The sequence below is a fragment of the Nostoc sp. DedSLP03 genome, from assembly GCF_034530815.1.
In the GTDB taxonomy this organism is placed as follows: Bacteria; Cyanobacteriota; Cyanobacteriia; order Cyanobacteriales; family Nostocaceae; genus Nostoc.
Genome location: NZ_JAVRCK010000027.1, coordinates 1 through 90,782, shown reverse-complemented (window position 1 = coordinate 90,782; position 90,782 = coordinate 1). Strand labels below are relative to the sequence as shown.

Here is a 90,782-nt window from a genome sequence, read left to right as displayed (position 1 = left end):
CGTTAATGAAGCTCACAACTCCATTAATGAGGCTTTGAACTCCGTTAATGAAGCTCAGAACTCCATTAATGAGTCTTTGATACTCGTGGAAGCATAATCTAGAACTCCACTCCTTTGTTCCTGCCCCCTGCCCCTTAAACTATGACTTCCGCAGAAAAAGATCCTAAATTTGAAAATTTATTGGTTTATCTCAGACAAAGCCGGGGATTTGATTTTACAGGCTATAAGCGCTCGACTTTGATACGTCGAGTACTCAAGCGGATGCAGTCATTAGGTATAGAAAATTTTGAAGAGTATCAAGACTATCTAGAAGTTTATCCAGAAGAATTTAATTATCTTTTCAATACGATTTTAATTAACGTCACCGCTTTTTTCCGAGATTCATCAGCTTGGGAAGAGATAGCAGAGCAAATACTGCCTAATTTGATTAACAATAAAAATGCATCCGAGCAAATCCGCATCTGGAGCGCTGGCTGTGCTTCTGGGGAAGAAGCTTATACCCTGGCAATGTTGATGGCCCAAATATTGGGAGCAGAGGAATTTCGCCAACGAGTGAAAATCTACGCCACAGATGTAGATGAAGATGCTCTCAACCAGGCTAGGCAAGCCGTGTATTCAGTAAAAGATGTCCAATCTATACCAGATGAACTGCGGCAGAAATACTTTGAACTTGTTGGAAACCGCTATGTTTTCCGCCAAGACTTGCGCCGCTCAGTGATTTTTGGTCGCCACGATTTGCTTCAAGATGCACCCATTTCGCGCTTAGATTTATTAGTCAGCCGCAATACATTAATGTATTTTAATTCTGAGACTCAAGGGCGAATTTTAGCCCGGTTTCATTTTGCATTAAATGATAATGGCTATCTGTTTTTAGGAAAAGCAGAGATGCTATTGATGCATTCTAATTTGTTTACGCCGCTGGACTTAAAAAACCGAATATTTACTAAACTATCGACGATGAATTTACGCGATCGCCTCTTAGTTATGGCAAATCACGCAGATGACGAATCTAGCAACCGTTTGGCTCGAAATCTCCGATTGCGAGATATGGGTTTTGACACAACTCCCATCGCCCAAATAGTTATTGATACCAATGGCACTCTGGTAATGGTGAACGAGCAAGCGCGGACTTTGTTCTCGCTTTTCCCCAAAGATTTAGCTCGTCCCTTCCAGGATTTAGAACTTTCTTATCGACCAGTTGAATTGCGATCGCTAATTGAACGGGCTTATACCGAACGCCGCCCTGTGAGCCTAACAAATGTAGAGCGCTATATATCTAACATAGAAATTCAATATCTAGATGTACAAATTACGCCTTTACAAGAAACAGATAACAGCTTTTTAGGAGTCAGTATTTCCTTTCATGATGTCACCCGTTATATTCAACTCCAAGATGCCTTGAAACGTTCCCAACAAGAATTAGAAACTACCAACGAAGAATTACAATCTACCAATGAAGAGTTAGAAACTACCAACGAAGAATTACAATCTACCAATGAAGAGTTAGAAACTACCAACGAAGAACTCCAATCTACCAATGAAGAATTGGAGACAATGAATGAAGAACTTCAATCTACTAATGAAGAATTACAGACAATTAATAGCGAACTGAGCGAGCGCACCACAGAACTTAATCGCACAAATATTTGTCTCATTTCTATTCTCAAAAGTCTGCAAACAGGAGTAGTGGTAATTGACAGCAGCTTTAATATCTCTATTTGGAATTACATGGTAGAAGATTTATGGGGCTTGCGAACTGATGAAGTGCTCGGCAAGTCTATTTTTAGCTTAGATATTGGGCTACCCGTCGAGCAGTTGCGATCGCCTATTCGCGAATCCCTATCCGGGAGAAAGCAGTTTCAAGAAACGATCCTCGATGCTACCAATCGTCGGGGTAGGCAAATAAAATGTTACCTGGCAATTACTCCGCTGTTTGGCATTGAAATGCAAGGAGCAGTTTTGATGATGGTAGATGTAGAGAAAGTCAGCAGTATGATTTCTATTCAAGAAATAGAGAAACGGCAGCAGCAGGAATGAGGGAGGTAGGGGAGTAATGAGTAATGAGTAATGAGTAATGAGTTGGGGCAGGGGGCAGGTGGTCACTGAGCGTAGCCGAAGTGGGAGCAGGGAAGGTAGGGAGAAAAGAACTTGATTTTCTGACGATAAATCTTGCAAAGTTTCTTTGGTGGACTAATAGTTTAAACTATTGAAAAATCCAAAATCCAAAATTGATTGACTCTGTGCTTACTCAGTTAACGACTATCAACGCCCTGAAACAGCCCACTAGTTCTGCTTGGTTAGAACAAGCGATCGCTAATTTAGATATCATCTTACTCGACCACTCGCACTGCGAACGCAAAGCAGCAGGCGTAGCCTTAAACATGATGTTTCGCTACCCTTCCAATACTAAAATGGTTCGGGAGTTAACTGCGATCGCCCGCGAAGAACTAGAACATTTTGAACTAGTCAACCAATGGTTAGAACGCCGGAATATTCCCCTAGCTCCTCTACCACCGCCTCCTTACGGTGCTGGTTTAAAATCTCAAGTACGCCCCAAAGAACCTGAGCGATTTTTGGATTCTTTACTAGTCACTGGTTTAATTGAAGCTCGCTCTCACGAACGCCTGGGACTATTAGCTGCTCACTGTCCAGAGCCAGAGTTAGCAAAATTTTATCGTGGGCTAATGGCATCCGAAGCGCGTCACTACGGTATATATTGGGTTTTAGCTGCTACTTATTTCGACAAAGAAATTGTTATGCAGCGACTTGATGAATTAGCAATTGTCGAAAGCGAGTTGCTGGCGACTTTGCACCCAGAACCTAGAATTCACAGTTAGTAGACTAACCCAACAGATATGAAGCTTCAGCTAACACACCTGAGACTGCTTGTCTCCAACTACAAAGATTCTTTTCTGTTCTACCGGGATCTGCTGAAATTTGATGTCGATTGGGGCGATGAAAATAGCGGATATGCTGAGTTTAATACCGGATATCTCAAGCTGGGTTTGTTCAAAAAAGAATTAATGGCTGAAGTAGTCCCAAGAATTGAACAGCCTTCATACGTTGTCAATCGAGATAAAATAGTCTTGATTTTGGCAGTGGATAATGTGGATGAGGTCTATGAGCAAGTAAAGGCTCAAAATGCGCTCGTTGTGACTCAACCACAAGATCGCCCAAGCTGGGGAATCCGCACAGCTCATTTGCGCGATCCCGATGGCAATCTGATCGAAATCTACAACAATCTCGGAATTATCAGTTAAAAGTTCCTGCCAACAACGTTATAAAGTAATTAATCATGAATTAGCATGATACAGAAATGGCTTTCTATTGTTGGCATTGGGGAAGATGGATTACAGGGGTTAAGCGCGATCGCTCTTTCTTTACTCGATCGAGCGGAAGTAATTGTGGGAGGCGATCGCCATTTAGCAATGCTTCCTACAGACGATCGACGTGAGAAACTAGTCTGGACATCTCCCATTAGTGCTTCAGTAGAGGAAATCATTCAGCGCCGGGGTCAGTCAATCTGCGTACTCGCAAGCGGCGATCCGATGTGTTACGGCATTGGTGTCACCTTAGCGCGGCGAATTCCCGTCTCTGAAATGACGATTATCCCCGCACCTTCAGCCTTCAGCCTCGCCTGTGCCAGGGTGGGATGGTCTTTGACTGAGGTAGAAACCTTGAGTTTGAATGGTCGTCCATCCTCCCTACTCCAGTCTTACATTTATCCGGGAGCGCGACTGTTGATTTTGAGTGAGGGTAAAGACACTCCAGCGATCGTTGCTCAAATTTTGACAAATCGCGGCTATGGTGGCAGTAAAATCACCGTATTGGAGCGTATGGGCGGCGCTCATGAAAGAATTGTAGAAGGCACGGCTGCATCCTGGAGTGAAACCGAAGTTGCGGCTTTGAATGCGATCGCAGTTAATTGTATTGCTGATACTGGGGTTATCCCATTACCAAGATTACCAGGATTGCCAGATAACGCCTACCACCACGATGGACAGTTAACGAAGCGTGAAGTTAGGGCAATCACCCTAGCAGCTTTAGCACCGACACCGGGAGAATTATTGTGGGATGTAGGCGCGGGTTGCGGCTCAATTTCAATTGAATGGATGCGGAGTAATGCGCGATGTCGAGCGATCGCGATCGAACAAAACTCGTCTAGACTACTGTATATTGCTGACAACGCTGCCACTCTCGGTACTCCAAATCTGCAAATCATTGAAGGTAAAGCGCCCCACACCCTGAAAGATTTGCCAGCACCAGACGCCATTTTTATTGGTGGTGGGGTGACAGCAACGGGACTTTTTGATGTTTGCTGGGAAGCACTGCGGCCGGGTGGACGTTTAGTGGCCAATGTTGTCACAGTAGAAGGTGAGCAAACTTTATTTCAATGGTATGAACGAGTCGGTGGCAATTTAACTCGTATTGCCATTCAGCGAGCGGAACCTATTGGTAAATTTTTAGGTTGGCGAGCAATGGCGGCTGTGACGCAATGGGTAGTAGTGAAGTCTTAAAAATTTAATGGTTAATGTATGAGTGCGTAGACGTTTCGTCTTGTCGCAGACATCGCTTTTGTAATTTGGTGATAACTTACGTAATTCTTGTTTTTTTTATACGCAGTATATTTTGCCAAATGTATCTTGCTGTCAAAACTATGAACAATTGTGAGTAGATTCTCTACCTTTAGATACAGCGAAATGAATATCTGTCTGCGGTTAAAATGTCTAATATTTATGTGCGATCGCAGCATTTTTAAATTTTTGCTTTTTGTATCAACTAAACATAAATAGCCATTCATTACCCGTTAATACACTGATCTTCTTATAGCTCAGTTACCTACAATCAGCTGCTAATTGGTGATTAATAATCTTAATTTATAGCAGCTTACAAAATTACATGACTCACTGATAGTAGCTACTATGCTCTGGGTATACTAAACCAGAGAAAGAAAATTATCATAACTAGACGCAATGTTAGTAGAATCAGATAAAATATTTCCTATACTTGGCTATCGCATTATTAAGCAATTATATTCAGGTAAAAAAACCTTAGTTTATCGAGCCATCAGAGAAAAAGATCGGCAATCAGTTATTTTAAAATTGATGCGTAATGAAGATCCTAATTTTGCTGAAATTAATCAGTTTCACAATCAATATGCCATTACCCAAAATCTTGAAATCTCAGGCATAGTCAAGCCAATAAATCTAGAAAAATATCACAATAGGTATGTGATAGTAATGGAAGATTTTGGTGGTATTGCCCTTAATTTCTGGCAGCAAGAAGAGCAGAAAAAAGGAAATTATTCTGTTTCATTAAGTGAGTTTTTTGATATTGCCATTGAAATTAGTGCAACTTTAGAACAATTACATCGCCATCGCATAATTCACAAAGATATCAAACCCGCTAACATTTTGATTCATCCGATAACAGGTAAGACTAAAATCATCGATTTTAGTATTGCAACTCTATTACCAAAAGAAATTCAATTTCTTACAAATCCCAACGTCCTAGAAGGTACTCTAGCTTACATTTCCCCTGAACAAACAGGACGCATGAATCGAGGTATAGACTACCGTACCGACTTTTATTCCTTGGGTATCACTTTCTTTGAACTCCTGACAGGGCAGTTACCATTTAATACTACTGAACCGATGGAGTTAGTCTACTCTCACATTGCCAAAGAGCCGCCAAAAGCTAGTCATATTAACTTTAATATTCCCACAATTTTATCTGATATTATCAGCAAGCTGATGGCAAAAAATGCCGAAGACCGATATCAGAGCGCTCATGGACTCAGATATGACTTGGAGAAATGTCAAAACCAATGGCAAGAGAAACAAAATATTACAGCCTTTGAATTAGGAAGTCGGGATATCTCAAATCATTTTGCCATTCCTGAAAAACTTTATGGTCGTCAAAGAGAGATTGAAATTCTCCTCACTACTTTTGACCGAGTGACAAAGGGAAGCACGGAAATGATTTTAGTCTCTGGTTACTCAGGGATTGGTAAAACTGCTGTGGTTAATGAAGTCCACAAACCCATTGCTAGACAGCGTAGTTACTTCATCAAAGGGAAGTTTGACCAATTCCAGCGTGACATTCCGTTATCAGGATTAGTGCAAGCTTTGCGAGATTTAATTAGTCAAATACTCTCTGAAACAGACGCCCAAATTCAACAGTGGAAAACCAAAATTTTATCGGCATTGAGTACGCAATCTCAAGTAATCATTAATGTAATTCCTGAACTGGAAATAATTATTGGCAAACAACCCCCATCTGCTGAACTTACTGGTAGCGCCGCTCAAAATCGTTTCAATTTATTGTTCCAGAGATTTATCCAGGTCTTCACTACGAAAGATCATCCTCTAGTCATTTTTCTAGATGATTTGCAATGGGCAGATACGGCTTCTTTGAAATTTATTCAACTATTAATGGATGGAACTTCTTCTCACCTTGCTAAGGATACAGAGAAAATATATGAAAGTCAAGGTAGTTTGCTACTAATTGGTGCCTATAGAGATAATGAAGTTTCAAATCTACATCCTTTACATTTAACACTGCAAGAAATTGCCAAAGTTGGAGGAGTAATTAATACATTTAAACTCTTACCTTTAAGTCAAGTTGATTTAAATCATTTGATTGCCGATACGCTACGTTGTCCAGAAGTCATGGCTGTACCTCTGACTCAAATGGTGTTTTTCAAAACTAAAGGCAACCCATTTTTCACATCTCAATTTCTTAAATTATTATATGATGATGGACTAATCGAATTAAATTTTGATGCTGGGCATTGGAACTATGATATTACCAAAATTAAAACGTTATCTTTTACAGATGATGTAGTAGAGTTTATGGGAATACAAATAGGAAAGTTGCCCCAGAATGTACAAAATGTATTAAAAATATCTGCTTGCATTGGTAATGAGTTTGACTTAAAAACATTATCACTTGTTAATGAAAAATCTGTAATAGATACTGCATCTGATTTATGGCAAGCATTACTTGAAGGACTAATTATACTTCAGAAAGATAGTTATAATTTGGCACCAGAAAATGATAGAAAACTATTAAGCTTTTCAAGTAGAGAATCAGAAAATTTCTCAGCAACTAATTCCCAACTTCCCAGATATAAATTCGTACATGATAGAGTTCAGCAAGCAGCTTATTCTTTAATTCCCAAAGACCAAATCAAGCAAATGCACTTAAAAATTGGTCTGCTTCTCTTGAAAAATACTCCATTTGCCGAACGGGAAGAAAATATTTTTGAGCTTGTCAATCATTTGAATATTGCAGCTGAGTTTATCACCCATCAAGCTAAACGTAATGAGTTAGCTGAAATGAATCTAATTGCTGGACGTAAAGCTTTAGTATCAACAGCTTATTCATCGGCATTTAAGTATTTAACTACTGGAATTGAGCTACTAGCAAATGATAGTTGGGAGATAAAATATGAGCTAACTCTAGCTTTGTATGAAATAGCAACAGAAGCAGCATACTTGGCTGGTGACTTTGAGCAGATGGAGAAATTGGCAGAGGTGGTATTAGTAAGAGCTAAAACACTCTTAGAAAAAGTGAAAGTCTATGAAGTAAAAATTCAGGCTTATGGCGCACAGAGTCAAGCACTAGAAGCTGTTAATCTTGCACTAGCATTTTTAAAATCATTGGGGGTAGACTTTCCCTTTAATGCTCAGCAGTCTGATGTTCAAATAGCATTAGCAGAAACAGCATCGCATCTAAGCGGCAGGAGTATTGAAGATTTAATTAACTTACCCCAAATGACGGACTCTCGGTCATTAGTAGTGATACGTATATTATCTAATATAACTGCTTTTACCTACACAGTTGTTCCCACATTGTTTCCATTAATAGTTCTGAATCAGATTAACTTATCAATTAAATATGGCAATGCATCTTTATCTGCATTTGTGTATGTTGCTTATGGGATTATATTATGCAGTGTAGTGGGAGATATTGAGTCTGGCTATCGATTTGGCAAACTGGCTGAAAGTATGTTGACCAAATTCCAAGCTCAAGAAGTTATGTTGAAGGTAATTCAAACATATAATCAACTCATCAAACCCTGGAAAGAACATGTTAGAAATACATTAAAACCTTTGATAGAAGTTTACTCTAACAATTTAGAAACAGGAGATTTAGAATTTGGAGCTTATTGTCTTTATACGTACTCCTATTATGCATATTTTATTGGTAAGGAATTAGTTCCTCTTGAGCAGGAAATGGCAACCCATAGCAATGCTATAAAACAAATAAAGCAAGAGCGAGTTTTTCATTGGAATGAGATATATCGGCAGATGGTATTGAATTTGTTAGGTTCCTCAGAAAATTATTGCTGTTTAATTGGTGAGGCATATAATGAGAAAATAATGTTACCGATTCATATAGCAGCTAATGATGGAGTTGCAATTATTGGCTTATTTATTTGTAAACTGCAACTATGTTACCTGTTTACAGATTATTCCCAAGCACTTGAAAATTCTATGAAGGCAGAACAGTATTTATATGCTGGTCTAGGAATGATCCTCAGTGCTCAATTCTATTTTTATGATTCATTAGTACAGCTTGCTTTATACCCTGATGTAGATGAAGATAAACAACAAAAAATTATAAAAAAAGTTATAGAAAATCAGGAAAAAATAGCACATTGGGCACATCATGCTCCAATGAATTATTTACATAAATTTTATTTAGTTGAGGCAGAACGTCATCGAGTTCTTGGTCAATATCTTGAAGCGATAGATAATTACGAGAACGCTATTTCCCTTAGCAAAGAAAATGAGTACATTAACGATGAAGCTCTGGCTTGTGAATTAACGGGTATATTTTATCTCAAATGGGGTAAACAAAGAATCGCCCAATTATACCTCACTGATGCCTATTATTGCTATGTTCGCTGGGGAGCATTAGCCAAAGTTGATGATTTGCAAAAACGCTATCCTCAATTACTTCTCCCGATGATTCAGCAAGAGGAACCTAGCTATTCTTACAGTGAAAAGAATCTACCTGAACTGAGTCTACACCTATCTACACTTAGCAATAAATCTACTTTGGTGACGAATGAAACTGTCATTGGCTCCAACACTAGTATTTCAGATATGCTAGATTTGGGAACTGTCATTAAAGCTTCTCAAGCAGTATCTGGAGAAATTGAACTAGAGGCACTTCTTTCTACTTTAATAGAAGTTGTGATGGAGAATGCAGGAGCTTCTAAATGTGTGCTGATATTGAGTGAAGCTAATAACTTAGACTTAACTATTGCGGCAATTAGTTCTGCTTCCACTTTTAGAGATACTCACACAGAGTTTTTATCTATTCCTTTGGAGTCTAGCGATATTGTTCCTATTTCTCTGATTAATTATGTCAAACGGACACAAGAAATATTAGTAATTGATGACATTACAGATAAAGCTTCTTTTGCGATAGATAGTTATATTAACCGTGAGAAACCAAAAAGCATATTATGTATTCCAATGCTTAATCAAGGTAAATTGCTGGGGCTGATCTATCTAGAAAATAATTTAACTACAGGAGCATTTACACGCGATCGCCTAGAAGTTCTCAAACTCTTAACTATCCAAGCTGCAATCTCTTTAGAAAATGCCATTCTCTACAATAATTTGGCTGAGGCGAATGAGCAATTGGAGGAATATAGCCATATACTAGAGGAAAAAGTGATAGTAAGAACAACAGAATTGAACGAAAAAAATCAGCATTTACAAGAAGCTTTAGAAGAATTACAAAGTACCCAAAGTAAATTAATTCAAAGTGAAAAAATGTCTTCGTTAGGGCAAATGGTGGCGGGAATTGCCCATGAAATTAATAACCCTATCAATTTTATTCATGGTAATATAACTCACGCAAGTGATTATGTTCAACAATTACTAGATTTGATTAATATTTATCAGCAACAATATCCCCATCCCTCAGCAATTGTGGAGCAAAAAATCGAGGAAATGGATGTAGAATTTCTGACAGAAGACCTCCCAAGGGTTCTCGACTCGATGAAGGTGGGAAGTTCCCGTATCCGAAATATTATTCTGAGCTTACGTAACTTCTCTCGTCTAGATGAATCGGAAATGAAGCCTGTCAATATCCATGAAGGCATCGACAGTACCCTAATGATTTTACAGCACCGACTCAAAGAAAATAATAATCGCGCGGAAATTGAGGTATTTAAAGAATACGCACAACTGCCAAATGTTATTTGCTATGCTGGTCAACTCAACCAAGTGTTTATGAATATTTTAAGTAATGCGATCGATGCTTTAGAGGACTGCAACAATGGAGAAGATTCTCCAAGGAAAAATCCTCAGATTCGTATTCGTACTGAACTAGGAGAAGTAAATACATTGAAGATTCGGATTGCTGATAACGGTTATGGAATGACTGCACAGGTGCAGCAAAAAATATTCGATCCATTTTTTACTACTAAGGCAGTAGGAAGTGGTACGGGGTTGGGGTTGTCGATTAGTTATCAAGTGGTAGTGGACAAACATAAAGGTCAGTTAAGCTGTGAATCAACTCCGGGAGAGGGGACTGAGTTTGTGATTGAGATTCCAATGCAACAGTAAAAGAAGCTGTTAATACTGAAAAATTTAGATTCTTTAGTACTCAGCACTCTTCATAATATAGTTTGGTTTAGAACTTTATCGAACCGTATTATGGAGATATCAAGGAACGCTTGTTAACTCTACACTAGCCGCGATCGCAGAATCATTAAGAGATGGCTGTTGTTTTGCCTGTAATTCCTGTCGGAGATTCTTATAGGCAGATGGATCTGCTGGCATCATCAACTCTCCAAGCAGGTTTCCTGGTTTGCGGCGGGTGCCAAGACCCATATCCTGAAGTAACTCATCAATGTAATGGAATGTAAAAGGAGTTACACAAGCTCCACTGACGAAAGCATAAGGTCTATCTTTCTTCCTCCATTCCAATTCTGCTGTTACATCCTCTAACATCTGTTGCGGGGATGGTAAGGGTATATTTCCTTTGACATACTCTGATAACCACCTAGCACCAATTTCTGCTGATAACTGGGCACAGAAAGTATAGTTATAACCAACAAAACCCATCTGGGGAATATGAGGGTGAATGAGATGGCGGTAAAGATGGATAGTGCCTTCCTCATCAAATACGTGTCTGCGGTACTTCTCTTCTAAAAAAGGGATATCCTGAAGAAACCCTGTGCCAAAGACAACAATATCTGCCTGTATTTGTTCGCCGTTATCCAATTCCACGCCACTAGCAAAAAACTTGTTGATTTTTGTCTTCACAGGACGAATTTTACCTGTGCGTACATACTCAAAAAAGCCTTCAGGCACCAAGCCGACACTACAACCAATCAATTTGTTCATCGGCTGTTTGGGCACCATCCCACAAGCATCAAGGGGAAACTGTAAGCGCAGGATAATCTCATTTAGCCGCCAGAATGCCCACACTAGTGGCTTGCCAAAACTATGCAGCCACTTTTCCCATCCTTGAAGTTTATGATAGGGCATCCAAGTTTCTGCAAACCGAGTCAGGAAAATATACTTGATGTTGAACAAACCGAGAAAGAAGTTGGGAAATTTCCACAACGCTTGACGGAACACAAGGGTACATTCCTTAGCCTTGTTAGCTGCAAAATTCGCTAAATCAGTGGCTGATTTGCCAAAACCGACAACAACCACTCGCTTGCCCTCAATTACAGAGCCGTCATTAAAGTTGTTAGTATGTATTACCTCACCTCCGGCAGCAATAAACTCTTCCATCCCTGGCAAGTTAGGAATGTAGGGAATATCATAAAGACCATTGCATACAATCACAAAGTCGAACTCGTAATTTTGTTTTTTGATCTCCTTACCATCTTTTTGAAAGCTAACACTAACCTTCCATCCAGGAGTATTTCCTGATTTGCGCTCCACTTTAGTTACTTTTGCACCGAACTGAATTTTTTCTGTGACACCAAAGTGTTGGGCATAGGATTCAAGGTAAGCGCATATTTGCTCTCCTGAAGGCCATTCTGGATAAGAGGCAGGCATAGGATAGTCTGAGAAAGCATAGGTGTCTCTGGGGTTTTGGAGCGACAATCCTGGGTAATTTCTCGACCTTTCCCACACACCACCAAGTCCCTGCCGCTTCTCGAACAATGTAACCTCGTAACCTTCTTCAAGAAATGTCTTGGCTGAGACTAATCCGCTTACTCCTGCCCCAATCACGCATATTTGTTTCGCTGTCATCTTGGGTTCTCTGCAATTATTATCGGGCTTACGCAAGAATATATGCAGTAGGGGCAATTTATGAATTGCCCTAAGAAGAAAATCAAAGTTTTGACTATTGTTTGCGTAAGTCCTATATTAAATTAAATTGGTACAGGAATTTGATATGCGCTATCGTTAACTGATGAAGTAGGTAAATGATTGTCGCTGAGGTATTCTGACTGTTCTTGAGACTTGATTACATAAGTTAAGTATTCATATTGAGAGGGCAGATTTTTGCTCAGGTAATTAGCTTTTTCCTTAATTGCCTTAAATTTAGCTAGCGCCTTCTCGTCGTCAAGATGCTCCAGCAGAGGTAAACTACCTTCAGGCTTATGATTGAGTCCAAGTAACATTACAGAATAAGAGTATGTCTCGAAGCCATGAAAATATGGATTGATATTCTTTTTATTTGGTAATCTGCTTCTCCACAACTTTAACTTTTCTTGCAGTTCTGTAGGAACTTTAATTTCTTGCTTAGTTGCTTGCCAAAACTTTGTATCTGCTCGATCGCTAGCACGGTAATGGAGTACCAAAAAGTCCCGAACACCATCTAGACAGTTAGCGATCGCTCTATTATAGTTGCGGATCAACTCTTCATTGAACGACTTGCCTGGAAAGTGATTGACTAACTCTTCAATTCCATGCTGAATAAAAAATATGCCAGTAGATTCCAATGGTTCAACAAAGCCACTGGAAAGCCCTATTGCTACACAATTTTTCACCCATGAGTTTCTGTTACGTCCAATCCGCATCTGGATATGAGAGGCTTTGCAATTATCAGCAACATTTCCTAAATACTGTCGAAATTCTTGTTCTGCTTCCTGTGCAGAGATGAAGGCGCTGGAATAAACATACCCTGTACCATCTCTACCATACAAAGGTATATTCCAGACCCAACCTGATGAGAGAGCAGTTGCAGTTGTGTAAGGGTTGATGCCATTTTTCTGAATATCGCTTGGTATCTGTATGGCGATCGCGCGATCGCACAGTAGCGACTCTGAATAAGAAATGAATGGCTCACCAAGAGCTTTGTTAATCAAAAGACCACGGAAACCAGTACAATCAATGAAAAGGTCTCCACTGATAATGCCATGCTCGTTAGTATTGAGACTATCTATGCTTCCATCCTCGGTTAAATTTACATCTACCACATCATCAACAATTTGTTTTACGCCCCTCTGTATTGAATAATCTTTCAAGAATCTAGCAATTAGATTTGCATCAAAATGGTAGGCGTAAGGATATTGTCCTTCAGCATCAGCAAGTGTGATGAGATTTTTTTCAGAAAAATGTTTCTCTGAGAATAAATGTTCTACTCTATCATCAAAGATTTTGCCATTAAGATATCTCGGAGACCTTTGGCGATCGCATAGCGTCGGTGCCATGAAGCAGGAATAATCAAATGCCTCATTGGCACTCTTAAGTTTTAACCACCATTCAGAGATACTGAATCCATCAATAAAATCAAATCTTTCAAAAGGGTGGTAAAAGTGTCTCCGATCGGAATTCCAATCAACAAATTTAATCCCCATTTTATAAGTAGCATTGCATTTTGGCATCCATTCATACTCTTGTAATCCTAGAAAATCAAAAAATGACTTGATACTACTAAAAGTTGCTTCGCCAACTCCAATTTTTGTAATATTAGAAGATTCTACCAAGGTAATCTGAACATTTTTTTTCAAGGCTTTGCTCAAATAAGCTGCCGTCATCCAACCTGCTGAACCACCACCGACAATTACAACATTTTGTACGTGCTGTGACATAGTAAAATTTCTCCTTCCGGCTTGAATTAGGTATTAATTTTCAATTTCAATAAATTTGCTGATTAATTTATGCAGTTTTCAATGGTTGCTCAATTTTATGGTTTTTGGCATATACCAAAAGACCATTTGTAAATTGGGTAAAAACTGTAAATAAGTTTTCAATCAGTTCAAAAGCTTCTTGTTGGGCTGCTTCTGATAGTTGAATATCTTGTAACAATTGCTCTATTCCAGATGAACCTGTCATGTGACCAGTTTCAACATCCAAATGGAAATCTGCAAAATATCGGCATGGTTTTTGGGTAATTGCTTTAATTTCTTTGCCAATCTCTGCTGCTATGGAAAACATTATATTACCTGTTGCTTCGGTAACTTCAATGACTATTAGTTTTTGAATAGGGGTAGCTTGCAAAGTATATCGATAGAGTTGATAGCTCAACCAGCGAGCATTCTGAGTTTCTTCACTCCAAAGAAATTTCAATGCATCACTAAATTGCAAGGTTTTGTCAAATTCTAGATTCTTCAAATCTTCCAGAAACCATAGCCAATGATGATCGTCTTCATAAGTATGTTTGTTAATTAATGTCTGAATTGGATCGTTTGTTGGTTCTACTCGTAAAAAATACTTATTCAGTTCTCCAAAATTCATAATAAAATGAGCAGCACATGGTGCCCAAGCTAACCTTTGTCTGGGATTTATACTTTTCTCTTGCATAAAATTAAACAATGGCACTTGAGCAAATTCTTGTTTTTTTTGTTCAATCAATGCTAGTACTTGTTGCATTTTTAATTGTGCTGATTTTCAATGTTTAATATTCAAGCAGAAATAACTTTCCGACTTTGTTGTGGGAAGGGTAATCTGCTCAAGCTTTGGTTGTTAAATTCTCCAAGCTTTTTTGATAATCATTAGCTCAAAACCCACTATTTGAATAGCAAATAATGTCTAATTTGTGATATTGCAGATTTAGTTAAAAGTGTGTAGATAATTGGTCTTTGAACACACGATCAATCCCGCCTCTATATCAGGGTTTTAGATGTATTGTGTTATATCGTATTGAGGCTAACGCTAAATTGTAACCAGCTAATTTACTGTTATTGATTTTTACTTTAACTTCAATATCTCTATGTAATAAGTGCAGCTTTTACGTAAGTACACTTGTTAAGAAAGAGTCTTATATGAGCGTTTCCTGCGCTCATAAAAACCAAATCGGCTGGTTAGGCCTTCTACCTTAGCTAAAATTTGAGTATATACTTGGAAATATTTTTAGACTTATTGTAGCTAAAGATAGTATAAATAATTACTTTGTATCCTCAAGTATTAATGTAGAATTAGCAGTACGCCCAAATTCTTCTGGCGCATATTGCAGATGAACTTCTGCACCAGTTCAAGAAAATGTCCCAGGTGTCACAGAACGGAATAAGTAATGCAAGCTATAAACTCCTGGTTCCAGGTGGTCGGCGTAGGCGATAATGCTTTGTAAACATTCTCTATAACTGATATAAGTTCAGCTTTATGACTAAATATTTATATCTTGCAAGAATTCACAAGAAAAAAGCGATCGCCTACTCTTCTCTCAGTAGCAAGAATGCGATCGCTCTTTTTACAAAAGCTTATATAGTTTTGATAGTAAAGTATTCAGTACCATCTTCATCAATACTACGCAATAATTCTTTGGCTAAGTTTGACTATTGATCTACCGTCAGATTCCTCAACTTTTCTTCATCAAAAGTAAGCCCATGACGTTCTAAATATGGGCGCAAATTTATTTGAATGAATAAATCTTTTAGTTCTTGGGCAATTTCTTGGGGTGGATTTCCTGATAATGCGATCGCAATTAAACGTTCTGCTGCTTGAAATTCACCACAGTCTATTGCAAGAGTCGCAGCACTACGATGCAATACTGAACGAGTTGGTTCGGCATCAAGTTGATTGGCCATCAGTGCAGCAGCTTGAGATTCTTTTTCAAAAGCTTGTCGAGAAACTTGACTAGCTTGCTTTAAGTCTCCTCTAAGTTTAGCAGTAAAAGCTGCTTCGGCTAAATCCATCGCTTGTTTATGCAACTCCTGAATCTGACTCATTTTTCCACAATAAAAGATAGGGGTCTGCTAAATTCAACAACAATAACGAGAAGTGCTATATAAGGTGGGTGATTTGAAGAGTAAGATTGACTGGCAATTGCCAGTCACTGGGGAAGGTAGACTGAAGTTGTGTTAAGCAATTAGGGGTTAAACTATGGTTTGGAAAATAACTCCCGAAGAATTGTTGGAGCGTTACGCTGACGGGGAACGTAACTTTGCTGGAATTGAATTGGTTTATTCTGGCTGGCCTTCCTCCAGTTCCAAGTATAGTAGTCCAGGGATTGATCTTGACGGTGTGGTTTTGCGAGATATCAACTTGCGAGGAGCTTACTTCCCTTATGTCTACCTGACTGGAGTCGATCTGACTGGAGCCGATTTGGGAGGAATTTTCATGCGTGGTTGTAATTTGGTTGAAGGGATAATTCGTGATGCCAATTTGCGTGCTGCTAATTTGAAGCAAAGTGGCTTCTTCGATGCTGATTTGCGGGGAACTGACTTGGATTACATGAACGCCTGTGGTGCTGGATTTCGTGGAGTTCAAATCGGTTCTTTCGAGCGTGCTATTCTCGCTTATACTGACTTTGAAGGTGCCCATATCAGTAGCAATTTGATCTGTCGAGGTCAGAATTTGATTTGGCACACCACTATGCCCGATGGAAATGTTGTTGAAGGTCCACAGTGGGGGAATGGTCGTGATGCCAGATGAGGATAATTCTTCATCAGTTGCAGTAATTAGAGAAGCCGATAAGGTATCAAGTTGTGATACTGTTTAAGACTCAATATTTATATCTTGCAAGAATTCACAAGAAAAGAGCGATCCCCTTTTGTTATCTCAGTAGCGGTAGGCTGAATGCTTTTGTTACAAAAGCTCATATGTCAATCGTAGATATTCTCCCGACGCAAAGCCTCATCAGGCAAGCCTGGACTGTTAGCTGAATGACTTGCAGCCCACCTCCTCCACTTTGCTGCTTTCTCTTCTGGAGACAATACGCGTGAACGTTCAGGACGCAAAATCAGTACATCTCCCTGAACTTCTAAGCTGTAAAATGTCCCAGGTTGTAGTTTTCCCAACACCTCAGATGGTAAATACAAATCGCCATGTTCGTTGACTTTGAGAATATGTGTCACTGCCTCGATCTCCCATAGGCTTTGAACATTTATAGATTCCCTTTCTTACATCTTAAGTTGTCACGACTTATCCTCAACCACCAATGTAGACTCAGCAGTACGCCCAAATTCTTCTGGCGCATATTGCAAGTGAACTTGGGCACCAGGCCAAGAAAAAGTACCAGGTGTCACAGAACGGACTAAGTAATGCAAGCTATAAACTCCTGGTTCCAGGTGGTCGGCGTAAGCGATAATGCGATCGCGGTACACATTCTTAAACCCAAGTTCCCAGCTATCGGCTTTTGCTTGTAATGCAGCTGTAGCAGTTTGAAAACTCGCATCCACCGCCTCAAAACCTGATGGTAGCGGATCTTTTATCACCAGATGATCCACAGAACGATCGGCAATGATTTCTAAACCAATATCAAACACCTGTCCAGAGGCTAAAGTCAAGGGTTTATCGAAAGCATAAAGACCTGTTTTTTGCAAAACTTTCTCTTTATTTACTTGACTAATTTCTCGTGTTATGCGTAGTCCGTTAAATCTGCCTGGTTGATTACCTTGCAAGCGATAATTATAAGCAACCAGATAGTGTAAAGTGCCATTACCTGATTTTTGTAGCGTTAAATCATTACGCCCGCGAGGTAATTTATTCATCGGCACATTTAGCTGTAAGCTGGGATTTTGATAGCCGTTAAACTGATTTTCTCCTAACTTATTACCAGCTAATTCCACTGTGGCAACAAAATTAGGTGGCGTGGGTTGCAGTTGACTATAATCTACCAAAGCTGTTAAAGCTTGGGCATTATTATAGTTGGTTTGCCACGTACCATCCCGTCGCAATGCCAGAAGACTTTGGAATAATTTATCTATAACTTCGGGTTTACTTTGTTTGGCAATAAATAAGCGTAAAGCTTGCGCTTGCGTCGTAGTAGATGAACTCATCCATCCCCAACTAGTTGGTAAACTTACAACTGCTGTGCGACCAGTTTCATAGATATTCTGTTGCAGCTTGTTTACTAATTGTTGAGATTCATCTTGCCATTCTGGGAATTGAGATAAGTATCGCGCTAGTTTAATTTGAGTTGCTATATCAAAATTATTGCGCTGTTCATAAATATCTGCGAGAAAAGTATTGCGTTTGTCTCCTAATTCTGCTAAAGAGATTAAAGCATTAAGTTGCAGTTGCCTTTTACAGAGTAGTTGTTTGCAAAAGTCGTATTCTCCGGAGTTTGCTAGAACTTTTTGTAAATAAGCTTTCAGGCGAGACACCATTGCAGAATCGACTAAATTAGGGAACACCTGACTAGCTTTAGCCAAAGATTCACCTGTATAGGAAGAAACCCAAGGGTCGGATTTTTCTTGTCCGGGGAAAGCAGCAAAACCACCATCAGCTATTTGGAGTTTTGGTAATTTTTCAATTGCTTGACTTGCCTGTTGGCTAGGATTAAATTCTGTAAATGTCTGACCATATTTCTGTGCAATAATTTGCAAATTAGCAGCAATTATTAATTGACTCGCCGCCGGTTCTGTAAATGGTAAATCATCATCTTCTACAGCCTGTTTTGCTGGTGCTTTAATTTCTGGAATCAAAGTACTCGCCAACTGAATATCTAAACCTCCCGCATCAGGGAAGGTATTTTTATCAACATTCAGGGGAATCTTCACCTGTTTTTCAGTGACGCTAGATTCAACGACTTGTTCTGTAATTTCAATTGGCTTAATTTCCAAGGGTACTTCAAAAGCATCTGCGGCTGTACCATTTAGCTGAGTCGTAAAGCGAACTTTACCAGTTCCCACACTATCCGCCAGCATGGGAAAACGATAAGCATGAGTTGCGGATTCAGCTTTGGTTTGCAAAGAAGTCGCTGTGGGGTTTTTATCAGCAAACTTCACATTATCGCTAAGTTCGCCATTTATTGAGAGATTCCCTGTATTCCCAGTGTTGTTAGTTACGGATAAACCGGCGAGAATGCGATCGCCTGGACGAGCAAATTGTGGCAAGATGGCATTAGTTAGCAGTGGCTTGGTGCTGATGAACGTCGCCTCCCCATTCCCGAAACGCAGATTTCCATCAGTGGCCACAGCCATCACTCGCCATGTAGTTAAGTCATCCGGGAGTTTAAAGGTTATCTGTGCGTTCCCATTTGCATCGGTAAGGACAGAACCGTTGTAGTAAGCTAAGGCTTGAAAATCGGTGCGAGTGCGAGTATTGGCTGCACCAGTGGAGAAACCACCGCCATAACCCCAACCTTTGGGTTTAGCTACATCTTGTGCTTGTAATATGACATCTGGTCGATTATCGCTAAAGCGCGTAGAAATTGGCTGTTCTGCATAAACTGTATCTACCAAATTTGGCGGACGATAACCAGAAAGTTGTAACACCGCCTCGTTTACCACCATGACTGTAAACTGTCCTTGGGTGGGGTTTCCTTGATTGTCTTTCAGTTCTAGTTGTACTGTTTCTTTTGCGCCAGGTTCTAATGATGCTTGCACTGGTTTAACTTGCAGTTTTAAATACTTATCCTCTAAATTAACTTTAAAAGGTGTAAAACCAATCTTCACCAAGTTTTCTAAACTTCCCGCTTCCACTTGGTTAATGGGTTTACCTTGTCTGACTAATACAGCTTCAATCGCTGCATTTGGCAGCATTTCTGGCGTAACTTGAAACTGAATTTGGGGCGTGCCTCCCTGAACTTTGATAATCTGCTGATAAAGGGGTTTATCTTTAATCACAGCAAAGTACAATTCTGCATCTGCATAGGGAGATTGAATTAGTGCAGTAGCAGTTTCACCAGGTTTAAACTCTTTTTTATCTAATTTAACTTCTAAAACATCTTCTTCTCTAGAACCCCAAAATACTGGATTTTCTCCAGTTGCCCAAATTTGGAAATCTGTGGCACTTAATTCACCTTTAGCATCGCTAAAATTAACTCTAATCCGATATGAAGCGGATTCTGGTGCTGTTAAATTTACCGATTGTGGATTACTCGCAGATGTAATTTCAGCTTGTGCTACTGTTTTATATTCAACTTGATTTTTTGGAGTTCGGCTACCTTCTACCAATTGGGTAACGCTGCTATATTTAATCTGTTGTAATTCCACCCGTACCCGTTGACCTGTGATTGGTTTTCCTGTAGGGTCAGTAACAATCACTTCAACAGGAAAAGCCTTACCAGCATCAGCGATGAAATTACTTTTTAATCCAATCAGGCGATTACTTGGTAAAGCTGTAAATGTTTTGGAATTCGCTACCGACAAATTAGAAACATCTGCAACTTGCACATCTACTTGGTAAGTCATCGGATATGGTAAATCATTAGCCACATTTACAGTTTGACTACTTTTACCATTAGCATCTAGTTGGGCATTAGTTTGTAATACATCAGTAGATATAGTAGGGTTTTCCTCCGGCCATAACCATTGCCTACCAAAAGTAAATCCCTCCCAACCTTTAGGAACAAAATCAGCCTGCTGGCGAGTAATAAAATATTTTGCTTCTCCATCTTCTACAGGCGCACCAAACAAATAATTGCTTGTAGCATTAATATTAACTTTCTCGTCAATGTATGCAAATTCTTTATCTAAGTTAAGTTCGACTTTAAAGTTGGGTGGCTTAAACTCAGCTACCCGAAATTCTCCAGAAATTTCTTGTCCATTTTTACCTTTCGCCTGGATTGTATAGTAGCCTAAGCGCTGAGTAGTTTTGATTGGCAACTCCAGAGAAAAACTGCCAAATTCATTTGTGGTTTGCGTACCTAAGCTAGTTTTTTGTCCATCGGGATTTACCAAAGTTAATTGGTAAGCAGCATTTTTATCTTGCTGAATTACACCATTTTGTAAATAGTCTGCAAAACCAGTCAACCAGGCCTTTTCGCCTGGTTGATATAACTGTCTATCCGAGAAAATTACCCCGCGTGATTCTGGCTTCTTATCTTGCCAACCCGCATCAATACCGTAGCCATAAACACCGCTATATTCTTCAGTTCTAGCAAATGCCCAATCTTGATTTTCACGGGCAATTACTAATAACTGTGGTGATTTACTAGAGCTTTCATTGCCAGAATAACATTTCTGTAATCCTTCACGAACAATTCTAAAAATTCCATTGTTATCAGTTTTACCTGTTGCACAAGGTACTGGTTCGGGGCGAGATTTTGCTTGTAATTTTGATTGATAAATTTCAACAGCAGCCGCTTGAACTGGCGAACCATCTGTAAGATGATTGACACGAATTAACCCTGACTCAGGAAACCACTGAGTAAATACGCCCAAATTTGTTAATTCAACCATGCCATAAGTCGTAGGTTCGCGCCACAGTTCCTTGCCATTCTCCTGATATTTATTCGTGCGGGCTTGGACTCCATAAGCTAACATGCCCGTAGTAGAATTTATTTTTTCCCGCAGAGGAACAGCAATATCAACTGATTGATTTTTCTTACCCGATACCTTAAAGCTTTGCCATTCAGCAGGTTGTGGTAATAAATCATTACTATTATTAAAATAAACTAAATCTGTCGGTTGGATTACTCGATAAGCTGCTTTATATTTAGATTCTGGCAAATTTCCCGTACTAATATTTAGCTGTAAATCTTTACTTATAGGGAAAATATTCAAATCTGATGGTACCCAAATATCCCCAGCTAAATCTCCAGTATCATATTTAAGGGTGACAGGTTTACCCAAAGTTTGCCCAAACTTATCTTTGAGATTTTCGCCGATAGTAATTGTATAAGTCTTGGCAGGTTCTAGCGCATAAGGATTAATCCCGACAATTTTATCTTCATCATTAACTTCCAAAATTCTCGAAATTTCTTTTGGTGCTGGATTAATAGTAATGTTTTCTTTAGCTGAATCTGCTAATAAAATGTTATTAAATTCAAGCTGCGGGCTGCCTTTAACAAATCGTCCAAATGTTCCGCCTGAATCCGGCTGTCCGTAATAGTTAATTTTCTGAAATGCTAAAGGCGAATAAGTTGCTAATTTACTGGCAAATTCTTTCTCTGTCGCTAGATTGCCATAAGCAGGACGTATTCCGGGAGAAAATACCAGGCGATAACTAGTTGCTTTTTCTAGATTTTGCTGTGAGATCAGATTATAAATCCAATTGCGTGCTGAAGGGTCAAATTTTTCTAAAGGATCTTCTTCATTTTTTAATGGTTTTTCTTCTTTGTTTAATTCAACTTTAAAACCTATACCCTTCTTTTGACCTTTGGGAATTAGTTGTAAATGTTCTTGTACAGAAGCTAAATCCAATTCTACATTAGAAGTAAACTGTAATTTTTGTTGTAAATCAATTGGTTCGATATCAGCTTTCTCTATAGGATTGACACCGGGTAAATTAGTTATTTTAATGGATTCAGTGTTGAAAGTCCAAGGTAAATCTTTTTCTAGACGATGATTTTTTAAATCGGCTAAACCTGCTTTGAGAGTGACTTGAAATCTTGTCGCTATTGGTAATGCTTTTTCAGCTTGGAATCCCACCATACGTGGTGTTAAAAAGCGAAATTGACCGGGTAAAGGCGGCCAAAGAGCAAATTTTTGTAATAATTTTTGCTGTTCTGGACTATCAAGACTTTCAACTGGGATTAAAGCTTCTTTAAAACGGATGCGGATTTGATTGAGGGGTTTTGCATCTCCAATGGGACTTATTTGTTCAATCCAGTCTGGTAATTGTGGTGGTGTGAGTGGGGATACTGCTGGAAGTTGTTCTTTACTTGAATTGATACCAAAGAAATTACATCCTGTCATCGCTAGCATGAATGTGAAGAGAAGAATAAATTGTATTTTTCTCTTCTGGCGTGAAAAATGACTAATTTTTTTTAACAAACCGCTAAGGACGCTAAGAAAGAGATAGAGAATTTTACGATAAGAACTGAGTAAAAATTTGATAATCATATTTTTTAGTAATTTAAAATAAAAAATTCACAAATTATAGCAAGCAAAAGTTTGCATTACCTGATTTACTTGGTAATGACAAGATTAATAAAGGATGCAGACGACTATTTTTTACTCAGACTTTGGATTTAACTATGTTTATTTACATAGATAACCAATCTAGTGTAATTGTTCCAAAAAATCACTACAATTCTTAACTAATTAATAAGTATTTAACTTCTGCAAATATTAATTTACATCTGCTAAGTGATTTCAAATAAATTATTAAGGATTTGACATATTGACTGATATAGATGTAATCGCTGCGTCAAAATTAAGGTAGGTTTTCTTGGACAGGGGATTCCCTGATGAAACTAATTTTACGATCGCTACTCAAACTTAAGCACAGTAGTAAAGTTATCCTGGCTGTGCTGCTAATCTGTCTGGTGGTACGCTTACTTCCTTATTTTGCGCCTATTCGGGCCGCAGATATTGCCCAAAATCAGTTGGCAATGCAATTTAGCGATCGCAATGGTTTACCATTAGGAACATTGCTCACCCGCGACCAAGAGCATACATCAGTAGTACCACTAAATCAGGTTTCGCCCCAGTTTATCCATGCCATTTTAGCCGCCGAAGATAGCAGCTTTTACCATCATGGGGCGTTGGATATGAAAGCTGTTATCCGCGCCAGCAAAGAAGCCATCCACGCCAAAAGAATTGTTTCCGGTGCTTCCACAATTACTATGCAGTTGGCGCGAATGTTAGATCCAGTGCCGCGCAGCTTCTCTGGTAAACTAAGTGAGATTTGGCTAGCTTGGCGGTTAGCAGCAGGGATGAACAAAGATGAAATTCTGGCTGCATATATCAATCGGCTACCAATGGGCGGGAATATATATGGTGTGGAAGCCGCCGCACAGACTTATTTTTCCATTCCAGCTAGTGAATTGAATCTTGCTCAAGCTAGTTTGTTGGCTGCTATTCCTAATAATCCCACATATTTTAACCCTTACGAACATTGGGAACGGCTGAAGCAGCGACAAAAATACGTCCTTAATCGGATGGTACAGGAAAAGTACATTAGTGGAGCGATGGCTACGCCAACGTCTGCGACGAACGCAACCCGAACACAAACCGAAAAAGTTGTGTTTCAATCTCGCCAACGGGGAATTATCGCCGCACCACACTTTTTATTTTGGTTAGCCAATCAGTTTGATAAGGCGCAAACAGAACAAAATTCCCCCATCCGCACGACTATCAATCGTCCTTTGCAGCAGTTTGTCGAAGCACAGCTACAACAGGTAATTTCTTCCCTAGCCGCTAACAATGTCCATGATGCTGCTGCGTTGGTGATTGACAACCACACTGGTGAAGTTTTGGCTTATGTCGGTTCACCTGATTACTTTAATGAAGCTAAACTGGGACGCAATGATGGAGTGCAAGCACTACGTCAACCAGGTTCTACCCTCAAGCCTTTTGTTTATGAATTAGCTTTAGAAAAAGGTTTAATTCGCCCAAACAGCATTTTGGCAGATGTACCCGCCCATTATGCAATTCCCGGCGCGAAACTTTACAGCCCCACAGATTACACCGAAAGATTTCTTGGCCCGGTGCGGGTACGAATCGCTTTAGCAAATTCTTTAAATGTACCTGCAATAAAGGTGTTAGAAAAAGTAGGTGTGGAAACTTTCTTAGAACGATTGCATCAACTGGGATTTGAACACCTCAATCAAACTCCAGAACATTATGGTTTGGGGTTGACTCTAGGTAGTGGCGAAGTCAGTCTTTGGGAATTAGCCCGTGCATACTTAACCATAGCACGACAAGGAGAGGCGATTCCTTTAGTAAGCACATTTTCCAATTCCCCAATCCCTACAGACGCGATTCATCGCGTCTCTACAAACTCCCCACTCGTTAATCACACAATATGGCAATTAATCACCAACATACTCAGTGACAGCTATGCTCGTGCAACAGCATTTGGTGTAGACTCGGTGTTAAATTTACCCTTTCCTGTTGCTGTTAAAACTGGCACTTCTTCCAATTTTCGGGATACTTGGACTGTTGGCTTCACTACAGATTACACAGTCGCTACTTGGGTAGGCAACTTCAACGGCGAACCGATGCGACAAGTTTCAGGTGTGACGGGTGCAGCACCCTTATGGAATCGAATTATGTTACATCTGCACGAACATCAAGAACCAGCAGATTTTCCATCTCCAAAAGGTTTAGTGCAATTACCTGTTTGTGCAATTTCTGGATTACGACCCACTCCAGATTGTACCTCAGTGGTGCAGGAATATTTCTATCCTGAAGATAAAAGTAATTACGAACGCGAGCATCAATTCAATTTGCCACCAGAGTATGATGAATGGTTAGCAAAACAACAGCAATCAAATTTTACTTCTACAAGTTTGAGAATTTTATCTCCCCATCATGGTGATTTATTTTTAGTTTATCCTGGTGAACAAACGCAGCAAAAACTCGAATTCAAGCTAGCGGGAAATAAATCTGCACCAGTGGAGTGGTGGTTAAATGGCGAAAAGTTAGATACAAATTCAGCTAATTCTTTATTTTGGAATTTGCGTCCTGGTAAGTGGACTTTGGAAGCGAGAAGCGGTGAAATGATGGACAAAGTAAGCTTTCAGGTAGAATTAGCTAATGTTAAACCTACACGTCGAGGATTTTCTATTAGTAATAATTGAAATAGCAGCGATCGCTCTCTGTCAATGAAGAACTATTGAACGTGTCTGCTTGATAGGAATCTGAATAATAAACTCTGTACCCGTTACCAGGCACAGAAATACATTTAATTTTTTCTTGATGTTTTTCCACTAAGTAGTAGACATAATTAAATATAAAATAAACTTTTAGTTTGTAGTGAGCGATTTATCGCTCAGAGCAAGCATTATCAAGACTAAAGTCCTTACTACAAACTTGAAATTTATTTATGCCTAGATACTTATAATCTCGTGACTAATAGATAATCCTCAGCCCAATTACAGTATTATAACTGAAGCTTGTGCTAAAAACAAAAGCATCTAAATGAAGAATTATCGACTGAGATAAATTGCTGCAACCTGCTGTGAAAAAAGATGTTGCAGCAATAGCTCGATCGCGCTTTGTTGATGGACTATTCTCACAGTCTTGAGTTCGATGAATGCGTTGCTCGATACCAGTAACGAATTAGATACCGGAAAGTGTCAAACTAAATATGAAGTTTATAGAAAAACTGCAAACTCAAACCATGACTCAGCAACCAACTGATTTAGATAATAAAGCTGTATTTGAGCAGTTGTGGGAGATTACAAAGGAACTCCGCCAAAAATTAGAGGCTCGTTTTCAGTTACATCCAGACGCTTCTGTAGAAAATTTACAGCAATATAGCAGTCTTGATGGCAACATGAAAGGTTCGCTGACTGCTTTTTCTGGAGAAGAAATTGACTGGCTAGTGCATTCGTGGTTGGGAAACGCGGAAAAATCAAACTTTGGGACTATGCGTCTCACTACTTGGTTGAAGTCCCATATTCAGGTTCCTCATTTAGCCTTTGAGTTTGGCACACTTCCAGATGGAAATATTTTCTTTTATATAGATTACATTGCTAGAACTGAGCTTTTAACCGATTTGGCATATCTCGATCGCTACTATGAGCCAGTTAATCAAACATTCTTAAAGTTACAGTCAGATGCGCGGCTCAAGGTATTTACCAGCAAAAGTACTTATATTCGTCTATTTCAATCGCCTGTTAGCTTGTGTTATACAGGCGCACCTACTTTTGAAACTCTCGAACTAACTCGTACACTAGGACGCGAAACACTCGATCGCTGGTTAACTTGGGTAGATGCAGCCGAACCTGTGCCAGAAGATGCACGAGAAGCTTTAGCTGCTCGTGATTTAGCGCTCCGCCGTATCAGTGCTGAACGCGATCCAGGTAATAAATTTGCCGCACAGATGTTTGGCTCGGAATTGACAGATAAACTTGTGCGATCGCTCTGGGGTGGCGATCGGATTCTCTAAATTTGTCATTTGTCATTGGTCATTGGTCACTTGTACTGAGCGTAGTCGAAGTATTGGTCATTTGTTATGGCTCTCAATTTTCCATGTCCACTAATTTAGAATCGTACTGCGCTTTAGCATCGCAAGTTGCCTGTTATGCAATCAACCTTCACTCGCGATCGCCAATCACACTTTTACCCTGCTAATACTATGCTGGAAAGAGAAGTAGACCGCAAACACTTCCTGCAAACACAGCAAACCACCATTGAGTGCTTCAACAACTTGGGGATGATTTAAATTTGGGAATGGAAATTGGGGATTAGGAAGTAATAACAAATGACAAATGACAAATGACAAAACCAATAGAAGTCCGCAATCCCCGAACTGGCAAATTTGACTACGTAATTATCCCGCCGCCTCCAAGGTTGGTGGTACAGCAATGTAAGCGGACGCGCCGGGCACAAGTTCGCTGGCAGCAGTTGGGCTTAGAGGGGAGAATTGAAGCTTTACAGCAGTGGAAAGATGCGATAATATCTGGACGCGATCGCCTCACGGAAGCTTTGGTAAATGATACAGGAAGATTGTCAGCCTCGGTATTAGAAATAGACTCCTTCCTCTCCAGCATTGATCGCTGGTGTCGGTTAGCACCGGAATTGCTGCAAGAATCGGCAAAAAATACAGCCATTCCGTTTATTGCCTTGCAACAAACATCTGTTCCTTATCCCTTAGTTGGGGTAATTAGCCCGTGGAATTTTCCCCTGTCACTGTCTACTGTTGATACCATTCCGGCGTTGTTAGCAGGTTGTGCTGTCATTGTTAAACCCAGTGAAATCACTCCCCGCTTTGTAGCACCACTAATTACAGCACTCAACACTGTTCCCAAACTGCACGAGGTATTAACTTTTGTCGAAGGAGCAGGTGCAACCGGATCTCTTTTAATTGAAAATGTAGATTTGGTATGCTTTACAGGCAGTGTAGCCACAGGGAGAAAAGTTGCACAAGCGGCTGCAAAACAGTTTATTCCAGCTTTTTTGGAATTAGGAGGAAAAGATCCAGCGATCGTTTTAGAATCAGCCAACTTAGAATTAGCAACCTCAGCAATATTATGGAGTTCCGTTGTCAACACCGGGCAGTCATGCCTCTCAATTGAGCGAATTTACGTTGCAGACTCGATATTTGAAAAGTTTTACCATCAACTAGTAGCCAAAGCACATCGCCTTAAACTAGCCTATCCCACAGTCGAAAGTGGAGAAATCGGCCCGATCATCGCCGAAAAACAAGCAGCCATTATTAGCGATCATCTTCTAGATGCAGTGGAAAAAGGAGCAGTAATTCACTGCGGTGGTGTCATCGAGGATTTAGGTGGGGGTTGGTGGTGTCGTCCAACAGTGCTTACCCAAGTTAATCATTCCATGAAAGTCATGACCGAAGAGACTTTTGGCCCGGTTATGCCAGTCATGCCTTTTTCTGTAGTAGATGAAGCAGTCTCTTTAGCCAATGACTCAATCTATGGATTAAGTGCTGCTGTATTTGCCTCAGAAACAGAAGCTTTAGAAGTTGCTTACCAAATAGATGCAGGTGCTATTAGTATCAACGATGCTGGACTCACCACCATCATGCATGAGGGAGAGAAAAACGCCTTCAAATACTCCGGTTTGGGACAGTCACGCATAGGTGCAGCAGCGATGAAACGATTTATGCGAAAAAAAGCTATTTTGATTAAAACTAATGCTACTAATGACCCTTGGTGGTTTGAAAATGGGGAGTGACCAATGCCATCATCACTATGCAACTGATTAGCGTAACCAATGGCGTAGCTTGCCGCCGTACTCCTTTAAAGAAGCAAGCTACGCAAAGCGTCTCCAAGAGTTGGCATTGCATTCGCATCTTGTTCAAAATATCTATTTTACTAGAGGCGATCGCCTCCGCCACAGTTTCGTCCGCGATAATCAAAGCATCTGGAAGAATTTTGATGGTTTTGGTTCAGAACACAAGTCCATTCGTTCACAACACAAGTCCATTCGTCACAACACAAATCTATTCGTTCACAACACAAGTTCATTCGTCACAACACAAGTTCATTCGTTTAAAAAACAAATCTATTCGTTCATAACACAAGTCTTTAAGACACGCTAGAAAGATAATACCAATTTGAAAAAAAATGCGACAAATAGACCATTTGTAGAGACGTGATTCATCGCGTCTTTACCCAAGGATAATCATTAATTGAATTAGTATAAGTTTAGTCAAAAATGTGCATTGATGTAAGGGTAAACTATCCCGGTGGCTCAACTTTGGGAATGGCTGGAAAATGACTATCCCCCGCAAACCCTTAAAGTAAAGTTTAAATGCTGTAGGATGAGGGGCAGATAAAATTTAGAAAGTGCTGTGAGTGAAACCGTCTATATTGAAACCAGTGTTATTGGTTATCTGACAGCCAGATCGACCAAAAACCTGATTATTGCTGCTAATATCGAAATAACACCGGAATGGTGGGACTTTCGTCGAAACAACTTCATTCTTTACACTTCGGAGGCTGTTTTAGACGAAGTAGCTAAGGGAGATACAGCGATCGCCACTCAACGACTGGAGATTCTACAAGACTTTCCTTTATTGGCATTGAGCCAAGCCGTACAAAGTTTAGCTATTCAATTCCTGACCCAGAGTAATCTGCCTCCGAAAGCAAAGGTAGACGCAATTCACATTGCCGCCGCAACCGTCCACGGCATTGATTATCTGTTAACGTGGAACTGTAAACATATTGCTAATGCTCAAATCCAGGGTAAGTTAGCCGAGATTAGCCTTGATTTTGGCTATGTATTGCCTATCCTTTGCACACCCAACGAACTAATGGGATATTAGGTCATGTGGACAGATGAGATTGTCGAAGAGATCCACCAAATCCGTGAAGAGTATGCGAAGTCTTTCAACTATGATTTAGATGCAATATTTGCAGACCTACGTAAGAAGGAAGCAGAAAGCGGCAGAAAAGTCGTGAATTTGTCGCGGAAGCCCGGTCTAATAACACGTTGGAGCGGACAAACGAAAGATATTTGTGGTGATACAACGGATACTAGCCACCGCTTAACTTAGCTGTTAAAAGCCGACGAAAACGCGTAGGCGTAGCCCGCCGCAGGCATCGCTTAGAAGAAAAACAGAATTTGTTATGCTTCGCATCAAGTTATAATTTCTGCTCTCACGACTGAAGTCTCAGCAGTGGGATGAATATAGAAGCCCAATTTTTCGCAGACTCTTTGCTTTGCAGAATTTCCAGTCGGGATTTTGGCACTAATTAGCGTGAGTTTGACGGATAAGACAAGAAGAACGGCTAAGATAGTAATTTCTCCTTTCAGAGATAACCACTGATTATTCTCCAGTCCGCGCAGGCGGACTTTGTTTGTGTAGTCACAACTTCAGTCGTTAGGCTTTGATCTCAAATATGAACTTAGTAAGGTACACGCATGGCCAAAGGTGACAAAATAAACTTTTCTACCCCTAGCGGGTTTCCAGAATTTCTTCCTAGCGAAAAGCGTTTAGAATTATATTTGTTAGATATTATCCGTAGAGTTTTTGAAAGCTATGGATTTACGCCCATCGAAACACCTGCTGTAGAACGTTTAGAAGTACTGCAAGCTAAAGGTAATCAAGGCGATAATATCATTTATGGAATTAATCCTATATTGCCACCAAATCGACAAGCCGAGAGAGATAAATCGGACGAAACTGGTTCGGAAGCAAGAGCTTTAAAGTTCGATCAAACAGTTCCTTTAGCGGCGTATATTGCCCGTCATCTGAATGAATTAACCTTTCCCTTTGCTCGTTATCAAACCGATGTAGTTTTTCGGGGAGAACGGGCGAAAGATGGGCGTTTTCGTCAGTTCCGCCAGTGCGATATTGATGTAGTTGCGCGTCGCGAACTCAGTTTGCTCTATGATGCTCAGATGCCTGCAATTATCACTGAGATATTTGAAGCAATTAATATTGGTGATTTTCTGATTCGCATCAACAACCGAAAAGTACTGACTGGTTTCTTTAAATCATTGGGTATTGCTGAAAATCAAATAAAATCTTGTATTGGTATTGTTGACACTCTAGAAAAAATTGGTGAAAGTAAAGTCAAACAAGATTTAGATAAAGAAGGGATTGCAGCCGAACAGGCGCAAAAAATCATTGAATTTATCAAAATAGACGGTTCCGTTGATGAAGTCTTAGATAAGCTCAAACACCTTGCCCAAAATCTGCCAGAAACCGAGCAATTGAGTTTAGGAGTTAGCGAATTAGAAACGGTAATTGCTGGAGTGCGTAATCTCGGAGTTGCCGAAAATCGTTTCTGTATTGATTTATCCATTGCCCGTGGTCTTGATTACTATACTGGTACAGTTTACGAAACAACTTTATTAGGACATGAAGCTTTAGGTAGTATTTGTTCTGGCGGTAGATATGAAGAATTAGTCGGGGTCTTCTTGGGCGAAAAAATGCCTGGTGTCGGTATTTCTATCGGCTTAACTCGCTTAATTAGTCGTTTGTTAAAAGCTGGTATTCTAAATACCTTAGCTGCTACACCAGCCCAAGTGATGGTAGTGAATATGCAGGAAGATTTAATGCCTACTTATTTAAAAGTTTCTCAACGTCTGCGTCAGGCGGGAATTAATGCGATCACTAACTTTGATAAGCGTCCCTTGGGTAAACAATTTCAATTAGCAGAGAAGCAAGGAATTCAATTTTGCGTAATTATTGGTTCTGAAGAAGCAGCAGCACAAAAGTCATCGCTCAAAGATTTGAAAACAGGCGAGCAAGTAGAAGTACTACTAGAAAATCTAGCTGAGGAAGTTAAAAGAAGGCTTACTTAAAAGTTGATTTATCAAGTAGCAACTGTCTATTGCAATCTGCCTCATATATCATATTTATTTGGAAGTCATTTATGAGTTTATCGGATGTCCCTAATCTCTGGGTTCCTTTAGCACTTTTAGGTTTAATTGTTATAGCTGCTGTATTTTTCAGTCGCAGCAGTTGATATTTAAAGCATTACAGTTGAGGTGGAGGTTCAGTTGTATGTTTGCTGTTGTCACACCCGATACAATCCATTTATCCCCAGGTGCGGTAGTACGCCTACCTGGAAGCTGGCAAGATTATCAAGCACTCAATGAACAACTAGGCGATCGCTCCTCTCCTCGTATTAAATATCGAGATGGAGAAATTATCTTGATGGCACCGCTACCAGAACATGGGCGTAAAGTAAGTGTAATTGCAGATGTAGCCAAAGTTTTGCTCGATCGTTTGGGACGAGAATACGAAGCATTTACCCCAATCACAATGGAACTACCACAAGAAAGTGGTATAGAACCAGACTACTGTTTTTATATTGAAAACTGGGAAGCAATTGCAGGTAAAGATCGAATTAATTGGGGTGTCGATCCATCACCCGATTTGGTAGTGGAGATAGACATCAGCAGCTACACCGATGTCAATGACTACCTACCTTATCGAGTACCAGAAGTTTGGTTGTTTAGGAAAAACCAGCTGGTAATTTACAGATTGCAGGGCGATGTCTCACGACAAGCCGCTTCGCGTCTACGCTACACTGTTGAAACCAATAGCCGTTATTTCCCTAACATCAATGTGTCAGAAGTAGTCACAGAGTCTCTAAAAATTGCCTACGAGCGCAATACTAGCACTGCTATTCGGGAATTACGGCGGAAATTGGCAAGTGAGAATTAAAGATTTTGATTTTGCGCTTGCAGAGAATCTTCATCAACGGCGGCTACTTGATACGATAAAGTACAGAGTCTCACAACTTACTTTTAAATCAATAGAAAAGGAATGCGTACATGGGAAAAGGGAGATTAGAAGCATTCAGCGATGGGGTGATTGCCATCATTATCACCATCATGGTGCTGGAAATCAAAGTGCCGCATGGGTTCGATTTAGCCGCGCTACGTCCACTAATCCCAGTATTTCTGAGCTATGTGTTGAGTTTTATTTATATCGGCATCTACTGGAACAATCACCATCACCTACTACAAGCAGTCCGACACGTTAATGGGCGTATCCTTTGGGCGAATTTGCATCTGCTATTTTGGTTGTCGCTAATCCCCTTCGTCACTGGTTGGATGGGCGAGAATCACTTTGCCGCCATGCCTGTTGCCCTTTATGGTACGGTGTTGTTGTTGAATGCGATCGCTTACTTCATTCTGACTCGTACCCTGATTTCTCACCACGGCAAAGATTCGACTCTAGCGATCGCAGTTGGTGAAGACTTCAAAGGAAAAATATCAGTAGTTGTCTATGCTGTGGGAATTCCACTTGCCTTTGTAAACTCATGGTTTGCTTGTGCATTGTACGTTTTAGTCGCAATTATGTGGCTGATTCCTGACCGTCGCATTGAGAAGATTTACACTTCCTAAAGGAATTACGAATTATAGCAAGGGACACTTCGGCAAGCTCAGTGCATCGCTGGGGACTGGGTGAAAAGCCTTTTTGTGTCTAAGTTTTATCGTCTGTTGATGTCCTAACCACCAAGGCTTGTGCTATACCTCAGCTGTTACGCATTTAATTTGTATGTATAAAAAATCAATAACACGAAGTATCTTTTAAGACGCTTCGCGTTTAGTTGCTAAAAAAGATTGCCTAACTGATTGTCGTCTTAAGCTGCAACTTTTTCCTCAAATGGTTTAAAGGTTTTTTTACTAGCACCGCAAATTGGACATTCCCAGTCTTCAGGAATTTCTTCAAAAGGTGTACCAGGTGCAATTCCCGAATCAGGATCGCCAGCAACGGGATCGTAAATCATGCTGCATTGTTTACAAATCCATTTGCGAGTTTTAGGTTCTTCACCAGCAACTCTAGTTGCTGCTTGTCCTCCGTTTAATACTTCTAAGGCTTCAGCGTAGCGATCGGCGTGGTAATTTTCGATGAATTTTAACAAGCCAAAACGGTGAGCAGCTTCTCGAAATGTATTGGCATGATCGGTAGATTCTTGAGCTTGTTTGAGAAATTCTTCAGCTGCTGGATTGTCGCGATCGCGTTGAGCATCTGCGGCAAAATCTGGATACATTGTAGTATATTCGTAAGTCTCGCCTTCAATTGCCAAAGATAAACAGTGAGATACAATTTCCCGCTTTTGTTCATCAGTTAAAGCAGCTGCATCTTCTACCACAAGTTCTGGATGTAGTAACTTAAAATGTGCAAAAGCGTGTTCAGTTTCTTGATCTGCTGTTTCTTTAAAAAGTTTCGCTAAGTCTGTAAACCCAAGTTGACGCGCTACATCTGCGAAAAACAGATACTTCCGATTTGCCATCGATTCACCACCAAAGGCAGCTTCTAGGTTTTGAAGTGTAGTAAAGTTGGACAAATCCATAATTTTTTAATACCTGATAAGTGATATTTAGTGCAAAAGCACAGACTCCACAACCAAATAATCAGCCGTTATTTGTATAAGTAATAAATGCTTTATACAAACTTTGTCATCCCATAAGCAATCCGTTTTGATCGGAAGCTAGCACGGCTGTGTTCTCTTACTTGGACAATTATAAAACCGAAAAATGGTACAACTGACAAATTATATTTTTGATTTAGAGATGACTGTGATTGCTTTAATTTGTCTGAAGTTCTAAAAATGGATAGTCGGTGTATCCTGTAGCGTCAGGGGCATAAAATGTTTTTGGATCTGGAGCGTTCAAATGTGCATTAAGTTCTAAGCGTTTTGGTAAGTCAGGATTAGCAAGATATAACTTGCCAAAAGAAACTAAATCTGCATTGCTACTAGCAAGAATGTTATCTCCTGTTTGGCGATCGTAGCCACCATTAGTAATCAAAGTACCTTGGAATATTTGCCGAAAGTAGGGTGTAACTGGGTTCATGACTTCGTGGGTTGCTAAATCGACTTCGTTCGGTTCCATCAGGTGAAGATAGGCAAGTCCAAAGGGGTTAAGAGCATTGATAGCATAACCAAAAGTTTCTTGAGGGTTGGAGTCATGCATTCCATAAAAAGTGTTACTTGGCGAAAGTTTGATCCCAACCCGGTTTCCACCCCAAACGCTAGCGACTGCTTCCACAACTTCTAAGAGGAATCGGCTACGCTTTTCTATTGAACCGCCATACTCATCTGTGCGCTGGTTCGAGCCATCTTGGAGAAATTGATCGATTAAATAGCCAAATGCACCGTGAAGTTCAATCCCATCAAAACCAGCCGCCAAGGCATTTTCGGCACCTTTGCGGAATTGCTCGACAATTTCAGTAATTTCTGGAGTTTCTAAAGCGCGGGGAGTTTCCAACGATACTTTACCTATGGGTGTGTGGAGTGAGCCAATCCCTGCGATCGCACTGGGAGCAACTGGCAATTCTCCATTAAGTAAAGCTGAGTGAGAAACTCTCCCAGAATGCCAAAGTTGCAAAAAAATTCTGCCCCCTTGTTCGTGTACTGCATTAGTTATCAACCGCCATCCTGCCACTTGTTCTTCTGAGTAAATTCCTGGACAGTTAATGTATCCTAAACTCAGAGGTGAAACCATTGTACATTCAGTAACGATCAGCCCAGCACTGGCGCGTTGGGTGTAGTAAGTTGCCATTAGCGAGTTGGGAATACTTGCAATTGCCCGTAAACGCGTCATCGGTGCCATTACGATTCGGTTTGGTAGAGTATAAGGGCCAAGCTGAACTGGTGTAAAAAGATTGATATTGGAATTCATGACTTAAATTTCGATTACGGCGTTGCACATTCCTGACTGAGGTTTGAAAACGGCGATCGTTAGGAGAACTTTTCCTCAGGCGATTCCACCGTTGACACGGATGTTTTGCCCAGTGATCCACCTAGCTTCATCGCTAGCAAGAAACGCTACTACATCGGCGATTTCTTGGACATCTCCCAGTTTATTAAAAGCAGCCATTTGCGCTAAACGATCTATCTGTTCTTGTGTTTTGCCTTCTCGAAACAGTTCTGTATCAGTGGGGCCAGGAGAAATAACATTAACTGCGATCGCTTTTGCACCTAATTCTTTAGCTAGTACCCGTGTGATTTGTTCAACAGCACCCTTGGTTCCTACATAAGCACTATAAGTTGGCAGCATCATCGCTGTAGTTGATGAGGAAAAATTGATAATCCGCCCGCCTTCTGATATATGTTGCGCGGCTTGTTGACAAGCAAAATAAGTGCCTTTGACATTAATGGCAAAAATCGCGTCGAAATCTTCTTCTGTCACCTCAGTAATTGGTTTATAGAAGGCAATTCCGGCATTGTTGACCAAAATATCGACTTTACCAAAACGTTCAAGTGTTTGTTCAAATAACCTTTTGATGTCAGCTACTTTGCTAACATCAGCTTGGATAGCGATCGCTTCTACTCCCAACTTTTCAATTTCTGCAACAACTTCTTGTGCTTTACCTGCATTCCCCGCATAATTAACGACAATAGATGCGCCATTACCAGCTAACTTGAGTGCGATCGCTCGTCCAATTCCCCGCGATGCACCAGTAATAATTGCAACCTTCCCGGATATTGATGCCATAGATTAATCGAGTTTAATTTTAGTTAACTAAAATGATTATCTATTGTTAAAGGTACTGTACCAAGATTAAATTTAGCGATCGCTGCTAAAACTCCCGACTTGATTCCAGCCAAAATCCCGCCAGTGAATTCAAGTAACTCTCAGGCGGGAGAAATGAAGCTAAATTGAACTTATAGAGTCTTCATTGAGCTAAACACAATGCCTACGCCAGTAAACTACGCCCTACCGAACTTGACAGAATTTAAATGCTGATGACACAGGTATTGTATTGACCATAGTCTACAAACATCTTTTATAAATTGTCTGTCTTCGTTAACCAAAAGCTCATCTGGTTTATCATATCTGCGTAGATTAAATTATTTGAAGAAGGGATTTTCTGAACCTATCACGGATTCATTCTCAATTGGACATGTTGGTTCAGATAAGAGTGTTCCATTAAATGTATAAGTAGTGCCGTTGGAAATGATAGCATTACCACTTATCCTCCGATCTGGAACAAAGTCTCCTCTTACTTGACCGCTAAGTGCGATACTTTCTTGTGAAGTTGTATTTGTTACTGCTTGCCAATTTCTCTGATCTCGACCTAGATTTGTCCGGCTATAAGTAGCATCTATTCCAACAAAGCGAAGGCTGCTACCATTGGCGTTAAATTCCAAACAAACAGTAAAATTATCTCCCTGACTCGACTGAAAATTGACATCGTAGCTTTTGCCCTCCACTCCAGCTTGTACTGGCGCAGCCAACAACATTGTTTGTCCAAGTAAACAAGTTAAAACTAAACCAAACTTAGATTGGATGATTTTCACTGACATAATTGTTTGCCTCTGTTAGGTAATCAAGTAATTGCTTACTTTTATTCATTGGTGATAGGTTAAAGTCATTAACCTATCACCACTACTTATTGGTGATTAAATTTAGTCAAAATCGAGGTTGCAAAGGTAAATTTCCAGCCTGTGATGCCTTCGCATAGCGTTTCATAGACAAGACTAGCTACGCCTACGCATATTTAAAAACATCGTTCATCCTTGCCATAAAATTTAGTATAAAGCTTAATTAAATACTCGATAGCATAGATAATTTACAGCGTAATCACTCTTGACAAAACGAGTTATATCTTAAAATTTCACTAATGCTTTCTTTTGAGGAGAAAAGAATGGAAGTGAGTTCAGAGTGTATTGCATAGATAGACACCTAGAGACTATTTTACAAGTTCTCCAATAAAGAGCGATCGCTATAGTAACGCTCTTGGGTGAAAATTGGTAGGAGACAAGATTGAGACTTCTCCCTTGCTCCTTTTTTCTACTCCCCTTAATTAAAATTCTGGAACGATCGCAACACCATCTCTAAGATTGAGCAACCCTGAAATAATAACTTTATCTTCTGGCTGTAATCCTTCAATAACTTGGTAATTATTACCTTTGATCTCGCCTAGCTTTACTCGCCTTTGCCGAGCTACTTGTTGGGATACACCTTGGTGAGATGTCTCTGTTTCAACGACATAAACAAAAGTGTCACCGCCTACACGAGTCATTGCTGTTGTGGGAATCAAAACTCCGGGGCGCTGATTCCAGAACACTCTAGTTCTCACCAATTGATCTGCACGTAGCTGACCGTTAGTGTTGTCAAACAGTGCTTTAATCAGTATGGTTTGTGTTTCATTGCTGGCATTAGGTGCAATAAAAAATATTCTACTTCTACCAAGCTTTTGACCTTGTGTGTTCATCACCTCTACTGGCATACCCTTACGCAATTGGGGCCCTTGTTGTAGTGGTACAGAGATATTCACTTCTAAAGGCCGATTTTGGGTGATATTAACTAATGGTGTAGAAGTATTAACTAAATCACCAACTTTCACAGGGATGTTGCCAACTGTGCCATTAAAAGGAGCGGTAATTTTGTCAGACTGGGGCTGTTGTGTTTGAGGATTTACATTAGATTGCTGCAAAGATTTTTCAGCCTGCAAGATGGTAGCTCGTTGTGCTTGAATTCTGGAATCTATTGCATCTAGACTAGTCTTAGCATTGGCAAGTCGATTAGCAAACTGATTGCTAGTCTGTCGAGACACGGCTCCTTGTTCAGCTAGGCTGACAAACTTTTCGTAGTTCTGCTGATACAATTGCACATTCGCAACATAGGAGGGTCGTTCTGCTTCTAAAGATTTGAGTATGGCGCGGGCATTTGCCAGTTGCACTAAAAATGCTTGAGGCACAGGATTATTCCTAGCGATCGCTGCCTGTGGTGTAGAATCTACTTGGAGAATTGGCGCTCCTTGAATAACTGGATCTCCAGATTTGACAAGTATCTGGGTAACTTGACCCTGAATTCTCGGCTGAAGCGTGACTGAGCGCAGGGATTTTAGACTAGCAATAAAATCTGAACTTTCCTCAATTATGCCGCTTTGTACTGTTGATATTTTGACTCTTACCCCTTGAGGTTGAGCGTTAGCATTTGAAGGTGCTGAATTTTGTGGAGTGAGTAAACGCCAAACTATAGCTGCTCCGCCCCCTAACAATAAGAGTGCGGCTAAACTCAACCAAAGCCACCGCCGTTTTCCAGAAGGTGGCTCAAATGACGTTTCTGGAGCTTTTTCTCCCAAATCAGTTTGAGGCTCAGGGGATGTCATGGCTTTTGAGGAACTTAAGGAACAAATTAACTAGATTCAATCAAAATTTCATCTGTCGTTTTTGAAATTACTGATTTAGCATGAGGTTTGGCGGCAAATTATGTGTTATCCCATCCAAATATACAGTTTTGATGATTCTATCTAAATCTACCGAAAGGTGAATCCGCTCCTGAAATTTCTCACTTCAACTGTATCCTTCAAAAAGTTAAGGATAATTTTATCGGAATCACTTTTATTACAGCAGATTTCAAGTTCGGGAGGTACGCAAATTAAGTCTGTTACCCAGATATAAAGCGTATTTTTGTCCTGATTTAACTGAAAGTATAAATCAATACTAATAGTTCGCTTGCTTCAGACATTGAAATTCAAACTCACTACCACAATCAGCTCGCCGCATTCAACTCATTTTGTATTAAGTAGTAAGAATAACTGTTAAATATTGATGCAAAATCGGATAATTTCTTGAATTTGCTTCGGAAAGTTTCAGATTATGTTTTCAACCATTAATAAATTTCAGGAGCAAATCTAGGTGTTGACCTCAACCTTACTCGCTGCTGCAACTACACCTCTGCAATGGAGTCCTACAGTTGGACTGATTATGATTATTGCTAATATCATTGCCATTGCCTTTGGCAAATCTACCATCAAGTATCCCAACGCCGAACCAAAACTACCCACAGCCAATTTCCTTGGTAATTTTGGTGCACCAGCGTTTTTAGCAAGTGCTGCCTTTGGCCATATCTTAGGTGTGGGCGCTATTTTAGGGTTGCATAACCTGGGAAGAATTTAGGTTCTTACTCAAGTTAGCCTTTATTTGATGATTCATTTGTCTCCAGCTTTGAGCCAGAGAGTTAGAACTCTCTGGCTCTTTTTTATGAGACACTAAGTAATATTAGTATCTCAACGGTATGACAGATATAACAGATTTATCAAAAAGAATTGCCAGCAAAGCCGATAATCCGCTAAGTTTGTCACCTGTCAACTTGCAGTCACAAGAAGATGTAGAACTTGAGCGAAAACTGCGAGAACTCAAGTTTAAACAAGAACTAAGAAAAGATTGGATTTTATTTATTGTCAGAGATGTAGTAATTTTTCCTGCCGCTATCCTTTTTATTTTTGCTGTCAGTGGTTATTCCCTATTTATGCAGATTCATAAGTGATATATCTGGCTAGAATTTTTAATCGACTCCAGAGGCGCAAAGTACACAGAGAAAAGAGAGATGATAATTAGGTAAGTAGATAGACATAATTAAATACAATAAAATAAAATCTTAATTTGTAGTGAGTGATTTATCGCTTAGAGCAAGGATTATTAGGACTAAAGTCTTTACTAAGCTGTTCCACATTTAACTTGCATATATTGGGCGGGCGAGACGCCCACCCCACAAGAAATGTAGAATTTCAGATTATGCAAACTAGATGTGGTTTAGCTTACAAACTTTAATTTATTTATGCTTAAATACTTAGAGTTTACAAATAGTTTGGAATTGTTGTAAATTATTTTACTCTGCGTTCTCTGCGCCTCTGCGGTTATTTAAAAATCCTACATCAGTAAACTTGCGTAACTAATTCTACAGACGACGAAGCCAACTTGCTACAAGTAGACTCATCTTTATATCCACACTAATTTTGCTGGATATCAGGATTACCGTGTTTGGTAAATCTGCAAAAAAGTAAGTACCTGATGGAAATAATCTAAAAATATGGGGCTTTTAATATTTTCTGTTGCTTTAGTTGCCATTGTTGGTGTAATTATCATTAATGCCTACAACGATTTAGTTAAGTATCGCAACCGTTACAAAAATGCTTATTCTCAAATCGATGTTCAATTACAGCGCCGCTATGATTTAATTCCCAACTTGGTGGAAACTGCCAAAGGATACATGAAACATGAGCGAGAAACCTTAGAAGCAGTTATTGCCGCTCGGAATTCTGCAATTAATGCTAGTAGTCGTGCGGTACAAAATCCTGGCGATCCCCAAGCGATGCAACAGTTGGGCAATGCTGAAGGGGCGCTGACGGGTGCGTTAAGTCGATTGATGGTACTTTCAGAATCTTATCCAGAATTGAAAGCCGATCGCGCCATGACTCAGGTAATGGAAGAATTATCTTCCACTGAAAACCGAATTGCTTTTGCCCGTCAGGCTTTTAATGACGCGGTGACACTTTACAACACCAAGAGCGAATCTTTTCCCAGCAACTTGGTGGCAAATACTTTTAACTTTACTGTTGCTGAATTGCTTCCTGAAGCTACCCCAGAAATAAGAAATGCTCCACGCGTATCTTTTTAGGTGTCTATGAATTTCTTTGAACATCAGGATCGGGCACGCCAAAATACGCAACAATTAATTGGGTTATTTTCCCTGTCGATCGCAGTCATGATTATGGCGATTTATATTGCCAGTTTATTTCTGTTTCGCATGGCTCCCCGTGTTTGGTGGCATCCAGGGTTATTTCTCTACGTGGCTGGGATTACAATAATTGCGATCGCCATTGGAAGTTTGTACAAAATTGCTTGTCTCCGTCAAGGCGGAAGCGTGATTGCCCAAGAGTTAGGAGGAAGACTCCTGCTACCAGAAATAGCAGACGAACAAGGGCGACAACTATTAAATATTGTCGAGGAAATGGCGATCGCTTCTGGTATTTCTGTCCCACAAGTTTATCTCCTCGACAGAGAAACCAGCATTAATGCCTTTGCTGCCGGATTTTCGCCCAATGATGCTGTCATTGGAGTTACCCGTGGAACTTTGGAAAACTTGAGCCGGGATGAGTTACAAGGAGTTATCGGCCATGAATTTAGTCATATTCTCAATGGAGATATGCGGCTAAATTTGCGTTTAGTGGGACTACTGCATGGGATTTTATTCATTTATTTAACCGGGGAATTGCTCTGGCGGCTTCGCGATAGCTTCCGTTTAGGAAAGGAAGACAAGGGTTTACCTATCTGGGCATTTGGTTTGGCACTAATGGCCATTGGCGGTATCGGATTACTTTGCGGACGCTTGATTAAAGCCGCCGTCTCTCGCCAACGCGAATTTCTCGCTGATGCTTCAGCCGTACAGTTCACTCGCAACCCCAACGGACTTACCGGAGTCTTCCAAAAACTCCAACAGATGGATTCACGGTTGATTTCGCCCGGAGCAGAAGCCTCTAGCCACATGTTTTTTGGCAATGCCCTCAACCCCTCTTTCTGGGAAGATATGTTTTCTACCCACCCACCCTTAGCAGAACGTATCCGCCGGGTTGGAGGTTTGAACGTCAGCAATTTAGCAGCAATGCCATCTCGCAATCAGATGCGTTCCCCTTCCCAAGAATCCCTAACAATGGGCTTTGCTGGTGGTGGCAACACCACACCAAAACAGGTTGTAAACCAAGTTGGCAGCGTTACACCAGAGCATTTTGCCCATGCTCAAGCGCTGTTATCGCAGTTACCAGAATCTTTGCGTTTGGGCGCGCGGGAGCAACAAAGTGCAATGGCCCTAGCTTTGGCGCTAGCTTTAGATACAGAAAATCTTCAAATTCAAGAACGTCAGATTGCTTGGTTACGAGAGGTACAGCCTGCTGATTTGGTAGAGAAAACCTTGGAACTAAGTAGCGAAATTAGTCAGTTAGATCCCAGAATTCGCTTGCCACTTGTGGATTTGGCAGTGCCTATATTGCGCCAAAACTCTGCCAAAGAATGCCAAAGGCTATGCAAATGCGTCCACGGTTTAGTTGTAGCTACGGGAAGTTTATCGCTGTGGCATTTTGTGTTGCAGTTAATACTGTGGCATCGTCTGCAACCTAGTATAAATCCTGCATCTACTACAACCGTAGAATTCACCTCCATCGAACAAATTTGGCCAGATAGTCTATTAATATTGTCCGTAATTGCTCGTGTTGGACACTCCCAACCGGATGCGTCTACTGAAGACATCGCCTATGCTTTTCGTTCTGGAGTTTTTCGACTTCCCAAAGCCGGAGAGCAAGAAAAACCAGAAATGCCATTAAGTTGTAATTTTACTGAACTAAAGAAAAGTATTGAGCGTCTGCGTCTTGCCGCTCCCAAACTCAAACAATCTATTGTTGATGCTTGCGCCCACACGGTACTATTAGATAACAAAGTTACTCCTTCAGAAGCAGATTTACTCAGAGCGATCGCCATGACGCTAGAGTGTCCCATCCCCCCATTTTTAAATTCTCAGCCTAGTCTTTCAAAACAGAAACAACCTTCTGCAAAACGAACTTAATGTAACGAGTGAGACACAATGATTTAGGGGTAGGGGTTGCTAAAAAATAAAAAGAAGCTCACACTATCTAGATTATCTAACTAAGGGACTTCCAGAGAATAAAATAAATAATGCTAGAGACGGCATATTTCTGACCAAGATTTAACTTAGATAGATAAAAGTACTTGGTATCGGTACTTTTGTCTAGATTAGTTACTACCACAAAAAAAACTGTCATAATTACAATCAGGTAAATAATCACTTGAGAAATATATTAAGAATAGCGATTCAATAATTTTTTCACGCTAATCCCTCTTTTGTCACTTTCGGCAGAGAATAATTTGTAACCCTTGCCCAGATAGGATTTTAATATTAGAGCTTGTTTGAAAGTTTCTATTAGCTTGCGATCGCTAATCTTCCCAATAAATTTAGGTTTCATCATTTAGCTCCAATTTTTATTTCCCCAGAGTGACAAAAGAGGGATAAAATCTTAAATATTATTAGAAATTGAACTATTTTCTGCAAACAACAATTTCAAAAAACGTGAGATATATTTTTGATGTATTTTTTGGTACTTATAGTTGAAATTGTTAGGTTTTATGTTGAAAATAACAGTGTTGATTTTTGTAGTATTGTCTATGTTTTATATTCTACTTTTAAAAGATGCTGACACGTCTATGGTTTATATGCTTGGTGCAATAGTTTGTACACTATTATTAATAAATAGTAAACTCTAAGAGGGTGTTTTAAAAGTTTTGAGAGGTCACGTCGATTTTGGATTAACCTCTCCTTTAAAGAAGAGGCTTCAATAATTTTTTTAAATATTCTCCATACATGGAGAGGCTTGAAACCTTTTTTAGATTACAGATTTTGAGTTTAATCCTTGCATCCTTGCATCTAAAATCTAAAATTGTCTCGGTCAAGTTTTATGCCAAGTACAAGCCTTCGTAACCAGCTATTTGTTGCACTCACCGGATCTAAAGCTTGGGTAAGGTTGAGTGGGGTAATACCAATTCTGTATGAAGATGCGCCAAACTAAATAAGAAACGAACCGCAAAGGGCGCAAAGAACGCAAAGAAAGAAGCCAAGAGAATTTAGCGCAGCCTCACAAAGAAATGGTATAAGTAAATACCCAATATGTGAAAAGATACGACAAGTCATTAACAATGGTAATAGTTAGGGACTTCCATAAAATAAACTATTCCCCCAGCAATAATAATCCTTTTGGTGCTAATATTCATTCCCTAAACAACAACTTTAAATGCCAGGGAAGAGGTGTCCAAAAGCATAAACTTCCAAGACTGCTAAAAAATTGGTGTTGCTAGATTCGCATGATAGATGATGATACCATGCTAGAAGGAGCGGTGGAAGCCGCAGTCTTTCTTCAAGAGAGCAGCTAAATTTCTTTGCCCTAACTTAGAGCGATTGTCCAAGGTTTTTCAGATCGTGAAAAACCATAAGGAGAAATCCCAATGAACTACGACATCAAAGACAAAACCATTTTGGTTACGGGCGCAAATCGCGGCATCGGCAAGGCGATAGTTGAGTCGTTTATTGAACACGGAGCCACCAAAGTCTATGCGGCTGTTCGTCAGCTCAACAGTGTCTCCTCATTGGTTGAACAATACGGCTTACGGGTAGTACCAATTCAGGTTGATTTAGGCGATTCCCAATCTATTGTTGCTGCTGCTCAAACTGCCCCAGATGTGCAAATAGTTATCAATAATGCAGGAGTCTTTCAAGCTGGAACTCCCTTAGCTGAGAATGCGATCGCCGCTCTCGAATTTCAGATGAATATCAATGTATATGGATTGATCTACATGGCTCAGGCGTTTGCCCCGGTACTCAAAGCCAATGGAGGTGGTGTCTTTGCCCAAATCAATTCTGTTGCTTCGCTCAAGGCTTTCTCCGACTCTGCTACTTACTGTGCCTCAAAAGCTGCGGCCTATTCAATCACCCAGGCATTACGAGAACTATTGAGTGAGCAGGACACGCTTGTGCTAAGTGTTCACCCTGGCCCGATTGCCACGGATATGGGCGATGCAGCAGGAATGAGTGAGGTTGCACAGTCACCTGCACTTGTGGCAGAGGGGATAATAAAAGCTCTCAAAGCTGGGGATTTTCACGTCTTTCCTGACTCGATAGCTAAACAAATGGGCGATGCTTATAAAAGCTTTGCCCAAAACGTCATTGAGGTGTCATCAAGTTAATGACATTGTGGGGTAACGCTCTAGACAAGGAAATCTGGGTATTAAACTGTACAGATTCACTACTCCTCGTAATTCACCAGCATCCCATTCACGCAAGCGATACTCCACTGGGGAAACTTCGCCAGCAGTTTCTTAACGACAATTTGCAAAGCCGGATCGTCATTTCAGCATTCCTACAATTAGAAGTCCCTAATCAAGTTGCAAATCCCGTAATGATGAATTATGAATTATGAATCATACAGCCCAGTAATTCTCGCCTTCAGGTAAGGTAAGGATTTCAACCCCATCTTCAGTTACAGCTAAGGTATGCTCGCATTGAGCAGAAAGCTTGCGATCGCGCGTTACCGCCGTCCACTTATCGCCCAGAACTTCGACTTCGTAAGTACCTTCATTAATCATTGGCTCAATGGTAAAAACCATCCCTGGTCTGAGGCGCTTGCCCTTACCGCGTGTGCCATAGTGGGGAACATCCGGCGCAGTATGGAAAATATTACTGATGCCGTGACCAACGAAATCTCGCACTACCGAAAAGCCTTGTCCTTCAGCATACTCTTGAATGGCTGCACCAATATCGCCAATGCGTGCCCCAGGTTTAACTTCAGCAATCCCTAGACGCAAACACTCTTCTGTCACCTCTACCAGCTTTCTCGTTTTTGGGGAAGGAGAACCAACAAAAAATGTCTTGGATGTATCGCCGTGATAACCTTCAACAATCGGTGTGACATCAATATTAATGATGTCACCTTCTTTGAGGATTTGCTTGGCGTTGGGAATGCCGTGACAAATTACCTCATTTACACTGGTGCAAATGGATTTAGGATAACCCTTATAGCCAAGGGGTGCGCTTTTTGCTCCATGCGCTTGCGTCCAACGTTCGGCTTCATCATTTAGTTCGAGAGTGCTAACCCCTGGTTTCACAAAGGGTTCTAGATGCTGGAGAAGTTTAGCAGCTAAACGCCCAGCTTGACGCATTTTCTCTATTTCTCGTTGGGATAAAATAACAATTAGTTCAGTTTTCATTAACTTTTATCTAAAGTATCTTTCATAAACATAGTTAACCCTGTCTGTGCAGCTCTTTGTGCAGTATCAGCAACATACAGGGTATACAAGCTTTCCTCTGGGGTAACGTACAAAGGAGTCCCGTCAAAAAGATGGTCTAACACCATCCTCGTATCTTTGGCGAACAAACCCCGGCGAGGCCCAACCTCTATAGGTGTTGTTTCCCCTGGCTGCACGAATATTCCGGTGTCGCCATCAAAAATTAAACCACCTTTTTCACCGTGAACTTCAAACTTCCGCTCTGATTGCCAAATACTTTCGCCTTTGCCATACACTACTTGGGCTAAAAGTCCACTGTTAAAGCACAGTTCACTATTGCAGAAACAGGTTTGGTAGTATTCCGGTTCTATTTCCCAATATCGCTGGTGACAGTTAACTGTAAATACTGTACCAAATAAATCGATGAGGCGATGTAGGCGAGACAGGGCACCAATTAAGGGAAAGCCGAACAACTCGTGGTTATAAGTCCATTTGCGGGGTGCAGGATTTTGAGGATTGATGGTGCTGTAGCGAACATAAAATACCTCACCAATTTTGTCTAAGTTTTGCTTCAAAGCTTGATGCAAACCACCTAAAAGTTCCAGATGTTCAACGTGTAGGAGTTTTTGTTGTGCTTTGGCTAAGGCAATCAGTTCCTCGGCTTCAAATACATCCAACGAAAGAGGATACTCTACAATTACATGTTTGCCGTTGCTAAGTGCTGCACGAGCGATCGCCCCATGATCTCGATTAATAGTGGAGATCGCTACTAGGTCTATATCTTCACGCTCTACTAGCTCTTGCCAAGTATTCAAGACTTCAATTTGGTAGTCTCTAGCAAAGCTTTTGGTTTTTTCTCTTGTATGACCAACAACTGCGACTATGTGCGATCGCTCATCATGGAGCAATGCCTCAGCCCGAAACTTTGCCGCATACCCAGTACCTACCAAACCTACACGCACTCTTGCTTTTTCCAAAGCTGCTTCTGAATTATACATGATCCTCATTAGTTCTGTTCTCGATCTTCCCACGCTTTTAGTGGTCAGATTCTCTCTTCATGGGGTTCACCAGTCTAGACTCTACAACATTTGTCCTACCCCCTCAAGGATCGATAAGACTTTATTTAAAGCTAGATAGAATTACGTGTACTCAAAAATGAAGACTTCAAAACAAAAGCCCTTTTTTTATCCATCATCTCAGAAATTTGTCAATATTATGAACAAAAAAATGGCAAAAGAAAAATTACATCTCTACTGTTATAACGGGCGCATTTAAATCAGATTAGAAAATGAAATAGCCCTATTTTTTAAAGGGGCTGGGGAATCTCTTCTACGTAAGTTCTACAAAATATCGGTAACATTAACCTTACTCATGTTTCTGTTTTAGGTATATAATTTTTTCTAATTACAACCTGACTAGGGTCGAAAATAATATAAAGAAAACTTATCGGGATTAAGTAACTAAATTTCATTACTAATCGGGTTCAATTTCCAGTCACATAGTTTAATTTTTCTCGTAGTATCAGAATTGAAGCAAATTTGAACCAACGGCTAATTCCACAGAACAGCCGTGACCTTTGCCTTAAGATAACTTATACTGCCGTTCGCAAAAGAGAGGATTACTCAATGCCAAGTTATAAAGTCACATTAATCAACGAGGCTGAAGGACTGAACGAAACAATTGACGTTGATGACGATACCTATATTCTAGATGCTGCTGAAGAAGCTGGTCTTGACTTGCCTTATTCTTGCCGCGCTGGTGCTTGCTCTACCTGTGCAGGTAAACTCACCAAGGGTACTGTCGATCAGAGTGACCAGTCATTTTTAGATGATGAACAAATAGAAAAAGGATATGTACTGACTTGTGTCGCCTACCCAACCTCTGACGTAACAATCGAAACTCACAAAGAAGAAGACCTTTACTAAGAGTTAAGCGACTCAAACATAAACCTCTTGCAAGAGTTATTAATGTTGACAAAATACAAACAGGATATTTAGAGTTAACACCCTGGCAATGCAATGCCGTGTGTACCTCTGAAGGCGACTTTGACAAAAAGTCTAATTTTGTGTTGAGCAGGAACACTAGTAAATATTGTGTTCCTGCTTAATTTTTTAAGTATGAGTTTCCTCGCTATTTTTTGCCTCTTCTTAACTCCTGACTGCTAGCGAAAAATGCAACTTGAATGTTAATAAGCTTAAAGCTTAGTCTCTTTGTTAAGAATTTGAATCTGAGTACCAGGATAGTAAAATTGGAGAATTTTTGGACTTGACCAACCTAGTTTAGCTAAATTTTGAGCGCCAGTTTGACTCAAGCCGACTCCATGTCCTAATCCACCACCAATAAAAGCGTATCCCCAGAGTTCCGGTTTGCCTTTGTTCAGAGGTTGGATGTAAAAAAGCGTACTTGTAGGAGCGGCAAAAGCACTGCGAACCTCGTCTTTGTGCAAAATAAAAGTACCGCGATCGGTTTTAACCGCAAGTTCCAGGATACGTCCACTCTGGCTGCGCTCCACTACTGCCATAGCCTGAATTGTCTTAAATTTGGCATGGGGACTGTTTTTCACCTGTAAAAACTTTTGCAAGTCCTTAATAATATCTTTTAAAGGCGTTTCTTTATGCCAACGAAACATATCCCACTTGCTTTCATTAAATCCTTGTTGCGTATTAATAAATTTCTGAAAATTCTTTTCATCTGCTAAATTCTGCTTAGACAAGTCCCAAAAATTAGTCGGAGCATCCAGTACGGGGCGTAGATAGGGACGATCTTCGCCATTCCAGACATCGCTAAAGGAAGCGGTGACGCCACCAGTGGTAGAAGAATACAGGGCGTCTACGAGTTCATTTTTATAAGTTAGTACTTTACCCTTAGTTGAGGCGATCGCTTGGTCTGTTTTGGCTGCTGCTCCCTTCAACCCATAATAAACTTGGCAGTGAGTATCAGCACACAACTGATAATTATCTGCGGCAAACCTACGTAAATTTCTCAAAGCATAAGTCCGGGCAAGAATTGCCTGAGCTTCCAGCGCCGCTTTTGGTGCATTTGTCCCTATTTCGTAAGGCACAACCCCACGCAAATAAGTTTCTAAAGGTACTTGATTAACTAGAGTATATGTGCCATAAGCATTTGGCTGCAAATTCATTCGACCGGCATAAAGACGAGCAAACTCTTGTTTTTCGGTTTTATTTACCCGAATTAAGTTTTTATCAGTGCTAATTTCCAAGTTATTTGGGCTATAGCGATTGCCATCCACCACCCAACTCACTCGCGGCACTTGCTTCAAAATTTTAGTATCAAGATATACTTTTTCTTTAGTAGAAGCTTGGATGTTTTGTAATAACAAGCGTCGCAGTAAAGGGGTGCTGTAAACATCTCGTTTAGCCCAAACCTGCCAGCGTTCTGGCTGGGCTATTTCCACTTCCATTCCCTGAGAACGCCATTTCTTAGCACTGTCTTCCGCAGTTTCAAAAGTGCGGTATGTGCCCAAAACTACTACTTCTTCGACTGCCGACTGGGGTAAAGCTTGCATAACTGTTTCCAGCTTTACAGGATTTTTCGTAAACAGGACTTGCTGCTTATTGCCCACTTGAAATTTTAGCTTTAAGCGATCGCCTTTTATCGGTTCCAGTTGCAGCTTGGCTGTGGCTTCGGCGCCAAATCGCTGCACAATCCCAATTTTCAGTTCTATATCCTGGATGTTGCTCTCAGGCCCTGATGCAGCAGTCAGTCCCAATAGACAAAATGTTGTAAGTACAGCGTGGGGAAAACGCCAAAACGAAAATTTCATGGCTATCTGATAGGGAAGCGATAGCGAGTACTCAAGCGTCTTCTGCCCCTTAATGCGTCGTTGGAGCTGATTTTCCAATTGCTTTGTAGTGCGGTTTTTTTGTCGCATGAATGCTCCAATGATACCATTACCAATTTTGCCCTAAATACTAGTTGCAAAACGAAGTCATAATGACTATGATTTATATAGAGACAAAAAACAGAATTAGTTGGATAAACTCTTTATGGTAAAAGTCCAAGAAATTCCATTAAATCAGATAAAACGGCCATTGCCGCGTACAAACGATCCAAATAAAGTACAAGCCTTAATGGAATCGATTGCGGAGATTGGGCAGCAAGAACCTATTGATGTCCTAGAAGTAGATGGACAATATTATGGCTTTTCTGGTTGCCATCGGTATGAAGCTTGCCAGCGTTTAGGCAAGGAAACCGTTTTAGCCAGAGTTCGTAAAGCACCCCGTAGCGTTTTGAAGATGCACTTGGCATAGAAAATGGGAGTGGGGAATAAAGAGCAGGGGAGTAGAGGAGCAGGGGGAGCAGGGGAAAAGGTTAAAGGTTAAAGGGAAAAGGAATAAATTTAATCTTTCCCCTTACCCCTTTCCCTATGCCCAATGCCCAATCCCCAATGCCCAATTTCCAATCCCCCATTACATATAACCTAATTAGGAGAAAATTATGTCATCGAAAGTAACAGTCAAAAATGTAAATATCGGCATTGACGAGGCGAGTAGGGCTAAAATTGCCGATGGTTTATCTCACCTGTTAGCTGACACTTATACACTGTATCTGAAAACTCATAACTTCCATTGGAATGTAACGGGGCCGATGTTTCAAACATTGCATTTGATGTTTGAAACCCAGTATACAGAATTAGCCTTAGCAGTTGATTTAATAGCCGAAAGAATTAGAGCACTTGGCCATCCTGCACCAGGAACCTACAGCGAATATGCCAAACTGAGTTCGATTCCAGAAACTCCCGGAGTTCCTAAAGCTGTGGAGATGATTCGCGAACTTGTGGAAGGACAAGAAGCCGTAGTCAGAACTGCACGGTCTATTTTCCCGGTGATAGAGGAAGTTAACGACGAACCTACCGCCGATTTATTGACTCAGCGGATGCAAGTACACGAAAAGACAGCTTGGATGTTGAGAAGTTTACTGGAAGAATAGGAATTAGGGAATAGGGAATAGGGCATTGGAAACTGGGGAGTTAGGAGTTAGGAGTTATAACAATTATTTCCCAATGCCCTATTCCCTATTCCCCATGCCCAATGACGGCAGTTGCTCCAGTTGGGGAACCCCTGCGTACCCGTCACTGCCTCCCCAATGCCCAATGCCCCATGCCCCATGCCCCAATGCTCCATTCCCAAAAGTTGCAAGATTTAATGCAACAGGTAGGTATTTCTAGTTTTAAAGGTCTGAGTCGCGCTGCTGGTGTCTCAGAACGTCAACTTTTACGCTTACGCCAAGGAAAGTTAGAGCAGATGCGGGTAGATGTGCTGCTTAAGCTTTCGCCAGTGCTACAGATGCCATTGAATGAATTAATCGCAACTTTTTCAACCGTAGATTTATTACCAGAGAAAACAGCGCCTACTCAGGAATTGTTACAAGAAATTACAGATTTAAGAAGAGAGTACGATCGCTCGCAGCTTCAATTAGAACAACAGCGAGAAATATTAATACAAGAACTCCAGCAGTCGAGTTTGCAACTGCTGGAGTCTTTATTATTGCAATGGCCAACAGCAGCACAGAAAGCGCAGGAGAATCCTCAGCTAGCAGCAGTCAAAATAGTACCCTTGGTGCAGAAACCCCTAGAAAAGCTGTTACAGGCGTGGGGAGTAGAAGCGATCGCCCCTGTGGGAGCAGAATTACCTTACGATCCCCAACTGCACCAATTGCTGGAGGGAACTGCACAACCTGGAGAAACAGTCAAAGTACGCTACACTGGCTACCTTCAAGGTGAAAAGTTGCTTTACAGAGCCAAAGTGAGTCCTGTTTGAGGGCGTGAGGAGTAGAGACGCGATTAATCCAAATCTTTCCAGGAGTTAGGAGTAATAAATTCATAACTCTTTACTTTTTGTATTGTTTGTCGATAAATGACAGATATTGGGAATACTAAAATAGCAAAGGCGATGCCTTCGAGAAAACTTCTTTTAAAGCCTTGGTGTCGGTTCTAGCTTGCTTGGCACTGTTTAAACCTAAATTTTTGGCTCTAGAGCGGTAGTCCAGAGGTAAATTTTTTCAATTATGTAAGTAATTGGACATAAATAAATGTAGATCCTAGTTACTATCATAAATACTCACGGAGGAAAAGCTGCTGCTGGACTAGGTTTAGCTATACGTAAGTGTAGTCTAGAGTGTTTGAATTTTGAATTGCTTAATGACAGCTACGATCGTGAGATTTATTGGAGAATTTCAGTTTTGCAAAAATATTTGGTAAATAATCTGAAAAGCAGTAACTTCAGCTTGTATGTAAGTAAGTATATATTTAAATCGAGAAGATGCAAGTAAGTCGGCATGAAAAAATCAACATACATGATAAAACATCAAATCAACGAACTGCTTATAAATTGGTCATTCTAACATTTTTACAAAACTAAATATATCAGATGTCGATCGTGCCAATTTACTTAGCTGGTTGATTTATAGTTGGTCTATTTATAGTAAAAAAACTATATTTAATTAAGCTAAAAAACTTTTTAATTATAAAAAAATAGATTCAAATTTTTATAAGTAATCTTTCTCTATGCCAATTAATTATTAATTATTACTCAATATTTTATCTTAAATTTTATTTTACAAGCATTTTTAAATGTTCTATAATAGCGAAATCAGAGTATTATTTACATAAATCAGAGTGACATAATTATGAGAGAGCAAGTAAAAGTTATTAAGCTCAGTGGTAATTTGAATGCCACAACTTCACAAGACTTTCGACAAAATATCACAAATATTTTAGAAAGTGGTGCGAAAATTGTGTTAGTTGATTTTAAAGATGTAACGTTTATGGATAGTTCGGGTTTGGGAGCTTTAGTATTAGCCTTTAAAACCTTGCGAGCCGCAGATATGAAGCTTGTTCTCTGCTCAATTAATGAGCAAGTCAGGATATTATTTGAACTGACTAATATGGATAAAGTATTTGAAATTTTTCCCAGCCAAGATGCATTTAATCAGGTTTTAGTCTCTAATACATAATTAATCAAACTTCATTTGCAAAATAGATAAATCATCATCAAAAGCATCTTTGGAGTTCAGAGCTATTAAATAACTAAGTACGCGATCGAGTTGGCTATCAACAGGATCTTGTAAGCTAACCAGTAGCTGAATAAAAGCATCCAAACTCCAAAGTGTGCCGTCTGATTTAGTTATTTCATAAGCGCCATCACTAAAAATATAAAGGGTACTGAATTTTTCAATATTGCAAAACCTATCAACATATTTTGCCTCTGGAAACATGCCAACTGGCATGCCAGGGGTTTTTAGGAGTTGAACTTCAGATTTTCTTGGAGATGTGCCGGTTACTAAAACTGCTGGTGGATGACCTGCACTAGCATAAATTAACTGGCGGTTGGTTCGGTTGTAAACTCCGTACCAAATGGTAAAGTATTTATCATTTTGATAATTCATCTGAAAAGTGTCATTTAAAGCCTTCAATACATCACTAGGTTGATAGTAATCAAGACCTTTGAGCGCACGGGAACGCAGCAAATTCAGCACTGAAACAGAAGGAAGAGTGGCTTTGAGTCCATGTCCGGCCGTATCGAGTAAGTAAATTGCCAGATAGTCATCATCGAGCCAATAGTAATCGAAACAGTCACCGCCGAGTTGTCGTGAGGGAATGAATCGAAAATTTATATTGAAGGGTTCAGTCATAGAAAGAGGTAGCAGCGATCGCACATATTCTGCTGCTTCTGACATTTCTGATTCTAGAAGCAACTTTTGAGCCTGCAAATCTCTACTCAACTGATGCAGGCGTAATCCTGCTCTTACCCGTGCTTGTAATTCATTATGCTCAATAGGTTTAGAGATAAAATCATCAGCACCAGCGTCTAAGCCTTTGACGCAATCGGCAACGGAGTCTAAGGATGTTAATAAAATAAAAAATGTGGTGAAAAATTTGGGGTCTGTCTTAATGTGGTGGCAAACTTCTAGACCATTTAACCCCGGCATGATCCAATCACAAATAATTAATGCTGGACGGTAAACCTGTGCTTTTTCTATTCCTTCCTCGCCGCTACTGGCAGTAACGACCTCATAACCCTGTTTTTCCAACATCCTTTTCAGGAGTATTTTTATTGAATGATCGTCATCAATTATTAGTATTTGAAACATATAAATTTTTTGAAAACACTCATTAATAATTTTTTGTCAAAATAGAAAATAAAAATATGATATGAGCTAATAAGCTAGTAGTATCAATACAGAGATGCTATAGCACTTATCGTACCCCGCGGGTACTCCTTCTCCCAAGGGGAGACGCTAGCGCGAACAGATAACTCGTAGAGTAGCCGCTACGTGTCTATGTATGCAATAGACTTTGACTACTCTCTCTTTTTAAGAGAGAGTACCTTACGTTGGGGCAACAGGCGTAAGGAATTGAGGGTTTGGTCTTTATTAGACTTAAATGAGAAGCACTATAACTCATTTCTATTTACCCATCAAATTTACGACTATTCAACAGTCATAAAATGTTATGGCGTTCTCAAAGGATTTAGCCATAAAAGAATGTTGCTTTTTAACTGGTTTAAGTCACGGTATGCTTCTTGTTTGAACCATTGCCCTAAAGCATCAAAGGGGGTAAAAGATGTTCCCGTTTGCCATTTAATATCTTGACCTAAAGGTGTTGTATGATTTCCTGGTAACGTTTGCGCTGTCACCATCTCATCAAAACGTTCTTGTAAGATTTTGGTTAAAGCTGCCGATTGATCGATGGTGTCATTACTAAATTTTATTAATAAATTGCGCCGGATATTGTAATGTTCTTGGACAAGTTTGTTAGTTTCCAACGGCGAGGGGGTAAATTCGATTTTCCAAGTAGAATTGAACTGCTCTACTAGAGGGATAGCTTCTTTAGCGGCGTAGTTGTTGAAGGATATTAAAATATTCCCTGCACGTTCTACTTTAAACAGGCTACCAATCAGCAAGTGGAGTTTACAGCCCATACTGTGTCCAATGCCGTAGATAGGGAAGTAAAGCTTGCGTAATGCCCCAGAATCATGCAATCGTTCGAGGGTGCGGTCAAAGTTTAACAGCACGGATTTTGCGATCGCAGTATGATCCAATGTATTGACGAAAGGCGTAGCAATTACAACGTAGCCTTTACTTGCCAGTTGTTCGAGTAACCAGCGATAAGTGATGTGCGGTGCAGTGGCGACAAATGCACCTCCTAAAAAATGAACGATACCTATGGGATTTTGGGGAATGATTACCCAGTTCCCTCTAATTTCTTTCCAGTCCATACGGATAAGCGATCGCTTTACGATTATTCTTTATGGTAGACCGGGGATTGCAACCGTGGGAAAGATTATGGAAAAAAGCCATCGATCGTATTTTACTAGCAGATTGGCAGCCAACTCACCCAGCAACCTCTATGGATTTATCAGTAGCATCTACGCTTTCTCTAACTCTTACTGAGTACCGAGTCAATTTACGAGTGCTTTCTAAATTCCTATTACAAAACTTAATTACGAATTATCTTAACGTTGAGTCTGTAATCTTTTCATTTCGTATTGCACATCTAATGCAATTTGTAATGCTTCATTGAGTAACCTTCCATGTTCAGTAGCCTCCTCTGTTACTTGCATCGCTGTTAAAGTTGCTAAATTGTTGACAAATAGTTCTGTATTACTGAGGATAAAATTCTTATTTTCTCTCAAAATCCTTTCTGTCTTCAAAGCGCGAATTAAATCAGCTTTGGTGAGTTTAAGCGCTTCGATTACATCCTCTCTTTCCTTGATAATCACTTCTGGATTACCAGCTTCTTCTATTTGGTCATTAATATCTATAACTCTAATAACAGTATTATATCTATTAACCTCGTTTAACAAGATTTGCAGAGATTTTGTCATATTAGCTTTCACAAGCTTACTTTTACTTTTCCAGATAAAATACAAAATGCTTTGCGTCAGACCACCAACCCAAAGCCCTAAAAAAAATAATAATATCCATGATGGAATTGTTATCCACGTCACAAACATTTTAATAATTAGATCGAATAAAATATAGACAAAAAGAAATGTAGAAAATCCAATAAAAACTACAGTCGCACCTTCAGAGCTTTGGATTTTTTGTATATATACATTTATTAATCTCTTGAGAGGATTTGTAATGATTAAAAGTTTTTCATTGACAGGTAAATTAGTCAGCTTTTGCAGATCGTTCTGACTAATTTCCAATCCCTGTAAATCATCTCGCACAGCTTTTCAACCCTTGCCAGAATAGTTATTTAATCTAATATAGCAATCAAATTTCTAGAATGCTGGCATTTTGTCTAAACTTTTTCAAGCAAATTAATACTTGTAGGCAATGTCAATAAGTTTTGTACAATATGATACTCTTGTGCGAGGATAATTATTTACTCCTAAGCTCGATTTTATCCATTTTTACGAAACCTAAAACCTGATGTTGAGCGCTTATTGGGTTTCGTTCCTCAACCCAACCTACAAAAAATTAAATTTCGACCCTTTTTTAGGGTGACGTGTACTAAGTTCCTATATTGAATTCGGGCAGTCGTTGATTGAATTTGGGCAACCACCAATAATTTACATAAAGCTATTCAATATTTTTGTAATAAACGTCTTCTAATATTTCTGCTAATCTACAATATCCCCATGTTTTGGAGCTGAAGTGTAAAAACAGAGTGTAATGTTCCAGATTGCATTGTGCTGTAGAGGGTTTGCTGATTTCTCTGATTGTCGGATACTTAATAAGTATGCGTTTAGCAATCCTAAACTCTTACAGATTAATACTTTTTATCAACACACTATTTTACCACTTTGTCAATGCGTAAGTCCTAATCAACATTTATTGCATGATAAAATAAAACATATATGGAGGTAAGATTATGACCCAATCGTTGCCCAAATTACTAACCTTCAATGAATTTATAGAATGGTATCCCAACGATGGAAAACGCTATGAGTTATACAAAGGAGTAATTATTGAAATGCCGCCTCCAATCGGTTCGCATGAAAAAGTTGTAGGATTTATAGCCCGTAAGCTAACTGTCGAGTTTGATCGCCTGAATCTTCCCTACACTATACCCAAAACCGCATTGGTCAAAACTCCTTCTGCCGAATCCGCTTATTCGCCTGATGTGTTGCTGCTAAATCTTGATAATCTCGACAATGAACCGCTCTTTCAAAAACAGTCAACAGTAAGCCAAGCAGCATCGGTTCCAATAGTTATTGAAGTTGTTTCAACCAACTGGCGAGATGATTACTACAATAAACTTAGGGATTATGAAGAAATGGGCATTCCCGAATATTGGATTGCTGATTATGCTGCATTGGGTGCAAGAAAGTTCATCGGCAATCCCAAACAACCGACTATTTTTGTATGCGAATTAGTTGATGGTGAATATCAAATGACAGCGTTTCAAGGTAACACCGCGATTTCATCACCTACCTTTCCCAAATTAAATTTAACTGCACAGCAGATTTTTAATGCGGCTAACTAATACCAATTCAAAATTCAAAATTCAAAATTCAAAATTAGGGAAGCTAGACAGAACAAAGGTTTGGGAGTATGTATCTGTCGCATTCTTTTTTAACATTGGTATAATTTTTTATCTAGTCTTATAATTATCTTCCCAACTTATTAGGAATACCTTCACAACCACCAGGAATAGTACCTCTAGTTTTCTCGCCACCCCAAGTGCAACAGTAGTTACGTGTAGACTCAGACATTCGTTGTACGTTGCTGAAATCGGCATTTTCTACTACAGCGCCGGTTTGTTCGCCGGTTTCATAATCTGGTGCTTGGGTGCGACTGCGGGGTGAGGCTTTATCTACTACACCATAGAATAGGCGAATCCCGTTGATGTCAGCATCATTGAGATTTGCACCATATAAAATTGTGCGGGAGAGGTTGGCTTTTACTAAATCGCAACCGCTCAGATTGGCGCGGACAAGATTAGCTTCGCTCAGATCAGTCCAACGTAAATCAGTACCAGAAAGGTCGGCTGCGGCTAGCATTACGCCTAAATCGATGACGCGCACACCTTCGAGGCGGTCTTCTGCATATCCGCCAGTTCCATCAAGAATGGCTCGACCTAATAAGCGATCGCGTTTTAGGGGCGATAGTAACTTGGAACGTGACAAAAAACGGAGAATTTTCGCTTTCCCACTACCATCGACACTACTTAAAATTGCCGCAGTGCGTCCTTCAGCGATCGCTCTTTCTTGGGGCCAATCTTCTAATAATCCTTCTTCATCTAATACCAAGTCGGAAACGCCTTGGAAGTAGGAATCAATTGTCTGTTGCTGGGTGATGATATTTTGCTGAACTGTCAGCATATTTTGCTGAATTGTCAAGTCTTTGGAAATAACATATTGTCGCCATGCTACGTAAACGGCAATGATGGCGATCAGAATTTGCCCCAAAGCGCCAAACCATTCTGCAAGGCTACCAGCAGTTTCCCAGTTAATCTGGCGCCCTAAAACAAGTAAGCGATCGCCTACACCTGTAAATCTGATCGTGCCGATAATGGCTACTATTAGTCCCAAAAAGGCAACAAACAGGGTACGTTCTTGGGGTGAAAACCATTCGTCTAAAACTTCTTGCAACCAAGGCAATAATATCGCCAGGGATAGTAGCAAAGCCATCAGTGTTCCGATAATGCCGACGATCCAATTATTGAGGATAATCCCAGTGAAGGTAATGGCGATCGCTATTAAAATAATCAGCAATGCCCTTGGCTTAACTGTGAATTGCTTGCTAATGGGTTGTTTGAAGTCAGAACGGGCTTGTTGTAAAGCAATTGTATTTTGTGGAGATTTTAAAGATGCGATCGTCGCTAGAGCTTGTTGTGTTGCTAGTGCTTCTGAGTTTAGGTTCTTCTCACCTGCACCACCGTCAAAGTCATCTGGTTGCGAATCGTTTTCGGGGCCTGGTTCTGGGGTTGGTAGATTAGAGGAATTGGATTCAATTGTCATGTTTTCTATTTTGCCCCAGGAGATTAAGAACAACATCTGTTTTATCAGAAATTGCACTCAACTCAAGACTTGTATTCCATACAATACTTCTGGAATTTTAAATTGTTAATTTTGATCTACAGTTTGAATTGTCAACATTTGAGGGGGCGTAGCATCAGGTGGGTAGAGAAAATCCACTTCTACCAGTCGGCGCTGTCCAGGAGATATTTTTAATTGAGCCAGCGGTTCTCCCATCTGTCCCCGTTGTTGAACTAAATGCCAATATTGAGTTCTGGGTAAGCCATTATCATCATTGTAGCGAATACGAACAGTGCCTCGGAAAAAGACGGATGGTTGGGGTGGTGAAAAAAAGCGCAGCCCTGGTTTACTTAACTCATCTTCTTTAATCGGCGTTTGAAAAAGTACATTTATAGTTTGCGGCTTATCCGTATTGTTGAATAATGGTAGAGAGATGTTGTATTCAATGCCGTAGTTGCCGTGAGCTTCGTAAGCAGTACCAGGATAACGCGCTACGAGTTTAGCAGTTTGGTTTTGTCCAGTACCCATTTTGCCAGCCAAAAGGGTACTTAAACCGTAAGAAAAAGCTTGTCCTGATTCGGGAATTGTTAGGTATGAACTATTAGAGTCGGTAATTTGTGCTTGCCAACGAGAGCCAACAGCTACTCCCGCTACCCGTCCGTAAATTTCTGTTGCCCCTGCAAGTTTATCTGGAGGACTGGGAGCCGATTCGCGGGGCCCTGCAAAATCACCATTTTCTAATAAATTCTCCCATTCTTCTAAAGTAGGCGCTCTTTCACTACCATCGGCATTGGGTTTGGCAAACATGGCCAGGTTCGCCAGATAAACAGGACGATCGCTATACAAACGTAATAAAGTAGAACGTCCATTCAATGGCGGCGTTAAAGTCCGCACTGGAATGGGATGATTCATTAACATCCGGCTTTGTTTTGGTGGAATTACCAACTGGGCTGGCCATCCTTGTCGTCTGACTCGTAGCACATCATTCATTACGCGATCGCCAGGCCCAGCATAAATATTTCCCGAATTATTTAACTGCATAGGAGGAAGCTTGACAAAAGGTGCATCAGGTTGACTCACATAACTAGCTGCTTGCAAGATGTTGACAGTTGCAGAGCGATCGCTGGGATTGTAAACAATCACTCCCAAATAAAGAGTCCGCAAATCATTTGGCGTCTCAATCGCTCTCGCAATATGGTGAGAAAATAAATCAAACCTTCCCTGAAATGGAAAGTTCAAGTGGGCGCTGGGCACTTTTTTGCCTTGAGGAGGAAATGTAGATAGGAGAATTCCTTCACTTTTAACTACTTCTGGATTATTACTGTTAAATACTGGTACTTCGTCAAGATATCCTGTTAAAGGTCTTGTTTGTTGGGGAACGAAGATTTCCTGCGGTGGAGGAGAAGGCGATGCTTGAGCTAAAAACAAATAGGAAATAAAATTAAGCATTTATTTAAAAAGCAATTTATCGCTGAAGTTCAGAATACAGCATACTTAATCTCTCCCCAAGTGTGACAAATTAGCAGAGGCTGTTTGTAAAATAAAGTTGCAAGTAACATCCAGCAAAGTGACTAACAGATGTAAGATAAGCGTCCTTGCTAATTTTGACAACAAACATGAAAAAGTTTAGGGAACTGGCATTAGCTTGTGGTGCGATCGCTGCTTTGATTGGTACGAGTCTCAAGGTTCAAGCAACGTCCAAGCGGCTGATTACCCTAGACGATATGTCTGCTCTCCACCAAGTCAGCGAACCGCAAATTTCTAGCGATGGAGCCTGGATAGCCTATACGGTCAAGAGTACCGATATCAATAATGATTCTGTCAACAACCATATTTATCTGACTTCGTGGGATGGCTCCCGCACCCTAAAATTAACTAACAGTAAAGATAGCGAAAGTTCTCCTCGTTTCAGTCCTGATGGAAAGTACCTAACTTTTCTCTCCAGTCGTCAGTCCGACAGTGAAGACAATCAAATTTGGCTGCTGAATCTTGCCGATGGAGAAGCAGAAAAGATTTCAGATTTTCCAGGAGGCGTTTCTGATTTCGTTTGGTCGCCCGATGGCAAACAACTGGCTGTAATCGCCGAAGATCCACCCCCAGAAACTCACAACGAACAAAAGACGGCACAGCCAATTGTCATCGATCGCTTTCAATTTCAAGAGGACGGCGTTGGATATCTCGGAAAAAGTCGCGAACACCTCTACCTGTTTGACTTAGCAACTCATAAAGCAGATATTCTAACGCCAGGTGAGTTTAATGAGTATTTACCGAGCTGGTCTCCAGATGGCAAGAAGATTGCTTTTGTCAGCAAACGCGGTGCTGATTTCGATCGGCATAACAATTGGGATGTCTACACAATCAACGCCCAACCAGGAGCAAAAGTACATCAAATAACTACCAATGAAGTCCCCAATTGCGATCCATCTTGGGGTAGCCGGCCTGTTTGGAGTCCAGATGGGAAGTTAATAGCCTATCTGCAAGGAGGCCCTCAAAAGCTAATTGAGTATGCTGTTTACCATCTTGCCGTTATTCCAGCATCAGGAGGTACTCCACGTCTGTTAACAGCAAAACTCGATCGCAATGTTGTTAAGCCACGCTTTACATCTGATGGCAAATCAATTTTGTTTTTGCTGGAAGACGATGGCAATGTTCACCTAGCAAAAGTACGAGTAACAGGCGGTAAGATAGAGCGATTACTAGGTGGACGTAGAAATATCAGCGCCTTTGACTTAGCGGGTGACGACAGGATTGCTTTGTTATCCTCAATGCCGCAGCAGCCAAGTGAGATTTTTACCCTTAAAGGAAGTGAACTGCGTTCAATATCGCACCAAAACCAGGAATTGCTTGCCCAACTTCAATTAGGAACGACGGAAGAAATTAGTTTCAAGAGTAAAGACGGCACCGAAATCCACGGTTTCTTAGTCAAACCACCAAATTTTCAACCAGGAAAGAAATACCCAACACTCCTTCAACTTCATGGTGGCCCAGTCGGGCAGTACACAAACCAGTTTATGTATGACTGGCAGCTGTTTGCAGCAAAAGGTTATGTTGTCGTTGCAGTTAATCCACGGGGTAGTTCGGGACGGGGTGAAGCGTTCTCGAAGGCTATTTACGCTGACTGGGGAAATAAAGATGTTCAAGATGTCCTTGCTGCTGTTGACTACGTTGAAGCACAAGGGATAGCCGATCCATCTCGGTTGGGAATAGGTGGATGGAGTTACGGTGGTATGTTAACAAACTATACGATTGCCCAAGATACCCGTTTCAAAGCTGCGGTAAGTGGAGCTAGTATTTCCAATATTTTGGCAGGATACGGTACTGACGAGTATATTTATGACTACGAACAGGAATTGGGCGTGCCGTGGAAAAACCTTAACACTTGGCTAAGAGTTTCTTTTCCGTTCCTGCACGCCGACCGAATTGTGACACCAACACTATTTCTGGGTGGCGATCGCGATGTTTCTGTTCCGTTGCACAACTCCGAACAGATGTATGAAGCACTCAAAAGTTTAGGGGTTGATACTCAATTGATTATTTATCCTGAGCAATCTCACGACATTAGCAAGCCGAGTTACCTGCGCGATCGCCTACAACGCTATCTTAATTGGTATAGCAAGCATGGATTGTGAGTACAAATACATACTTTTGCCGAACTTCACAAATTACCAAGTGGTATGTCTCATTAAATATGATGGGTTTGTAGTAAGCACTTCAGTGCTTAAAAATCTAGGACTAAAGTCCTTACTACGAACTTGTTTACCCATCAATTTCAACTTGACATTCTTTCTAATCGGCAAAATTGAGTAATTTCTTTGTTGAAAGTGCCACTCAATTAAGGTGCAAGGGCATTACCCCGAATTAGACTACCAATGGTTTTGGCAGTAATCTTCAATTGGGTGATGGGATTAGCCGGGACAACCGTTTTATACAGATAGCTATCAAATGTTAGCCGTTGTACATCGAGGTCATCGCACATTTCCACAAAGGCTTCGCGGGTGGCGTCAGAACGATAGAATACGGTTTGCAGAATGTCCAGCACCTTGTAAGTAAGTCCGTATCTTTTATCCCAACGCTTCAGGTAAACCTTCAGGTCGCCTTCTGTAGGAATCCGGCTACCACTGTTAGATGCTTCGACAATGGTTTCGGCACACATCCGCCCAGATTTAGCGGCGAAATAAATACCTTCACCAGAAGACTTGGTAACATAACCAGCAGCATCTCCCACCAAAGCGATGCGACCGACAACACGACGGGGACGGGGATGTTCGGGAATTGGGTGGGCTTCAACTTTGATGATTTTACCGCCTGCCAACTTCTCGGATGCACGAGCGCGGATACCAGCTTGTAACTGTTTGATGCTGGCTTTATTGATTTGCATCGTGCCAGTACCGACAGCTACGTGGTCATATTTGGGGAAAACCCAAGCGTAGAAATCGGTAGAAACGTCATCACCGACATACATTTCGGCGAGATCGTTATAGTAGGCCATTTTGTCTTCGGGTAAGCGAATCCGCTCTTGGAAAGCGATCGCATAATTGTAATCTCCAGCGTCCATTTCTTTGGCAACGCGGGAATTAGCCCCATCTGCCCCAATAATTACATCCACTTTCAGAGTTTTGGCAATACCCTGTGATATACCATCTGTGTGGTCAACGTAATGAATGGTATAAGGATCGGTATTGTTTCCTGGTATATCGAGTTTATGAACAGTGGCATTAATTAAATTTGCGCCTAGTTTGGCCGCGCGATCGCGCAAAAAGCCATCTAACACTTCCCGGCGGCACATTCCTATATATTCATCTTCATTTATCAGATTGATATCAACCTCGCGATTGGAAGGCGAAATCATTTTCATCTTCCGTACCCGGCGATCGATAATCTCTGGTGGTAAGTCAAATTCACTCACCATACATAGGGGAATTGCACCCCCGCAAGGCTTCGCATTGTCTAGCTTCCGCTCAAACAGGTAGGTTTCAATCCCAGAGGCTGCCAGTGTTTCTGCGGCAGATGAACCAGCAGGGCCTGACCCAATAACAGCAACCCGTAGTGTCAAAGGTCTTTCTCCCAATCTTCACATTTACCGAGAGCATACTACCACGGTCTTTCTAGTGATTTGGCGCTTTTCCTCTAGGTTTCTGCACAAATGCAATATTCCTTAATGTTTCGATACGAATTAAGCGTTGGGTATTAAGCATTGGGTATTGGGAAGAATGAAGAATATTGCCTACCCAGTCCCTAGTTATAAAATATGCAGATTTCCTTATTCGATTCTTTTACTAGACAAGTTGGTACTGCCGCAATTAATGGATATCAAAAACATATCTCCCCACACAAAGGTTTTGCTTGTGCCCACAGAAGACTATATGGCGGCGAATCTTGCTCTCAATACATTAAGCAGTTAATTGCCAAGGAAGGGTTAAAAGCAGCTTTTGTTAATTCCCGCGAACGATTTCAAGCTTGCAAGCAAGCCAACCAAATTTTGCGAATGCAGAGCGAGAACTCAGAAGAATCCATACAGGATGAAGCAGACATACAGCAACGACAAGCATCTGGTAAAGTTGCTCAAAAATCTTCATTTGTTAGTGGCGACAATACTAACTGTTTTGATTGTGCCGATTTGGGCTGTAATTGTGTCGAGATCGTTAGCATAACTCCCGATTGTGGTTCCCTAGATTGTGGTGCAGCTGATTGTAGTTCCCTAGATTGCAGTGGTGCTGACTGTAGCTTCCTCGATTGCGGCAGTTGCGGTAGCTAAATCTTGTTCATCCATAAATAACAATGTATGGTATATGTAGGACACAGTAATCCTACCAAGGATCTGTAGATTTAGTTGCAGAGGTTATAGTAGCAGTGGGTATAGTAGTTGAGAACGTCTCCAAACAATTCGGGAGTTTCAAGGCAGTTGATGAGGTTAGCCTAGAAATTAAGAGTGGTTCGTTAGTTGCATTACTTGGACCATCGGGATCGGGTAAATCTACGCTACTACGGTTAATTTCCGGTTTAGAAATGCCAGATAGCGGCAAAATCCTGCTTACCGGTAAGGACGCTACATACCAAAGTGTGCAACAGCGAAATATTGGGTTTGTATTTCAGCACTACGCCCTATTCAAGCATCTGACAGTTAAGCAAAATATTGCCTTTGGCTTAGAAATTCGTAAAGCACAGCCAAAGAGGATTAAAGGACGGGTAGAACAGTTACTCGAATTGGTGCAATTGACTGGATTAGGCGATCGCTATCCATCACAACTTTCTGGCGGTCAAAGACAACGGGTAGCTTTAGCCAGGGCTTTGGCAGTAGAACCGGAAGTTTTATTGCTAGATGAACCTTTTGGCGCACTTGATGCTAAAGTTCGCAAAGACTTACGGGCATGGTTACGCCGCCTCCATGATGAGGTTCATGTTACCACAGTTTTCGTTACCCATGACCAAGAAGAAGCAATGGAAGTCTCCGATGAGGTTGTGGTGATGAATAAAGGACGTGTAGAACAGGTAGGGACACCAGCAGAAATTTATGATAATCCTGCCACCGCATTTGTAATGAGCTTCATCGGCCCGGTGAATGTATTACCCAGCTCTTCAAAGATTTTTCAAAGCAGCGGGTTTGATGCGCCACACCCACAAGTCTTTTTGCGTCCGCAAGATGTGATTTTAGAAAAGGCTGCTAACGGTACCACTACACCTGCAACAGTAAGCCGATTAATACATTTAGGTTGGGAAATTCAGGTGGAATTAACTTTCGATGACGGGCAAGTAGTGATGGCGCATTTAACACGCGATCGCTTTAATGACTTAAAGTTAGAACCTCTACAGCGAGTGTATGTGAAGCCAAAGGATGCTAAGTCCTTTCCAGTGTCTTATTCAATTTGAAGGAGGCAGGAGGCAGAAGGCAGAAGGCAGGGGGCAGGAGGCAGAAAGTAAGAAGGTGATATTAGCCATCCTACTAAATCATTCGTAAACAATGAAATCCCCGACTTCTTAAAGAAGTCGGGGATCTTGTTATTGCGATTTTTACCAATTAGATAAGATTGTTATTTCTCTGAAATAATTAGCTACCCTTGGTTACACTATTTCCAGGCCCGGCGGTGACAATCACCAGATTTTCTGGCTTGATTAAATCTTCAATTGCCTGTTGCATATTAGCCATAGTGACTGCTTGAATCCGTCGGGGAAACTCTCGGATTTCTGACCGTGAAAGCCCTAAAACAGCATTATCCAAGATGATGCTTGATACATCACTGGGATTAGCTAAATCCACGGGATAGCTATTGGTAATTGAGCGTTTTGCTGCGTTTAATTCAGCTTCAGTTACTCCTTGCTCGCGTAACTGTTTTAGTAAGGCGAGAGTACTGGCGATCGCTTTTTGGGCATCAAGAGGAGCAGTTTGCATTTGAATCAAGAAGGGCCCCGGATTGATCCCGGCGGCAAAACCACTATATATACCGTAGGTTAGACCTTGGCGATCGCGCACTTCCGTACCCAAGCGGCTGGCTAAGGTATCACCACCCAAAATTTGATTTAGCACCAGTGCCGCATAATAACGCGGATCTTTCCGAGAGATGCCGTTGTAGCCGATGTAGGTGACAGCCTCAGCTTTACCGGGAATTACTTTATTTAGTTGTGTCAAAGTTTGCGGAAATGGTACGGTTGGTATTTTGAGAACAGGTGGCTTACCTGTGGCTTGCCATTTACCAAACACTTCATTTAGCAAAGCTTTTACCTTAACTTGATCGAAGTCTCCAACTATTGCGATCGTCGTGGTATCCGGTCGGTAGTGTGTCTGGTAGAAAGCAAGCAAATCATCACGAGTAATGGTCTTTAAACTCTCGGCTGTGGGAAAGCTGTGGAATGGATGATTTTCAGGGTAAATTGCCTGTTGAAATACTTGTCTTCCCAAACCTCTAGGGTCATCTAGCTGGACTTTCAGACTTGTCAATGCCCTTTGGCGACTCAGTTCTAACTGATCGGCGGGGAAAGTAGCGTTTTCTAACACATCTGCCAGAGTTTGAACCAATATTGGCAAATTTGCTGAAAGTCCCTCACCACTAACGCTAGTTCCCTCGCGGCTAGCACTGAAGCTCAAACCAGCTCCCAGGTCTTCTAAGGTTTTTGCTAGGGTCAGAGCATTTTTAGTCTGCGTCCCATTCATTAAGTTGCTTGCAGTTAGATTCGCTAATCCAGCTTTTTGATTGCCGTCAAATTCAGCACCAGCGTCAATTTGTCCGCTTAGGTTAATAGTGGGAAGATTGCGATCGCTCAACAGCAGAACCTTCAAACCATTTTTTAAGGTAAACTCCTCTGGTAGTGATTGTTTATTAGAATCTGTTTCTGATGTCGCAGGTGGCAAATATTTTGCCAGTTCTGCTGGATCTACAGGCTTACCAGGGCTGAAATTTTCCACCGTGCGACTAGAACCAGCGCTAGAAGTTCCTGGCTTACCATCTGGTTGAGTCGGCTCAAAGAAACCGATGGTTTGTTGAGCCGGATTGAGGTAAGTTTTCGCTGCTTTCTGGACTTGAGCAGGAGTCACTTTCGCGATCGCAGCCAGATACCTTTCAATAAAATGATAATCCCCTGCGATCGTTTGGTTATATCCCAGTTGATTAGCCTGACTAGTGATATCTTGATTGCCCAAAATATATGAGGCTTGCAGTTGCGTCTTCGCTCGGTTCAACTCTTCTGAAGTGACAGGCTGCTCTTGCAATTTTACTAAAGATTCCTGGAGTACCTGGGCAATTTTCCCCAACTCTTGACCGGGAGCCGCCGTAGCATCAATTTCATACCAACCCGGTTCGATGAGTTCGGCAGCACCACCACTCACTGAACTAGCGAGTCCAGATTCCACCAAAGCCTGATAAAGTCGAGAACTACGTCCACCTGTAAGAATGGCATCCATCAAATCAATTGCTGGAACATCAGGATGTTTGATATCTGGCAGAGGATACACCACTTGCAATAGTGCTGCACTTCCAGGTTGCTTGAGGACAATCGGTGCTTTTTTCGCAACAGTGGTAGACGGGGAAGCATCAGCAACAGAAGAAGATGCCGAGGAATTATCAATTGCTCTCCTAGCATTAGGGAGTGTCGTATTCTTTTTTGGTCGTTGCGATAACTTACCAAAAGTTTCTTGGACAACTTTGAGTGCAGGTTTTGTGGCAAAATCTCCGGTAATCACCAACGTGGCATTTTCTGGGCTGTAGTAGGTTTGGTAATAATTCCGTACCTGCTCCACCGTGAATTGCTCCACATCGGCTTTTGTGCCTCCCACCGATAAGCCATAAGCTCGATTGGGGAAAGCAGCCCGCATCACTGCCCGACTCAGACGATAACCTGGTGAATTTTCGTATCCTTGTAACTCGGAGATCACCACCCGCTTTTCACTGGTGAGTTGTTCAGGCCCAATTAAGGAATTTTCCATGCGATCGGCTTCTAGTGTCAGCAGTGCTTCTAATTTGTCTCGCTGCACTGTGCCAAAGTAAGCTGTTTCGTCATAACTAGTAAAAGCATTGAACTGGCTACCTAAAGCACTAAACAACCGTCCAAACTGTACTGGACGGTCATTTGTACCTTTGAACATCAAATGTTCTAGCTGGTGAGAAATACCATTCTCTCCCTTAACTTCGTTGCGCGAGCCAACTTTATACCAAACTTGCACACTCACCACGGGAGCAGTATGAACTTCCTTGGTTAATACCGTTAAACCGTTGTCTAATACTGTTTTTTGCACTCCTTGGGTGAATGAGAGAGCAGAGACAGGTGTGACTGCTGTTGGCGTTGCAGCATTAGTGAAATTGCCAGCCATTGGCACGAGAGTTAAAATAAGGCTGAGGAAAAATCCTAAAAGCATCATGTACGATCGCCGTTTCATAAGCAATACAAAATTTCCAATTTTAAAATAAAACCCCAAAGGGTATTTCAAAATTTAAATCTAACTCAAGTTGCTAGTTATTGAGGGAATAAGACAAAAATTAAATCAAAATTCGCTTAAAACAAATGTGACAGAGGAAGATGATATATAGCTTTTCCTAGTCTGCTGAGGTACAAATCTCTGCGTACCTCTGCGTTTTACTTTGCGTCCCTTTGCGTTTCAAAATATTATCTGTACCTCACGTAACTAGTAATCGCTATATAAACTTATTGCTGTACTACTTTTTTGCCCATAGCATATCTGAGTGTATTTGTTAAAACTACCCAAGGGTTATCAGGTGCGGCGATAAAACTTTTACAGAATATTAGAAATTATTGCAAATAGATTAACAAGCATTGCAATGTGTTTCTTTTTACACAATTGTAGTAATATATACTTTTAAAATTGGTTTGATATCTATTGTCATCCCATTCGGGTAAGTATCTCGGTCAAACTAGCAAAAACTTTTTAAGATATGCAAACAAGAAACTTGATTGGATCGTCTACATTAGGTATGCTGTTAACAGCAATACCTGTATTATCAGCTAATGCCTCAGAAGTAGTACCAAACTTATACCAGTTTCAAGGTAAGAATATCAGCATTAGTTACTCAACGACAAGCTTTACTGGCAAGCCCCTTTTTACCTATAAAGATAAGCAACAGACATTAAATTTTCAAGGTACCGATCAGATCCGTAGTGTAGAAACAGAGATTGGTACACTTGTAACTGTAACTATCCATAAAACAGTAGATACTGGCAATACCGTATTTACTTTGATCTTACCCCGTGTAAACCTTGGAAAAAGTAACTCAGCCGCAGTAGAAACTAAGGGAATCACAACAACAAACCTCTTTTCTGTGATTCCTAAATTCAACCAGGGGCAAAGACAAACTTATACGACAATCCATTTGACTGGTACAGCCCAAACTGTCGCGTTTTAACTATACAAGAAGGATAAAAATATTAAACTTCTTGTTCGCATCAAGAAAAGCGGTAATACTGTTTGGTTAAGGCAAGACGCGATAAATCGCCGTCTCTACAATAATCATTCCTTCGTAAAGAGGGTGATTTATCGCATCTTTAACGATCTAGAATTTTCATCAAAAATCCTTAACCAAACTGTATTGAGGGTGAAGGTAAATAATTGTTTGCCTTCACCATTATCACTTAACTTTTTGTGAAGGTTGATATTGCATTATTTATGAAATAGATGATACTTTAAATTAAGTAAAGTTTATTTTATCCAATCTTTAATTAAAGATTATCAATACTTTTAAGATACATTTTAAAAATAAGTAATTTAGGTGATGCCTACGGCACTAAACTACGCTACCTCGTATATTCTCTATAATTACCGTTTAATTTGCTTAGGAAAGTTAGGAACTAACAAAGATTGCTCTAATTCCCCTTGCTCATTATAGAATTTCATTTGACCTTGTTCATTACATAACCATACTTCAACAGTTTGAGCTTCTAAATATAAATTTCTTTTAAATTCCATTTCTTCCAAAGTGTTACCACTGGATTTGACTTCTACACAAATTTCTGGTGCAATAGAAGCTGATACTTCATCTTCAATTTGAGAAAATCGTTCTTCTGAACACCAGACAACATCAGCAACTTTCACACCGTCTGATGTGTTGATAGCACATTCTGGCATTACTTCTCCTGTATTTAATAAAGATTCCAATAAACGTTGAATTCTTCCTTGATAAAAAGAATGTTTAATTTTGACTGGACTCATTACAATTTGTCCCCATTTATTTAATTCAATTTTGAAGGGTAAATCTTGTAATTGTTTGTGTTCGCAAACTTCTTCCCATTTCATAGTTAACATTTGCTTATAGTGATGATTTAATTTTAACTCATCTATTAATATTGAGACTCACTCTCTGATTGCAGATAAGAAAGTAGAACGAAACCCAGCCCTACTATCTCAATTAATTTATGAAGATTATTGAACAAAACCAGCATCGGCTCCTTTTGCGTTTCCAAAAATCGCTTTGGGGCGTATTCCTCATTAGTATAATTTTGATTCCATTTGGTCTTTTCCTTTGTTTTTTGGGGTTGGTACTCCAGCGTGCTAATTATCCTGGAATCATCGCCGTAGTAAGTGGATGCGTAATGGTTGCAATAAGTCTATATACAATAATTAAGGATACAGAAATTACTACTTACACTTTTGATAAAGTCAAAAATTCCATTCTCTGGGAAAGACAAAATCGATTCAAAATTTTACAGACAAAATCTGTTGAGTTTCCCTGTCATCTTATTTCAGGTATTGAAGTAGAAGATTTCAGTGGTTCTGAAGGAGGAATATCTTTTTATCCGAGATTAATTTTGCCATCAATCTACTGGCGCTTTTATCTAAAGTCTGATGGTAGCTATGAGAGTGCTGTAAGTATTGCGAAAACGATTGCACAGTTTTTAGATATCCCCTATTTTGCTCAGAAATCGGAAGTACCTACTTCAACGCTTTATATGAAAATTATGGTAAACCGAGAACCTGGGCAATCTTCTTGGCAATACCTAGAAAATCAAGTAGAGCTTTTGCGGCAACAGTTAGAGCATCATCCTAACGATCCAGACATTCATCAAGACTTAGGAATTTCGTTGTACTATCTGAATAGATGTATACATCGAAAGGAAGCAGTTACGCATCTGCAACAAGCAGAAAGATTATTTGAGTCTAGAGATGATAGCGATCGCGCGGCTATTGCAAGGGTAATGACAGCGCTTGTAAGTTGGAACTACTGATGTCGGGGAAAACTTGTTGTGTAAATTGATTATTGATTCAGTTAGTTTAGCCTCCTAGAGTGGGCAATGCCCACCCTACAAAGTTGCTAAACTTCAACACCCAAAGCACGTACCAAAAAAGCCCATTTATCTGCGGCTTCTTCGATAATTTTAGCCGTGGGTTTACCTGCGCCATGTCCAGCTTTAGTCTCAATTCTAATTAGCGTTGGTGCATCACCTGTATGAGCCTCTTGCAAAGCGGCGGCAAATTTGAAACTATGAGCAGGGACAACGCGATCGTCATGATCGGCTGTGGTAATTAAGGTTGCTGGGTAAGCTGTATTTGCTTTGATGTTATGTAATGGCGAATAAGAATACAGCGCCGGAAACTCTTCTGGATTATCCGCAGAACCATATTCGGAAGTCCAAGCCCAACCGATGGTAAATTTGTGGAACCGCAACATATCCATGACGCCGACTGCTGGTAACGCTGCACCAAACAAATCGGGACGTTGCGTTATACAAGCACCCACTAGTAAACCGCCGTTACTACCACCTGCGATCGCTAGCTTCTCAGTTTTAGTATACTTATTAGCAATCAGCCATTCAGCAGCACCAATAAAGTCATCAAAGACATTCTGCTTTTTATCTTTCATTCCTGCTTGATGCCATTCTTCACCGTATTCTCCACCACCGCGGATATTAGGCATAGCATAGACACCACCCATTTCCATCCATACCAACAAACTCACAGAAAAACCAGGTGTCATTGAGGCATTAAAACCACCATAAGCATAGAGATAAGTAGGGTTATTTCCATCTAATTTAATACCCTTTTTGTGCGTAATAAACATTGGTACTCTAGTACCATCTTTGCTGTGATAAAAGACTTGTTTTGTCTCGTATTCATCAGGATTAAAATCTACCTGCGGCTGACGGAAAATCTCACTTTTTCCTGTCACCATATCGTAGCGATAAATAGTGCCTGGTATGGTAAAGCTGGTAAAACTATAAAAAGTTTCAGTATCATAACGCTTACCCCCAAAACCTCCGGCTGAACCGAGTCCTGGTAGTTCTACCTCTCGAATAAACGCACCTTTGAGGTCAAAAATTTTGATTTGACTGTGAGCATCTTTGAGGTAATCAGCAACGAATTGATTGTTAAGTATACCAACACTTTCCAAAGTTTCTGCTGATTGTGGAATAATTTCTTGCCAATTTTCTGGCGCAGGGTTTTTCGTATCAATTGCAATAACTCTTCCCCTTGGTACATTTAAATCTGTGCGAAAATAAAAGACGCTATCATCATTGTCGATAAAGCTGTAATCTGCCTCAAATTGGTTAATGAGTTCTACAACTTCCGCATTAGGGTTAGTTAAGTCTTTGGAAAAAACCAAATTTTTAGAGTCAGTCCCTAGCCAAATTGAAATTATTAGATAGCGTCCATCTTCAGTAACGCCACCACTAAAGCCCCATTCCTTTTGGTCAGGACGATGATAAATTAGTACGTCTTCTGATTGAGGTTTACCTAGTTGATGATAGTAGAGCTTTTGATAATAATTGACATCTTCTAATCGAGTTTTTTCATTTGGTTCATCGTAGCGACTGTAGAAAAAACCTTGATTATCGTGTGTCCAAGATGCGCCAGAAAATTTAATCCACTTCAGGTGGTCTTGAAGGTCTTCACCAGTTTCGATATTGCGTATTTTCCACTCTTGCCAATCAGAACCGGAGGAAGATAGACCATAAGCTAAAAGTTTCCCATCCTCACTAATCGACAATCCCGAAAGAGCAACAGTGCCATCTTCTGAGAGTTTATTGGGATCGAGTAAAACTTGGGGTTGATCGTCGAGGGTTTTCAAGGTGTAGAAAACACTTTGATTTTGCAGTCCATCATTTTTAAAATAAAAGTAGCGATCGCCTTCTTTAAAAGGAATACCGTATTTTTCATAATCCCAAAGTTTGGTAAGGCGCTGTTTAATTTTTTCTCTAGCAGGAATTTCATTCAGGTAGCCAAAAGTAACTTGATTTTGTGCCTCAATCCAAGTTCTTGTTTCTTCAGAGTCAGGATCTTCTAACCAACGGTAAGGATCTGCGACTGAAGTACCGTGGTAGTCATCGACTTGATTGCTCTTATGGCTGGTTGGATAAATGAGATTTTCAGAAGAAGGCATAGTCTTAGGTCAAAATACTTCTTTACATACTACAAAGATAGACCCAAGACTTGGGGCAATACTACTCGGTTTTTGGATTTTGAACTCAGAATTGGGTTTGGGGAAAAGGTTAAAGGGGAAAGGTTAAAGGTTTTTTTTGCCTTTTTCCCCGCCCCTTATCCCCAGAGGGGGCCCACCTTCCCCTTTTCCCCAAAACCCGACAAGTATTGAGATTTGGGGTATACACTCTAATTGTTTTCAAAAAGAAAGCCCCGGCTTCTGACGGGGCTAAACGTGCTATTTTTGTTTATAGAACAATTGTACTATAAAAAAATAGTATTAGTTTTGATCGAGGTAGAAGCGTGTAGAGTTTTCCCTAAAATCAAAGTCTTTTGGTTGATTTAGCTAACGAGTTTCTCTCCTTTGAGCATCCGCGCTGCGGCTTCAAGTAGAGCTTCTTCGAGATAGGGCTTGGTAAAGTAGCCACTGGCACCGAGTTGAGCGGCAATTTGTCTGTGCTTGTCTGCACCGCGCGAGGTGAGCATTGCGATCGGTAAGTGGTTGAGGTTAGAGTCTTTCTGGATGCGAGAGAGTAATTCCAGACCGTCGCAACGGGGCATTTCAATATCGCAAAATACGATATCGCAAGGCAGACCGGAGCGGAGTTTATCCCAAGCTTCCTGACCGTCACGCGCCTGTTCTACGCGATAACCAGCTTTGTTAAATGTTAGGGATAGTAATTCTCGAACTGTAATTGAGTCATCGACAATCAGCACTGTCGGGTCAATCTTCGCGGGAGAGGTCTCTGGAGGAGTGAGTTTTTGTTGCCAAGAATTGCCACCAGCTTGTGTAGAAATCCGTCCCTGGAAGATGTCAATTATTTCCAGTACATCAGCAATCGGCATAATCCGACCATCACCCAGGACTGTAGCACCAGCTACACCAATGGGTTTAGGTGCTGGGCCTTCAAATTGCTTAATTACAATTTCTTGTTCGCTTAACACCAAGTCAATCTGTAGAGCAATCAGGGTATTTGCCGATCGCACCACAACTACAGAAACCATATCATCATCTCTAGTACCGCCATAGACATTACCGCGACTGATTTGGCGATTGAAGGTTAAAAGTTCCTTCAGGGGTCGGAATGGTAGCACCGTATCGCGCCAGGAAATAAATGATTGCCCATTGGCATCATGCTGAATATTTTTGACTGGAATATCTAGCGTATCTTCTACACCATCCATTGGGAAGGCGATCCTGGAGCGATCGGAGACGCAGCAGAGAGCTTTACAAATACTTAGAGTCAGTGGTAAACGAATGGTGAAGGTGGTTCCTTTGCCGATCGCAGAATCGGTGTTAACTGTTCCCCGAATTTCGCTAATTTCGGAGCGCACCACGTCCATACCCACACCACGACCAGAAATTTCATCGGCTTGATCTTTAATCGTAAAACCAGACTGGAACAGTAGATCGTAGACTTCCAGGCGAGACATCGCTTTTGCCTGCGCTTCTGTAATCATGCCAATCTTCACCGCTTTAGCTTTAACCTTTGCAGAATCGATACCTGCGCCATCATCGCCTACAGATATGATCGTTTGGTTGCCTTGGTGGAAGGCACGGATAGTAATGATTCCCGCAGGTGGTTTACCAGCAGTTTGCCTCTGTTCTGGTGTTTCAATACCGTGAGCGATCGCATTATTCAGCATGTGAGTCAACGGATCGGTCAGATGATCCAAAATCATCTTGTCAATTAAGGTATCGCCACCTTCGATCACCAACTCTACTTGTTTGCCACACTTGATGGCGTTGTCGCGCACTCCTCGCCGCCAGCGATCGATAGTTTGAGCAAAAGGCACCATTCGCGCTCTAGTTAATCCCTCTTGTAACTGGGTGGTTACTTGGCGAAACTGCCTTGCTACGCGCTCGGTTTCTTCGGTAACAAAATCAATGTCACTTGCCGACTCACGTACTCGCACAATCCGCTCAATCATCTGCTGTGAGAGTGTGTGGAAGGGAGTAAAACGATCCATTTCGAGTTCGCTAAAACCCCTATCGGCATTGGAATCAGGGTCTTGTAAGCCGGAGTCTTTCTTTTTGCGTCCCGCTAACAGAGATGCTTCCAGTAGCGATCGCTCGTACAACTCCTGCATCCTTGCGCCTACATCTGAGAGTTGTTGTACCTGAATTAGCAAGTTATCTAATGACTGTCGCAGTCGTTCATGATCCTGCTCTAAGGTATTGCGGTTTACCACCAATTCTCCAACTAAATTACTCATATCGTCCAGTTGTTTAACTGGAACCTTCATCGTTTCTTCAAATCTCGCAGCCCGACGAGTAGACGGACGGGTAGCTTGGCTGGTGTTCGATTTTACTACAGTAGAATGGGATATTGTTTGATTCGCTTCTGCTAGCAATTTTTCTAAGTCACCAAATTCATCTTTTATGGCTGGTGATGGAGTAGCATTTTTAGCTGAGACTGGTTGAGTGTTGAAGGGCTGGCGTTGGCGTAGACCATCGTAGACATCGTTGTTGTTATCTGTACTTAGCAAGTCTTCCAAGGCAGCAAAATCTACTTCTGGTATCTTCTTAGCTTTAGGGATAGGTGCTACGTCCTCTTCTAATAATGCTGCCAAGTCTGCAAATTCATCTTCTTGAGCAACTATTTCAGTGGTTTCTGTAAACAATAAATTATTTTCAACAACTGTGTTTTCTCTTGTATCAAAGGGAATTTCTAAATTATTATTTTCCTCAGTCTGTAAAACTTCTGGGCTTGTCTGGACTGAATCTGAAGTTTCTCCAAAATTAATAGTTTCTGATAGCTCATCCACAGTATTCTCTGTGGTTTCCATTTGAATATAGGTCAATTCATTTGTTGCGACATCTTCAGAGTCGAACAAATCACCTGGCTGTGCTTCGGATAATACTGAATCTGAAGTTTCTCCAAAACTAATAGTTTCTGATAGTTCATCCACAGGATTCTCTGTGGTGTCCATTTGAATATAAGTCAATTCATTTGTTGCGACATCTTCAAACAGCAGTTGTGAATTTTCATCGAGGGAGCCGAACAATTCACCTGGCTGTGCTTCGGATAATGCTGAATCTGAAGTTTCTCCAAAACTAATAGTTTCTGATAGTTCATCCACAGGATTCTCTGTGGTGTCCATTTGAATATAAGTCAATTCATTTGTTGCGACATCTTCAAACAGCAGTTGTGAATTTTCATCGAGGGAGCCGAACAATTCACCTGGCTGTGCTTCGGATAATGCTGAATCTGAAGTTTCTCCAAAACTAATAGTTTCTGATAGTTCATCCACAGGATTCTCTGTGGTGTCCATTTGAATATAAGTCAATTCATTTGTTGCGACATCTTCAAACAGCAGTTGTGAATTTTCATCGAGGGAGCCGAACAATTCACCTGGCTGTGCTTCGGATAATGCTGAATCTGAAGTTTCTCCAAAACTAATAGTTTCTGATAGTTCATCCACAGTATTCTCTGGGGTGTCCATCTGAATATAGGTCAATTCATTTGTCCTGACATCTTCAGAGCCGAACAAATCACCTAGCTGTGCTTCGGATAATACTGAATCTGAAGTTTCCCCAAAATTAATAGTTTCTGATAGTTTATCCACAGTATTCTCTGTGGTTTCCATCTGAATATAGGTCAATTCATTTGTTGCGACATCTTCAAACAGCAGTTGCGGATTATCCTCAAAAGAGCCTAATGAATTAACTTCCAGATCGACAGCAGATATATCTGGACTTCCATGAGTAAATTCTGGAACAAAATCTAAAGATTCTGGTTGTTGTAGGCTGAGAATTTCTTCTCCAGGATGCTGCGCGAACAAAGTAGTTTCAGGCGTGGAGGTATCGTTGATTATAGGAGAAATAGTTAAGTTACTTGATGTTAATTCATCAAATAAATTATCTCCAGAGTCTGATGATAATATCAAATCTAGCTGTTCTTGATGCTGGAAATTGATATCAAAATCTTCTTCTATATCAAAATTGGCTATAGGGGAAGGTATGGACTGCTGATTATCAGCAAAAATGTCATCAGCCGCTGCAGTAAACAAACTTTCATCTAACGCCCTTTCCACATTCTGCTCAATTAAGGAATCGAATTCGTCCTTTTCCTCTGTGGTTTCCTGGTTCCAGAAGTTGCTCAGATCGTTTTCTGATTGAGAAAACTCAGGTTCTGTTACTGGAGGCGTATCAAATAAATCACTGATTTCTGGTTCACTTGTCGATAGTTGTGGCTGTTCTTCCATTTCAGCAAACAAGTTGTCCAAAGACAAGTCTGTTGACTGGGGTAATTCTATGTAGTCACTAGGCGTAATTTCTTCTACCCAATTTGCATTTTTAGTTTCTAAGAATAAGTTATCAAAATTATTTTCTTGGTTAGTAGATAGTTCCACACTGGCGAACGGCTCAGTTTCTGGTTGAGTAACTTCGTCTATTGGCAATAGTTCATCATCATCTAACCCCAGTGTCAATAAATCTTCGACTACACTATTTTGGTCAATCTCGCTATTAGTCTGGTTTGTATCACTAGAAATATCAATAAACTCTTGTAAAATTTCGGAAGAAGATGAGTCTAAATTTATCTCAAATTCGTTAATATCGCTCAACTCTAAAGGCGTAGCAGATGTTTGTTGATTTTGCGGTTCTGAATTATCTTTTTCTAGGAAATGGTCGCCAAATAACAAGGATAAATCTTCTGTTTTAGCGGTGGTTGTTGGGTGTAGTGCGTTGTTTATATCCTCATTAAAGGAGAGTAAGTCAGATAAATCGTTATGAGCGTCTTCAGCCTCAGTGCTGCTTAAATCAATTCCAAAGTCATCGATAGTAACAATATCTAAGGTTTCTTCTTGATGCCAGCTTTCATCTAGTTCAGGAGTCTCACCGTCAAATAAATCGGCAAGGGTATTTAACTCAGCTATTCCTACCTCTGGACCATTGGGATCGAGATTGTTACTGATTGGGTGTGCTTCGTCATGTGTGGTGAAAGTAAGACTAGTGTTTCTACTTTCGTTTAGTGGTATTCCTTGTAACTGAAGGGAGGGGCGTTCGTCAAAGACGTTGGCGTAGCTATCGCTACTATCTTTGTCTAGATTCAGTTCTTCAGTTGTCTGGGCTAACACCTTGGTGTCATCAGATAGAATTGGCTCTGATTCTGTCAGAACCGGAGATTGTTCATCAAATAAATCAGGGGTTATTTCTAATAACTCAATTTCTGCAAAGTTTAAAAGTGCTTCTAGTTGCTGACTAATTGCAATTTCGGCTTCTCTATCTTGCAGAACTAATTCTTGAGCTTGTTTGATTTCGGTAATGACAATTTTAGCTAAAGTCAGATAAGTATTTTCGGGATTGCCGATCGCACTGGCTGCTGCTTGACACAAACCACACCAGTTGGGCAAATTCCAAGTTTCACCAAGTTTGACTAACTGGTGACAGCATTGCTGGAGGTTTTGCCGAGTTGAAGGTGTTGTAGTTTGCTTAAATAATTGCAACATTTCCCGTAGTGTTTGCAGCACTTGGGCTTGAAACTCGCTCCAGTTATTATTTTCTTTAGCGGTGACTGGCGCTAGCGCCTCTTGGGGTGCTACCGAGTCTGAAGATTCCTGATGAGTGTATTCTGCCAGATCGGGAATATCTCGCCGCATGAAAATTTCTGTAAGTGTGGAGACATTCTCTATAGAGGTTGTAAGTTCTGTTGCGTCAGAACTGCTGGCTACTCCACTCTTTGCTTGTTCTACAAGTAGTTCCAGATGCTGATACAGCCATTGAAAGACTGGCTCAGTTTCTGACATTAAAGTATTAGCTGCATCTTCAGAAAGACCATAAGGCCCACTCAAATGCTCTAAAAGCGATTTTAGGGTATCAGAGACACCAAGAAATAAAGACTCTAACTTTTGGTCAATCTGAACCGGATTATCTTTAAGAATTTTGAAACAATCTTCCAGACGGTGGGAGGTATGCTGGATGCTAGTCAATCCAAGCATCGCCGCTCCTCCTTTGATGGAGTGAGCCGCCCGAAAGACCTCACTGATCATTTCCGGGTCGTTCAGGGTACCTTCTAAATTCAGCAAGCCCTGCTCAATGGTATTCAGGTGATCCCTGGCTTCTTCGATAAAGTAACCCAAAATCCGCTGTTGTTGTTCCGGCAGCATAGCAAAAGTTATGAGTTGTGAGTTATGAGTTATGAGTTATGAGTTATGAGTTATGAGTTATGAGTTATGGGTTATCAGTTATGAGTTGTAATTTTTATTTCTAACTCCTCACTCCTAACTCCTAACTTTTTTCCAAGTTGTGAGTTGTGATTTTTATTTCTAACTCCTCACTCCTAACTCCTAACTTTTTTACCTGGTTTCCATAGTTTCCACTCGGAAACGTTCAACGGAGGCGATCAAGTCACGAGATACACCTACTAAGTGTTGTAGGGCACCTGAAACTCGCTGTGCTTCTTGGGAAGTTTCTTGGGCGGTCAGTTCTACTGATTGCATTACATGAGCAACAGCGCGGGAGGTTTCCGTTTGTTCCACAGTGTCGCTGGTAATAGATCGCACAAGAATATCGATGCGATTCGCTACTTGAATAATATTTTCGAGCGATCGCTTGGCATCTTCTGCCAATTTTGTACCTTTAATTACTTGTTGTGTGCCTTCTTCCATCGCGGTCATTACAGAGCCTGTTTCGCTTTGGATTTGCATCACAATTTGTTCAATTTCCTTCAAAGATTTAGCAGATTTATCTGCTAGCTGGCGCACTTCATCTGCAACGATAGCAAACCCGCGTCCGGCTTCTCCGGCTCTTGCCGCCTCAATACTAGCATTGAGTGCTAACAAGTTTGTTCTGGAAGCAATTTGAGAAATCAACGCCACAATTTTAGAAATTTCTTGGGAAGATTCCGCCAACCGCTTCACTTTCCGGGTGGTTTCGGCAACGGTTTCTCGAATTTCTAAAATCCCTGCTACGGTATTTTCTACTGCTTCGCCACCTTTGAGAGCGATCGTACTAGCATCACGAGCAACGGTTTCGGCTTCCCGCGCCGCCTCTGCTACCCGCTGAATCGAGTCGGTCATCACCTGTACAGAATTCAGCGTCACCGCTAACTCTTCTGCTTGCCGCAAAGCATCACTAGATAAAGCTCTAGCAAAGGTTTCGGAGTTAGTTGCACCTTTTGTCACATCCTTCGCCGCCACTTTTACCTGTTGAACGATATCCCGCAAGTTTTGAATTGTCAGGTTAAAGGCATCAGCTACGGCTCCTAGTACGTCGGCTGTCACTTCCGCTTGGACTGTTAAATCGCCTCTAGCAGCTCCTTCTACATCATCCAAGAGCCGAATCACCTGACGTTGCAGATTTTCTTTGGCTTCCTCTTGTTCATCGGCTTTGCGTTGGGCTTCACTTGTGGTTGTGAAAATTACCCGCGCCATTTCATTAAAGCCAGTGGCTAAATGCCCCAATTCATCTTCGGAAAACACTGTGGCTTGAGCATTCAGATTTCCTTGACGTACAGCCTCAAATTGAGCTTGGAGGTCATCAGTTGTGCGCCGAATTTGTTTCAGCGCCAGATTCCCCATAAAGCCTGCGGTCGCAAAACCTGCAATCCCGGCTGCCAATGACATTGCCCAACCTGTGTTTCGTACTGATTCTCGTTGTTGGGGTGGCGAAAATGTGGTGGCGACAAAGCTAACTGTAGCTACAACCAGCGCTGAAACAATGCCCACACTTCCAGCAATTAGCCATTGTTTGCGTTCGATGGAGGCATTTTCTAATGGTGCTAACCATCCCTGCTCGATGCTGACGTTGGGTTCTAGTTTCGAGATATCTGTTTGGCTAAAGACTGGAACGGCTTCATGGGAACCAGTCATTGAGAATAGTTCTTCTTCGCGATCGGCTGAATTACTTGCAAAAGCCTCTGCTACTTGAGGTCGTCCAGTGTCACTAGTTTCTGATGGAGCAGAATGCATGGCGACATTACCGAAGTTAGAATCTCCTTCGATCAGGTCAAACCCTGGAATATTGCCTAAATCATCAAATTCCTCAAAGTCATCTAAAAACTCGATATTGCTCTTAGAATTTTCTCCATTCAGTATATTGCTTGAGTCTTCATAAGAGTTTAAACCATCTGAGCCAAAGGCAGACTCAAATGCTTCCATATCAAAATTTTCATCATCGAAGCTATTTTTACCGATGAATTCACCTGATTTAAACTGCTTTTCTTTTCGAGGTAAATTACTATTAAAAGATGATTCGTTATCGGGTAAATTCGGCTGAAAATCTGATTTTGCTTCAACTTTATTTGGTGTTAACCAGCTATGAGATTCGGTTTCATAAAAGTGATTTTGACTGCCGTATTCCAAGTTATTTGTTGTTGGCGAATCATTGATTGGTTCTTCTGCAACAATCAGTAAAGTTTCGTCTCCAAAACTAGATTTTTTATATTCTAAATTTCCCATACTCTGAGATGGAGACTTTGGCTCACTCAACAAATCAGGAAAATTATTCTCGTTATTATCAGTTTGTGAATTAGAAGATGAAGAGTTATTATTATCAATAGTTGAATTTCCGTAAGGAGAATTTATCCCATTATCTGAGAATTGACTATTTGCTAATGATTCTTCAGAAATATCTTCTGATATACTTTCCTGCCAAAAAGCAGGCAACTCTAATTCTGTGTTCTCCTCCCAGTTTTTATTTGACTCTTGTTCCTGTGATTCTTCATTCATGGCAAAAGGGTCATCACCAAAAGCTATAGAAGAATCTGATATTTTTTCTGTTCCAATACTATCTTCTGTGGGCAGTTCAAATGGACTTTTTGAAGATGTATCTTCAACGCCATTCATACTTTCTTGATGCTCTCCAAAAAAGTTCAAATCAAGGTTGTCGCTGTCAAACTCTTGATTAGGGCTTAAATCTTCTAATTCTGATTCGTTATATGCCAGTGGATCGGATATCTCTGAAGAGTTTATTTCCTCTTGACTTTCTGATGGATCGATCTGTCCACTAAATGACTCTAAATATTGATTGATATTGTCAATTCCATTCTTGGCAAAACCAATAATTTCTCGATCGTTAGTCAAGCCTAACACTTGTTGATATTCTTCTTTTGCTACATCATAGTGCTGTAAAACATAGTAGATGTGACCCCTCAACAAATGGGTATTGGGGTCGTCTGGTAAATTTTGCACCACTTGGTCAACTAAAGTGGCCGCAACCTCATAATTTCTTTGAACATAGGCGGTCATCGCCTGTTGATATGTTGGCTCGTAATTATCAATACTTGCTGCCATTTCCTCCTCCAATTTCATCCTGCCCACCTAGCACTTCGTACAATTGCCATTTGATCGAGCAATCGTAGACACTGATTATTTTTAGCACCTAATGACCACTCTCCACGTAAAAAGGGAGCCATCGTATCTGGAACACTAGTTGGTGGCATGAGATTCTGGACATCCAACCAGTCCATACCACCGATTTCCTCTACTGCTAAACCCACTATTGTGTCTTGCTCTTCAATGGCAATCACCGAAATTTCAGCTCTATCCGTGTTTAATGCACCTGCTTCTCCCAGAAATTGACCCAAATCGGCCACCCAAATAACTCGACCTCGTAAATTTAGAGTACCCAAAAGTAAAGGAGAAGCATTAGGAATCGGGGTGATTCTATCAGGACTTAGTTCAATTACCTCTCGGATGCCAGTTGCTTGTAGTGCAAACTCCTGATGCGAGGGAATGTAAAACCTCAAATGTAACTCACCTTCAGGACTTTCTACTTGTAATTCTGGTCGAAAGTGGTCTTGACCGCCGCCACTTAAAAAGTCCGGTTTGCTGACCATGTTGTTTTTATCCTTATCCTCGCAGCAGTTGTTTGACTGTTCCTACCAACTCGGTTGGTTGAAACGGTTTGGCTATGTAAGCATCTGCACCCTGCTTCATACCCCAATAGCGATCGAATTCTTCGCCTTTGGAAGAACACATAACCACTGGGACATTTTGGGTTTTTGGATCGGATTTTAACCGCCGACAAACTTCGTAGCCGTTCATTCGGGGCATGACAATATCTAATACCACTAAATCTGGAGGTGCTATTTGAATTGCCTCTAATGCTTCTAATCCATCACTAGCATGGGTAACTGTTAGGCCAGTTGCTTTCAGGAGGTCTGTAATCATCTCCCTTTGCGCTATACTGTCTTCCACAATCAGAACTGTACTCATAAGTGTCTATTTACCTCCTGATTTAGACGTTCCTAATTGGAACATTCCCTGATTCCTCCGCAAGTATTAACTGTATAAATTAATTTTATGTTTTCACTATTTTCTCGGAGATTGACGTTTCACTCAGTTAACTGACTCTGTGATAACATCTTTTAACTCATCTTTTAGTAGATCAACAAATCTTTGATCTCTTTATATGCTCCATAGGTGAGAGAGATAATCAATGCCCCATGCCCCATGCCCAATTTTCATTGGTTGTTGATATATTTTTCTACGAGCATCAGTAACTCAGTATCTGTAAACGGTTTTGTCAAATAATCTGTTGCCCCGACCATCCTAGCTTTGACTCTATCCATAAACCCATCTTTCCCAGTAAGCATGATAATCGGTGTGAGCCGAAATGCTGTTGAATGTCGCAGCATGGCACAAACCTCGTATCCTTCCAATTCCGACATAGCAATGTCGCATAAAATTAAATCTGGTTTGAGTTGAAAAACCAGACTCAGTGCCTCTAAAGGATTGGTGAGAGCGATCGCTTCATAACCTTGTGGTTGTAAGATGGAATTTATAGTCTCACCGATGGCGATCGCATCGTCAATACATACTATCCGCCCCATCGGTTTTTCTTTCAATTCCCAGTTATCCGTGTGTGTATCTGGGTGATTAGTCTCTGAGTATACTAGCTGTAGCCAACTTTGTTGCACATAAGGATATATTGCCTTAGCGACTGTCAAAATGTCTCGGTTGAGATGGCGAGCTAGTTGTCGCAAGGATGTTTTACCATCAGCCCAATGTTGTAACTTATTCACGGTTGCTTCTGGTAAAGAAGATTGTAGTTGAACTTTGTCAGATAGCACTGGCAATTGTTCTGGAGACTGAATGTGTGGATAGAGTTGCTTCCACTGTTGCAGCTGCTTGGTGATTTTTGTCACCAATGGAGCAATTTCATAAGTATTTAATTGCGGGGCAAGTGCTGCACCCTGATGGAAAATGAAGTTACCTTGGCGTAAACTCAGCAAATCAAAGAGAGTTTCATGCACCAAACCGTAAATGATACTACCAGCTATCTTAGGGTTGATGATATTCCGCTCCATAAGCGCCCAAAGATAGGCATACTCTGGCGCATCGGTTGGTGGTAGGGTGGCAATGTGTTTGTCGGTGAGTCGCATCTCAACTCGATAATGACGTAAATAATCGCTAATTCTGGATAAACTACTCTCGCCTTCTTGGCAATAGATAATTTGGCCATTCAGGAAAAAAACGAACCAAGACTGTTGTTTAGAGCGATAAATGTTTACTCCATCTCCACCCAGTTTGTTGTTATGGTGAGAGCTATAAGCTTCCACCCATAGTTGCCCAGTTCGCTGTCCTAATTCAATCAATTGCAGGATACTGCAAATATCAATTTCATTTAAATTTCCCTGCATTTATCTAAAAAGTACTCCTTAAGTATTGCTGAATTCTGAATCGTGAATTATGACTTATTCTTTAAGTATTGATTATGGAGTATTGAAAAGATTTTTACTCTATGTCTGATTTTCATTAGGGAATACATTAAACTATAAACCTTTATCTTTCGTAATACACTTTGACAAAGCTAGTGTTAACACGGAAGTCATCATCACTGTCATCAGTACAAAATATAAAGGCGCGACCAGATCGCTTCTATAAGTATCAAGACGTAACATCTTGCGTCTATAGTTTTGTCTGTCTTGTTCTTCTAAACCTTAGTTCAGTGAGACAAGTTAACAGAATTATTTAAGGTATATCTCAAAACACGAAGTTTAAGTGCATCAATAAAGGACTAACGGTGTGCTGTATTTAGCAGAAGTACAAAAACAGAAAGGTGGTTTACTCAGTGGCGGTGGCAAAACCGAACTGAAACTGCTAGCTTGTCAGCGAACTGACCAGAATTGGAGTACTGTGTCGGAAGAGGTGATTGCCGCTGAGGACGCAAGCAAATTAAATGATGGTGCTTTGGTATTGGCTGAATTGAATCCGAATCGTCAAGTGCAGCGGATTCAAGAAGCAGGGCGTCCACTCGTCAACATTTTGCAGAATTTTTCTCGCCAGTTGGAGAAATTTAAGCTCAAAGAAGATGAGATCGATCAGTGGAAACAGTCACTAACATTTCAGGCGCAAGAGTTGAATCGCCGTGAAATGGACATGGAGGTAAGAGCAGAACAGTTACAGCAATTGGAGGATGAGGTACAACATCTAGAGGAGCAAAAACAGGAAGTTGACACCTCCCGCCAGGAAATTGAACGATTACAAGGAGAAATTGAGCGCAACCGCCAAGAGTTGGAAGGCGCTTGGGAGCATTTACGGGGTGAGCAGCGTCGCCTGGAAGAACGCCAAGCGGATTTTCAACAAGGGACGGTTTTGGATGAGGAGCAAAGTCGAGTAATGAGTGAGTTACTCGATCGCTTGTCTAGTCGTGTTACTCCTACGGAAAAAGTTAGAGAACACCTGCATTTAGCCTTTGAATTGGTCGAAAAGCAGCAAGCGACTCTGACCCCGCATTGGCAAAAACTGGAGGAGCATAAAAGTGCGATCGCACAACAAAAAGAAGAAGTTGAGCGTTTATCACAAACTTTTAGCGATCGCCAAAATGCATTACAAGAAGCGCAAAATTCTCTAGTTCAGCAAACAGCACAATTGCAAATAAATACAGCAGACCTTACCAGTAAGCAAGAATATGTTCGGATCGTCAAAGAGCAGTTACGAAACACTGAAGAGTTATATCAACAGATGCACTCTTTAGCGGTAACATCTGGTGATGTAGTTCTTGGCAAGCAAGCTGATGTGGAGGCTTTGGATAAAATGCCTTTAGAAGAACTACAAAAGATAGTGCAAGACTTGCAGCATAAGTTAGAAATCGACGCTAGCTTTGTTCACGATCAAGAACAAGAACTGAAATATAAACAAGAAGCTATAGAAGAACTCCAAACTAAATTAAATCAAGCATCTGATCGTGACCACATCAATTTGGAACTAGAACTAACTGATGAAAAAGACCTTTATCAGATGCTAAATTCCAGTTTGGTGGGGCAACGCCGCAATATGCTACAGCACCAGAAGTTTCTCAAGCAACATCAAGCTGTACTACTACGGCGGCAAGGGCATACTGTTACTGAAGAAGAAGAAACTAACAACAAAATTAATTTAGAACCGATTCTGTTACAAATTGAAACCCAGCGACAACAATATTCACAGGAAATCCAAAAACTGGAACGTGAAATTGAGCAGATTCGTTCTGGTATTGAGCTAAATCAGGGAATGATTGACAATCAAACTCACGATCTTGATGAAAAGCGCCAAGAACTGAAAGCGATCGAGGAGAATTTGCTATCCCTACGAAGAACAACCGCTGAATTATCTGGTCGAGTGAATCTTTATCAAGAAGCACTACAACCAATTCAAGATTCTCTAGATGGATTACGGCAAAAGCTGCAAGGAATTGCAGAATCTTTAGATCAATTCCAGGAAACTGGTGATTATCAAGTCCAAGCGATCGCTCAGTTGCGTCATACTCTTCAGAGTTTAATGCCTCAGCCGGAATTACTGGCGTCTTAATAAGTTCTGGAGCTTTGGTAAGAACAAGGGGCTTTAGTCATGCTAAAGCCCAAGTACTAACTAAATTCTTAGTTAGTATTCCATAAATAAACTAGATTCTATATGAAAAAACTCTCCTAATTTACGTGCTTGTTCTGTATTTATCTTCTGTTGTCCACTTAAAATATCATCAACTAAATCTTCTGTCCCTAAAACCGCTACTAAATCATCTCTACTTCTCTCAGATTCCTCTAAAAAAAATAACAATATAGATGCAGGATTACTCTGCTGGATTGGCTGATAATATTCCTGTTCAAACTTTTCAATTAAAGTAATTAATAACTGATAAAGTTCGTCTTCTTCTGGGGTGCGTTCCCGTTGCATTAAATCTTCTACTATCTTTAAAGCTTGCTCATTTTCAACTTCACTTTTTATTAGCTTGGGAAGATAAGCTGTTAATAATTCCTTGTATTTATCTGGATTAAAAGTAAGGGTCATCTTTCCAATTTTCCCTATCATATTCCGCATGAGTGAGGATATATTTAATATAAATTAACTGCCCTTCATAATGTATACTAACAATCAAGCGATATTTATTTCCTTTAATATTGAACACTGTAAAGTTACCAACAGCTTCAGCTTTAATAAAAATTTGCTCTACTTCAACTAAATTTGACCATTTCGCTTTAGTAGCAACCTTATACCAATTGCTTAATGCTTCCTGACAATCTGCATGGGTTTCTGCATATTCTCTTAAGATTATAAAACTAATAATATGCATCGTCCCTGATAACAAAAAGACTTAAAATAACTATTTAAAACAGATCCAGTCGCCTTCTACTTGAGCGATCGCACCACCGGGAAATGGATCGGTTTGCGATCGGTTGGGCGCTATAATTAAAGCCGTTAATTTTTCAATGTGTTCAAAACTGGGCGCATCAGTCAGTATTTGCTGCAATACCTGACGCATCACCCGACGTTGCAATGCCAATGGTGCTTTCTGTAATACCCGACGATTTAACCGTAAGGAAAGAAGAGTAAGGGAATCTTCTTCATCCCCAATGCCCGTTTCCATAGCCTTTTCCCGCAACTGCTGGGCAGCTTTTTCCAAATATTCCACTTCCGCTTGTAAAAGTTCTGCTGTTTGGGCTAAGGCTGATTCTACTTGGGGGTTGAAATTATCTCGCAAATATGGTAATAATTCTTGGCGAATGCGATTGCGGGCATATTGCAAATTTTGATTGGTGGAATCTTCCCAAATTGGCAATTTAAATTCTTGACAAAATTGCTCTGTTTGTATCCGAGTAATTTCTAAAAGTGGACGTACTAACACAATGCCTGTAGTTACAGGGCGTTGCCAAGTTAGGGCTTGCAAACCATCAGCACCAGTACCGCGAATTAAATTGTAGAGGAGAGTTTCGGCGCGATCGCTCTTCGTGTGTCCTGTAACTATATATTGATAATTATTGGCCTGAGCGATCGCACTTAAAACTTGATAGCGCCAATCGCGTGCAGCAGCTTCACTATTTATCGGTTTGTTCGCTGTTTCTAAATAAAAAGATATACCCCAAGTTTTAGCTAAGTTTTCGACGTGGTTAGCATTAGCTTCGGAGTCAGAACGCCAGCGATGATCGCAATGAGCAATACCTAAATCCCATCCCCATTTGGATTGTAAATCTAAAAGTAATTTTATTAAACACAGAGAATCTTGTCCGCCGGAAACAGCGATTAATAACCGTTGGTTGCGCTCAAATAAGTGGCGCGATCTGATTGTGCGATGGATTTTTGCATGTAAGGGAGTCCATACCATTTTTGGATTTGACTTATAACTGCAACTTATTTAACTATCACTGCTAAGTAGCTCGGCGTAAAAATTTGTTGTTGGGATAAGGCAGGAAGCACGAGGAAAAAGGGTTTTAGTCTAGTTTATCTTTCTTCACATAGTTTGGTTTTATTGTGCCAACTTACTTAGTTGTGGGAAAGTAATGAAGAGATCCTGAGTACAGTTAGCGGTAGCGGAGCGTTTAGCCCATGCTGAGTAATGATAATCGGACTGAAGATGAGGCGATAGAGATAATTTACTTAAAAATAATGGTGTTAACTATAACCAAGTATATTTTTCCCATCCAAGGGTGAGGGACATTATACATCATAAATTTCTGTTGTAATTAGTGCCGGATAGAGCTAGCGTAAAGTGGACAATTTGACAATCTTTAATACTCAAACTACTTGGCGTATAGTCATAATCTGTCCGCACGCAACAACAACGCAAGACGCTTTATATATGGTTCAGAATCTCGAAAGAACACGCCAGAGTGCAAAGTTTCCAGAAACTGCACCGGCTGCTAATCCCGTATTTTTTAGAACCTATAGCCGCCGTACAAAGGCGGGACTTAGGGAAACATGGGATGAGGTATGCGATCGCACTATACTCGGCTTAGTCGAGTTGGGAAAGCTAACTCAAGAAGAAGCTGCCACACTGGATAAGATGCAGCGCAACTTGAAAGCTATGCCTAGTGGGCGCTGGCTATGGGTTGGTGGTGTGTGATTCGTTGAGTCGAAACTGGTTACAGGAAAAACTTTTCAGCAAAATC

The 90,782-nt window shown here is 40.7% G+C and carries 65 protein-coding genes and 3 pseudogenes; 36 read left to right on the top strand and 32 right to left on the bottom strand.

Features of this window, described 5'->3' with window-relative positions:
- The first annotated feature begins 141 nt into the window (after positions 1 to 141).
- The 5 genes from RM368_RS15320 to RM368_RS15300 all read left to right on the top strand — a co-directional run bounded on the left by RM368_RS15320 (position 142) and on the right by RM368_RS15300 (position 10,592).
- Positions 142 to 2,037: a CheR family methyltransferase gene (locus RM368_RS15320; RefSeq protein WP_322694841.1), complete on the top strand. Its 1,896-nt coding sequence runs from the start codon at positions 142 to 144 to the stop codon at positions 2,035 to 2,037.
- A gap of 203 nt (positions 2,038 to 2,240) precedes the next feature.
- Positions 2,241 to 2,837, top strand: coding sequence for a tRNA-(ms[2]io[6]A)-hydroxylase (locus RM368_RS15315; RefSeq protein WP_322694840.1), 597 nt, complete (start codon positions 2,241 to 2,243; stop codon positions 2,835 to 2,837).
- An 18-nt stretch (positions 2,838 to 2,855) separates the two neighbouring features.
- Positions 2,856 to 3,260: a VOC family protein gene (locus RM368_RS15310; protein ID WP_322694839.1), complete on the top strand. Its 405-nt coding sequence runs from the start codon at positions 2,856 to 2,858 to the stop codon at positions 3,258 to 3,260.
- 45 nt (positions 3,261 to 3,305) lie between these two features.
- Complete coding sequence (gene cbiE / locus RM368_RS15305; protein WP_322694838.1) at positions 3,306 to 4,517, top strand: precorrin-6y C5,15-methyltransferase (decarboxylating) subunit CbiE; 1,212 nt, start codon at positions 3,306 to 3,308, stop codon at positions 4,515 to 4,517.
- A gap of 456 nt (positions 4,518 to 4,973) precedes the next feature.
- On the top strand, positions 4,974 to 10,592 hold the full coding sequence (locus RM368_RS15300) for an AAA family ATPase (protein WP_322694837.1): 5,619 nt from the start codon (positions 4,974 to 4,976) through the stop codon (positions 10,590 to 10,592).
- A gap of 99 nt (positions 10,593 to 10,691) precedes the next feature.
- On the opposite strand, the gene RM368_RS15295 is transcribed toward RM368_RS15300, so the two are convergent.
- From RM368_RS15295 to RM368_RS38755, 4 genes and pseudogenes are all read right to left on the bottom strand, one after another.
- Positions 10,692 to 12,239, bottom strand: a complete 1,548-nt coding sequence (locus RM368_RS15295; protein WP_322694836.1) for a flavin-containing monooxygenase — start codon at positions 12,237 to 12,239, stop codon at positions 10,692 to 10,694.
- Positions 12,240 to 12,361: 122 nt separating this feature from the next.
- Positions 12,362 to 14,026: a tryptophan halogenase family protein gene (locus RM368_RS15290; RefSeq protein ID WP_322694835.1), complete on the bottom strand. Its 1,665-nt coding sequence runs from the start codon at positions 14,024 to 14,026 to the stop codon at positions 12,362 to 12,364.
- Between the two features lie 67 nt (positions 14,027 to 14,093).
- Positions 14,094 to 14,807, bottom strand: a complete 714-nt coding sequence (locus RM368_RS15285) for a hypothetical protein (protein ID WP_322694834.1) — start codon at positions 14,805 to 14,807, stop codon at positions 14,094 to 14,096.
- Between the two features lie 514 nt (positions 14,808 to 15,321).
- Positions 15,322 to 15,522: pseudogene (locus RM368_RS38755) on the bottom strand (hypothetical protein).
- 14 nt (positions 15,523 to 15,536) lie between these two features.
- Here RM368_RS38755 and RM368_RS15280 point away from each other — a divergent pair.
- Positions 15,537 to 15,716 carry a hypothetical protein gene (locus tag RM368_RS15280; RefSeq protein ID WP_322694833.1) on the top strand — a complete coding sequence of 60 codons (180 nt, stop codon included), beginning with the start codon at positions 15,537 to 15,539 and terminating at the stop codon, positions 15,714 to 15,716.
- On the opposite strand, the gene RM368_RS15275 is transcribed toward RM368_RS15280, so the two are convergent.
- Positions 15,710 to 16,102: a hypothetical protein gene (locus RM368_RS15275; protein WP_322694832.1), complete on the bottom strand. Its 393-nt coding sequence runs from the start codon at positions 16,100 to 16,102 to the stop codon at positions 15,710 to 15,712. The two genes, RM368_RS15280 and RM368_RS15275, sit on opposite strands and share 7 nt — an antisense overlap.
- A 154-nt stretch (positions 16,103 to 16,256) precedes the next feature.
- Here RM368_RS15275 and RM368_RS15270 point away from each other — a divergent pair, with 154 nt between their 5' ends.
- Positions 16,257 to 16,808 (top strand): pentapeptide repeat-containing protein, encoded by a 552-nt coding sequence (locus RM368_RS15270; protein WP_322694831.1) that lies wholly within the window; start codon positions 16,257 to 16,259, stop codon positions 16,806 to 16,808.
- Positions 16,809 to 16,978: 170 nt separating this feature from the next.
- Here the strand turns inward: RM368_RS15270 and RM368_RS15265 are convergent, their stop codons facing one another.
- Together RM368_RS15265 and RM368_RS15260 are read right to left on the bottom strand one after the other, a co-directional pair.
- Positions 16,979 to 17,230: a hypothetical protein gene (locus tag RM368_RS15265; protein WP_322694830.1), complete on the bottom strand. Its 252-nt coding sequence runs from the start codon at positions 17,228 to 17,230 to the stop codon at positions 16,979 to 16,981.
- Between the two features lie 60 nt (positions 17,231 to 17,290).
- Entirely contained in the window at positions 17,291 to 22,969 is a 5,679-nt protein-coding gene (locus RM368_RS15260; protein ID WP_322694829.1) for an alpha-2-macroglobulin, read from the bottom strand.
- A 485-nt stretch (positions 22,970 to 23,454) separates the two neighbouring features.
- On the opposite strand from RM368_RS15260, the gene pbpC reads away from it, so the two are divergent.
- The 10 genes and pseudogenes from pbpC (at position 23,455) to RM368_RS15210 (ending at position 33,487) form a co-directional block, all read left to right on the top strand.
- Positions 23,455 to 25,791, top strand: coding sequence for a penicillin-binding protein 1C (gene pbpC / locus RM368_RS15255; protein ID WP_322694828.1), 2,337 nt, complete (start codon positions 23,455 to 23,457; stop codon positions 25,789 to 25,791).
- Positions 25,792 to 26,333: 542 nt separating this feature from the next.
- On the top strand, positions 26,334 to 27,104 hold the full coding sequence (locus RM368_RS15250; RefSeq protein WP_322694845.1) for a red chlorophyll catabolite reductase: 771 nt from the start codon (positions 26,334 to 26,336) through the stop codon (positions 27,102 to 27,104).
- Between the two features lie 159 nt (positions 27,105 to 27,263).
- Positions 27,264 to 27,380, top strand: a pseudogene (locus RM368_RS15245) (nitrilase); the annotation flags it as partial.
- A 53-nt stretch (positions 27,381 to 27,433) separates the two neighbouring features.
- Positions 27,434 to 28,852, top strand: coding sequence for an aldehyde dehydrogenase family protein (locus tag RM368_RS15240; RefSeq protein ID WP_322694827.1), 1,419 nt, complete (start codon positions 27,434 to 27,436; stop codon positions 28,850 to 28,852).
- Complete coding sequence (locus RM368_RS15235) at positions 28,849 to 29,196, top strand: hypothetical protein (RefSeq protein ID WP_322694826.1); 348 nt, start codon at positions 28,849 to 28,851, stop codon at positions 29,194 to 29,196. Before RM368_RS15240 ends, RM368_RS15235 begins: the two co-directional genes overlap by 4 nt.
- Before the next feature lie 275 nt (positions 29,197 to 29,471).
- Positions 29,472 to 29,945, top strand: a complete 474-nt coding sequence (locus RM368_RS15230; RefSeq protein ID WP_322694825.1) for a type II toxin-antitoxin system VapC family toxin — start codon at positions 29,472 to 29,474, stop codon at positions 29,943 to 29,945.
- 3 nt (positions 29,946 to 29,948) lie between these two features.
- Positions 29,949 to 30,176: a hypothetical protein gene (locus RM368_RS15225; RefSeq protein ID WP_322694824.1), complete on the top strand. Its 228-nt coding sequence runs from the start codon at positions 29,949 to 29,951 to the stop codon at positions 30,174 to 30,176.
- A 368-nt stretch (positions 30,177 to 30,544) separates the two neighbouring features.
- The gene (gene hisS / locus RM368_RS15220; protein ID WP_322694823.1) at positions 30,545 to 31,933 is read left to right on the top strand and encodes a histidine--tRNA ligase; all 1,389 of its coding nucleotides are present in this window, start codon (positions 30,545 to 30,547) and stop codon (positions 31,931 to 31,933) included.
- Between the two features lie 202 nt (positions 31,934 to 32,135).
- Positions 32,136 to 32,801, top strand: coding sequence for a Uma2 family endonuclease (locus RM368_RS15215; RefSeq protein ID WP_322694822.1), 666 nt, complete (start codon positions 32,136 to 32,138; stop codon positions 32,799 to 32,801).
- Between the two features lie 110 nt (positions 32,802 to 32,911).
- On the top strand, positions 32,912 to 33,487 hold the full coding sequence (locus RM368_RS15210; protein ID WP_322694821.1) for a TMEM175 family protein: 576 nt from the start codon (positions 32,912 to 32,914) through the stop codon (positions 33,485 to 33,487).
- Positions 33,488 to 33,726: 239 nt separating this feature from the next.
- On the opposite strand, the gene RM368_RS15205 is transcribed toward RM368_RS15210, so the two are convergent.
- From RM368_RS15205 to RM368_RS15185, 5 genes are all read right to left on the bottom strand, one after another.
- On the bottom strand, positions 33,727 to 34,440 hold the full coding sequence (locus tag RM368_RS15205) for a rubrerythrin family protein (RefSeq protein ID WP_322694820.1): 714 nt from the start codon (positions 34,438 to 34,440) through the stop codon (positions 33,727 to 33,729).
- Between the two features lie 235 nt (positions 34,441 to 34,675).
- Positions 34,676 to 35,770, bottom strand: a complete 1,095-nt coding sequence (locus tag RM368_RS15200; protein WP_322694819.1) for an alkene reductase — start codon at positions 35,768 to 35,770, stop codon at positions 34,676 to 34,678.
- Between the two features lie 75 nt (positions 35,771 to 35,845).
- Entirely contained in the window at positions 35,846 to 36,586 is a 741-nt protein-coding gene (locus RM368_RS15195) for an SDR family oxidoreductase (protein WP_322694818.1), read from the bottom strand.
- A gap of 356 nt (positions 36,587 to 36,942) precedes the next feature.
- On the bottom strand, positions 36,943 to 37,398 hold the full coding sequence (locus tag RM368_RS15190; protein ID WP_322694817.1) for a hypothetical protein: 456 nt from the start codon (positions 37,396 to 37,398) through the stop codon (positions 36,943 to 36,945).
- Between the two features lie 500 nt (positions 37,399 to 37,898).
- The gene (locus tag RM368_RS15185) at positions 37,899 to 39,209 is read right to left on the bottom strand and encodes an efflux RND transporter periplasmic adaptor subunit (protein ID WP_322694816.1); all 1,311 of its coding nucleotides are present in this window, start codon (positions 39,207 to 39,209) and stop codon (positions 37,899 to 37,901) included.
- Positions 39,210 to 39,738: 529 nt separating this feature from the next.
- On the opposite strand from RM368_RS15185, the gene psaK reads away from it, so the two are divergent.
- The 6 genes from psaK (at position 39,739) to RM368_RS15155 (ending at position 45,860) form a co-directional block, all read left to right on the top strand.
- Entirely contained in the window at positions 39,739 to 39,999 is a 261-nt protein-coding gene (gene psaK / locus RM368_RS15180) for a photosystem I reaction center subunit PsaK (RefSeq protein ID WP_322694815.1), read from the top strand.
- Between the two features lie 118 nt (positions 40,000 to 40,117).
- The gene (locus RM368_RS15175) at positions 40,118 to 40,369 is read left to right on the top strand and encodes a hypothetical protein (RefSeq protein ID WP_322694814.1); all 252 of its coding nucleotides are present in this window, start codon (positions 40,118 to 40,120) and stop codon (positions 40,367 to 40,369) included.
- A 543-nt stretch (positions 40,370 to 40,912) separates the two neighbouring features.
- Entirely contained in the window at positions 40,913 to 41,500 is a 588-nt protein-coding gene (locus tag RM368_RS15170; RefSeq protein ID WP_322694813.1) for a LemA family protein, read from the top strand.
- A 6-nt stretch (positions 41,501 to 41,506) separates the two neighbouring features.
- On the top strand, positions 41,507 to 43,438 hold the full coding sequence (locus tag RM368_RS15165; RefSeq protein WP_322694812.1) for a M48 family metallopeptidase: 1,932 nt from the start codon (positions 41,507 to 41,509) through the stop codon (positions 43,436 to 43,438).
- 1,451 nt (positions 43,439 to 44,889) lie between these two features.
- Positions 44,890 to 45,627, top strand: a complete 738-nt coding sequence (locus tag RM368_RS15160) for an SDR family oxidoreductase (protein WP_322694811.1) — start codon at positions 44,890 to 44,892, stop codon at positions 45,625 to 45,627.
- Entirely contained in the window at positions 45,627 to 45,860 is a 234-nt protein-coding gene (locus RM368_RS15155; RefSeq protein WP_322694810.1) for a hypothetical protein, read from the top strand. The genes RM368_RS15160 and RM368_RS15155 overlap by 1 nt, the downstream gene beginning before the upstream one ends.
- Before the next feature lies 1 nt (position 45,861).
- Here the strand turns inward: RM368_RS15155 and map are convergent, their stop codons facing one another.
- Positions 45,862 to 46,647 carry a type I methionyl aminopeptidase gene (map, locus tag RM368_RS15150; RefSeq protein WP_322675519.1) on the bottom strand — a complete coding sequence of 262 codons (786 nt, stop codon included), beginning with the start codon at positions 46,645 to 46,647 and terminating at the stop codon, positions 45,862 to 45,864.
- A complete protein-coding gene (locus tag RM368_RS15145) occupies positions 46,647 to 47,663 on the bottom strand; it encodes a Gfo/Idh/MocA family oxidoreductase (RefSeq protein WP_322694809.1) in 1,017 nt (338 codons plus the stop codon). The genes map and RM368_RS15145 overlap by 1 nt, the downstream gene beginning before the upstream one ends.
- Positions 47,664 to 48,290: 627 nt before the next feature.
- On the opposite strand from RM368_RS15145, the gene RM368_RS15140 reads away from it, so the two are divergent.
- A complete protein-coding gene (locus RM368_RS15140) occupies positions 48,291 to 48,590 on the top strand; it encodes a ferredoxin (RefSeq protein WP_322694808.1) in 300 nt (99 codons plus the stop codon).
- Positions 48,591 to 48,859: 269 nt separating this feature from the next.
- Here the strand turns inward: RM368_RS15140 and RM368_RS15135 are convergent, their stop codons facing one another.
- Positions 48,860 to 50,557, bottom strand: coding sequence for a SpoIID/LytB domain-containing protein (locus RM368_RS15135; protein ID WP_322694807.1), 1,698 nt, complete (start codon positions 50,555 to 50,557; stop codon positions 48,860 to 48,862).
- 115 nt (positions 50,558 to 50,672) lie between these two features.
- Between RM368_RS15135 and RM368_RS15130 the strand changes: the two genes are divergently transcribed.
- The 4 genes from RM368_RS15130 (at position 50,673) to RM368_RS15115 (ending at position 53,640) form a co-directional block, all read left to right on the top strand.
- Positions 50,673 to 50,936 carry a ParB N-terminal domain-containing protein gene (locus tag RM368_RS15130; protein WP_104907642.1) on the top strand — a complete coding sequence of 88 codons (264 nt, stop codon included), beginning with the start codon at positions 50,673 to 50,675 and terminating at the stop codon, positions 50,934 to 50,936.
- Between the two features lie 187 nt (positions 50,937 to 51,123).
- Positions 51,124 to 51,615, top strand: coding sequence for a Dps family protein (locus RM368_RS15125; RefSeq protein ID WP_322694806.1), 492 nt, complete (start codon positions 51,124 to 51,126; stop codon positions 51,613 to 51,615).
- A 185-nt stretch (positions 51,616 to 51,800) separates the two neighbouring features.
- Positions 51,801 to 52,445 carry a nucleotide exchange factor GrpE gene (gene grpE, locus RM368_RS15120; protein ID WP_322694844.1) on the top strand — a complete coding sequence of 215 codons (645 nt, stop codon included), beginning with the start codon at positions 51,801 to 51,803 and terminating at the stop codon, positions 52,443 to 52,445.
- An 868-nt stretch (positions 52,446 to 53,313) separates the two neighbouring features.
- Positions 53,314 to 53,640, top strand: coding sequence for an STAS domain-containing protein (locus RM368_RS15115; RefSeq protein ID WP_322694805.1), 327 nt, complete (start codon positions 53,314 to 53,316; stop codon positions 53,638 to 53,640).
- Here RM368_RS15115 and RM368_RS15110 read toward each other — a convergent pair whose 3' ends face one another.
- From RM368_RS15110 to RM368_RS15100, 3 genes are all read right to left on the bottom strand, one after another.
- The gene (locus RM368_RS15110) at positions 53,641 to 54,777 is read right to left on the bottom strand and encodes a PP2C family protein-serine/threonine phosphatase (protein ID WP_322694804.1); all 1,137 of its coding nucleotides are present in this window, start codon (positions 54,775 to 54,777) and stop codon (positions 53,641 to 53,643) included. It lies immediately after the preceding gene.
- A gap of 359 nt (positions 54,778 to 55,136) precedes the next feature.
- On the bottom strand, positions 55,137 to 55,904 hold the full coding sequence (locus RM368_RS15105) for a DUF1350 family protein (RefSeq protein ID WP_322694803.1): 768 nt from the start codon (positions 55,902 to 55,904) through the stop codon (positions 55,137 to 55,139).
- Between the two features lie 237 nt (positions 55,905 to 56,141).
- Positions 56,142 to 56,861 (bottom strand): hypothetical protein, encoded by a 720-nt coding sequence (locus RM368_RS15100; protein WP_322694802.1) that lies wholly within the window; start codon positions 56,859 to 56,861, stop codon positions 56,142 to 56,144.
- A 647-nt stretch (positions 56,862 to 57,508) separates the two neighbouring features.
- Between RM368_RS15100 and RM368_RS15095 the strand changes: the two genes are divergently transcribed.
- Positions 57,509 to 58,123, top strand: coding sequence for a Uma2 family endonuclease (locus RM368_RS15095; RefSeq protein WP_322694801.1), 615 nt, complete (start codon positions 57,509 to 57,511; stop codon positions 58,121 to 58,123).
- Positions 58,124 to 58,247: 124 nt separating this feature from the next.
- Here RM368_RS15095 and RM368_RS15090 read toward each other — a convergent pair whose 3' ends face one another.
- The gene (locus RM368_RS15090) at positions 58,248 to 59,600 is read right to left on the bottom strand and encodes a pentapeptide repeat-containing protein (RefSeq protein WP_322694800.1); all 1,353 of its coding nucleotides are present in this window, start codon (positions 59,598 to 59,600) and stop codon (positions 58,248 to 58,250) included.
- A 105-nt stretch (positions 59,601 to 59,705) separates the two neighbouring features.
- Positions 59,706 to 61,067 carry a DUF3370 domain-containing protein gene (locus RM368_RS15085; protein WP_322694799.1) on the bottom strand — a complete coding sequence of 454 codons (1,362 nt, stop codon included), beginning with the start codon at positions 61,065 to 61,067 and terminating at the stop codon, positions 59,706 to 59,708.
- Positions 61,068 to 61,234: 167 nt separating this feature from the next.
- On the opposite strand from RM368_RS15085, the gene RM368_RS15080 reads away from it, so the two are divergent.
- Positions 61,235 to 63,247, top strand: a complete 2,013-nt coding sequence (locus tag RM368_RS15080) for a S9 family peptidase (RefSeq protein ID WP_322694798.1) — start codon at positions 61,235 to 61,237, stop codon at positions 63,245 to 63,247.
- Positions 63,248 to 63,450: 203 nt separating this feature from the next.
- Here RM368_RS15080 and chlP read toward each other — a convergent pair whose 3' ends face one another.
- Positions 63,451 to 64,671: a geranylgeranyl reductase gene (gene chlP / locus RM368_RS15075; RefSeq protein WP_322689105.1), complete on the bottom strand. Its 1,221-nt coding sequence runs from the start codon at positions 64,669 to 64,671 to the stop codon at positions 63,451 to 63,453.
- A 195-nt stretch (positions 64,672 to 64,866) separates the two neighbouring features.
- On the opposite strand from chlP, the gene yidD reads away from it, so the two are divergent.
- Positions 64,867 to 65,373: a membrane protein insertion efficiency factor YidD gene (gene yidD / locus RM368_RS15070; RefSeq protein ID WP_322694797.1), complete on the top strand. Its 507-nt coding sequence runs from the start codon at positions 64,867 to 64,869 to the stop codon at positions 65,371 to 65,373.
- A 95-nt stretch (positions 65,374 to 65,468) separates the two neighbouring features.
- A complete protein-coding gene (locus RM368_RS15065; RefSeq protein ID WP_322694796.1) occupies positions 65,469 to 66,485 on the top strand; it encodes a sulfate/molybdate ABC transporter ATP-binding protein in 1,017 nt (338 codons plus the stop codon).
- A gap of 178 nt (positions 66,486 to 66,663) precedes the next feature.
- Here the strand turns inward: RM368_RS15065 and RM368_RS15060 are convergent, their stop codons facing one another.
- Entirely contained in the window at positions 66,664 to 69,483 is a 2,820-nt protein-coding gene (locus RM368_RS15060; protein WP_322694795.1) for a pitrilysin family protein, read from the bottom strand.
- Positions 69,484 to 69,997: 514 nt separating this feature from the next.
- Between RM368_RS15060 and RM368_RS15055 the strand changes: the two genes are divergently transcribed.
- On the top strand, positions 69,998 to 70,465 hold the full coding sequence (locus RM368_RS15055; protein WP_322694794.1) for a hypothetical protein: 468 nt from the start codon (positions 69,998 to 70,000) through the stop codon (positions 70,463 to 70,465).
- A 410-nt stretch (positions 70,466 to 70,875) separates the two neighbouring features.
- Here the strand turns inward: RM368_RS15055 and RM368_RS15050 are convergent, their stop codons facing one another.
- On the bottom strand, positions 70,876 to 71,352 hold the full coding sequence (locus tag RM368_RS15050) for a Uma2 family endonuclease (protein ID WP_322694793.1): 477 nt from the start codon (positions 71,350 to 71,352) through the stop codon (positions 70,876 to 70,878).
- Positions 71,353 to 71,471: 119 nt separating this feature from the next.
- On the opposite strand from RM368_RS15050, the gene RM368_RS15045 reads away from it, so the two are divergent.
- Positions 71,472 to 72,281 (top strand): hypothetical protein, encoded by an 810-nt coding sequence (locus tag RM368_RS15045; protein WP_322694792.1) that lies wholly within the window; start codon positions 71,472 to 71,474, stop codon positions 72,279 to 72,281.
- Between the two features lie 86 nt (positions 72,282 to 72,367).
- Here the strand turns inward: RM368_RS15045 and RM368_RS15040 are convergent, their stop codons facing one another.
- The 6 genes from RM368_RS15040 to RM368_RS15015 all read right to left on the bottom strand — a co-directional run bounded on the left by RM368_RS15040 (position 72,368) and on the right by RM368_RS15015 (position 86,060).
- Positions 72,368 to 74,434 carry a prolyl oligopeptidase family serine peptidase gene (locus RM368_RS15040; protein WP_322694791.1) on the bottom strand — a complete coding sequence of 689 codons (2,067 nt, stop codon included), beginning with the start codon at positions 74,432 to 74,434 and terminating at the stop codon, positions 72,368 to 72,370.
- Positions 74,435 to 74,814: 380 nt separating this feature from the next.
- Positions 74,815 to 80,583, bottom strand: coding sequence for a response regulator (locus RM368_RS15035; protein WP_322694790.1), 5,769 nt, complete (start codon positions 80,581 to 80,583; stop codon positions 74,815 to 74,817).
- Between the two features lie 189 nt (positions 80,584 to 80,772).
- Positions 80,773 to 83,709, bottom strand: coding sequence for a methyl-accepting chemotaxis protein (locus RM368_RS15030; RefSeq protein ID WP_322694789.1), 2,937 nt, complete (start codon positions 83,707 to 83,709; stop codon positions 80,773 to 80,775).
- 14 nt (positions 83,710 to 83,723) lie between these two features.
- The gene (locus RM368_RS15025) at positions 83,724 to 84,254 is read right to left on the bottom strand and encodes a chemotaxis protein CheW (RefSeq protein WP_322662863.1); all 531 of its coding nucleotides are present in this window, start codon (positions 84,252 to 84,254) and stop codon (positions 83,724 to 83,726) included.
- 13 nt (positions 84,255 to 84,267) lie between these two features.
- Entirely contained in the window at positions 84,268 to 84,633 is a 366-nt protein-coding gene (locus RM368_RS15020) for a response regulator transcription factor (RefSeq protein WP_069073698.1), read from the bottom strand.
- A 248-nt stretch (positions 84,634 to 84,881) separates the two neighbouring features.
- Positions 84,882 to 86,060 (bottom strand): response regulator, encoded by a 1,179-nt coding sequence (locus RM368_RS15015; protein ID WP_322694788.1) that lies wholly within the window; start codon positions 86,058 to 86,060, stop codon positions 84,882 to 84,884.
- Between the two features lie 385 nt (positions 86,061 to 86,445).
- On the opposite strand from RM368_RS15015, the gene hmpF reads away from it, so the two are divergent.
- Positions 86,446 to 88,209, top strand: a complete 1,764-nt coding sequence (gene hmpF, locus RM368_RS15010; RefSeq protein WP_322694787.1) for a pilus motility taxis protein HmpF — start codon at positions 86,446 to 86,448, stop codon at positions 88,207 to 88,209.
- 72 nt (positions 88,210 to 88,281) lie between these two features.
- Here the strand turns inward: hmpF and RM368_RS15005 are convergent, their stop codons facing one another.
- From RM368_RS15005 to tilS, 3 genes are read right to left on the bottom strand one after another with little or no spacing between them, the layout of a single operon-like run.
- Complete coding sequence (locus tag RM368_RS15005; protein ID WP_322694786.1) at positions 88,282 to 88,686, bottom strand: hypothetical protein; 405 nt, start codon at positions 88,684 to 88,686, stop codon at positions 88,282 to 88,284.
- Positions 88,670 to 88,969 carry a type II toxin-antitoxin system HigB family toxin gene (locus RM368_RS15000; RefSeq protein ID WP_322694785.1) on the bottom strand — a complete coding sequence of 100 codons (300 nt, stop codon included), beginning with the start codon at positions 88,967 to 88,969 and terminating at the stop codon, positions 88,670 to 88,672. The genes RM368_RS15005 and RM368_RS15000 overlap by 17 nt, the downstream gene beginning before the upstream one ends.
- Positions 88,970 to 88,999: 30 nt before the next feature.
- Positions 89,000 to 89,998, bottom strand: a complete 999-nt coding sequence (gene tilS / locus RM368_RS14995) for a tRNA lysidine(34) synthetase TilS (RefSeq protein ID WP_322694784.1) — start codon at positions 89,996 to 89,998, stop codon at positions 89,000 to 89,002.
- Positions 89,999 to 90,472: 474 nt separating this feature from the next.
- On the opposite strand from tilS, the pseudogene RM368_RS14990 reads away from it, so the two are divergent.
- Positions 90,473 to 90,730: pseudogene (locus RM368_RS14990) on the top strand (ribonucleoside-triphosphate reductase, adenosylcobalamin-dependent); the annotation flags it as partial.
- Positions 90,731 to 90,782: the final 52 nt, after the last annotated feature.

Excerpts from the sequence above, each read along its gene's own strand:
- RM368_RS15025 (WP_322662863.1), bottom strand. The coding sequence starts at position 84,254 with ATGGTCAGCAAACCGGACTTTTTAAGTGGCGGCGGTCAAGACCACTTT.
- hisS (WP_322694823.1), top strand. The coding sequence starts at position 30,545 with ATGGCCAAAGGTGACAAAATAAACTTTTCTACCCCTAGCGGGTTTCCA.
- RM368_RS15205 (WP_322694820.1), bottom strand. The coding sequence starts at position 34,440 with ATGGATTTGTCCAACTTTACTACACTTCAAAACCTAGAAGCTGCCTTT.
- RM368_RS15045 (WP_322694792.1), top strand. The coding sequence starts at position 71,472 with ATGAAGATTATTGAACAAAACCAGCATCGGCTCCTTTTGCGTTTCCAA.
- cbiE (WP_322694838.1), top strand. The coding sequence starts at position 3,306 with ATGATACAGAAATGGCTTTCTATTGTTGGCATTGGGGAAGATGGATTA.
- RM368_RS15175 (WP_322694814.1), top strand. The coding sequence starts at position 40,118 with ATGACAGATATAACAGATTTATCAAAAAGAATTGCCAGCAAAGCCGAT.
- RM368_RS15215 (WP_322694822.1), top strand. The coding sequence starts at position 32,136 with ATGTTTGCTGTTGTCACACCCGATACAATCCATTTATCCCCAGGTGCG.
- RM368_RS15290 (WP_322694835.1), bottom strand. The coding sequence starts at position 14,026 with ATGTCACAGCACGTACAAAATGTTGTAATTGTCGGTGGTGGTTCAGCA.
- RM368_RS15165 (WP_322694812.1), top strand. The coding sequence starts at position 41,507 with ATGAATTTCTTTGAACATCAGGATCGGGCACGCCAAAATACGCAACAA.
- RM368_RS15135 (WP_322694807.1), bottom strand. The coding sequence starts at position 50,557 with ATGCGACAAAAAAACCGCACTACAAAGCAATTGGAAAATCAGCTCCAA.
- RM368_RS15275 (WP_322694832.1), bottom strand. The coding sequence starts at position 16,102 with ATGAGTCAGATTCAGGAGTTGCATAAACAAGCGATGGATTTAGCCGAA.
- RM368_RS15260 (WP_322694829.1), bottom strand. The coding sequence starts at position 22,969 with ATGCTAGCGATGACAGGATGTAATTTCTTTGGTATCAATTCAAGTAAA.
- RM368_RS15085 (WP_322694799.1), bottom strand. The coding sequence starts at position 61,067 with ATGCTTAATTTTATTTCCTATTTGTTTTTAGCTCAAGCATCGCCTTCT.
- RM368_RS15015 (WP_322694788.1), bottom strand. The coding sequence starts at position 86,060 with ATGCAGGGAAATTTAAATGAAATTGATATTTGCAGTATCCTGCAATTG.
- RM368_RS15005 (WP_322694786.1), bottom strand. The coding sequence starts at position 88,686 with ATGACCCTTACTTTTAATCCAGATAAATACAAGGAATTATTAACAGCT.
- RM368_RS15155 (WP_322694810.1), top strand. The coding sequence starts at position 45,627 with ATGACATTGTGGGGTAACGCTCTAGACAAGGAAATCTGGGTATTAAAC.
- RM368_RS15035 (WP_322694790.1), bottom strand. The coding sequence starts at position 80,583 with ATGCTGCCGGAACAACAACAGCGGATTTTGGGTTACTTTATCGAAGAA.
- RM368_RS15090 (WP_322694800.1), bottom strand. The coding sequence starts at position 59,600 with ATGACAATTGAATCCAATTCCTCTAATCTACCAACCCCAGAACCAGGC.
- RM368_RS15140 (WP_322694808.1), top strand. The coding sequence starts at position 48,291 with ATGCCAAGTTATAAAGTCACATTAATCAACGAGGCTGAAGGACTGAAC.
- RM368_RS15000 (WP_322694785.1), bottom strand. The coding sequence starts at position 88,969 with ATGCATATTATTAGTTTTATAATCTTAAGAGAATATGCAGAAACCCAT.
- RM368_RS15310 (WP_322694839.1), top strand. The coding sequence starts at position 2,856 with ATGAAGCTTCAGCTAACACACCTGAGACTGCTTGTCTCCAACTACAAA.
- RM368_RS15040 (WP_322694791.1), bottom strand. The coding sequence starts at position 74,434 with ATGCCTTCTTCTGAAAATCTCATTTATCCAACCAGCCATAAGAGCAAT.
- RM368_RS15050 (WP_322694793.1), bottom strand. The coding sequence starts at position 71,352 with ATGAAATGGGAAGAAGTTTGCGAACACAAACAATTACAAGATTTACCC.
- RM368_RS15030 (WP_322694789.1), bottom strand. The coding sequence starts at position 83,709 with ATGGCAGCAAGTATTGATAATTACGAGCCAACATATCAACAGGCGATG.
- RM368_RS15190 (WP_322694817.1), bottom strand. The coding sequence starts at position 37,398 with ATGTCAGTGAAAATCATCCAATCTAAGTTTGGTTTAGTTTTAACTTGT.
- RM368_RS15300 (WP_322694837.1), top strand. The coding sequence starts at position 4,974 with ATGTTAGTAGAATCAGATAAAATATTTCCTATACTTGGCTATCGCATT.
- RM368_RS15210 (WP_322694821.1), top strand. The coding sequence starts at position 32,912 with ATGGGAAAAGGGAGATTAGAAGCATTCAGCGATGGGGTGATTGCCATC.
- RM368_RS15020 (WP_069073698.1), bottom strand. The coding sequence starts at position 84,633 with ATGAGTACAGTTCTGATTGTGGAAGACAGTATAGCGCAAAGGGAGATG.
- RM368_RS15280 (WP_322694833.1), top strand. The coding sequence starts at position 15,537 with ATGACTAAATATTTATATCTTGCAAGAATTCACAAGAAAAAAGCGATC.
- RM368_RS15285 (WP_322694834.1), bottom strand. The coding sequence starts at position 14,807 with ATGCAACAAGTACTAGCATTGATTGAACAAAAAAAACAAGAATTTGCT.
- RM368_RS15130 (WP_104907642.1), top strand. The coding sequence starts at position 50,673 with ATGGTAAAAGTCCAAGAAATTCCATTAAATCAGATAAAACGGCCATTG.
- RM368_RS15060 (WP_322694795.1), bottom strand. The coding sequence starts at position 69,483 with ATGAAACGGCGATCGTACATGATGCTTTTAGGATTTTTCCTCAGCCTT.
- RM368_RS15125 (WP_322694806.1), top strand. The coding sequence starts at position 51,124 with ATGTCATCGAAAGTAACAGTCAAAAATGTAAATATCGGCATTGACGAG.
- RM368_RS15195 (WP_322694818.1), bottom strand. The coding sequence starts at position 36,586 with ATGGCATCAATATCCGGGAAGGTTGCAATTATTACTGGTGCATCGCGG.
- RM368_RS15270 (WP_322694831.1), top strand. The coding sequence starts at position 16,257 with ATGGTTTGGAAAATAACTCCCGAAGAATTGTTGGAGCGTTACGCTGAC.
- yidD (WP_322694797.1), top strand. The coding sequence starts at position 64,867 with ATGCAGATTTCCTTATTCGATTCTTTTACTAGACAAGTTGGTACTGCC.
- RM368_RS15055 (WP_322694794.1), top strand. The coding sequence starts at position 69,998 with ATGCAAACAAGAAACTTGATTGGATCGTCTACATTAGGTATGCTGTTA.
- RM368_RS15095 (WP_322694801.1), top strand. The coding sequence starts at position 57,509 with ATGACCCAATCGTTGCCCAAATTACTAACCTTCAATGAATTTATAGAA.
- RM368_RS15160 (WP_322694811.1), top strand. The coding sequence starts at position 44,890 with ATGAACTACGACATCAAAGACAAAACCATTTTGGTTACGGGCGCAAAT.
- pbpC (WP_322694828.1), top strand. The coding sequence starts at position 23,455 with ATGAAACTAATTTTACGATCGCTACTCAAACTTAAGCACAGTAGTAAA.
- tilS (WP_322694784.1), bottom strand. The coding sequence starts at position 89,998 with ATGGTATGGACTCCCTTACATGCAAAAATCCATCGCACAATCAGATCG.
- RM368_RS15110 (WP_322694804.1), bottom strand. The coding sequence starts at position 54,777 with ATGTTTCAAATACTAATAATTGATGACGATCATTCAATAAAAATACTC.
- grpE (WP_322694844.1), top strand. The coding sequence starts at position 51,801 with ATGCTCCATTCCCAAAAGTTGCAAGATTTAATGCAACAGGTAGGTATT.
- RM368_RS15170 (WP_322694813.1), top strand. The coding sequence starts at position 40,913 with ATGGGGCTTTTAATATTTTCTGTTGCTTTAGTTGCCATTGTTGGTGTA.
- RM368_RS15105 (WP_322694803.1), bottom strand. The coding sequence starts at position 55,904 with ATGGACTGGAAAGAAATTAGAGGGAACTGGGTAATCATTCCCCAAAAT.
- RM368_RS15080 (WP_322694798.1), top strand. The coding sequence starts at position 61,235 with ATGAAAAAGTTTAGGGAACTGGCATTAGCTTGTGGTGCGATCGCTGCT.
- RM368_RS15145 (WP_322694809.1), bottom strand. The coding sequence starts at position 47,663 with ATGTATAATTCAGAAGCAGCTTTGGAAAAAGCAAGAGTGCGTGTAGGT.
- map (WP_322675519.1), bottom strand. The coding sequence starts at position 46,647 with ATGAAAACTGAACTAATTGTTATTTTATCCCAACGAGAAATAGAGAAA.
- RM368_RS15250 (WP_322694845.1), top strand. The coding sequence starts at position 26,334 with ATGACTCAGCAACCAACTGATTTAGATAATAAAGCTGTATTTGAGCAG.
- RM368_RS15240 (WP_322694827.1), top strand. The coding sequence starts at position 27,434 with ATGACAAAACCAATAGAAGTCCGCAATCCCCGAACTGGCAAATTTGAC.
- RM368_RS15185 (WP_322694816.1), bottom strand. The coding sequence starts at position 39,209 with ATGACATCCCCTGAGCCTCAAACTGATTTGGGAGAAAAAGCTCCAGAA.
- RM368_RS15200 (WP_322694819.1), bottom strand. The coding sequence starts at position 35,770 with ATGAATTCCAATATCAATCTTTTTACACCAGTTCAGCTTGGCCCTTAT.
- RM368_RS15225 (WP_322694824.1), top strand. The coding sequence starts at position 29,949 with ATGTGGACAGATGAGATTGTCGAAGAGATCCACCAAATCCGTGAAGAG.
- RM368_RS15115 (WP_322694805.1), top strand. The coding sequence starts at position 53,314 with ATGAGAGAGCAAGTAAAAGTTATTAAGCTCAGTGGTAATTTGAATGCC.
- RM368_RS15295 (WP_322694836.1), bottom strand. The coding sequence starts at position 12,239 with ATGACAGCGAAACAAATATGCGTGATTGGGGCAGGAGTAAGCGGATTA.
- RM368_RS15320 (WP_322694841.1), top strand. The coding sequence starts at position 142 with ATGACTTCCGCAGAAAAAGATCCTAAATTTGAAAATTTATTGGTTTAT.